This is a genomic window from Streptomyces sp. NPDC052064, from assembly GCF_055585925.1.
On the sequence record NZ_JBVJJE010000004.1, the window covers coordinates 362,396 to 476,665 of the forward strand.

A 114,270-nucleotide genomic window follows, 5' to 3' on the forward strand; every position below is an offset into this window, starting at 1 on the left:
TCCGGTACGTCGATCTTGTTCAGGACGACGATCCGCGGACGGTTGTCCAGACCGCCGTACTGCCGCAGCTCCTCCTCGATGATGTCGAGGTCGGAGGCCGGGTCGCGGTCGGACTCCAGCGTGGCGGTGTCCAGGACGTGCACGAGCACACTGCACCGCTCCACGTGCCGCAGGAACTCGAGGCCCAGGCCCTTGCCCTGGCTGGCTCCCGGGATCAGACCGGGCACGTCGGCGATCGTGTACACCGTCGAGCCGGCCGTGACGACGCCGAGGTTCGGCACGAGCGTGGTGAACGGGTAGTCGGCGATCTTCGGCTTGGCGGCGCTCAGCACCGAGATCAGGGACGACTTGCCGGCACTCGGATACCCGACGAGCGCCACGTCGGCGACCGTCTTCAGCTCCAGGACTACTTCCCGTACGTCCCCCGGCTCGCCGAGCAGGGCGAACCCGGGCGCCTTGCGCCGCGCGGACGCCAGCGCCGCGTTGCCGAGCCCGCCCCGGCCGCCCTGAGCGGCGACGTACGACGTGCCGTGCCCGACCAGGTCGGCGAGGACGTTGCCCGCCTTGTCGAGCACGACCGTGCCGTCCGGCACCGGCAGGACGAGGTCCTGCCCGTCCTTGCCGAAGCGGTTGCCGCCCTCCCCGGGCTTGCCGTTGGTGGCCTTGCGGTGCGGGGAGTGGTGGTAGTCGAGGAGCGTGGTGACGGACTGGTCGACGGTGAGGATCACGTCCCCGCCGCGCCCGCCGTTGCCGCCGTCGGGTCCGCCCAGCGGCTTGAACTTCTCACGGTGGACGGAGGCACAGCCGTGGCCTCCGCTACCCGCGGCGACATGCAGCTCGACGCGGTCCACGAAGGTGGTCATGGTGTGTGCCTCCAGTGATGTACGGCCGTTGCGTACGGGTTGTACGGGGTTGTTCTCTGCGTAACACGCGAAAGGCGGACCCGCTTCCCGTGAGGGAAGTGAGGTCCGCCTCGCGAAAGCCTCCGGTCAGGCGACCGGAACGATGTTCACGACCTTGCGGCCACGGTGGGTGCCGAACTGCACCGAACCGGGCTGGAGGGCGAACAGCGTGTCGTCGCCGCCACGGCCGACACCGGCACCGGGGTGGAAGTGGGTGCCGCGCTGACGGACCAGGATCTCACCCGCGTTGACGACCTGACCGCCGAAGCGCTTCACGCCGAGCCGCTGGGCATTGGAGTCGCGACCGTTCCGGGTGGACGATGCGCCCTTCTTGTGTGCCATTTCTCCTCAGTCCCTTACTTCGCAGCCGCGGGGATCTCAGTGACCTTGATCGCCGTGTACTGCTGGCGGTGGCCCTGGCGACGGCGGTAACCGGTCTTGTTCTTGTAGCGCAGAATGTCGATCTTCTGGCCCTTGTGGTGGTCCACGACCTCGGCCTGGACCTTGATGCCGGCCAGCACCCACGGGTCGCTGGTCACGGCGTCGCCGTCGACAACGAGCAGGGTCGAGAGCTCGACCGTGTCGCCAACCTTGGCAGTGGAAATCTTGTCAACCTCAACGATGTCGCCGACAGCAACCTTGTGCTGGCGACCACCGCTGCGCACGATGGCGTACACGCGGACTCACTCTCTCGCTCGGGGAAACGGCACCCCCGCAGGCCAGCCGCCCGCTACAAAGAGCGGCCTCTCCTGGGCGCCCGGCGCCCGGAGGATGAGGTTTACGGGGATGTGACGCGTCATTCGACACGCCGACGGTCAAGGTTACGGGGCTGCGGCCGAAGGGGTCAAACCGAGCCGGGCCCGCCCCCTGTGCGACCGGTCACGCCGGTCGCCCCGGCGGGTGCGACCGGTCACGCCGGTCGCACCCGCCGGGGCGTACGCAGGTTCGCGCGCACCCCGGCGGGCGTCGATGCCGGTCAGTCCTCGTCGGCGGAGGCCGAGACGGAGGAGCGGGGCTGCTCCGCCGCGACGGTCTTCTTCGACGTGGTCTTCTTGGCGGCGGTCTTGGTGGTCTTCGCCGCCTTCTTGGCCGTCGTCTTCTTGGCCGCGGTCTTCTTCGCCGCGGCCTTCTTGGTGGCGGCCTTCTTCGCCGTGGCCTTCTTGGCCGTCTTGCGGGCGGTCTTCTTGGCCGGGGCCGACTCCTCGGCGGCCTCGCCCGCCTCATCGGCCGGGGCACCGGCTTCCGCCGGCTCTGCCGACTCCGCCGGCTCATCCGAGGCGGCCGACGGGACGACCACGACGGCCGCCTCCTCGGACGCGGTGGACACGGTGGGCTTGCGCACGGCACGGCGCCGCGGACGGGCCGGGGCGACGCTCTCGGCGGGCGCCTCGGCGGACGCCTCGGCAGCCGCCGCGGGCTGTTCGGCCGGCTCGGGCGTCTCCGTGGCCTCGGACGCGGCGGGCGCGGTCTCGGAAACCGTCACCACGGTCGCCTCCGCCCCCGCCGGGGAACCGGCCGGCGCGGACACCTTGCGCGTCGCCCGCCGACGGCCACGGCCCTTGGGCGCGGCATCCTCGGCGGCCGGGGCCTCGACGACCGGGTCCTCGACGGCCATCGGCTCGGCGTGCGCCTCGGCGGCCGGCTCCGGCTGCACCGGACGGGCGATCTCCTCAGCGGTGGTCACGTCCTGAGCCGTCGGCACCTCGGCCTCGGCCTGTTCGGCCTTCCTGCCGCCCTGCTTGGCCTTCGGCTCCGCCGTCTCATCGCGCGGCGCACCCGCCGGAGCCGACGCCCGCCGGCTCGCCCGGCGCCGCGTCCGCCCGCGCGTGGCCGCGGCCTCCGCCTCGGAGGCGCTGCTGTACAGCTCCTCGTCGGGCTCGAAGGCCGGCTCGGGCAGCGCGATCGGCTCGGCCACCTCGGCACCGACCTCGGCCTCGGTCTCCGCCTCCTGCTCGGCGGTCTCGACCGTCTCGACGCCCGCCTCGTGCACGTGCGGCTGCTCGGCGGCACCGGCACGCGCACGCTTCTTGCGCTTGCCGCCGCCCCCGCCGGAGGTGGTCGGCTGCTCCATGTGCACGATGACACCGCGCCCGTTGCAGTGGACGCAGGTCTCGGAGAAGGACTCCAGGAGTCCCTGCCCGACCCGCTTGCGGGTCATCTGCACGAGTCCCAGCGAGGTCACCTCGGCCACCTGGTGCTTCGTACGGTCCCGGCCCAGGCATTCGAGCAGGCGCCGCAGCACCAGGTCCCGGTTCTGCTCCAGCACCATGTCGATGAAGTCGATGACGATGATGCCGCCGAGGTCGCGCAGCCGCAGCTGGCGCACGATCTCCTCGGCCGCCTCCAGGTTGTTCCTGGTGACGGTCTCCTCGAGATTGCCGCCCTGGCCGGTGAACTTGCCGGTGTTGACGTCGACGACGACCATCGCCTCGGTCCGGTCGATCACCAACGAACCGCCGCTGGGCAGCCAGACCTTGCGGTCCAGCGCCTTGGCGAGCTGCTCGTCGATCCGGTACGTGGCGAAGACGTCGACCTCGGAGGTCCACTTCTGCAGCCGCTCGGCGAGATCCGGCGCGACGTGCGAGACGTACCCGTGGATGGTCTCCCACGCGTCGCTCCCGCTGACGACGACCTTGGAGAAGTCCTCGTTGAAGATGTCGCGCACGACCCGGACGGTCATGTCCGGCTCGCCGTACAGCAGCGTCGGGGCGTTGCCGCTCTTGGCCTTCTTCTGGATGTCCTCCCACTGCCCCTGGAGCCGCTCGACGTCCCTGCGCAGCTCGTCCTCGCTCGCCCCCTCGGCGGCGGTACGCACGATGACGCCCGCGTCCTCGGGGACGATCTTCTTGAGGATCGTCTTCAGCCGCGCCCGCTCGGTGTCGGGCAGCTTGCGGCTGATGCCGGTCATGGAGCCCTCGGGCACGTACACGAGGTAGCGGCCGGGGAGGGAGACCTGGCTGGTCAGGCGAGCGCCCTTGTGCCCGATGGGGTCCTTCGTCACCTGGACGAGCACGGACTGCCCGGACTTCAGGGCGGACTCGATGCGCCGCGGCCCGTTGGCCATACCGAGCGCCTCGAAGTTGACCTCACCGGCGTACAGCACCGCGTTGCGGCCCTTGCCGACGTCGATGAAGGCGGCCTCCATCGACGGCAGCACGTTCTGCACCTTGCCGAGGTAGACGTTGCCGACGTACGAGGTCGCCTGCTCCTTGTTGACGTAGTGCTCGACGAGCACGCCGTCCTCCAGAACGCCGATCTGCGTACGGTCGCCGTGCTGCCGGACGACCATCACGCGATCGACGGCCTCGCGCCGGGCCAGGAACTCGGCCTCGGTGATGATCGGGACGCGCCGGCGGCCCTGCTCGCGGCCCTCCCGGCGGCGCTGCTTCTTGGCCTCCAGACGCGTCGAGCCCTTGATGGACTGCACCTCGTCGGACGGTTCGGCCTTGGGGCGGGGCTCGCGGACCTTGACGACCGTGCGCTCCGGGTCGTCGTCGGAGGGCTCGGCGGCGTCGGCCGCGGTGTCACCGGCACGGCGACGGCGGCGACGGCGACGGCGGCTGCTGCTGGAGCCGCCCCCGCCGGCCGACTCGTCACGGTCGTCGGCCTCGTCGGACTCCTCCTGGTCATCCTCGGCCTGCTCCGCGGTGTCCTCGGCATCCTGCGCTGCCTGTGCGGCGGCGACCTGCTCGGACTCGGCGTCCGTGCCCTCGCCGCCCTCGGCGTCGCTCTCGGCGGACTCGCCACGCCGACGGCGGCGGCCGCCCCGGCGACGGCGACGGCGCGAGCCGGCCCCCTCGGAGTCGTCCTGGTCCTCGCCCTCGGCGGACTCCTCGGGCTCCTCCGCCTCGTCGGCGGCACTCTCGGCAGCGGGGGCCTCGGTGGCCTGGGCCTCGGGCTCGTCTCCGGAACCCCGACGACGACGCCGACGGCGCGACCCGCCGGGCTGCTCCTCCCGCGCCTCTGCCGGCGCGGACTCCTCCGCCTCCTCGGGCTCCTCGGCCCCGGCCGCCTCTGCGGCGGCTGCGGCAGCGGCCCGCTCCGGCGTCTGGAACTGGGGCTCGGTGAACACGGGTGCCCGGAACACGGCGACAGCGGGCCGCGCGGGCCGCGCCGACGTCTCGTTCTCAGCGGCAGCCGCGCCACCGGCGGCGGCCTGCGCGGACTTCGAGGCCCGGGAGCCCCGCGAGGACTGCGCGGGCTCGGCGAAACCACTGGCGGCCCGGCGGACGACCCGGCGGCGGCGCCGCGGAGCGGCATCCTCGGCGGGCTCGGAAGCCTGGGCGGCGGCCTCGGGGGCTCCGTCGGACTCAGCGGCAGGAGAATCGGTCACAGGTGCCTTCGCCTCCTCGGCGGGCGAGCCGGAGGGGGCCTCGACGGGCCCACCAGACGCGGCAGCGACGGCCTCGGCGGGCACGTCGGTCGTAGCGACGGAGCCGGACCGGCCCGCGTCGGCGGTTCCTTCCGCCGCGTCCTCGGCGGCGGGCGCTGCTGTGGGCGCGGTCACGCGTCGTGTGGCACGCCGCCGAGCCCGACGCGGAGCAGCCTCCTCGGCGGCCTCCGCGGTCTCGGCGCCGTCAGCGGCCGCGGCGGGCTCGGGAGCGCTCGGCTCGGCCTGGGCGGCGGCAGCCGGCGCCGTAGCCGTCTCCACCGCCTCCGCCGGAGCCGCAGCAGGCGAGGTCACCGTGCGCGTCGCGCGACGCCGGGTGCGCCGGGGAGCGGCGCCCTCGGACACCTCGGCGGACGCGGCGGGGGCGGAGGCCTCGGCCTGCTCCGACGCCTCGGAGGCGGCCGGAGCACCAGCGGTCACCGGCACCACGGTCTCGGCGGACTCGGCGGACGCCGAAGCCCCGGCGGGCGCGGCAGCACGACGAACCACGCGGCGCCGCTTGGGAGCGGCATGCGCGGCCTCCTCGGAGCTCTCGGTAGCCTCGGGAGTCTCCTGCGCGGCCGCGGCGGTCTCTTCGGCGGCGGCTTCCTCGACCTCGCCGGCCTCTACGGCGTCAGACGCGAGATCATCGGGCTCCGCGACCGGTATGGCCGGCGTGACGGTCTCCACCGGAGCGTCGGAGGAGGGGCCGACGGGCGGACCCGCCGGTCGGGACGCGGCACGGCGCCGCCGGCGGGGCGGCAGGGTGTCGCTGGGAGTGTTCTGTTCGGAGTCCGTGGAGGACTCTGTGGGTTCGGTCGGTTCGAGCATGCGGGCTTTTCTCCCGTCAGGCTCCCGGGCGCCGCACCTGGTCCGGCTGTGCCGGTGACGTCCGCGGCTCGCGCTGTGCGCGTCGCCGCCGTCCGGGGCGCGGGCGCCGCACGGGAGCTCTCCGTGTCCTGTCTCGCCGGTTCCGTACGCCGAATGCGTACGGCCTGGCGAAAGTCTTCTGGTCGGTGCGCTGCCCGACCCAGGTGGCTCCCGAGTCCGAGGGCGGCGCTACGACGTCCGTCCCTACGCGGAACCTTCCTTACGCCGACGCCGTCGCGGCGGCAGTCGCTTCGGCCGTTGAGTGGGCCTCCGCTGCCTCGCGGTCGGGCGCGAGCGGGTCGGTCACCGTGCCGGTCTCTTCATCGAACAGCCCCTGCGCCAGCCTGGTCACCGCTGCGGGGACCGGCGGCGCCAGGTCGGCCACGGCGCGGAGACCGGACAGGACGTCGTCGGGTCGTACGGCAGGCGTCACGTGCCGAACAACCAGCCGCAGTATCGCACAGGGCTGGTCGGTCGGCCTATCAGCCTGCGAACTGTGCGTTTCTGTGAGGTCGCGGACCTCCAGACTCGCGACGGCGGAGCGGGCGTCGAAGGTGCGTACCCCGTTCTTGGCGAGACGCTGGACCTCGACGGCCCCGGCCGCGTTGAAGGCGTCCGCCGCTCGGCGGGCGTCCTCCAGCGACACGCCGTCCAGCCGCAGCTCCCACACGGAAGCCGTCAGCCGGTCGGCGAGGCCCGAGGTGCGGGCCTCTACCGCCTCGACGATGTCGAGCCCGGCGGGCAGCGACTCGTCGAGGAGGATCCTGAGCTGCTCCGGGTCGCGCGCCTCGGTGAGCGCGATCTCCAGGTACTCCGCCTCACTGCCCGTGCCGGTGGGTGCGGCATTGGCGTACGACACCTTCGGATGCGGTGTGAAGCCCGCCGAGTACGCCATCGGCACCTCGGCACGACGCAACGCACGCTCGAAGGCGCGCTGGAAGTCACGGTGGCTGGTGAACCGGAGGCGGCCGCGCTTGGTGTAGCGCAGTCGGATGCGCTGCACCGCGGGTGCGGGCGGCGGGCCTTCGGGCTGTCGCTTGCCCAGTGTCGTTCAGTCCTTCGTGAGAGCGGTCGTACTACTACCAAGAGTACGTGCCTCGCGGCCCGAAGGTTCCCCGAGGTCGGCCGGCCTCGGCTGCCTCGGCTCGCCGAAGAGCATCCGCCGGAAGTCGGCGCGCGCCTGACGTACGGACTCCCGGGCGGAGGCCAGCGCCTGCCGCGTGGCCCGTCCCACACTGCGGGCGGCCTCGGCGGCGGGCCGCAGGACGGCGTCCCGCACGACGTGCCCGACGGGCGTCAGCACGCTCCGGTACACCCACCGCACCGGCTCGACGAAGATCCACCGGAAGAGCGTCGCGAGGAACCGCCCGACGGCGAGCGAGATGTACCCGGCGACGCGCCAGGCGTGCCCGAGGGCGTCCCGGACCTCGCGTCCGATGACGGCGAGGACGCGTCCGACCGGGGCGAGCACCCAACGCCACAGGGCGAGCGCGGGCAGCACGAACAGGATCCGGGCAATCCAGTAGAGGGCCGTCCCGATGCCGGTGACGATCGTGGTCACCAGCCACACGAGCCCCTTGCCGCACCAGACGATCGCCCGCCCGACGGGCGCGAGCACCCACGTGTACAGCCACACGGCGGGTACGACGACCAGATACCGGGCGAGCCACGCCACGACGGCGTACACACCGGCCCCGACCGCGGCGAGCACGGCACCGAGCCCCTTCAGCACCCACATGACGGCACGCCCGACCGGCGTGAGCAGGTACGCGTACACCCAGCCGAGCGCGGCGCCCACGCCCCTGGCGACCCCTGTGGCGACCCACGCGATCGCGTGTCCCACCGGCGTAAGGACGTACCGGTAGAGCCACACCAGAGGCACGACCAGGAGCACGTTCCCGAGCCACCCGAGCGCCTTCGCCACCGGCACGACGGCATACCGCCACAGCCCCACGACCGGCCAGACGAACACCGCCCGCCCGAGCCACAGCAGCGCCCGGCCCAGCGGCCGGAACAGCACGTCGTTCAGGAACCGCCCGGCCACGACGAGCGCGTCCCACACCATCCGCACGGGGACGACCAGCACGAGCACGACGATTCGCACAGGAATCCGGATCGCGACAGCGAGACACCCCTCGGGCGCCGCCTCACGCACCGGCGGCGCGGACGGTTCGGGCACCCGTTTCCGCAGATCGACTCGCGTCTCGGAGCCCTCTCGGGCCGGTTTCTCCAGATCCATACCGTCGTAGACGCCTCAACGCCCCGTCCGGATCCAGCACCGCACAGCCCCGCCCCGTTCTTCCGCAGATCCTCCACCTGGCGTCATGATCATACGGCTCACGCGCCCGCGACCCGAGCGTGCAGCAGCCGGGGCGACTCCTGGAAACCGCACCGGGCGTACGCGGGAATCGCCCGCGGGCTCGAGTGCACGGTCACCCGCTCCAGACCGAGCTCCCGGGCAGCGTCCAGAACCGCCCGGATGAGCCGCCCGCCCAGCCCGCCATCGCGCGCCTCCGGCACGACGTACACACACTGGAGATCGCCGGAGGCCCGCCGCGGCGCCCGCGGCGTGGGCACCCGCCGCACCACCGCCAGCCAGGCCATACCGATCACGACGCCGTCGTCACGCACGACCACCATGCACCGATGCGACCCGGCGTTGTCCCGGGCCCACTCGACGAAGTGCCCTACGAATTCCTCGCGTTCGCCGAGAGCCCCGCCGCCGTTCTCGATGAGCCACTCCCACCGAAGCCCGGCGACAGCGGCCAGTTCACCCGGCCGCACGGGCCGGATACGTATGTTCTCCATCCCCGCATTGTGTGGACCGGCGGCATCAGCCGTCCACGCCGAGGGTCGATCTTGGCCGCCTCATCTGACTGCACGGCTCCCCCAGCACATGGCTGAACCGGGGGAACCTGAGCCGGGCCGGCCCCCAAGGGGAACGCCGCCGACCCCGCCTGCCCAGCGGGTCCCCCGGACGGCCGATCTCTCACCTGCCGGTCCGGCCTCTCAAGAGGAAGAGCCCCCTCCGAGTCGGAGGGGGCTCCCAGTGCGGCGAGACCGTTTCGGTGCCGTCGGACGACCGTCAGTGCACGTGACCGCTCGGCGCCGGTGCCGCGTTCTTGACCGTCAGGGGCAGGAGCTTCTTCCCCGTCGGGCCGATCTGGATCTCGGTGTCCATCTGCGGGCAGACCCCGCAGTCGAAGCACGGCGTCCAGCGGCAGTCCTCGACCTCCGTCTCGTCGAGGGCGTCCTGCCAGTCCTCCCAGAGCCAGTCCTTGTCGAGGCCGGAGTCCAGGTGGTCCCAGGGGAGGACCTCCTCGTACGTGCGCTCGCGCGTCGTGTACCAGTCGACGTCGACGCCGTAGGGGACCAGCGCCTTTTCGGCGCACCGCATCCAGCGGTCGTACGAGAAGTGCTCGCGCCAGCCGTCGAAGCGGCCGCCGTCGTCGTAGACCGCGCGGATGACGGCGCCGATCCGGCGGTCGCCTCGGGACAGCAGGCCCTCGACGATGCCGGGCTTGCCGTCGTGGTAGCGGAAGCCGATGGAGCGGCCGTACTTCTTGTCGCCGCGGATCTTGTTCCGCAGCTTCTCCAGGCGGGCGTCCGTCTCCTCCGCCGACAGCTGCGGCGCCCACTGGAAGGGCGTGTGGGGCTTGGGGACGAAGCCGCCGATCGAGACCGTGCAGCGGATGTCGTTGGACTTCGACACCTCGCGGCCCTTGGCGATGACCTTCGTCGCCATGTCGGCGATCTGCAGGACGTCGTCGTCGGTCTCCGTCGGCAGGCCACACATGAAGTACAGCTTGACCTGACGCCAGCCGTTGCCGTATGCCGTCGCGACGGTCCTGATCAGGTCCTCTTCCGAGACCATCTTGTTGATGACCTTGCGGATGCGCTCCGAGCCGCCCTCAGGGGCGAAGGTGAGGCCGGAGCGGCGGCCGTTGCGCGTGAGTTCGTTCGCCAGGTCGATGTTGAAGGCGTCCACGCGGGTGGACGGGAGGGAGAGGCCGATCTTGTCTTCTTCGTAGCGGTCGGCGAGGCCCTTGGCGATGTCGCCGATCTCCGAGTGGTCCGCGGACGACAGCGAGAGCAGGCCCACCTCCTCGAAGCCCGTCGACTTCAGGCCCTGCTCGACCATGTCGCCGATGCCCGTGATGGAGCGTTCGCGGACCGGACGGGTGATCATGCCGGCCTGGCAGAAACGGCAGCCGCGGGTGCAGCCGCGGAAGATCTCCACCGACATGCGCTCGTGGACCGTCTCCGCGAGCGGGACCAGGGGCTGCTTGGGGTACGGCCACTCGTCGAGGTCCATCACCGTGTGCTTGGAGACCCGCCACGGGACACCGCTGCGCTTCGGTACGACCCGGGCGATGCGGCCGTCCGGCAGGTACTCGACATCGTAGAAGCCGGGCACGTAGACCCCGCCCGTCCTCGCCAGGCGGAACAGCAGCTCCTCGCGGCCGCCGGGGCGGCCCTCCGCCTTCCAGGCGCGGATGATCGCGGTGACCTCGAGGACGGCCTGCTCGCCGTCGCCGATCACCGCGCAGTCGATGAAGTCGGCGATCGGCTCGGGGTTGAACGCTGCGTGGCCGCCGGCCATGACGATCGGGTCGTCCAGGCCGCGGTCCTTGGCCTCCAGGGGAATCCCGGAGAGGTCCAGGGCCGCCAGCATGTTCGTGTAGCCCAGCTCCGTGGAGAAGGACAGGCCGAACACGTCGAAGGCCTTCACGGGCCGGTGGCTGTCCACCGTGAACTGCGGGACGTCGTGCTCCCGCATCAGCTCCTCGAGGTCCGGCCACACGCTGTAGGTGCGCTCGGCGAGGACGCCCTGCTGTTCGTTGAGCACCTCGTAGAGGATCATGACGCCCTGGTTGGGCAGGCCGACCTCGTAGGCGTCCGGGTACATGAGCGCCCAGCGGACGTCACAGGAGTCCCAGTCCTTGACCGTGGAGTTGAGTTCTCCGCCGACGTACTGGATCGGCTTCTGCACATGCGGGAGCAGAGCTTCGAGCTGCGGGAAGACCGACGCAGCGACTTCGGCAGGCATGTCGCGCACCTTCGTGAGCTGGACTGAACTGACAGGGTGACCATCCAGACTAACGCGACCGGGCCGCACCTCCGTACGCGCGGAAGATCAGAGGCCCGCCAACCCGCCCTTGGTCCGCTCCCAGAGTCCGGGCAGCTCGGTCTCCACGCGCACCGCCCGCTGCTCCTCGCGCTCGTGGAGCAGGCCGTAGGTGAAGGCGCTCTCCCCGGCCGCGTGGGCGACCGCCGACAGCTCGCGCAGTGCCTGCCGGGCCATCACGCTGTCCTGGTGCTCGCCGAGCAGGTTCTGGAGCGCCTTCATGGACTTGACCAGGTCCTTGGCGGGCTTGCCGAGAGCCGGTCGGGCGGCCTCCGCGGCGTAGCGGGCGCGCTTGGTCTTCTTGCGGGCCTCGTGGATCGCTACATCGCGGTCGGTGCCGGGTTCCAGTTCCACGGCCCGCTCGACCAGCCCGGCGACCTTGCGGAAGTCCTTCTTCACGGCCTTGGCGATCGCCTTGCGGGGTTTCTTGCCGGCCGCCTTACGCAGGGGCGGATCGGCGATCAGCGCGTCCAGAGTGTCGAGCAGGGCGAGGTAGCGGCGGGAGTCCAGGACGCCGATGAGCCGGCCGCGGGCCCCGCCGTGCCGGTCTCTCGCCCAGGTGTGCAGCCGCCCCGCGACCGGGCCGCGGACCAGGGTGGCCGGCACCTCGTCGAGAGCCGCCGTCAGCCGTTCGGTCAGCACCTCCCGGTCCCGGTCCACTCCCAGCTCACCGGCCAGCCACTTCAGCTCGTCGCCGACCGGGTCGGTGACGGTCCGGTCGAGGATCTCGCCGTACGACTTGAAGGTGCTGCGCAGCCGGCGGGTGGCCACGCGCATGCTGTGCACCGAGTCCTCGGCGTCCCGCCGCACGGCCGGGTCGAGCTCGACAATGGCGTCCCGCTGGGCGCGCACATACGCCAGGACGTGGTCTCCGGCGGTCACCGGTTCCCCGGCGGAGGCGGACGCGCGCTGCTGGTGCGGCGCCGTCTCCGCCAGGGCCCGTGCCAGCTTCGACGCCGAGGCCGACGGCCGTATGCCCGCCTTGCGCAGCCGCTTCTCCACCTTGTCGAGGAAGGCCGGGTCTCCCCCGTCGGCGAGCTCCACCTCGATCTCCGTCCACTGCGCTTCACCGCCGCCGGCCGTGAGCCGGTCGGCTCGTACGGCGTCGACGCTGACCTCGGCGAGCAGCCGGCCCTCGGCGTCGACGAGGTGGCGTACGTCGCGGTCGGAGCGCAGCCGGACGACGGGCAGCAGTTCGCCGCCGCGGACCCGGGAGCGGACGAGCCCGGCGAGGTCGTCCGGGAGGGTGTCGGAGAGCGGGGCGTGGATCTCGTCGCGGACGCCGGGGGCGACGGGGAACTTCAGATGCCAGCCCGCGTCCGAGCCGCCGGTGCGGCGGCGCAGGGTGACGGACGACGCGGTGAGGCGTTCGTCGGCCGTGTCGTAGTAGGTGGCGTCGAGGTGGGCGATGCCCTTGTCGTGCACGGCCGCGACCCCGGCGACACCGGTCAGGTCGGGAAGTCCGCTGTCCTCGGACTCGTATTTCCGCTCGATCTCGCGCTTGGTGTCCGCCATGGGCCGAATCTAGTCGGCACGGGGGCGGGGCGGCAGAGGGCCGCCCCGCCGGTGTTCATGCCGACATCGGTCGCTGGACCCGGATGGACTGCAACAGACCGACCGCTATCCACACGGCGAACATCGACGAACCGCCGTACGACACGAACGGCAGCGGCAGTCCGGTGACCGGCATGATGCCGAGCGTCATGCCGACGTTCTCGAACGTCTGGAAGGCGAACCAGGCGACGATGCCGGCGGCCACGATCGTGCCGTACAGGTCGCTGGTCTCCCGGGCGATACGGCAGGCGCGCCACAGGACGACGCCGAGCAGCAGGATGATCAGGCCGCCGCCGAGGAAGCCCAGCTCCTCCCCCGCCACGGTGAACACGAAGTCCGTCTGCTGCTCGGGCACGAACTGGCCGGTGGTCTGCGAGCCGTGGAAGAGGCCGGAGCCGGTCAGGCCGCCGGAGCCGATGGCGATGCGGGCCTGGTTGGTGTTGTAGCCGACGCCGGCCGGGTCGAGCTCGGGGTTGGCGAAGGCGGCGAAGCGGTTGATCTGGTAGTCGTCGAGCACCCCGATCTGCCAGACGGTGACCGCGCCGAGCGCACCGGCGCCGAGCAGCCCGAACACCCACCGGTTGGTGGCGCCGGAGGCGAGCAGCACGCCCAGCACGATGATGACCATCACCATGACCGACCCGAGGTCGGGCATGAGCATCACGATCACCATGGGTACGGCGGCCAGGCCCAGGGCCTGCACGACCGTGCGGTGGTCGGGGTACTGCCTGTCTCCCGCGTCGACTCTGGCCGCCAGCAGCATCGCCATGCCCAGGATGATCGTGACCTTCACGAACTCCGAGGGCTGGAGGGAGAAGCCGCCGGGGAGCTTGATCCACGAATGGGCGCCGTTGATCGTGGAGCCGAGCGGGGTGAGCACCAGCAGGATCAGCAGGACCGAGAGGCCGTACAGGACCGGCACGGCCGTGCGCAGGCCGCGGTGGCCGAGCCAGATCGTGCCGGCCATCAGGGCGAGGCCGATGCCTGTGTTCAGCAGGTGCCGGACGAGGAAGAAGTACGGGTCGCCCTGGTTGAGTTCCGTGCGATTGCGGGTCGCCGAGTAGACGAGGAGCGTGCCGAGCAGAGACAGCGCCGTCGCCGACAGCAGGATCGGCCAGTCGAGGCGCCGCGCCATCGAGTCGCGGGCGAGGAGCCTGGTCCAGCCGGAGCGCTCGGGGCCGTAGCCGGAGACCTGGAAGCTGTTCACACCGCCGGTCATGTCGGCAACCTCCGGCTTCCCCGCCGGCGCCGGCGCCTTCGGGTGTCACGGTTCTCCGGCGTCGGCGGGGCTGCCGTCGCAGGCTGGAGCGGGTCGGCCGGGGCGTTCGGGTCCTTCTTGTCCGCCTGCTGGTCCTTGGCCGGGTCCTTGGGGACCTTCGGGGAGGCGATGGTGCCGTCCGTCTTGACCTTCGGCAGGGCCTTCTCCGGGGTGGGCAGCAGGGCCTTCTTCGCGTCGATGTCACCGTCCTCGGAGACGCCGTACAGCGCGTTGTAGATGTTGCGGACGGCGGGGCCCGAGGCGCCGGAGCCCGTACCGCCCTGGGAGATCGTCATGACGATCGAGTAGTCCTTGGTGTACGTGGCGAACCAGGAGGTGGTCTGCTTGCCGTAGACCTCCGCCGTACCCGTCTTGGCGTGCATCGGGATCTTGTCCTGCGGCCAGCCGCCGAACCGCCAGGCGGCCGTACCGCGGGTGGCGACTCCCGCGAGGGCTTCGTCTACCTCGTCGCGCGTCTTCTGCGTCATCGGCAGCTTGCCGTGCGACTGGGGCTTGATCGGCGTGACGGTCTTGCCGTCGGCGCTGATGACGGCCTTGCCGACGGAGGGGTTGTAGAGGGTTCCGCCGTTGGAGATGGCCGAGTAGATGGTGGCCATCTGGATGGGGGTGACGAGGGTGTCGCCCTGGCCGATGGAGTAGTTGACGGAGTCACCGGCGCGCATGCGGTTGCCTTCGAGGCAGTTCTCGTAGGCGATCTTCTCGGCGTAGCTGCCGTTCCGCTTGCCGGTGCGGCACCAGGCGTCCTTGTTGGCCTTCCAGTAGTCCAGCTTCCACTGGCGGTCGGGGACGCGGCCGGTGACCTCGTTGGGCAGGTCGATGCCGGTCTCCTTGCCGAGGCCGAACTGGTGGGCGGTCTTGTAGAACCAGTCGTTGGGCTTCTTCTTCGGCTTGGTGCCGCCGTCCTTCTTCCACTCCTCGTGGGAGAGGCGGTAGAAGACCGTGTCGCAGGAGACCTCCAGGGCGCGGCCGAGGCTGATCGGGCCGTATCCCTTGGACTCGAAGTTCTTGAAGACCTGGCCGCCGATCGAGTACGAGCTGGAGCACTGGTAGGGGCCGTTGAAGGAGTAGCCCGCGTTGACCGCGGCGGCCGTCGGGATGACCTTGAAGATGGAGCCGGGCGCCGACTGGCCCTGGATCGCGCGGTTGAGCAGCGGGTAGTTGGAGCTCTTGCCGGTGAGCCGCGTGTAGTCCTTGGCGGAGATGCCGCCCACCCAGGCGTTCGGGTCGTACGTCGGGTTGGAGGCCATGGCGACGACGCGGCCGGTCTTGGCCTCCATGACGACGACGGCGCCGGAGTCGGCCTTGTAGTTCGTGCCCGTGTTGCGGTCGTGCTCCTTGCGGGCCTTCTTCATGGCCTCGTTCAGCTGGTACTCGGCGATCCGCTGGACACGGGCGTCGATGCTGGTGACGAGGTTGTCGCCGGGGTGGGTGGGGTCGGCCTCGGCCTGGCCGATGACGCGACCGAGGTTGTCGACCTCGTAGCGCGTGACGCCGGCCTTGCCGCGCAGCTGCTTGTCGTACTGGCGCTCCAGGCCGGAGCGGCCGACCTGGTCGGAGCGCAGATACGGCGAGTCGGTGTTCTGGGCCTTCTTGATCTCCTCGTCGGTGACCGGCGAGAGGTAGCCGAGGACCTGGGCGGTGTTGGCCTTGCCGGGGCTCGGGTAGCGGCGCACGGCCTCGGGCTCGGCGGTGATGCCGGGGAAGTCCTCGGCGCGCTCACGGATCTGGAGGGCCTGCTTGGGGGTGGCCTCGTCGGTGATGGGAATGGGCTGGTACGGCGAGCCGTTCCAGCAGGGCTGCGGCGTCTCGGCGTCGCACAGCCGGACCTTCTCCTGGACCTCCTTGGGCGTCATGCCCAGTACACCGGCGAGCTTGGTGAGGACGTCCTTGCCGTCGTCCGGCATCTTCAGCAGGTCGGTGCGGGAGGCGGAGACGACCAGTCGCGTCTCGTTGTCGGCGAGGGCCACGCCGCGCGCGTCCAGGATGGAGCCGCGGACGGCCGGCTGGACGACCTGCTGGACGTGGTTCCCCGACGCTTCCTTGGCGTACGCCGCGCCCTCACGGATCTGGAGGTACCACAGGCGTCCGCCGAGGGTGAGCAGGAGGGAGAGGACGAGGACCTGGATGACGACGAGCCGGATCTGGACCCGTGAGTTCCGGCCGGTCTCGGGAATGTTGGTCACTGCGGCCGCCTCCCCCTCTCGGTGTGCGTACGGATGTGCGGGTACGAAGGTGCGTCCGGGCACGCATGTGCGGATACGAGTGAGGAACGACGGGCCCCCGAGCCGGCGTTCCTACCGGACCGGCCCGTTCGGGTGAACTTCCCTGAGTTCACAGCCGCTTGACCCCCTTGATGCGCCCGGCCCGCGCCATCCGTGCCCGGGCCGCCTTCAATCGCAGCCCGTTCCGCTGGCTGCCGATCTTCAGGCCGGTGCCGCCGGAGAGCCAGCCGGAGGAGATGTCGGTGGCCTTGGCGGCGGAGCCGGTCTCGGCGAGCGGATCGTTCTCGGCGCGTCTGGCCAGCGCCATGACCCCCGGGACCACGAACGGGGCGAGCAGCAGGTCGTACAGGGCGGCCGTGAACAGCAGGCTGCCCAGGCCCACGTGGCGGGCGGCGGTGTCACCGACGAGGGCACCGACCCCGGCGTACAGCAGGGTGGAAACGAGGGCGGCGGCGACCACCACGGCCATGGGACCGGTCGCGGACTTCAGCCGGCCCGTCTCCGGTTTCACCAGGCCGGCGAGGTAGCCGACGACGCACAGCACGAGCGCGTAGCGCCCGGCGGCGTGGTCGGCGGGCGGGGCCAGATCGGCGAGCAGGCCCGCGCCGAAACCGACGAGGGCACCGCCCACATGGCCGTACACCAGGGCGAGGCCGAGGACGGTGAGGAGCATCAGATCGGGCACGGCACCCGGCAGATGGAGGCGGGCGAGGACGCTCACCTGGATCACCAGGGCGACGACGACCAGGGAGGAGGAGAGCAGGATCCGGTTGACGCGCATGAGGTGACAGCTCCTACTGCTCTTGCTGGTTCTGGCCGTCTGCGGGTGCCTCGGCGGACGGCGTCACCGTCACCGTCACCGTCGGCCTGGGGGTCGGCTTCGGCTTGGGCGGGAGCACCGTGTCGCGCGGGTCCTTCTTCGGGGCCTCGACGACGACACCGACGATGTCGAGCTTGCTGAAGGCGGCGTACGGCGTGACGTAGAGCGTGCGGGTCAGCCCGCCGCCGGACGGGTCGACGCGGGAGACCACGCCGACGGGCACGCCGGGCACGAACGGCCGGTCGGCCTGCGAGCCGAAGGTGACCAGACGGTCGCCCTTCTTCACCTCGGCCTTGCCGTTGAGGAGTTCCACGCGCAGCGGGCGGTCGCCCTGCCCGGAGGCGAAGCCGAGCTCGTCGCCGGACTCCATCCGGGTGCCGACCGTGAAGTCGGGGTCGCTGGCGAGCAGGACCGTGGCGGTGTTGGGACCGACGGTGGTGACCCGGCCGACGAGCCCGTCCCCGTTCAGGACGGTCATGTCGCGTTTGATGCCGTCGTTGGCGCCGACGTCGATGGTGATGGTCCAGGAGAAGCCCTGCGCGGCACCGATGGCGATGACCTCCGCGCCCTTGATGCCGTACTGGCCCCGGCCGGAGATCTTCAGCATCTTGTCGAGCTGCTTGAGGCGGCTGCGGCTGCGGTCGTCGCTGCCGAGCCGCGCCTTCAGGGCCGCGTTCTCCTCTTCCAGCGCGGCGAGCCGGTCGTGCCGCTCGCCGGAGTCCCGGATGGCGGAGACCGCGTTGCCGACCGGGTCGACCGCGGCCGACACACCGCTCTCGATCGGGCCGAAGACCGCCGCCGCGCCCTGCCGGGCACCGTCGACCGGGGAATCCTCCCCACCGCGAATATCCACCGTGATCAACGCGAACGCGATGGCGATCAGCAGCACCAGGAGCAGCCGGCTCTCTCGTGTGTCCCTCACGTGCGGCGGCCGTGCCCTTCCTCATAGGAATTCGGGAAGCCCCAGGGAAACCCGAGGGGCTGCATTGTGGGAGGTTATGCCTCTATATCAACGATCCGCCGTACGAGGGGAGATCGTCCCGTACGGCGGAATCGAAGAGTTACGTCATCTGCGCGGCTGGGCGTCCAGCACCTGCTGGAGCGCCTCGAACTCCTCGACGCACTTTCCGGAGCCGAGCGCCACGCTGTCCAGGGGATCCTCGGCGATGTGGATCGGCATACCGGTCTCCCGGCGCAGCCGCTCGTCCAGGCCCCGCAACAGCGCTCCGCCGCCGGTCAGAACGATTCCTCGGTCCATGATGTCGCCGGACAGCTCCGGCGGACACTTGTCGAGGGTCGTCTTGACGGCGTCGACGATCGCGTTGACCGGCTCCTCGATCGCCTTGCGGACTTCGGCCGCGGAGATGACGACGGTCTTCGGCAGCCCGGAGACCAGGTCCCGGCCGCGGATTTCGGTGTGCTCGTCGGAGTCGAGGTCGTACGCCGAACCGATCGTGATCTTGATCTGCTCGGCCGTCCGCTCACCCAGCAGGAGGGAGTACTCCTTCTTGATGTGCTGGATGATCGCGTTGTCCAGTTCGTCGCCCGCGACACGGATGGACTGGGCGGTGACGATGCCGCCGAGGGAGATGACCGCGACCTCCGTGGTGCCGCCGCCGATGTCGACCACCATGTTGCCCGTGGCCTCGTGGACCGGCAGGCCGGAGCCGATGGCCGCGGCCATGGGCTCCTCGATGATGTGCACCTGGCGGGCGCCGGCCTGGGACGACGCCTCGATGACGGCGCGGCGCTCGACGCCCGTGATGCCCGAGGGCACGCAGACGACGACCCGCGGACGAGCCAGATACCGCCGCTTGTGGATCTTCAGGATGAAGTAGCGGAGCATCCGCTCGGTGATCTCGAAGTCGGCGATCACGCCGTCCTTCAACGGACGAACGGCAACGATGTTGCCGGGCGTGCGCCCGATCATCTTCTTCGCTTCGGCGCCGACCGCGAGGATGCCACCGGTGTTGGTGTTGATCGCGACGACGGACGGCTCGTTGAGTACGATCCCGCGACCCCTGACGTACACCAGCGTGTTGGCGGTCCCGAGGTCGACAGCCATGTCACGGCCGATGAACGACATTGAGTTCCCCATCAGGATTCGTCTGGCCTTCCCACTGGCTTTTGAGGGCGTTTCAGGTAGGCAAAGGTGGGTGCTGTGACGTGAAGGCTTCCATCGTAGACGCGCCTTCGCGAACACTGCGGGAGGGTCTCCGCCAATGTCAGCAGATGCTGTGCGGGTTCGCTTGTGGAGACGGGCGTTCGGGGAGCATCGTTCCCTCGATCGCCACGCATATGCCAGAAAAGTCCGGGAGCCGTGACTCCCAGACTTCCCTCGCCGTTTCGCCTTAGGCGCGGCCCGGGAAGAAGATCTTCACTTCCCGCTCGGCGGACTCCTCCGAGTCGGAAGCGTGAATCAGGTTCTCCCGCACGATGACGCCGAAGTCGCCGCGGATGGAGCCGGGGGCCGCGGCGATCGGGTCGGTCGGTCCGGCCAGCGCGCGCAGCCCCTCGATGACCCGCTCGCCCTCGACGATCATCGCCACGACCGGGCCGGAGGCCATGAACTCCACCAGCGGCTCGTAGAAGGGCTTGCCCTTGTGCTCGCCGTAGTGCTGCTCCAGCGTGTCCTGGTCCAGGGTGCGCAGTTCCAGCGCGGTGATCGCCCAGCCCGCCTTGCGCTCGATACGGCTGATGATCTCGCCGGTCAGGCCACGACGGACGGCGTCGGGCTTGAGGAGGACGAGGGTGCGCTGGCTCACGACGGGCTCCTTATGCATCAAGGTTGTGCGGTGAGACGAGATTACCCGGCGTGTCGGGGCGCCTGTTACGCAGCGTCAGGTGTGGAGGAGCCGGACTGGGCCGCGAATCTCGCCTTCGCCTCGTCCACCTTCCGCCCGTAGTGCACGGACGCCCACCACAGGGCCGCGAAGACCACGCCCAGGAAGAACATCATCGGCACGGCGAAGCCCGACGCGATGAGCGCGATCTGCAACGCCCAGCCGAGCGCCACCCCGCCCGGGCGCGTCACCAGGCCGCACAGCACCAGGCACAGGAACATCGCGACACCGCTGACCGTCCACACGGTCGTCATGGACAGGTCGGGGTCCTTCATGGCGACAAGACCGGCGAATCCGATGACGAAGAACTCGCCGATCAGGGTCGAAGAACAGAGCGTACGCACGGGATCTCAGCCCCTCCCCAGGAGCAGTCGGGCCTCGCCGACGGTGATGACGGAACCGGTGACGAGCACACCACCGCCCGCGAACTCGCCCTCCTCCTCGGCCAGCGTGATCGCGGCCTCCAGCGCGTCGGGCAGCCGCGGCTCGACCTGGACGCGCTCCTCGCCGAACACCTCGACGGCGATGCCGGCCAGCTCGTCGGCGTCCATCGCGCGCTGACTGGAGTTCTGCGTGACCACGATCTCGGCGAACACCGGCTCGAAGGCCTCCAGCAGCCCCCGCACGTTCTTGTCGCCGCTCGCGCCGACGACACCGATGAGCCGGCTGAACTGGAAGGCCTCACCGATCGCCTCGGCCGCCGCCCGGGCGCCCGCCGGGTTGTGGGCGGCGTCGAGCACGACGGTCGGGGACCGCCGCACGACCTCCAGCCGCCCCGGCGAGGCGACGGCCGCGAACGCCTTGCGGACCGTGTCCAGGTCCAGCGACTCGGCCCGCTGCGCACCGACGCCGAAGAACGCCTCGACGGCGGCGAGCGCGACGGCCGCGTTGTGCGCCTGGTGGGCGCCGTGCAGCGGCAGGTACACCTCGGTGTACTCGCCGCCGAGCCCGCGCAGCGTCAGCAGCTGCCCGCCGACGGCCACCTGCCGGTCCACGACACCGAACTCCAGCCCCTCCCGGGCCACGGTCGCGTCCACCTCGACGGCCCTCTTCAGCAGCACCTGCGCCGCGTCGACCGGCTGCTGCGCCAGGATGACGGTCGCGTCCTGCTTGACGATGCCGGCCTTCTCGGCGGCGATCTCCGCGTGCGTGGTGCCGAGCCGGTCGGTGTGGTCGAGGTCTATGGGCGTGACGACGGCGACGTCACCGTCGATCACGTTCGTGGCGTCCCAGGAGCCGCCCATGCCGACCTCGACGACGGCGACGTCGGCGGGCGCGTCGGCGAACGCTGCGTACGCCATGCCCGTGAGCACCTCGAAGAAGGACAGCCGGTAGTCCTGCTGCGCGTCGACCATCTCGATGTACGGCTTGATGTCCTGGTACGTCTCGATGAACCGCTCGGCGGAGATCGGGGCGCCGTCCAGGCTGATGCGCTCGGTGATCGACTGCACGTGCGGCGAGGTGTAGCGGCCGGTCCGCAGCTCGAAGGCGCCGAGGAGGGCCTCGATCATGCGGGCCGTGGAGGTCTTGCCGTTGGTCCCGGTGATGTGGATCGACGGGTACGACCGCTGCGGGTCCCCCAGCACGTCCATCAGCGCGGCGATACGGCTGACCGAGGGCTCCAGCTTGGTCTCGCCCCAGCGCGTGGCGAGCTCCGCCTCGACCTCGCGCAGGGCCTTGTCGACCTCGGGGTCGTCGGGGCGGGTCGGGATGTCGGCCTCCGGGGGGCCGCCCTGGGTGCGCAGGGTTCGGCTGCCGGCTTCGATGACGGCGAGGTCGGGGTCGCGGGTGGTCTCCTCCGCGATGATCTCGTCGAAGGTGTTGAGGGGGTCGGGCTGGTCGTCGCTGTGGTCTGGAGGGAGCTCGCTCACGGGGCCCAGTCTACGGAGGGACAGTGACATCGGTCGGGGGTGGTTTGTGTCGTCCCCTGCCTGCGGGTTCGTCGTGGCTTGTCGCGCCGTTCCCCGCGCCCCTGACCGCAGAGAGGCCCCGGCGCTGATCAGCACCGGGGCCTCTACGGCCGTACGAACCTCTACGCCTGTGGCAGCCTCTCCAGCTGGGCCTGGATGCGGGCGATGTCCTCCTCCGCCTTGGTGAGGCGGGTGCGGATCTTCTCCACCACGTGGTCGGGGGCCTTCGCAAGGAACGCCTCGTTGCCGAGCTTGGCGTTGGCCTGCGCCTTCTCCTTCTCCGCAGCGGCGAGGTCCTTCGCCAGCCGCTTCCGTTCCGCCGCGACATCGATCGTGCCGGACAGGTCGAGGGCGACCTCGGCGCCGGCGACCGGGAGGGTCGCCGTGGCCGTGAAGGCGTCGCCCTCCGGCTGGAGCCGCAGCAGCTGCCGGATGGCGGCCTCGTGGGTCGCGAACGGCGTGCCGTCCAGCGTCAGCCGGGCCGGAACCCGCTGGCCGGGCTGGAGACCCTGGTCGGCACGGAAGCGGCGGACCTCGGTGATGACCGACTGGAGGCTCTCGATCTCACGCTCGGCGTCGGCGTCCCGGAACGAACTGTCCTTCGGCCAGTCGGCGATCACGACCGACTCGCCGCCGGTCAGCGTCGTCCACAGCGTCTCCGTGACGAACGGGACCACCGGGTGCAGCAGCTTCAGCGTGACGTCGAGGACCTCACCGAGGACGCGCTTGCTGACCTCGGCCGCCTCGCCGCCCGCCTGGAACGTCGTCTTGGACAGCTCGACGTACCAGTCGAAGACCTCGTCCCACGCGAAGTGGAACAGGGCGTCGGAGAGCTTCGCGAACTGGTAGTCGTCGTAGTACGCGTCGACTTCGGCGACGACCGAGTTGAGCCGGGACAGGATCCAGCGGTCGGTCGACGACATCTTCGCCCGGTCCGGCAGCGGCCCGTCCACCGTCGCGCCGTTCATCATCGCGAAGCGCGTGGCGTTCCAGATCTTGTTGGCGAAGTTGCGGGAGCCCTGGACCCAGTCCTCGCCGATCGGGACGTCGACGCCGGGGTTGGCGCCCCGGGCGAGGGTGAAGCGCAGGGCGTCGCTGCCGTACTTGTCCATCCAGTCCAGCGGGTTGACCGCGTTGCCGAAGGACTTCGACATCTTCTTGCCGAACTGGTCGCGGACCATGCCGTGCAGGGCGATGGTGCGGAACGGCGGGGTGCCCTCCATCGCGTAGAGGCCGAACAACATCATCCGGGCGACCCAGAAGAAGAGGATGTCGTAGCCGGTGACCAGGACGGAGTTCGGATAGAACTTCGCCAGCGACTCGGTCTGTTCGGGCCAGCCGAGCGTGGAGAACGGCCACAGGCCGGAGGAGAACCAGGTGTCGAGGACGTCGGTGTCCTGCCGCCAGCCCTCGGCCTCGGTCCCGGGCGGCTCCTCGTCGGGCCCGACGCAGACGACCTCGCCGTTCGGCCCGTACCAGACCGGGATGCGGTGGCCCCACCACAACTGCCGCGAGATGCACCAGTCGTGGAGGTTGTCGATCCAGTCGAAGTAGCGCTTCTCCATCTCCTGGGGGTGGATCTTGACGCGTCCGTCGCGGACGGCGTCGCCGGCGGCCTTGGCGAGCGGGCCGACCTTGACCCACCACTGCATGGACAGGCGCGGCTCGATGGTGGTCTTGCAACGCGAGCAGTGGCCCACCGAGTGGACGTACGGCCGCTTCTCGGCGACGATCCGGCCCTCGGCGCGCAGCGCGGCGACGATGGCGGAGCGGGCCTCCAGCCGGTCCAGGCCCTGGAAGGGGCCGTGGGCGGTGATCACGGCGTGCTCGTCCATGATCGTCAGAGCCGGGAGGCCGTGACGCTGGCCGATCTCGAAGTCGTTCGGGTCGTGCGCGGGGGTGACCTTGACGGCACCCGTGCCGAACTCCGGGTCGACGTGCTCGTCCGCGACGACCGGGATGGAGCGGTCGGTCAGCGGCAGCTTGACCAGCTTGCCGATCAGGTGCCGGTAGCGCTCGTCGTCGGGGTGGACGGCGACGGCCGTGTCACCGAGCATCGTCTCGGCGCGGGTGGTGGCGACGACGATGGTGTCGTCCCCGTCGCCGTACTTCATGGAGACGAGCTCGCCGTCGTCGTCCTGGTACTCGACCTCGATGTCCGAGATGGCGGTCAGACAGCGCGGACACCAGTTGATGATGCGCTCGGCGCGGTAGATCAGCTCGTCGTCGTAGAGCCGCTTGAAGATGGTCTGGACGGCCTGGGACAGGCCCTCGTCCATCGTGAAGCGCTCGCGCGACCAGGCGACACCGTCACCGAGGCGCCGCATCTGGCCGCTGATCTGCCCGCCGGACTCACCCTTCCACTGCCAGACGCGCTCCACGAACGCCTCACGGCCCAGGTCGTGGCGGGACTTGCCCTCCTTGGCGAGCTCCCGCTCGACGACGTTCTGTGTGGCGATACCGGCGTGGTCCATGCCGGGCTGCCACAGCGTCTCGTACCCCTGCATGCGCTTGCGGCGGGTCAGGGCGTCGATGAGGGTGTGCTCGAAGGCGTGCCCCAGGTGGAGCGAGCCCGTGACGTTCGGCGGCGGGATGACGATGGTGTACGGCGGCTTGTCGCTCTTCTCGTCCGCGTCGAAGTAACCCCGCTCCACCCAGCGCTCGTACAGCGGCCCCTCTACGTCGGCCGGCGCGTACTGGGTCGGCAGGTCGGTGCTGGGCGCTGGTGGCTGCTGCTGAGCGTTCTCGGTCACGGGGGTCAGTTTAGAGGCGTCACTGCCCCGCCCCGAAACGCGTTTGCTTTGTAACGGTGAAGGGCCCGATGCCATGCACACGGCGGGTCTGCGCCAGGATGTCTCGAACGCATAAGCATCTGGAGGGGAACCCAGAACATGAGCTACAACCAGCCGGGCCCGTACGGCGGGCAGCCCCAGCAGCCTGGACCGTACGGTCAGCCCGGACCGTACGGCCAGCCGCCGCAGGCTCCGCAGCCCGGCTACGGGTACCCCCAGCAGGCCCCTCCGCCCCAGCCCGGCTACGGCTACCCGCAGCAGCCCCCGCAGGGCGTCCCGCCCCAGCCGAACCCCTACGGCCAGCAGCCCCCGTACGGCCAGCAGCCGCCCTACGGCCAGGCCCCGTACGGCGGGCCCCAGCCCCCGGAACCGGGCGGCGGCAAGAAGAAGACGGGCATCATCATCGGCGCCGTGGCCGTCGTGGCCGCGATCGGTGTGGGCGCGTACTTCGTGATCGGCGGGGGTGGCGGCCTGGAGGACGACGGGCCGCACAAGCTGACGACGCCGGCGACGGTGCTCAGCGACTACAAGCGCACCACGAAGGACGGGCAGACCGCCGGCTCCGGCTCGACGTCGGAGCTGGAGAAGAGCGGCGTCAAGAACGCCAAGACCGCGACAGGCCTCTACAACACGGTGGACCTGAGCGACTACGACCCCGACGATCCGTCGTCCGCGGCGAAGATGGCGACGGCCAAGACCCTTTCGGTGGCCGGTGCCTACGGCGAGATCTCCGACCCGCAGGCAACTCTGGACCTGTTCTTCGCCAACTTCAAGAAGTCGGCCGAGAAGGACTCCGCCTCCAAATCCGGCAGGCCCGAGCTGGTCGGCGAGCCCGAGGAGGCGGACCTCGACGGCGCGGTCATGAAGTGCCAGTCGCTCAAGGGGCAGGACCGGCGGACCAAGAAGGAGAAGACCAACTGGTTCTGCGTGTGGGCCGACTACAGCACCATCGCCATCGTGTCGCCGGGTGACGCGGCGCAGGGCGTCACCCAGGACGTGGCGATCGACCTCACCACCAAGGTGCGCAAGGAAGTCCGCGTCAAGGCCTGACGCCCGCAACGACGAAGGCGCCCGGCAGCAGTGCCGGGCGCCTTCGCGTGCAGTGGGTGACTAGGCCGTCTTCTGCTCTCCCGGACCCCGTCCTCGCGCATCCCGCGGAATCAGCGTCGGGTTCACGTTCGACTGGACGACGTCCGCCGTGATGACGACCCGGGCCACGTCCTTGCGGGACGGGACCTCGTACATCACGCCCTGGAGGACCTCCTCCATGATGGCGCGCAGGCCGCGCGCGCCGGTCTGGCGGAGGATGGCCTGGTCGGCGATGGCTTCGAGGGCCTCGCGCTCGAAGTCCAGCTCCACACCGTCGAGTTCGAAGAGGCGCTCGTACTGCTTGACGAGCGCGTTGCGCGGCTCGACGAGGATCTGGAGCAGGGCCTCGCGGTCGAGGTTGTGGACCGAGGTGATGACCGGCAGGCGGCCGATGAACTCGGGGATCATGCCGAACTTGACCAGGTCCTCCGGCATGACCTCCTGGAACTGGTCCTTGGACTCCATCTCGCGCTTGGAGCGGATCTGCGCGCCGAAGCCGATGCCCTTGGCGCCGGCGCGGGATTCGATGATCTTCTCCAGGCCCGCGAAGGCACCACCCACGATGAACAGCACGTTCGTCGTGTCGATCTGGATGAACTCCTGGTGGGGGTGTTTGCGGCCGCCCTGCGGCGGGACCGAGGCCGTGGTCCCCTCCAGGATCTTCAGCAGGGCCTGCTGGACACCCTCGCCCGAGACGTCGCGAGTGATCGAGGGGTTTTCACTCTTCCTCGCGACCTTGTCGATCTCGTCGATGTAGATGATCCCGGTCTCGGCCTTCTTGACGTCGTAGTCGGCGGCCTGGATCAGCTTGAGCAGGATGTTCTCGACGTCCTCGCCGACGTAGCCGGCCTCCGTCAGGGCCGTGGCGTCGGCGATCGCGAAGGGGACGTTCAGCATCCGCGCGAGGGTCTGTGCCAGGAGGGTCTTGCCGGAGCCCGTGGGGCCGAGCAGGAGGATGTTGGACTTCGCCAACTCGATGGCGTCGTCGCGGCCGTTCGCCCCGCCGTTCTCACCGGCCTGGACCCGCTTGTAGTGGTTGTACACCGCGACGGAGAGGGCCTTCTTGGCGGCCTCCTGGCCGACCACGTACCCCTCGAGGAACTCGTAGATCTCGCGGGGCTTCGGGAGCTCCTCCCAGCGGACCTCGCTGGTCTCCGCCAGCTCTTCCTCGATGATCTCGTTGCAGAGGTCGATGCACTCGTCGCAGATGTACACACCGGGCCCTGCGATGAGCTTCTTGACCTGCTTCTGGCTCTTGCCGCAGAACGAGCACTTGAGCAGATCGCCGCCGTCACCGATGCGTGCCACGGTGTGCTTCCCCTTCGCCTGGGAGACTCCTGGACGCCGACGTCCAGCGGACTCCTGGTGCTGCCTTATGTCCGACGGTACCTTGCCGGGCCCCTCGTTCGGGCCCCCCTTGGCGCGGTTCGCTTTGACGTGAACCCTGCCAAACCATGCCAAGGGGCGGCAGACGATACAGCCTCTCGCCTCAGCGCAGGCTCGAGTTGTCCATCTTCCGGGTGGTGATGACCTGGTCGATCAGGCCGTAGCTCAGTGCGTCCTCGGCCGTGAGGATCTTGTCGCGCTCGATGTCCTCACGGATCTTCTCGATCGTCTGCGTGGAGTGCTTGGCCAGCATCTCCTCCAGCTGCGAGCGCATCCGGAGGATCTCGTTGGCGGCGATCTCCAGGTCGGACACCTGACCGCGGCCGGTCTCGCTGTACGGCTGGTGGATCAGCACGCGCGCGTTCGGCAGGGCCATGCGCTTGCCCGGCGTACCGGCGGCCAGCAGGACGGCGGCGGCGGAGGCCGCCTGGCCCATGCACACCGTCTGGATGTCCGGCTTCACGTACTGCATCGTGTCGTAGATCGCCGTGAGCGCCGTGAAGGAGCCACCGGGGCTGTTGATGTAGACCGAGATGTCACGGTCGGGGTCCATCGACTCCAGGCACAGCAGCTGCGCCATGACGTCGTTGGCGGAGGCGTCGTCGATCTGGACGCCGAGGAAGATCACGCGCTCCTCGAAGAGCTTCGCGTACGGGTCGTACTCGCGGATGCCCTGGGAGGTGCGCTCGACGAAGCGCGGGATGACGTAGCGGGACTCGGCCTGCGGGCCGGTGTACTCGCCCTGAGCGGCGCGCATGTCCTGAACGGCGTGCATACGGTCGTAGATCCCACTGCCGGGGAACTGGTTCACGGTGTCTCCTGAAAAGGGCTGAGGCGGTCGGCTGGGGCTGTCTGGGGTCGCTGGGGCCCGGGAGGGCTCCGTGGGCCTCACGGGGCGCCACAGGCCCCGTGGGGACCTCTCAGGCCCCGGTGCCGCCGCCGCCCGGCATGCCGGCGGCCGTGGGCATGACGTCGTCGATGAGGCCGTACTCCTTGGCCTCGAAGGCGTCGAACCAGCGGTCGCGGTCCGAGTCGCGGGTGATCTGCTCGACCGTCTGGCCGGTGTGCTGGGCGGTGAGCTCGGCCATGCGCTTCTTGGTGTGCAGCAGCCGCTCGGCGTGGATCTTGATGTCGGAGGCGGAGCCCGCCAGGCCGGCGGAGGGCTGGTGGATGAGGATCTCGGCGTTCGGCAGCGCGAAGCGCTTGCCGGGGGTGCCCGCGCTGAGCAGGAACTGTCCCATCGAGGCCGCGAGACCCATGGCGATCGTCACCACGTCGTTCTTGATGTACTGCATGGTGTCGTAGATCGCCATGCCGGCCGTGATCGAACCGCCGGGGCTGTTGATGTACAGGTAGATGTCCTTGTCCGGTTCGGCGGCAAGGAGCAGCAGCTGTGCGGTGATCTTGTTCGCGATGTCGTCGTCGACCGGCTGGCCGAGGAAGATGATCCGCTCGTTGAGCAGCCGGTTGTAGACCTGGTCGCCGAGGCCACCACCGATGGAAGGCTCGCCGGCGGCTGAAGGCATCAGATTCGTCACGTATCCACCTGCTCGTCTTACGACGGCGCCGGGCCGTCTTCACGTGTTCCCTGCGGGGCGGGAGCCGTATCGGAGACTCCACTGCCCTGGTACTCATGGACCCTAACGCGCGGGTCCCTTCGGGGAATCCCGGAGATGGGAGTGTTCGCCGGGGGCGTAGCGACTCGGGGGCCGGTAACGCGACGGGCCCCGAGAAGCACTGTGTGTCTCGGGGCCCGTCCTTACGGCGTTGCGAAGTGCCCGGGGGCTCAGCCCTCGGTCTTCTCCTCGGCGGTCTCGGCCGGGGTCTCCTCGGCGGAGGCCTCGGTGGTCTCCTCGTCCTCTTCGTCGTCGAGGTCGATGATCTCGCCGTTGGTGTCCTTGACCGTGGCCTTCTCGACCACGACGGCCAGGGCCTTGCCGCGGGCGACCTCGCCGACCAGGAGCGGAACCTGGCCGCCCTCGACGACGGCCTGGGCGAACTGGTCGGGGGACATGCCGGAGGAGGAGGCACGCCGCATGAGGTGCTCGGTGAGCTCCTCCTGGTTGACGTTGAGCTTCTCCTGCTTGACGAGCTCGTCGAGCACGAACTGGGTCTTGATGCCCTTGACCGCGGCCTCGCGGGTCTCGGTCTCGAACTCCTCCTCGCTCTTGCCCTGGATCTCCAGGTACTTCGCGAGGTCGAGACCCATCTGGCCGAGCTGGTGGTGCTCGAGGTTGTGCTTGCGGGTGTTGACCTCGTCCTCGAGCAGCTTCTCGGGGACCGGGACCTCGACCAGCTCGAGCAGCTTCTCCAGGACGCGCTCCTGGGCCTGCGTGGCCTGGTCGTACTGCTTCATGTTCTCGAGGCGCTTGCGGCTGTCGGCGCGCAGCTCCTCGATGGTGTCGAACTCGGAGGCGAGCTGCGCGAACTCGTCGTCCAGCTCGGGCAGTTCACGCTTGGCGACCTGGGTGACCTTGACGGTGACCTCGGCCTCCTTGCCGGCCGCGGAGCCGCCCTTGAGCTCGGAGGTGAAGGTGGCCTCGCCACCGGCCTCCAGGCCCTTCACGGCGTCGTCGATGCCGTCCAGCAGCTCGCCGGAGCCGATGGTGTAGGAGACGCCGTTGGCGACGCCGTCCTCGAGGACCTCGCCCTCGACCTTGGCCTCCAGGTCGATCGTCACGACATCGCCGTCCTCGGCGGCACGCTCGACCGGGGCGGTGGAGGCGAAACGCTCACGGAGCTCCTCGACCGCCTTGTCGACGTCCTCGTCGGTGACCTCGACCGCGTCGACCTCGACCTCGATGCCGGAGTAGTCCGGGATCTCGATCGCGGGGCGGATGTCGACCTCGGCGGTGAAGTTCAGCGTCTCGCCGTCCTTCAGCTCCGTGATGTCGACCTCAGGCTGGCCCAGGGGGCTCAGCTCGGCCTCGTTGACCGCGTCGGTGTAGAACTTCGGCAGCGCGTCGTTGACGGCCTCCTCCAGCACCGCACCGCGGCCGAACCGCTGGTCGATGACCCGGGCCGGGACCTTGCCCTTGCGGAAGCCCTTCACCGTGACCTGCTGGTTGATCTTCTTGTACGCCGCGTCGAGGCTGTCCTTGAGCTCCTCGAAGGGCACCTCGACAGTGAGCCGAACCCGAGTCGGGTTCAGGGTCTCCACGGCGCTCTTCACGGTTCGGTCTCCTTGTGGCTGACTTCTTGGGTTCTGCCGGTGCCAGAGCGGCCCGGCGGATTTCGCCGCCCGGAGGACTTCAGACGATGAGACACACGGGCGTGCAGCTTGCATAGTAACGGCAGCGACTACACCGCCCAAAAGGCGATCACGCGAGTGATCAGGAGACGATCACGCGAGGTGATCGGCCGGCTGGTCGGGGTGGCGGGATTTGAACCCACGGCCTTCCGCTCCCAAAGCGGACGCGCTACCAAGCTGCGCCACACCCCGTCTGGTGCGACACGTAGGGTACATGCCGCCAGGCGGTGCGGCCGCCGCATTTCCACAGGGCCCGTGCCGCGTCGGCCACGGCGGGAATGCGGTGTGCGACGGACGGGCCCGACCCGCTACGATGCCTTCAGTGCCGCGGTCACCCGACCTGCGGCGCGCGCTGTGCGGGCGTAGCTCAATGGTAGAGCCCTAGTCTTCCAAACTAGCTACGCGGGTTCGATTCCCGTCGCCCGCTCCGTAGGCCGAAGGCCCGGGCGAGAGGTGGTTCTCCTCTCCCCGGGCCTTCGGCGTTCATGCGTCAGGTCGGCTCGTGTGTCAGGTCAGGCACCTCGCGCAGCCAGGCGCTCAGTGCCTCGACGTTTGCCCGATCGGCGTCATCGGTCGAGATCATCACGTCGGCAACCCGGCTCATGGCGCTCGTTCCACCCCGCCGGCGTTCGCCCGGTCGAGCGATTCCGGCCTGATCCGGGGACGGGGGTTCACAGGTCGGGTACGTCGACCGTGCAGACCGAGCGGTCGCCGCACGGGACGTACAGGGCGTCGCCGACCAGGGTGAGGCCGTCGGCCGGCGAGAACGCGTCCGCGAGCACCAGGTGATCGCCGTCCTGGCCGAGACCGAGGGGCCGGCCGGAGGCCGAGCGGGCCAGGTGGACCACACCCGCGCCGCCGGAGCCGAGGCGGTCTCGATGCGGTGGCCACCCACCTCAGCAGGGTCGGGGTCGCGCAGCGCCCCCCGACACGCACGCTCCTGGGGCCGGCCGTACCGGCCCGGTCAGAAGCTGATGGAGTTGATGGTCTGCGCTATCGAGTTGAGGAAGCGCTGGATGTCGTCGGCCATACCGGTCGAGGCGAGGAAGAAGCCGAAGAGGACCGCCACGATCGCTGGGCCTGCCTTGATGGATCCTCCTCTCAGCAACACCACAAGGATGATCGCCAACAGCAGCACCACAGACAGTGAAATAGCCACAACTGATCACACCCTCGGTCGGTCCGCTCTCCCGGCCGGGGGACGCGACCACGCGCACCCCGCCAGAACCATCGTGCCACCAACCCGGCCGGGCTATGCGACCCATGACGCATCGACCACCTCACTCGTGCCCGAACCGGTGTGCGCCGCCTGGGGCCAGGGGGCGAACAGCAGGGACTCGCACGACAATTCGATGCGCCACCCGCACAAGGAATTCGATCGAATCGTTTCCGTGCCCACACAACGCGTTCGCAGCTAATTCGAATTGCCCTCGCATGCCCCTCAACAACCCTGCGGGCAGGCTTCGAAGGGGCGCGGAAGCGGACATTCCGCCGGAGTCGCCTGCTGGTCTTATGGGGCGCTTAGTCCGGAAGTGTCACGACAAGCAGGGCGGGTGTGATGAGCACAGTCCGTCGTCGGACGATGTGTTGGCCATCACTCCGACAGTGACGTCAACTACCCGAAATCCGGGGTACCCACAGCGAATAGCCAGGATTCACATCCGGCGTTTTACGAATAGCCGCAGGGAACGCTAGGGTGCCTCAGATGTTCCACGCTGCCTCGTCCCCCGCAAGCGCAGCGAGGTCCCGGATCGTCTCCCCGAGCTCCTGGTGGGAGGGTCTGTGACGAACTCGCTGCGACCGAACGGCGACCGCAGGGCGCCACTTCCCCCGGCACAGTCGTCGGCCGACGGAGTGCCGAGCCCGCGCTCGCCGCAGAGCCCGCAGAAGAAGCAGAGCGGCAAGCAGCGCGACGCGTTCTTCGACAACGCGAAGTACCTCGCGATCGTGCTGGTGGCCATGGGCCACGCCTGGGAGCCGCTCAAGGGCGACAGCCGGATACTCGAGGCCGCGTACCAGGTCGTCTACGCGTTCCACATGCCGGCGTTCATCATCATCTCCGGCTACTTCTCGCGCAGTTTCGACATGCGGCCCGACCGGCTCAAGCGCCTGATCACCGGCGTGGCCGTGCCGTACATCATCTTCGAGACGGCCTACCCGCTCTTCAAGCGGTTCATCGACAACGACCCGGGACAGGCGATCAGCCTTCTCGATCCCTGGTACCTGACCTGGTTCCTGTGCGCGCTGTTCATCTGGCGGATGACCACTCCCATCTGGAAGATGGCGCGCTGGCCGCTGCCGCTCGCGCTCGGCCTCGCGATGCTCGCGACCGTCTCCCCGGAGATCGGTGACGACCTGGACCTCCAGCGGGTCCTCCAGTTCCTGCCGTTCTTCGTGCTGGGCCTGGTGATGAAGCCCGAGCACTTCCACATGGTGCGCCGCCGTTCCGTGCGGATCGCCTCGGTGCCCGTGTTCGCGGCCGCGCTGGCCTTCAGCTGGTGGGCCGTGCCGCGCATGAACACCGCGTGGTTCTACCACCGGGACTCCGCGCAGGAGCTGGGCGCGCCGTGGTGGACCGGCCCGGTCATGGTGCTCGCGATGTTCGGCTGCTCCCTGGTGCTGACCGCCTGCTTCTTCGCCTGGGTGCCGCGCCGCCACATGTGGTTCACCGCGCTCGGCGCCGGCACGCTCTACGGCTACCTGCTGCACGGCTTCCTGGTGAAGGCCGGGGACTACCAGGGCTGGTTCGAGCCGACGTGGATGCACCAGCCGCTCGGTGAGATCGCCGTGACCGTCGCCGCGGCCGCCGTCGTGACGGTGCTGTGCACCAAGCCGGTGCAGCGGATCTTCCGGTTCGCGATGGAGCCGAAGATGGAGTGGGCCTTCAAGCGGGACGCGGCCGAGCTCGCCCGTGAGCGCCAGAGCGCCGAGCGGCGCGAGCGCGAACGCGAGAAGGTCAACGCCTGACGCCCGTACCGGAATTCATCCGACGAGACCGAGAAGTGCGCGCATCCGCGTGTACTTCTCGGTCAGTCGTTTGCGGGTGGCCTCGTCGAGGACCGCGAGGCGTGCCGGGTCCGCGTTGTGCGCCAGGTCCGACTCCTTCACCAGCAGCGCGCCGGGCGTGGCGAGGATGCGCGCGGCGTACGCCTCGGGCGGTTCCCCGGCCCGCTTGGTGACCGCGAGGACGATGTCCTTGGTACGGCTGCTCAGCGCGGCTTCGCGCAGCCACTCAGGCGAGAGCACGTCGTCCTCGACGGCATCGTGCAGCCAGGCCGCCGCGATCTGCTCCCCGTCGCCGCCCCGTGCCCGTACGCCCTCCGCGACGGCCTGGAGATGCTCGGCGTAGGGCCGTCCGGCCTTGTCGGTCTGGCCGGCGTGCGCGGCGCGGGCGGTGGCCTCGACCTGGGCAAGGGTCAGCGGGGTGCGGGGTGTCTCGGTCACGGCCCCAGTGTGCACCTGAGGGGAACCGCACCTCAGCGGGCGGCGGCCGCCGTCGGGCCCTCTCGGCAGATCAGCAGCAGGGCCCGGTCGTCGTTGACGTCCTTGGCCACCGCCTCGATGAGGTGCCAGGCGGCGCCGTGGAAGCCCCCGGCGACGTACCGGTCGGCCTCGCCGGTGAGCCGGTCGATGCCCTCGACGATGTCGCGGTCGGAGGTCTCCACCAGGCCGTCCGTGAACAGCATCAGCACGTCGCCCGGTCGCAACGAGCCCTTGACCGGGTCGAACTGGGCACCGTCGTACACACCGAGGAGCGGGCCCTCCGCCACCTTCTCCTCCCAGCGGCCGGTGCCCGCGCTGAGCTGGAGGCCCGGCGGGTGCCCGGCGGAGTAGAGCTCGTAGTCGCCGGAGTCGAGGTCGAGGACCAGATGGATGGAGGTCGCGAAGCCCTCGTCCCAGTCCTGGCGGAGCAGGTAGCCGTTCGCGGCGGGGAGGAAGGCGTGCGGCGGGAGGGAGCCCAGCAGGCCGCCGAACGCGCCGGACAGGAGCAGCGCGCGGGAGCCCGCGTCCATGCCCTTGCCGGAGACGTCGGTGAGGACGACCTCGAGCGTACGGCCGCCGTTGGTACGCGCCGCCACCACGAAGTCGCCCGAGAAGGACTGGCCGCCCGCCGGGCGCAGCGCCATCTCGCGGTGCCAGCCGTCCGGCAGACCGGGCAGCTTGCTCTGCACCCGGATGCGTTCGCGCAGGTCGAACAGCATGGTGCCGCCGCGCCGCCAGGGCACGCCGACCCGGCTGCGGAACTGGGCGAGCAGCAGACCGAAGAAACCGCAGGCCGCGACCACCAGCACCACACCCGGGGTGACCCTGGACGGCCCCTCCGTGTAGGGCCCCAGCCGCACCGACTCCACGATCAGCGCCGTGGCGGCCGCCGCGTACAGGCCGAGCAGGCTCGCCGGGCGCAGCAGCAGACCGCCGACGACGACCGGCAGAACCAGCGCGGCCGGCGAGAACCACACGGAGTTCGCCAGGGTCGCCGCCGCGATCAGCGGGACGAGCAGCAGCAGACCGGCCAGCGCGATCCAGTCCGAGCCGTCGCCGCGGAAGTAGTCCACGGCGGCTCGGCGCACGCCGACACGGGCCCGGTGCCACTGCTTCTTCAACCGGGCCGTGAACGTCTCGGCTTCCGCGCGCCGCTCTCGTCCTGCTGCCATTAGTTCGGGACCCTATCCATCGGACCGGTCGCTTGGCACGGGAGGTCCTACATGTCCCCCGTCCGAGGACCGACTTCACAGGGAACTTCACGGTGCGCCACCCGTCGCCACCCGGGAGAAAATCCCTCGCTCGTCCCGCATTGCCCTGGTAGGCATGGTCCATGGTGACTGACGCGACCGGCTCCGCGTACGACCTGCGGGTGCTTCGGCGGGACGACTGGAACATGTGGTACGACACCCTGATCCGGGGCTTCGGCGGGGTCCCGGAGCCCGCCGAGGAACGGGAGTTGTGGGACTCGCTGACCGAGTTCGACCGTTCACTCGGAGTCTGGGACGGGGACGAGTGTGTGGGGACGGCCGGGGCGTTCAGCTTCCGGCTCACGGTGCCCGGCGGCGCCTCGGTGCCGGCCGCGGGCGTCACGATGGTCAGCGTGGCCGCCACGCATCGCCGGCGCGGGATCCTGACGTCGATGATGCGGCGGCAGCTGGACGACGTCCGCGCCTGGGGCGAGCCGCTGGCCGTGCTCACGGCCTCCGAGCCGGCGATCTACGGCCGGTTCGGATACGGGAGCGCCACCTTGCAGTTGAACGCCGAGATCGACACGACCCGGGTGCGGCTCACGTCGCTGCCGGCGGGCACGGATGACGTACGCGTGCGTTACGCCGTTCCTGCCGACGTCCTCGACGTGTGTGAGGCGGTGTACGCCCGGCTGGTTCCGTCGCGGCCCGGGATGCTGGCCCGGCAGCCCGGCTGGGAGCGGCTCGGGGTGCTCGATCCGGAGAGCGGGCGGGAGGGGGCGTCACCTCTGCAGTGCGTCCTCGCGGAGCGGGACGGCGAGACGGTCGGGTACGCGCGGTATCGCATCAAGCCGGGCTGGGAGGCCAGCGGGCCCAACGGCACGGTGATCCTGGAGAACTCGGCCGCGCTGGATCCCGCGGCGGACGCGGCGCTGTGGCGGTTCCTGTTCGGCATCGACCTGACGTCGTCGCTGGTGGTGCGGGGGCGGGGTCGGCCGGTGGACGACGCGTGGCGGCACTGGGTGTCCGACATACGGCGGTGTCAGCCGCGGTTGGGGGACTCGCTGTACGTACGGCCGGTGGAGCTGGGGGCCGCGCTGGAGGCGCGGACGTATCAGGCGCCGGTGGATGTGGTGTTCGAGGTCGAGGACGCGTTCTGCCCCTGGAACGCCGGGCGTTGGCGGCTCAGCGGGGATGCGAAGGGGGCGTCCTGCGAGCGTACGGCGGATGCGGCGGATGTCGCTCTGTCCGTACGGGAGGTGGGCGCGGCGTACCTCGGGGGTGTGTCGCTGGCCTCGTTGGGGGCGGCGGGGCGTGTGCGGGAGGTGCGGCGGGGGGCGTTGGCTGAGGCCTCGCTGGGGTTCGGGACCGGCGTGGCGCCGTGGTTGCCGCACGGCTTCTGAGGTCGGGGTTCCTCAGGGGCGTTGGCAGGCCGGGCACCAGAAGAGGTTGCGGGCGGCGAGATCGGCGGTGCGGATCTCGCCGCCACAGATGTGGCAGGGCTGGTTGGCCCTGCGGTACACGTACACCTCGCCGCCGTGGTCGTCCACGCGGGGCGGGCGGCCCATCTCCTCCGGGGTGTGTTCCGGACGGACCGTGTCGATGCGGTTGTTGCGGACGCCCTCGTGCATGAGCTCGACCAGGTCGGTCCAGATCGCGTGCCACTCGGACGGGGTGATGTCCTTGCCGGGGCGGTACGGGTCGATGCGGTGCCGGAAGAGGACCTCCGCGCGGTAGACGTTTCCTACGCCGGCGATGACCTTCTGGTCCATGAGCAGGGCGGCGATGGTCGTACGGCTGCGGGAGACGCGGCGGTACGCGGTGTCCGGGTCGGCGTCGTCGCGGAGGGGGTCGGGGCCGAGGCGGTCGTGTATCGCCTGCTTCTCCGGGGGTGTGATGAGGGCGCAGGTGGTGGGACCGCGGAGGTCCACGTGGGTGGTGTCGCTCGCGAGGCGGAGGCGGACGGTGTCGGTGGGCGGGGGTGCGGGGGCCGGGCCGAAGGTGACCTTGCCGAAGAGGCCGAGGTGGATGTGGATCCAGTCGGTGGCGTGGAAGCCGAGGAAGAGGTGTTTGCCGTGGGCTTCCGTGCGGGTGAGTTCCGTGCCGGTGAGGAGGGCGGCGGCGTCGGTGAACTTGCCCTGGGGGCTGGTCACCTGGGGGGTCGTGCCGAGGAAGGCGCTGGCGTAGTCGTGGGCCAGTCGGTGGATGGTGTGGCCTTCCGGCACGGGTATCTCCTGTGATCGTCGCCTTGTGCCCAGGGGTGACCGCGCCCGAGGCAGGTCCTCAAGGGGCTCGGACACCGCCCCGCCTCCACGACGGCCTCGACCCCTGCCGCCGACGTCGGGCCGGGACAGGGGCCTCCACGTCGGGCTCCCGGATGCCGGGGCCGCGGCGGTGGCCGGATCCCCGCGCCCGCACACACCTGACCCGGGGTCCGCTCCCCGCTCGGCGCGACCACCTGACCTCAGCCGTTCGGGCGTACGCCTCGTGGAGGCCGGGCCCGGGGGCTTACGACTGGGGGTGGTGGGGCGGGATGGGAGGGAGGTCGCCTGTGGACTCGTATGCGTTGAGCATGTCGATCCGGCGAATGTGACGTTCGTCGCCGGAGAACGGCGTGCCGAGGAACGTCTCGATGAACGCCGTCGCCTCGTCCTGCGAGTGCATGCGCGCGCCCACGGCGACGACGTTGGCATTGTTGTGCTGACGGCCGAGCGCCGCCGTCTCCTCGCTCCAGGCGAGCGCCGCACGTACGCCCTTGACCTTGTTCGCCGCGATCTGCTCGCCGTTGCCGGAGCCGCCGATGACGATGCCGAGGGCGTCGGGGTCCGCGGCCGTCCGCTCTGCGGCGCGGAGGCAGAAGGGCGGGTAGTCGTCCTGGGCGTCGTAGATGTGCGGGCCGCAGTCGACGGGGTCGTGACCCGCCGCCTTCAGCCACTCGACGAGGTGGTTCTTGAGTTCGTAGCCCGCATGGTCCGAGCCGAGGTACACGCGCATGGGACGAGTGTGACACGGGTGTTTCGGGGAAAGCGCGCGGGGTGGCGCTCATGAAAACGTGAGGCGAGTGTGAGCCTCGTTATAGAAGCTCAGGAAAACCTCAAGTAACAATCTGGATTCAAAGGTTCTCCTCATCACTCACCTCCGATTCACTGGACCGGCTCGTACACCGCTCGTATGAGCCCCTGTGCACCGTCATGCCGCGACACACCCCCGTTCGCACGGCTCAGGCGGTTCGTACGGAAAACAGCTCCCCGGCGCAAAGGAAATCCGTTCCATGACCTCGCAGCCGAGTCTCAAGACGACAGAAAACGAACGCGGCCCCGGAGAACCCGGTGGCGGCTCCGGGCTCCAGGCCGGGCTCAAGAACCGGCATCTGTCGATGATCGCCATCGGCGGTGTCATCGGGGCGGGCCTGTTCGTCGGGTCCAGCTCCGGCATCGCCACCGCCGGGCCCGGCATCCTGCTGTCGTACGCCCTCGTCGGCACGCTCGTCGTGCTGGTCATGAGGATGCTCGGTGAGATGTCGGCCGCCAACCCGACCTCCGGTTCCTTCTCCGCGCACGCCGACCGGGCGCTCGGGCCCTGGGCCGGTTTCTCCATCGGCTGGCTGTACTGGTTCTTCTGGGTGGTCGTGCTGGCCGTCGAGGCGACCGCCGGTGCCGTGATCCTTGAGGGGTGGATCCCGGCCGTGCCGCAGTGGGCCTGGGCCCTGATCGTGATGTTGGTGCTCACCGCCACCAACCTCGTCTCCGTCGGGTCGTACGGCGAGTTCGAGTTCTGGTTCGCCGGGATCAAGGTGGTCGCGATCGCCGCGTTCATCGTCATCGGCGGGCTCGCCGTGTTCGGCGTGCTGCCCGGCGTCGACAGTGACCAGGCCGGACTGAGCAACCTCACCGAGCACGGCGGCTTCCTGCCCCACGGCGCCGGCGCCATCCTCACCGGTGTGCTCCTGGTCGTCTTCTCCTTCATGGGAAGCGAGATCGCCACCCTGGCCGCCGGTGAGTCCGAGAACCCGCAGCAGGCCGTCACCAAGGCCACCAACAGCATCATCTGGCGAGTCGCCGTCTTCTACCTCGGCTCGATCTTCGTCGTGGTGTCCCTGCTGCCGTGGGACAGCAAGTCCATCGCCGACGACGGCTCCTACGTCGCCGCGCTCGACTCGCTCGGCATTCCGCACGCGGGTCAGATCATGAACTTCATCGTGCTGACCTCGGTGCTGTCCTGTCTCAACTCCGGCCTCTACACCGCCTCCCGCATGGCCTTCTCGCTCGGCCAGCGCGGCGACGCACCGAAGTCCTTCGCCCGCACGACCGCCAACGGCGTGCCGCGGACGGCGATCCTCGCGTCCGTCGCGTTCGGATTCGTCGCCGTCTTCTTCAACTACAAGTTCCCGGACTCCGTCTTCCTCTTCCTCGTGAACTCCAGTGGCGCGGTCGCCCTGTTCGTGTGGCTGGTGATCTGCTTCTCCCAGCTGCGGATGCGGAAGATCATCCAGGCCGAGGCGCCGGAGAAGCTCGTCGTGAGGATGTGGCTTTACCCGTACCTGACCTGGGCGACGGCCGCGCTGATCGTGTTCATCCTCGGTTACATGCTCACCGACACCGAGCACGACGGGCGCCGGACCATATCGCTGTCGCTGCTCGTCGCGGCGCTTGTCCTCGTCGTCGCCTTCGTGAAGGAGAAGGCCGGCAGGGGGCGGCGGGCCGCCGCTGACGCCGCGCAGACACAGACGCAGGACGACAGCCGGGACGAGGTCTCGGCCGGCTGACCCTTCCGGCGCTCGCCGTTCGTGGTGAACGGGGGCCTGCGGTGCGTGTCCTTCCCGTACACGCGCCGCAGGCCCTTTCCGTTGCCGCCTACAGCACCGTGAAGCTGTCCTTGACCTTCTCGTACGTGCGGAGTGCTTCCGGTTCGACGCCGGAGTCGTACCAGGTGTTGATCTGGTACGACGTGCCGCCCACGTTGAAGCCGAGCAGGCGGGCGTGCCAGTGGACGCCCCGCAGCGTGAACGTGTACTCCCAGGCGACCGCCGGGTGGCCGCGGAACGTCGTCTCCTCCAGGCGGATCTTGCGGTAGTCCCGGCCCTGGTGGGCGTTGCGCTCGGAGGCCTGCCAGGTCTCCAGCAGGTCGCCGCGGGCCAGGGACGACTTGCCGACGAGCTCCTGCGTGCCGTCCGGGGAGGTGTAGTGCACCTCCGCGCCCGTCTTCACGTCCCGCCGCCAGCCCTCGGGTGTCGCCCAGGCGAATCCTCCGGCCTCCCGGTGCGCGCCCGGCGGCAGGCTCTGCGGCCTGGCTGTGCCTTCGACCGTCGCTGAGGGCGTGGTGTCGGGGGTGGGGGCAGTGGCGAGTGGTGCGGAGGCCGAGGAGCCCGCGCGGGGGTCGCCGTCGCGCGGTGAGCCGGAGGACGTCGCCAGGACGATTCCCACGACGGCGCCGACCGTGGCGACCGTGGCTGCCGCGGCGGCGAGCATCGCACGGCGGTGGCCGGCCCGGGGGCGGGTGGCGGCCGGTGCGGCGGGGCCGGGGAGTTCGCCCGGCGGCATCGCGGTGGGTTCCGGAGCGAGGTGGGGGCGGCACTCCGTCGCCGCCTGTGCTCGGGTGAGGGAGACGGGGCTCGGGCGGTGGGTGGTCGTGGTGGTGCTGCTGACGGCGGGTTCTGGCGAACCGGCCGTGTTCGGACGCGTGGTCTGCGCGGTGGGTGTGGTGGCTGCGGTGGGTGTGGGAGCGGGTTGGCGTGGGTCCTTCGGAGTGGGTGGCCGGGGTGATGGCGGCGCCGGCGCCGATGTCCGCGGCTCCGGTTCCGGGGCGGGTTCTCCGTCCGGCTCGGTTTTCAGGTCGAGGGCGGGTTCGGGCTGTCGATCCGCCGCCTCGACAGGTTCCTGAGCGGATGCCGAATCCGACACCGGCTCCGGCGACTCCGTGGCCCACTCCCGCTGTTCCCGACCCGCTCCCACCGACACCGTAGGCATCGGCGCCGGGAACGCGACCGGTTCCAAGGCCGCTTCCAGTTCCTCAAGACCCGGGCGGATCGACGGGTCCTTCTCCAGCAGGGAGGTCAGGATGTCGCGCAACGGACCGGACGCGGCGGGGAGTTCGGGCTCCTCGTACAGGACCGCGTGCAGGGTCGCCAGCGTGGTGTCGCGGGCGAAGGGGGAACGGCCGCCCAGGGCCGCGCAGAGGGTCGCGCCGAGGGACCAGACGTCGGACGGCGGGCCCTGCGGGCGGCCGGAGACGCGCTCGGGGGCCATGTAGTCGGGCGAGCCGACCAGCATCCCGACCATGGTGAGCGCCTTGGCGTCCTGGATCGCGGCGATACCGAAGTCCGTGAGGACGACGCGCTGTTCATGGGAGCGAGGGGGTGGGCCGGAACGCCGCGCGCCCGGGTCGGCGGCCGTGCCACGTCCCGATCCGGTCGGCCCGCTCCCGTTCTCCACCAGCACGTTGCCCGGCTTGATGTCCCGGTGCAGTACTCCCCGCGCATGGACCTGCCGTAGCGCCGCGACCAGGCCGAGCCCGATCCGGGCCGTGTCGCAGGGGCCCAGTGGGCCCTCCTCCGCGAGGATCCGTTCGAGGGAGCGGCCCGCGACCAACTCCATGACGATCCACAGGCGTTCGCCCTCGTCGACCACGTCGTAGACCCGTACGACGTTGGGGTGGTCGATCCGGGCCGTGGCCCTGGCCTCGCGCAGGGTGCGTTCGCGGCGCGTCCCGCTGTCCTCCGCGTCGAGGCCGTCGATGCGCATTTCCTTGACGGCGACCTGCCGGTCGAGTATTTCGTCGGCGGCTCGCCACACCCGCCCCATTCCCCCCTGGCCGATACTTTCGACCAGCCGATAGCGCCCCATCACCACTATCCCTGGAACACCGCCGATGTTCGCATTCCCCGGCAATCCGCTGCACCCCCTCCACGACGCCGCGACCGCCTCCAGTGAAACACGACGGTCACACTTCGCGCCTCACCAGGATAGTGCCGGGAAATCTTGTGGTAGCTCTTTCAGTACTGCGAATTCACGCGCAGTCCAGGGCAGTCCAGGCGCAGCCCAGGGGAACACAAGGGGGGCGAACATGAGTTCTCGTCGCACGGCGGCGGTCGCGGGATCACTGGTAGCGGCATCTTTCTCGGCGGTGGTGATCCTTTCCGCAACGGCCGGCGCGGAAGACGAAGGGCCGGCAAGCAGCAAGGGGGGAAAGGTCGTTGACGAGGCACCGACGGGGGTGAAGCTGACCACGCTGCTGACCGAGAAGATCTCGGTCGACAACGGCTCCCAAAAGACAGCACTTACCGCCACGGTGAAGAATGAGGGAAACAAGGAAAGCGGGAAGATCCAGCTTTTGGTCGTCGGTTTCGACGGGCTCACCGTCAAGAGCGTCCAGGGCTGTTCCCCGATAGCCGAGAACAATCTTCCGGAAGGTTCGAACAGCGGTTTCAGCTGCCCCGTCGGCAATCTTGCGGCCGGCACGTCGAAGTCGTACGCCGTCGACGCGACGTACGACCTGAGCAAGACCGGGAAGATCTGTCTGCCCGTCCGGTCGAACGACGGGAAGAAGACGTTCTGGCAGCAGGGCCCGGTGCCGTTCGGCACGACCAATCCGTCGCCGGACGCACCGGCGACGCCGCTGCTGCTCGGCACCGACAACGAGCCGGTCTCCCCCGGCGAGCCGGACCCCCCGGGCGGCAAGGAGCTGCCGAAGACGGGGCCGGCGCGTGATCTGCTGCCGCTGGGCGCGGCCGGAGCGTCGCTGCTCGCGGCGGGCGTGGCCGGGATGTGGTGGTCCCAGCGGCGGCGGCCGGCGCCGCGGGAGGTCTGAGTCGCCGCACCGAACCACCGGCCTTGTGAGGTCCGAGCGGGCCGCACAGCGCCCGACGCACGAGAGGCTCGCCGGGCTGAGGGGAAACTCCCCCGGCGAGCCTCTCGTCGAGTACTGCGACTTCAGCGCTTGTCGGCGAACTTCCATGCCGTCGGCAGCGCCCCCATCGCCAGCGCCGCCTTCAGCACGTCGCCGATCAGGAACGGCGTGAGGCCGGCCGCGATCGCGGCGGTCGCGGACATGCCGGTGGCGAGGGCCAGGTAGGGCACGCCGAGGGCGTAGATGATCGCCTCGCCCACCAGCATCGTGCCCGCCATGCGCAGCACCGAGCGGTCGGCGCCGCGGCGCGCCAGGGCGCCCACCACCGTGGAGGCGAGGATCATGCCGAGGATGTAGCCGAAGGAGGGGGCGACGCCGGAGGTGCCGTTCGAGAACCACGGCATACCGGCGAGGCCCGCCACGGCGTACAGCGCCAGCGCGAGGAATCCGCGGCCGGCGCCGAGGGCGGTGCCCACGAGCAGCGCGGCGAAGGTCTGGCCGGTCACCGGCACCGGGGAACCGGGAACGGGCACCGCGATCTGCGCGGCGAGGCCGGTGAGCGCGGCTCCGCCGAGCACGAGGGCCGCGTCCCGGACACGGGATGCGGGCAACAGGTCGGCGAGGACCTGCCCGGTGCGGGCGGGTGTGGCGGCAGCGGTGCTCATGGGGACTCCGCGAGAGTGAGGGCCGTTCGGGACACGGTGACGCTATCCCAGCGCCATCGCCCGGTTCACCGTCAGCGCTCGACAAAGGCGAGATCGCGCGATTGGTTGGCTTCGGACAAAGGGCGGGAGGTATGCCTGGCGCGGAGTGATGCCGGTCACGGAGGTAGCGAGGCTTCGATCACGGGGCGGCCGGGCAGGCGGACTGTAGGGTTTCGCCAAATGACCTTCTGGACGGGTACCAACCCTCCGCTTCCGACCGCTCACAGCACGCTTTCCGGGTGTCCGCATGGTGGACAGCCCTCCCCGTGGGCCGGAGGGCCGCCCAGACTGGCGGCGTTTTTGCCCTCTCACGCCTCTCACGCATTGGACGAGCCGCGCCCATGCCCAGCAGCAGCACCACCGGGACACCGCCCAGCACGGACGACGTCTCCCTCTCCCATGGCCTGAAGCAGCGCCACCTGTCGATGATCGCCCTCGGTGGGGTGATCGGTGCCGGTCTGTTCGTCGGCTCCGGTGCGGGCATCGCCGCCGCCGGCCCGTCGATCGTGGTCGCCTACGCCCTCTCCGGTCTCCTCGTGATGCTGGTGATGCGGATGCTCGGCGAGATGTCGGCCGCGTATCCGTCGTCGGGTTCGTTCTCGGCGCACGCCGAGCGGGCGATCGGCCCCTGGGCCGGATTCACCGCGGGGTGGGCGTTCTGGGTTCTGTTGTGCACGGCCGTCGGCCTGGAGGGCATCGGTGCCGCGAAGATCGTGAGCGGCTGGCTGCCTGGCACGCCGGAGTGGGCGTGGGTGGCGCTGTTCATGGTCGTCTTCTGCGGCACGAACCTCGCGGCCGTGAAGAACTTCGGCGAGTTCGAGTTCTGGTTCGCGGCTCTGAAGGTCGGCGCGATCACCCTGTTCCTGACCCTCGGCGTCCTGGCGATCCTCGGGATTCTGCCGGGCACGGACTCGCCCGGCGCCTCCCACCTCACCGACTTCCTCCCCAACGGCGGCGAGGGCCTGGTCATCGGCCTGCTCGCCTCGGTCTTCGCCTACGGCGGGCTGGAGACGGTCACCATCGCGGCGGCCGAGTCGGAGAACCCCGTCAAGGGCGTGGCGAGCGCGGTCCGTACGGCGATGTGGCGTATCGCGCTGTTCTACGTCGGCTCGATGGCGGTCATCGTCACGCTGGTGCCGTGGGACTCGAAGGAGGTCGTCGAGAAGGGCCCGTACGTCGCCGCCCTCGACGAACTCGGCATCCCGGGCGCCGGCCAGCTGATGAACGTCGTCGTCCTGGTGGCCCTGCTGTCCGCCATGAACGCCAACATCTACGGCGCCTCGCGCATCGCCTACTCGCTGGTGGAGCGCGGCCAGGGCCCGAAGGTGCTGGGTCGCGTCTCGGGTGGGGTCCCGCGGATCGCCGTTCTCGCCTCCTCCGTCTTCGGCTTCCTGTGCGTGCTGCTGAGCTACTGGCGGCCGAACGACGTCTTCTCCTGGCTGCTGAACATGATCGGCGCGGTGATCCTGGTCGTCTGGATCTTCATCGCCGTCTCGCAACTGCGCCTGCGCCGCCGGCTGGAGCGCGAGGCGCCCGAGAAGCTGGTCGTGCGGATGTGGTTGTTCCCGTGGCTGACGTGGATCGCGCTGGCCGGCATGGCCGCCGTCTTCGTCCTGATGGCCCGCCAGCCCGACACACGGGTGCAGCTCTACTCGACGGGCGGGATGACGCTCGTCCTGGCGGCCGTCGGGTTCGCGTGGCAGAAGGCGCGCGCCAGGCAGTAGGAATTCCGGCACCAAGGCCCCCGCGACACACGCGGGGGCCTTTTTGCGTGCCCTGAGCACCCACTGCCGCCCTCTTGCTGCTAGCGTGCAGTTGCAAGACAGTTGCAATAAGAGGTTCCGGAGGGGATCCCGCCCATGCCCGTCTATACGCTGCCTGACCTGCCCTACGACTACTCCGCGCTCGCCCCCGTGATCAGCCCCGAGATCATCGAGCTGCACCACGACAAACACCACGCGGCTTATGTGAAAGGTGCCAACGACACGCTGGAGCAGCTTGCGGAGGCGCGGGACAGGAAGACGTGGGGGGCGGTCAACGGGCTGGAGAAGAACCTGGCCTTCCACCTGTCCGGGCACATCCTGCACAGCATCTACTGGCAGAACATGACCGGCCCGAAGGACGGCGGTGGTGAGCCGCTGGCCGCCGACGGTGTGGGTGAGCTCGCGGACGCGATCGCCGAGTCGTTCGGGTCGTTCGCGAACTTCAAGGCGCAGTTGTCCAAGGCGTCGGCCACCACGCAGGGTTCGGGCTGGGGTGTGCTCGCCTACGAGCCGCTGAGCGGGCGGCTGATCGTCGAGCAGGTCTACGACCACCAGGGCAACGTCGGTCAGGGTTCGACCCCGATCCTCGTCTTCGACGCCTGGGAGCACGCCTTCTACCTCCAGTACCGGAACCAGAAGGTCGACTTCATCGAGGCGATGTGGCAGGTCGTCAACTGGCAGGACGTGGCCCGGCGTCACGAGGCCGCCAAGTCCCGCGCGGACGTGCTGCTGCTGGCGCCCTGACGGTGACGCGCTGTTGAGTCGTCCTGCCTCGTGATCGTCTTCTCACCCTTCACGAACGGCAGGCGGAAAGAAGAAAGCCCCCGTGAGGACCTGACTCGCGGGGGCTTTCCGTACGTGCGCTAGGGCACGTCCGTCTCGCAGGGCACATTGAGTGAGAGGAGAGCGGCGGAGCCTTCGGGGTTCATGCGCAGTTCGCTGATCGCCGCGTTCCGCAACCGCGGGAACACTCTGCGGTACTCCCCGGCCGGGATCGACAGCAGTGTGCACAGCACGAGGCGCAGCAGGGTGTTGTGGGCGACGACGAGGACGCGTCCGCCGGGGTGGGCGGCGGCGATACGACGCAGGGCGGCGGCCCCGCGGGCCGCTGCCGCCGTCGGGTCCTCAGCACCGGGGAAAGGGTGGGCGACGGGGTCGGCGCGGAAGGCCGCGGCCCGGTCGGGGACCTCGGCCTCGAACTCGGCGAGCGTACGGCCCTCCACGACTCCGAAGTCGCATTCGGTGAGGTCGGGTTCGCGCTGCGGGACGAGGCCCAGGGCACGGCAGGCGGGCTCGGCGGTGGCGACGGCCCGGGAGAGCGGGGACGTCCAGATCGCGTCGACGGGGTGGGCGGCGGCCCAGCGGCCGAGCGCCTCGGCCTGGGCACGGCCGGTGTCGGTGAGGCCGATGTCGCTGACACCGGCGTACCGGTTCTCGGCGTGCCAGACGGTCTGCCCGTGCCGGGCGATGAGGAGGGTCGTGGTCGTGGTGGTCATGACTTCCCGGTGTCCAGGTGCAGGCGGGTTCGGGCGTGTGCCGCGACGGGTTCGGGCAGCCAGCCGCGTGCCTCCAGCGCGTCGACGAGACGAGCGTACGGCTCGGCGAAGCGGGTGGTGCGGTCGGCGCGGGGTTCGAGGACGGTACGGACGCGGACCATGCGCTCGGCGACGTCGGCGAGGGTTCCGGCTCCGGATCCGGCTGCCTCGTGAGCCCCGTACGCGGCCAACGCCGCCATCCCCAGCGCCGGTTCCGTCTGCTCCGGGACGCGGGCCGGGCGGCCGAGGATGTCGGTACGGAGCTGGTTCCAGTACGGGCTGCGCGCGCCGCCGCCGGTGAAGGTGAGCGGACCGTCGAGGGGGGCACCGAGGTGGTGCAGGTAGTCCAGGCACAGGCGTTCCGCGAAGCCGACGCCCTGGAGCAGCGCGGCCCACAGGCCGGCCTCGCCCTCGGGTTCGCCGAGGACGAGGGGGGCCGCGCCCGGCGCCCGGAACGGGAACCGCTCCCCCTGCGACACCAGCGGGTACGCGATCGCACGGGACGGCTCGAACGCCGCCGCCAGCCCGTCCATCGTGGCGGGGTCGGCGTCCGGGAAGTGCGCCGCGAGTGCCCCGGCCCCTACGCTCGACGCCCCGCCGGGCAGCCAGGTGCCGTCAGGGGCACGGTGGTTGTAGACCACGCCGGTGGGGTCCCGGACGGGGTCGCGGGCGGCTCCCTTCAGGACGAGCGTGGTGCCGAGCACCGAGTTCCAGGAGCCGGGGCGCAGCGCGCCCGAGGCGATCTGGGCCGCGCAGCCGTCCGTCATCCCGGCGAGCACCGGGGTGCCGACGGGGATGCCGGTGGCGTCGGCCGCGTCCGCGCAGACCTCGCCGAGACGCGTGCCCGGGCGTACGACGTCCGGCAACAGACGGCGTGGGGCGCCCAGTTGGGCCAGAGCGGCCTCCGGCCAGGCCTCCGCGTGCAGGTCGTAGCCCGTCTTGAGGGCGTGACTGGAGTCCGCCGGGGGCGGTTCGCCGGTGAGGCGGGTGACGATCAGATCGGGCTGGTGACACAGCCGAAGACCCGGTCCGTACTCCCCCACCAGCCACAACGCCTTCGGCAACGCCCAGGTGTCCTGGACCGCGAGCCCTGCCTCCCGGGCCCGCGCGGCCTCCGCCGCCGCGCGGCCGTCGTCGTACATCAGCGCGGGGCTCACCGGGCGGCCCGAACCGTCCGCCAGCAGGACCGTGCCGGAGGTGCCGCACACCGCGAGGCCGCCGACCGGCACGCCGGGCGCGGAGCCGAGTGCGGCCCGGGACGCCGTGCACAGCGCCGACCACCACTGCTCCGGGTCCTGCTCGTGCCGCACCCCGTCCCGCCGTCCGGCCAGCGGGGCCGAGCCGCTGCCGAGGACCCTGCCGTCGGCGGTGACGAGCAGCACGCGGACGCTCTGTGTGCCCAGGTCGATCCCCAGCCAGCCCGCATCCTCGTCCGCCATCCGGAACCTCCCACGATGTCGCAGCCGGATCTGTGAACTTCTCACTGTGCCCCGATATTTTCCCGTGCGCGAGGGATTGACGCCCAACTTCAGCCGTTCCACCCTCTGTTAACGAGTCGACTCGACGTGTTAACCAGCCCCCACGTGGAGGTACGGATGAACACGCACGCGCACGACCGGCGGCGCTTCCTCGCGCTCGCCGCCGGGGCTGCCGCGGCCCCGCTGCTCACGGCCTGCGGCGCCGGTTTCGGCGGGGACGACAGCAAGAACGACGGGTCCGCCGCGGATGACGTCACCGGCTCCTTCGACTGGAAGCGGGAGAAGGGCACCACCGTCAAGGCGCTGCTCAACAAGCACCCGTACACGGACGCCCTCATAGCCGACCTGAAGTCCTTCACCGCGAAGACCGGCATCAAGGTCGAGTACGACGTCTTCCCTGAGGACAACTACTTCGACAAGCTCACCGTGGACCTGTCCAGCGGGCGAGCCTCCTACGACGTCTTCATGCTCGGCGCGTACATGGTGTGGCAGTACGGTCCGCCGGGCTGGCTGGAGGACCTCGGCCCCTGGATGCGCAACTCCTCGGCGACGGGCGCCGAATGGGATCAGGCTGACTTCTTCCCGAACCTGCTCCAGGCCGACCAGTGGTCGCTGAAGGCGGGCGCGCCGCTGGGTCAGGGCGGGCAGTACGCCCTGCCGTGGGGCTGGGAGACGAACGTCGTCGCCTACAACACGGAGGTGTTCGGGAAGCTGGGCCTGAAGCCCGCCGAGTCCTTCGACGAGCTGGCCGAACTCGCCGGGACCATCAAGCGGAAGGCGCCGGGGGCCGGCTTCGACGGGATGTACGGGATCGCCGTACGCGGGTCCAGGAGCTGGGCCACCATCCACCCGGGCTTCATGACGATGTACGCCCGCAACGGACTGAAGGACTTCACGGTCGACGGCGGGAAGCTCACACCGGCGATGAACAGCCCCGAGGCCGTCGCCTTCACCCAGGACTGGGCGCGGATGGTCAAGCAGGGCGGCCCGCCGTCGTGGACGTCGTACACCTGGTACCAGTGCTCCAGCGACCTCGGCGCGAAGAAGGCCGGGATGCTGTTCGACGCGGACACGGCCGCCTACTTCCAGGCGGTGAAGGGCGCCAGCCCCGCCTCCGGGAAGATCGCCTTCCACCCGGGGCCGAAGGGACCGGACGGGTCCCTGGCCACCAACATGTGGATCTGGTCGCTCGGCATGAACGCCAAGAGCAAGAAGAAGAGCGCCAGTTGGCTGTTCCTCCAGTGGGCGACCGGCAAGGAGCATCTGCGCAAGGGCGCGATCACGCACAACCACATCGACCCGGTGCGCAAGTCGGTCGCCGACGACGCCGCTTACAAGGACAAGATGCGGCATCTGCCGGGCTTCCTGGAGACCTTCGAGACGGTCGTCGACCAGACGAAGATCCAGTTCACCCCGCAGGCGCAGTTCTTCGACGCGACGACCAGCTGGGCGGCGGCCCTCCAGGAGATCTACGGCGGCAAGGGCGCGAAGTCGGTCCTCGACGGGCTGGCGGACGACCTCGCCGGCAAGGTGGGTTAGCCGATGGGGTGGCGGCTCACCCTGCGCCCGTACGTCCTGATCGTGCCCGCACTGCTGCTGACCTGCGGGATCCTCTACCCGTTCGGGCTCGGCCTGTACTACACGCTGTTCGACTTCTCGGCGAGCAAACCGCAGCCGGACATGGTGCGGTTCGAGAACTACACGACCGTCTTCACGCAGGAGGCCTTCTGGAACTCGGCGTGGGTGACGGTGCTGTACGCGGTCGGGGCGGCCCTCGTCGAGACCGTGCTCGGAGTGGCCGTCGCACTGCTGCTGCACCGCTCGACCCTGGTGGGCCGTGTGCTGGAGAAGATCCTGATCCTTCCGCTGATGATCGCCCCGGTGATCGCGGCGATCATCTGGAAGCTGATGCTCCAGCCGTCCGTGGGGGTCGTCAACTACCTGCTGCGGCCCTTCGGGCTCGGCGGCGTGCAGTGGACGGACACCCCGACCGGCGCGCTGCTGTCGTCGATCGCCGTGGACGTGTGGGTGTACACGCCGTTCGTGGCGATCCTCGCCCTCGCCGGTCTGCGGTCGCTGCCCACCTCCCCGTTCGAGGCGGCGGCCGTGGACGGCGCGGGGTGGTGGTACACGTTCCGGCGGCTGACGCTGCCGATGCTGTGGCCGTACGTGCTGGTGGCGGTGATCTTCCGGTTCATGGACTCGCTGAAGGTGTTCGACATCATCTACGCCCTGACGGAGGGCGGCCCCGGTGACTCGACCGTCGTCCTCCAGATCCGGGCGTATCTGGAAGCGATCCGCTTCCAGCGCTACTCCTTCGGGATCAGCTACACGATCGTGCTGTGGGCCGTGGTGTATCTGGCCGCGATGGTGCTGGTGAAGCACCTGGGGAAGATCCAGCGCCGGGCCGCGGAGGTGACCACATGAGGAGACGTGTGCTGGGGTGGCTGGCCGATGCCGCCCTCGTCCTCTACTTCGTCTTCGCGCTGTTCCCCATCGCCTGGATGGTGGTCCTCTCCCTGAAACCCACGGATCAGCTCTTCAGCACGTACTTCTCCTTCTCCCCGACACTCGACGGCTACCGGACGGTCCTCGGCGACAGCGAGGGCATCCCGTTCGTGCGGTTCTTCGTCAACAGTCTGGTGGTGTCGGTGGGGGCGGTCGTGCTGTCGCTGGTGGTCGGGCTGCCGGCGGCGTACGCCTCGGCGCGGTGGCGGTTCAAGGGCTCGGAGAACCTGATGTTCACGCTGCTGTCGTTCCGCTTCGCGCCCGAACTGACCGTGATCATCCCGCTGTTCGTGCTGTACCAGAAGCTCGGGCTGTTCGACACGTACGTCGGCATGGTGTGGGTGCTGCAACTGGTGACGCTGCCGCTGATCGTGTGGATCATGCGGTCCTACTTCGCCGACCTCACGCCCGAGCTGGAGCAGGCGGCCCTGCTGGACGGCTACACCCGCAAGCAGGCGTTCTTCAAGGTGGCCCTTCCGCTGGTCAAGCCGGGCATCGCGGCCGTGTCGCTGCTGGCCTTCATCTTCGCCTGGAACAACTTCGTCTTCCCGCTGATCCTCACCTCCAACGAGGCCCAGACGGTGACCGTGGGCGCGCTGTCCTTCCTCGGCGGGGACCGGCCCAAGTACAACCTGACGGCCGCCGCCGCACTGGTGTCCGTCGTACCGCCGCTGCTGCTGGCACTGACGATCCAGCGGTATCTGGTGCGGGGACTGTCGTTCGGGGCGGTGAAGTCTTGATCACGCTGAGCGGGATACGGAAGACGTACGGGAAGACCGTCGCGCTCGACGCGCTGGAACTGGAGGTGCGGGAGGGCGAGTTCTTCTGCCTGCTGGGCCCGTCGGGCGCGGGCAAGACCACGACGCTGAAGACCATCGCCGGGCTCGAACAGCCCGACTCCGGCACCGTCGTGCTCGACGGCGAGGACATGCGGGGTGTGGAGCCGTACGACCGGGGTGTGGCGATGTGCTTCGAGAGCTACGCCCTCTACCCGCACCGTTCGGCCTACGACAACCTCGCCTCGCCCCTGCGCTCGCCCCGGCACCGGCTGCCCGCCGCAGAGGCCCGGCAGCGGATCGGCGCGATCGCGGAACTGCTGGGCATTTCGGGGCTGTTGGACCGGCCGGTGGGCCAGCTGTCCAACGGGCAGCGGCAGCGCGTCGCCCTCGGCCGGGTGCTGGTCCGCCCCGCCCGGGCCTTCCTCCTCGACGAGCCGCTCTCCCACCTGGACGCCAAGCTGCGCCAGCAGATGCGGGCGGAGCTGAAGGCGATCGGGGCCGTGCAGCACACCACCACGCTGTACGTGACCCACGACTCCGTCGAGGCGCTGGCGCTCGGCGACCGGATCGGGGTCATCCGGCAGGGGCGGATCGTGCAGACGGGCACGCGGGAGGAGATCTGGTACCGGCCGTACGACACGGAGGTCGCGCGGGCCTTCGGGCGGCCCCGGATCAATCTGCTGCCGGGGGTGGTGACGGAGAGCGGGGTGCGGTCGGACGGCGGGGTGGAGCTGCCGGTCCGGGCGCAGGCCCCGGCAGGCACCGAGGTCCTGGTCGGGCTGCGGCCCCGGGACATCGCCCTGCACGGCGAGGGCCACGAGCTGACCGGGACCGTGTACGTCACCGAGGTGCTCGGCCGGTCCGTCGAGGTCACCGTCCGGCTCGGGACCGGGGAGCAGCGGGTGTCGCTGGTGGCCCCTCGGGCGGACGCGGCGCGCCTTCGTCCGGACGATCCGGTACGGCTCGTGGTCCGGCCTGAGAACCTGCTGCTGTTCGAGGCCGACCGGCCGGAGCGACCGGGACGACGGATAGAGACACAGCGATGAGCAGCAGCAGTGGTGGACAGCAAGGGCCGGCGGCGCGGCAGGCCGCCATGGCCGAGCAGGTGCTGGCCGACGGCTCGGCGACGGCGGCGGAGCTCGCCGAGCGGTTCGGGGTGAGCCTGATGACCATCCACCGGGATCTCGACGAGCTCGAACGGCAGGGCATCGTACGGAAGTTCCGGGGCGGGGTGACCGCGCAGCCGTCGGGGGTCTTCGAGTCGAACGTGCAGTACCGGCTGAAGACGATGCGGGCCGAGAAGGCCGCCGTCGCCGAGCACGCGGTGCGCATGGTGGAGCCCGGCATGGCGATCCTGCTGGACGACTCCACGTCCACCCTGGAGATAGCCCGGCGCCTGCGCACGGGCGAGGTCACGCCGCTGACGGTCGTCACCAACTTCCTGGAGGCGATCAACCTCCTCTCCGACCAGCGGGGCATCCACCTGATGGCGCTCGGCGGCGACTACGACCCGCTGCACTCCTCCTTCCTCGGGGTGTCGTGCGTGGAGGCGGTCGAGCAGTTGCGGGTGGACGTCTGCTTCGCCTCGACGTCCGCCGTGCACGGGGGTTACGCCTACCACCAGGAGCAGCACATCGTGTCCGTGAAGCGGGCGATGCTCGACGCGGCCGCGCGGAACGTCCTGCTGATCGACCACACCAAGCTCGGCCGGGTCGCCCTGCACCGGGTCGTCCCGCTGTCCCGCTTCGATCTGCTCCTGGTGGACGACGGGGCGTCGGCGGAGGCGCTGCGGGATCTGGACGAGCACAAGGTCCGTTACGAGGTTTGCGCGACGAAGGGCGGCCATGACGGGACTGGAGCTACGTGAGCTGCGGAAGACCTATCGGTCGCGGGGGCGGCCTTCGGTGGACGCCGTACGCGGCATCGACCTGAGCCTCGGGTCCGGGGAGTTGCTCGGGCTGCTCGGCCCGTCGGGCTGCGGCAAGTCGACGACCCTCCGCATGATCGCCGGTCTTGAGCCGGTGACCGGCGGGGACATCCTGGTCGGCGGGGCGTCGGTGGTCGAGCGGCCCGCGCAGCAGCGGAACATCGGGGTCGCCTTCGAGAACTACGCGCTGTATCCGCCGCTGTCGGTCGCGGAGAACCTGGCGTTCGGGCTGAAGGCCCGGAGGAAGGCCGCCCGCGGTGACGTCGACCGCAAGGTGAAGGAGATCGCCGAACGGGTCGGCCTGACCGACCTCCTCGACGCCCGCCCGGCCGGCCTGTCCAGCGGCCAGAAGCAGCGCGTCTCCCTGGCCCGGGCCCTGATCCGCGAACCGGACGTGCTGCTGCTCGACGAACCCCTCTCCCACCTGGACGCCGCCCAGCGCGACACCACCCGCCGCGAACTCAAGCGCATCCAGAAGGACCTGGGCCACACCACGATCCTGGTCACCCACGACCAGGAGGAGGCCCTCTCCCTCGCCGACCGGATCGCCGTGATGAAGGACGGTGTCATCCAGCAGCTCGGCACCCCCTACGAGATCTACGACAGCCCGGCCAACGTGTTCGTCGCGGACTTCGTCGGCGAGCCCGCGATCACGCTGCTGCCCGGCATCGCCGACGGCGACGGCCACGCCCGCCTCTCCGACCCGGTGCGCATCGCGCTGCCCGTGCCGGTGGGCCGGGGGCGGGAGGTGGTGGTCGGGATCCGCCCGGAGGACGTCCGGCTCACCGCCGAGGGCGGCCTGCCCGCCCGGGTCGTCGCCCACGAACCCCTCCTGGAGTCGGGCCTCGCGACCCTCGCCCTCGACGGGGTCGAACGGCACCTGGTCGTCCTCACCGACCCCGAGGTGCGGCTCGCCCACGACGAGCGGGTCCGGGTGGCCGCCGACCTCCAGCACACCCATGTCTTCGACGCCGAGACGGGAGAGTCCCTGCAATGACTGCCGGAAACAGCGTGCGTGTGGTGGCCGCCGGTGACCACTTCGTCCTGCCCTCGCTGATCACACGGGCGGTGGAACACGAGGTGGGGCGGGCCGACGTCCGGGAACTGAGGCTCGGCTGGCCGCTGGAGCCGTTCGGGCCGGTCGCCGAGGTGCAGGAGGCCAGTGACGCCGAGGACGAGATGATCGAGACGCTGGCCGGGGCGGAGGTGCTGGTCACGCAGATGGGGCCGGTCACCGAACGGGTCCTCGCGGCCTGCCCGGATCTGAAACTGGTCGTGGTCTGCCGGGGCGGGCCGGTCAACGTCAACCTGGACGCGGCGAAGCAGCGTGACGTGCGGGTGTGTTTCGCGCCCGGCCGCAACGCCGCCGCCACCGCCGAGTTCACCGTCGGCATGATGCTGGCCGCCCTGCGCCGCATTCCCCAGGCCCACGACCCGCTGGCCCGGCAGGGCAGCTGGGAGGGTGCGACGTACTACACGTACGAGCAGAGCGGTCTGGAGCTGGAGGATCTGCCCGTCGGGCTGGTCGGATACGGGGCCGTGGGCAGCCGGGTGGCGCGGGTGCTGTGCGCGTTCGGGGCGCGGGTGATGGTGTACGACCCCTATGTGCACGGCGAGATCCACGGACTGCGCGTGACCTCGCTGGACGAACTCCTGCGCCGCTCCCAGGTGATCACCCTGCACGCCCGGCTCACCCCCGAGACCCGGGGTCTGATCGGCGCCCGGGAGCTGGGGCTGCTGCCGTCCGGCGCGGTGGTGGTGAACGTGGCCCGGGGCCCGCTGCTGGACGAGGGCGCGCTGTGCGACGCGCTGGAGAGCGGGCAGGTGTCGGCGGCGGCGCTCGACACCTACGAGCGGGAGCCGCTGCCCGCGGAGTCGCGGCTGCTGGGGCTGGGTGACCGCGTCGTACTCACCCCGCATCTGGGTGGTGCCTCGCGCGCGGTGGCGGAGAAGGCCGCGCGGATCGCCGCCGAGGAGGTGGGCCGCTGGGTGCGCGGCGAGCCGCTCGCGCACTGCCTGACCTGAGGAGGAGAGCCGCATGTACGTCGGTATCGATGTGGGCACGTCCATGGTCAAGGCGGCGGCCTTCGACGACACGGGCCGGGAATTGGCCGTGTCCTTCCGCCCGGTGGACCTGAGGCTGCACGGCGGGATCGTCGAGCAGGACATGGAGGAGGTGTACGGGGCGGTCGTCGCCGTGCTCGACGAGGTCACCGGACGGGTCCCGGGGCCGGTCGAGCTCGCGGGCCTCACCGGGCAGGGCGACGGGGTGTGGCTGGTCGACGGGGAGGGGCGGCCCGTGCGGGCGGCGGCCTCCTGGATGGACGGGCGGGCGCACGAACTGGTCGACCGGTGGCTGGCCGACGGTACGTTCGAGACGGTGTTCCGGCGGACCGGGAGCGCGATGTTCCCGGGCTGTCCGGGGCCGTTGCTGGCCTGGCTGGACCGCAACGAACCGAAGGCGCTGGATGCCGCGGAGGCCGCCCTGTACTGCAAGGACATGGTGTTCCAGCGGCTGACGGGGGTGGGACCGGCGACGGATGTGTCGGACGCCTCGATGCCCTTCCTGGACCCGCGCACCCGGACGTACGACGACCGGGTGGTGGAGCTGCTGGGGCTCACGCACCGGCGCCGTCTGCTGGCCCCGGTCAGCGACCCGGTCGCGACGGCCGAGGCGCGGGGCGAGGGCCTGCCGTCCGGCACCCGGATCGCGAACGGCCCGTACGATCTGCCGGCCTGCGCGCTGGGCGCCGGCGTGACGGCCCCCGGGGACGGTCTGCTGATCGTCGGCACCTGTCTGGCCAGCCTGGTCGCCACGACCGAGCTGGACCTGACGGGCGAACCGGCCGGCCTGTACATCTCCACCGACCGGCCCGGTCACTGGCTGCGTGCCATGCCCGCGATGGTCGGCACGGCGGCCCTGGACTGGGTGCTGTCGACGACGGGGGTGCGGCACGACGAGGTGGACGGCCTGCTGGCGGAGACCCCGCCGGGCGCGAACGGCGTCCGGGTGCTGCCGTACTTCGCGCCCTCCGGCGAACGCGCCCCCTTCGTCGAGCCCCGGCTGCGCGCCGAACTCACCGGCGTCTCCCTGGAGTCGACCCGGGGCGATCTGGTCCGCGCCACCTGCGAGGGCATCGGCCATGCCGCCCGGCACTGCCTGGAGGCGGCGGGCCTCGACGGGAATCTGGCCGTCTGCGGCGGCGGCACCCGCAGCCCCGCCTGGATGCGGCTGCTCGCCGATGTGCTCGGCCGGCCGCTGCGGGTCGTCGAGGGCGAGGTGGGGGCCCGGGGCGCGGTTCTCGCGGCGGCCGAGCGGTACGGGGTGCCGCTGGACGCGCAGGTGTGGACACGGCCGACGGAGGTCGTCGAGCCGGACCGGGGCCGGGCCGCGTACTACGCGGAGGGCTACGAGGAGCACCTGGCCCGGCTTGCCGACGCACGGGCCCGGGCAAGGACGTGAACGTTTGGATGGCGAAAGGGACCTGGATGCACCTGAGACGCCGATCTCTCCTGCTCGCGGCCGCCGCCTCCCCGGCCGCCGCGGCCGTACCCGCGCACGCGGCACCCGCTCATGCGGCCCCTGCCGGCGGGCCGTTGGTCATCGGCCACCGCGGCGCCGCCGGCTGGCGCCCCGAGCACACGGCCGCCTCGTACACGTACGCCGTGCAGACGGGTGCCGACTGGATCGAACCGGACCTGGTGCCGACGAAGGACCACGTGCTGGTGGTCCGGCACGAGAACGAGATCTCCCAGACGACCGACGTGGCCCGCCACCCGGAATTCGCGGACCGCCGCACGACGAAGACGGTCGACGGCCGGTCCGTGACCGGATGGTTCACGGAGGACTTCACCCTCGCCGAGCTGAAGACGCTGCGGGCGGTGGAGCGGCTGCCGCAGGTCCGCAACCGCAACACGGTCTTCGACGGGCGCGCGGAGGTCATGACCTTCCAGGAGGTCGTGGACCTGGCGCGGAAGCTGTCCAAGACGCACGGCCGGACGATCGCCGTCTTCCCGGAGACCAAGCACCCGACGTACTTCCGGTCCATCGGCCTGCCGCTGGAGCCGAAGCTGGCAGCCGCGATCCGCCTGGGCCGGCTCGGCCGGCGCGAGTGCGTCGTGCAGTCCTTCGAGCCGACGAGCCTGAAGCGCATGACAGGGCTGGGCGTACCGCTGTGGCAGGCGCTGGGGACGACGGGCGGTCCGTACGACCTGCCCACGACGACCTACCGGGACATGATGACGCCGGCGGGCCTGGCCGGGATCGCGCGGTACGCGGACTGGATCGGCCCGGACAAGTCGTCGCTCGTCGGCACGTCACTCCTCGCGGACGCCCACGCGGCGGGCCTGCGCGTGGGGCCGTACACCTTCCGGGCGGAGAACCAGTTCCTGCCGGCGGAGTTCCGGCGCGGCACCGGAAGCACCGATTTCGGGGACGCGTTCGCCGAATACGCGCTGTACTACCGCATGGGGGTCGATGCGGTCGTAACCGACTTCCCGGACTTGGCGGTGATCGCGAGGAGGGGCTGATGATTCGCAGGGCGTGCCGGACCTGCGGCACCATGCAGGACTTCCGGAAGCTCAACGAGGAGGAGCGGGCGGCGGTCCGTGAGGAGAAGAAGGATCCGCGCCACTACGTGGACAACCTCTGGCGGTGCACGGTGAAGGGCTGCCTCTGGTACCAGCCGTATCTGCACACGGACGGCGGCGGCGTCCTCCCCGAGCGGTTCAAGGAGGAGGCCGCCCCTGCCGGGTGAGTCCTACAGGTTGGAGAAGTCCGGCCCCTTGGTGCGGGTGCGCTTGATCTCGTAGAAGCCGGGGACCGAGGCCACGGCGAGGGTGCCGTCCCAGAGGCGGGCGGCCTCCTCGCCCTTGGGGGCCGGGGTGACGACCGGGCCGAAGAAGGCGATCTGCTCGCCGTCGGCGCCGGGCACGGCGATGACCGGGGTGCCGACCTCCTGGCCGACCTTGTCGATGCCCTCCTTGTGGGAGGCGCGCAGCTCGGGCTCGTACCGGGTGCCGTCCCAGTGCTCCATGAGGGACTCGGGCAGGCCGACGTCCTTCAGGGCGGCCGCGACCGTCTCCTTGCCGGGGCCCTCGCCCTGGTTGTGGATGCGGGTGCCGAGCGCGGTGTAGAGGTCGCCCAGCACCTCGGCGCCGTGCTCCTGCTGTGCCGCTATGACGATCCGGACGGGACCCCACGCCTTGGTCTCGAGCAGCTCGCGGTACTCCTCGGGCAGCTCGTCGAGCTTGTCCTCGTTGAGCACGGCGAGGCTCATGACATGCCAGCGGACCTGGATGTCCCTGACCTTCTCCACCTCCAGCGCCCAGCGGGAGGTCATCCACGCCCAGGGGCACAGCGGGTCGAACCAGAAGTCGACGGGAGTCTTGTCCGACATGTCTCTCCTCATGAGGAAACCGTTTCTCCGGGAACACCACCGCTCGCCCCGGTCATTCCCCGCTGCCCCGCGTCAGGGGCACGTGGCAGGATCGTCGCTGTTCAGCCGTATCCGACGACGCTTGAGGAGTTCCGCCCGTGCCCGGTGAGAATCTGTCCCGCGACGAGGCCCGGGAGCGGGCCGCCCTGATCGGCGTCGACGGGTACGAGGTGTCCCTCGACCTGCGGTCCGCGGTCGGTGAGGACGACACCGACGGGCCCCGCACGTTCCGGTCCGTCACGACCGTCCGGTTCCGCTGCAACGAGCCCGGCGCGAGCAGCTTCGCCGATCTGATCGCCCCGAGTGTGACGGCCGTCTCACTCAACGGCCGGGATCTGGACCCCGGCGAGGTCTTCGACGGCTCCCGGATCACGCTGGAGGACCTGGCCGCCGACAACGAGCTGGTCGTCGACGCGCAGTGCGCCTACTCCCGCACCGGGGAGGGACTGCACCGCTTCGTCGACCCCGAGGACGGCGAGGTGTACCTGTACACGCAGTACGAGCCGGCCGACTCCCGCCGGGTCTTCGCCAACTTCGAGCAGCCCGACCTCAAGGCCCCGTTCCGCTTCGAGGTGCGGGCGCCGGAGGGCTGGACGGTGTGGAGCAACGGGGTGGGCGAGCGGGCCGACGGGGTGTGGCGGTTCGCCGAGACCAAGCCGATCTCGACGTACATCACGTGTGTGGTGGCGGGCCCGTACCACTACGTGACGGACTCCTACTCCCGTACGTTCGCGGACGGCACGACGCTGGAGATCCCCCTCGGCGCCCTGTGCCGCAAGGGCCTCGCGCCCCACTTCGACCCCGAGGACGTCTTCCTGGTCACCAAGCAGGGCCTGGACTTCTTCCACGACCACTTCGACTACCCGTACCCGTTCGGCAAGTACGACCAGGCGTTCGTGCCCGAGTACAACCTGGGCGCGATGGAGAACCCGGGTTTGGTGACCTTCCGGGAGGAGTTCATCTTCCGGGGCAAGGTGACGCAGGCGTCCTACGAGGGCCGGGCCAACGTCCTCCTGCACGAGATGGCGCACATGTGGTTCGGCGACCTGGTCACCATGGAGTGGTGGGACGACCTGTGGCTGAAGGAGTCGTTCGCGGACTTCATGGGTGAGTTCTCGCTGGTCGGCGCGACCCGCTTCGTCAACGGCTGGATCACCTTCGCCAACCGCCGCAAGTCGTGGGCCTACCGGGCCGACCAGCTGCCCTCCACGCACCCGATCACGGCGGACATCCGCGACCTCCAGGACGCCAAGCTGAACTTCGACGGCATCACCTACGCCAAGGGCGCGTCGGTGCTGAAGCAGCTCGTGGCGTACGTCGGCCAGGACGCGTTCCTGGAGGGCGCCCGGCGCTACTTCAAGCGGCACGCGTACGGCAACACGCGCCTCGGTGACCTGCTGTCGGTGCTGGAGGAGACCAGCGGCCGGGACATGAGCACCTGGTCGCGGTCCTGGCTCCAGACGGCCGGGGTGAACTCTCTGACCCCGCAGCTGCTGCTGGACCCGCAGGGCCGCGTCCAGGAGCTGGCGGTGGTGCAGGAGGCGGCCGAGTCGCATCCCGAACTGCGCCCGCACCGGGTGGCGGTGGGCCTGTACCGGATGACGGACGGCGGGTCGGTCGAGCGGTACGCGCGCGCCGAGGTGGACGTCGACGGCCCGCGGACGGTCGTGGCGGAACTGTCCGGCGCCGAGGCGCCCGACCTGGTCCTGGTCAACGACGACGACCTGACGTACTGCAAGATCCGCTTCGACGAGACGTCGCTGGCGACGCTGCGCGAGCACCTGGGGGCGGTGACCGACCCGCTGGCACGCGCCCTGTGCTGGTCGGCGCTGTGGAACATGACGCGGGACGCCCTGCTCCCGGCGAGGGACTTCGTGGACCTGGTGCTGCGGTTCGCGGGGAGCGAGTCCGAGATCGGCGTGGTGCAGATGCTGCACGGGTGGGCCGAGTGGGCGGTCACGCACTACACGGCGCCCGCGCGGCGGGAGACGACCGCCCATATCCTCGCCGAGGGTGCGCGGCGCGAGCTGTACGCGGCCGAGGCCGGCAGCGAGCATCAGCTCGCATGGGCGCGTTTCTTCGCCCGGACGGCCGCCACCGAGGCCGACTTCGAGCTGCTGAGCGACCTGCTGGCGGGCACGGCGTCGGTCGAGGGCCTCGAACTGGACCAGGAGCTGCGGTGGGTGTTCCTGGAGCCGCTGGCCGCGCACGGGGTGGTGGACGAGAAGGTGCTGGCCGAGGAGCTGGCCCGGGACGACACGGCCTCCGGCAAGCGCCACCAGGTGCGCTGTCTGGCCGCCCGGCCGTCGGAGGCGGTCAAGGCGCAGGCGTGGGCGCAGGTCGTGGAGTCGGACGCGCTGTCCAACGCGATGGTCGAGGCGACCATCGCGGGCTTCTCCCAGGGCTCGCAGCGGGAGTTGCTCGCGCCGTACGCGGAGAAGTACTTCGCGGCGATCGAGCGGGTGTGGGCCGAGCGGTCGATCCAGATCGGGATGCACGTGGTGCAGGGCATGTTCCCGTCGCTCCAGCAGTCCCGGGAGACCCTCGACGCCACGGACGCATGGCTGGAGGCCCACCGGGAGGCGGCCCCGGCCCTGCGCCGGCTGGTGCTGGAGGCCCGGGACGACCTGGCACGGGCGCTGCGGGGGCAGGAGTGCGACAAGACCTCCGGCCAGTAGCTTCGGCCTAAAGTCCGGGCGTTCCGTCTTCGTTACGAGATGAGTGCCCGGTGAGCCGTAACCCCTGGTCCGCACCCGAACGGACCAGGGGCTTTCGGTATCCGAACATCCGTCCTTTAGCGCGGGCTTGTCCGTATTTGTCGACGGGCCTGTAACAGCGGTTCAAGGGCGGTCCGGGCAAGGGAAATTGCGGGTCATGACCCACAACACGCCGCTCTCTCCCCGCCCCCTGCACGACCTGTCCGGCCGTGGCCGCCCCCGCGTGACGACGACGGCCCGGCTCCGCGCGCACGGCGTCTCCACGGCCGAGACGAACGAGCAGTGCCGTCCCGGCGGCCCCTGGCAGCAGCTCCTCCCGGGCGTCGTCCTGCTCCACCCGGGCCCGCCGACCAGCGAGGAGCGGCTGCACGCGGTGCTGATGTACGCGGCACGGGAGCGTGGCACAGGGGTCCCGGCCCAGCCCGGCGCGCGCGAGGCACACGCCCCCGCCTACCCGGAGGTGATGATCACGGGCCTGGCCGCGCTGACCCTGCACGGCTTCTCCTCCACGCCCCCGCTGCCGTCCCTGGCTGCCTTCGACGTCCTGGTCCCGCGCATGCGGCGGCTGCGCTCGACGGGCTGCGCACGCATCGTCCGCACCCCCGCGCTACCCACCCCCGAGGAGGTCACGGGCGTCCCGGTGGCCCCGGCGGCCCGCGCGCTGGCCGATGCCGTCGCCGAGCTGGCGGACGCCGGCACCGTGCGCCGGCTGATGACGGAGGCGGTGCGCGGCGCCCACTGCGAGCCGGCGGCGGTGGTGCGGGAGCTGAACGAGGCGCGCCTGCTGAGCCGTCCGCACGTGGTGGACGCGGTGGAGTCACTGCTGGCGGAGGGCCGGGCGCGTGCGGAGGACCGCCTGTACCGGATGGTCCGCGAGTACGGCCTGCCCGACCCGGTCTGGAACGTGGACCTGCGCCTGCCCGGCGGCCCCTACCTCGGCGGCCTGGACGCGTACTGGCCCGACCACGCGGTGGCGGTGGAGCTGGACACGCGGGCGCCCCGGCAGGACGACGACGCCCTGTGGTCCGAGTACGCCCGCAAGCGCGAGCACCTGGAGCGTCTCGGCATCACGGTCGTCCACATCACGCCCAGGAAGCTCCGCGACTCCCTGGAACAGCAGGCGACGGTGGTCCGCACGGCCCTGATGGCCTCGGCCGACCGCGATCCGGCCGCGTATGTCGCGGTACTGCCCCGCTAGTGCCGGGCCGGGGGCAGTACCGGGAGGGGTTACTTTCCGCAGAACTCCGCCTCGACGACGGATTTCGTCTCCCCTGCCCAGTCCCCGTTGAAGTTGACGGCCAGGGAGTGGCGGCCGTCGCTCGTGGTGACGGCCATGGAGGAGGAACCGTGAATGTCGCCGCCGTGGCCCCAGACGGTTTTGTCGCAGGTCAGCTCGTACGAGCGCAGACCGAGGCCGTAGCGCTCGTTCTGCTTCGTCGTGGGAACCGTGCGCTTCATCTCCTTCAGCTGCCGCGGCGGGAGCACCTCGCCGCGCAGCAGGGCCGAGAAGAAGCGGTTCAGGTCGGCCGAGTCGGAGATCACCTCGCCCGAGTAGGCGAAGGAGGGGCTGAACTCCGTGACGTCGTAGGCCGGGCCGTCGGGTGTCCTCGCCAGCTTGCTGTAGGCGCGGCTGCCGGGCTGTGGGACGGTGATCCGGGTGCGGGGGACCGAGGTGGCCGTCAGCTTCAGCGGTTCGATGACGCGGTGTTCGACGGCCTCGCCGTACGGGCGGCCCGTGATCCGCTCGATCACCATCGCGGCCAGGATGTAGTTGGTGTTGGAGTACCTCCACGAGGTGCCCGGCTCGAAGTCCCGCGGGTTGGTCATGGCCATCGCCACCAGGTCCCGGGGCGTCGTCGTGTCGAAGCGGTGCCGGAGGAAGCCCTCCTCGAGCATGTAGGTCCGCTGGAAGGTCTCGTCGGCCAGCAGGTCGAAGACGCCGCTGGTGTGGTTCAGCAACTGGCGGATCGTGATGCGGCTGCCGTCGTGGTCGTTGCCGTGCACCACGCCCGGCAGCCACTTCTCCACGGTGTCGTCGAGCGAGAGCTCGCCCTCCGCCTCCAGTTGCAGGACGACGGTGGCGATGAACGTCTTGGACGCGCTGCCGATGCGGTAGTGGTCCCGCGTCGAACGCGGCTTGCCCGTCTCGAGGTTGCCCACCCCGGCCGTGGCCGCCCAGGCCCCGTGCCCCCGCTGCGCTCTCACGGTCACGCCCGGGACGCCGTCGGCGACCGCGGCCCGCATCGCCTGCCGGGTCGCGTCGTGGTCGTCTGCGGGCGGGGCCGCGACCGCGGGACCCGCCAGGGCCGCCGACAGTGCCACGGCCGTCGCCGCCGTCAGGATCGTGCGTGCGCGTCTGTTCATGTCCGTACCCCCGTCACGTCGAGCGGTGTCAGGGGGTGGGACCGCGAGTCGGCGGGCCGGAGTTGACCGGCCCGGGCGGGTTGAGCGGGATTCAGCCCTTCTTCAGAACCAGCTCGGTGTTGCGGTCCTCCGGGTCGCCGCCGAGGGACGTGCTCGCTCCGGGGGCGTTGAGGGACAGCTCGCGGTAGAGGGCGGCGAGGCCGGTCTGGGAGAGGTCGGAGAAGTCCGTGCGGTGCGGGGCCGAGGACTCCACGAGCGTGGTGAACAGGGAGACCGTGCCGTCCTTGTTGTCGGTCAGCTCGATGACCCGGGCGAGCTGCGGGTAGTCGACGTGGGAGGCCGTGGAGATCTCCCAGAAGGAACCGCCGCCGGACATCGAGTGCGGGGTGATGACGTTCTTGTGGATGTGGCCGTTCACCCAGGCGAGCACGTTGCGGTGGCCGCCGAGGAGGGCGAGGACCTCCTGGCCGCTGTGCCGGCGCTCATCGGGGCGGGCCGGGTCGATGCGGGTGTTCGTCATCGTCTTGCTGGTGTGATGGCTGAAGATCACCGCGTAGGAGTCCTTGTTCTCCCGCAGTGTCCGGTCGAGCCACTTCAACTGGGCCGTGCCGAGAGAGCCTTCGTAGTGGCCGCCCGCGTCGGTGGTGTCCAGGCTGATGCCGATGACGTCGTCGGAGACGCGGAAGGCGTAGTACTGGGTGCCCGCGTCGAGGTTGGCGGAGGAGTAGCCGTGGCCGGCCGGGCCGATGCCGCGGTAGGCCGGGTCCAGGTGAGCCTGGATGTACTCGGTGGGGGTGAAGGGGGCGCGGCTCTCGTCGGGGGTGACCGAGCGCGTGGCCCGGGCGTGGGTCTTGAGGAAGTCGTGGTAGCGGACGCCCTCGGGGTCCCGGTCCTTCTTGATGAGGGTCAGGAGCCGCTGTGCCTCGGCCGCGGACACGTTCATCAGCTTCTTGCCGCCGACGGCGAGTTCGGTGAGGTAGGAGTCGCCGTGGGCATAGCAGCCCATCGGCATGGAGTCGTGGTTGCCGACGGTCGAGTACCAGGGCAGGTTGAGGCCGGGGCTGCGGACCTCGCGGATGGCGGCCTTGAGGAAGCCGTCGAGGTGCGGGAAGCCGACCTGCTTGTCGGTGTCGCGGACCGCGGCGTCCGGCTGCCAGTACAGCTTGAGGCCGCTGTTCTGGACGCCCTCGTACCGGCGCGGGTCGCCGGTGTTGGGTGTGATGCGCCCGCCGCTCATGATCTTCAGGAACCACTCCAGCTCGGACTTGGCGTTGTTGTCCGTGTTGTCGCCGGTGGTCATGGCGAAGTGCAGCGGGGCGCCGGTGACCGGGGCGCCGCGGAGCGCGTTGATCCGCTCCACCAACGCGATCGCGCCCTGCACGGTCAGCGCCTCGTGCGGCCGCCAGGCGTGCACGTCGGCCGAGCGCAGGTACTCCAGGCGCAGCGGGTGCTGGGCGTCGATGATGTGCAGGTCGGTGAGCTGCACGAACGCCGCGAGCGGGGTACGGCGCCCGACGCGGCCGGACTTGGGCGCGGCCAGGTCGGAGCGCACGACCCGCTGCCAGCCGGGTCCGTCGCCGAGGCGCCGGTAGCCGGAGCCGCGCGGGGCGGCCACGGACGCCACGGTCGTGCCCTTGGTGTACGGGGCCAGCGGTGCGGCCGGTGCCCGGCGGGAGGAGGCGGCGACTGCCTCGGTGGTCTCCTTGGCGGTGGCGGCCTGGCTGTCGCTGGGCCGCAGGGCGTAGCCGACACCTGCGGACAGGGCGACCGCTCCGGTGGCGGCGAGGACGGAACGACGGTGGATGCCCTGGCCGGAGCCGGCGACTGAGCGTGTGCGCGACATGCGCTTCTCTCCCCGAGTGCGAACGCGTCGGCAGTGGTCGCGGGATGTCCGGCACGCGAACACCCCGCTCGTACTGGATCGTTGGCACTGGGAATGACCTGTGCGTAAACGCGGCGGCAACGGGCAGCGCCGATCACCGTACGTGGATCTTGGACTACCTGCGCGTCGTCGGCCGCTCCTGGAACGGCCGGGAGTCGGTCACGCGGTGTTCATCTTCCGGGGTACTGCACCTATTCCACCTCCTCCATGGCGTCGGCGAGCCGTCCGGTGACCGGCCGCTCCCGCCACAGGCGCAGGGCTATGTCGACCATCCCCACGCGGACCAGTCCGGGGACCGCGTCCAGGTCCTGCCAGGCGGCGAGGTCGGTGGAGCCGTTCACCTCGTTGCGCAGTTCGCCGCCGATGATCCGGCCCTCGTAGACGAAGCGGACGGCGTGATGGTCGACGGCGCGTCCGAGGCCTTCGCGGAGGGTGTGGCGGGAGGAGTTCACGCCGAGCAGTCCGGTGACCTCGATGTGGTACCCGGTCTCCTCCTCGACCTCCCGCCGCACGGTGTCGTAGGGGTCCTCGCCGTGCTCCATGCCGCCGCCGGGCATGACCCACTCGGGGGTGCCGTCGGGGGCCGGTGAGCGGGCGAGCAGGATCTGTCCGTCGCGGACGCATACGGCGTAGGCCGCCACCCTCAACTTCTGTCGCACTCCGGGACGTTAACCGATTTCGCCGCCTTCAGGACTCATGCCCGCAAAACGCATCGCGGGTTTTCCCCATACATCCATTTCGATTCGGTCAACCCTCCCCAAAGAACCTCACCTTGCGTAAAGCTGTGCGATCGTCCGGGCCTGCGATCCGGACGGCCGCGACCAGGACCGATCGGCCCCGGTCGCTCCCGCTCGTTCCTTTACCTACAAGGGATGCCGATGACCAACACCCCCCAGCGTGACCCGATATCGGCCCGGAGACGTGTGGCGCGCGTCGCCGTGGCGGCCGGTCTCGTCGCCGCGCTCTCCGCGGCCGGACCGGTCCCCCTGGCCTTCGCCGCCGACGAGCCGGGCACGACCGCTCCGGCCGACACCGACGTCAAGTCGGCGCACGGCAAGCTCGGTTCGGGCGACGCGGACCTGCTCGCCGAGGCCAAGGCCGAGGGCGACAAGACCGTCACGATGATGATCGCCACCGCGCCCGGGCAGACCGAGCAGGTCGCCGGGCAGCTGGACGCGGTCAAGGGCGGCTCGGTGGGCCGGGCCGACGACAAGCTGGGCTACGTCCGCGCCACCGTCCCGACGTCCCGGGCGGACTCGGCCATCGCCGCCGCCGTCAAGCTCTCCTCCGTGCACGGCATCGACCTGCGCGAGGAGATCCCGCTGGACGACCCGACGCCGGCCGCGGACGCCGTCAAGGGCGCCAAGGCCGACGCGGGGACGTACCCGGCGCCGGGGAAGAAGACCCCCGCGGAGAACCCGTACAACCCGTCCTTCGAGACGGGCGCGGTCGACTTCGTCGAGGACCACCCGAAGGCGGACGGCCGCGGCATCACCATCGGCATCCTGGACTCCGGCGTCGACCTGGGCCACCCTGCGCTCCAGAAGACCACGACCGGCGAGCGGAAGATCGTCGACTGGGTGACGGCGACGGACCCGGTCGTCGACAACGACAACACGTGGCGCCGGATGGACACCTCGGTCTCGGGCCCCACGTTCACGCACGACGGCAGGACCTGGAAGGCGCCGTCGGGCTCGTACCGGGTGAGCACCTTCAAGGAGTCGTACACCACCGGCGGTGACGCCGCGGGTGACGCCAACCGCGACGGCGACACCACGGACTCCTGGGGCGTGCTGTACGACCCGGCCGCCGGCACGGTCCGGGTCGACCTGAACAACAACTCCGACTTCGCAGACGACACCGCGATGAAGCCGTACAAGGACGGCTTCCAGATCGGGTACTTCGGCACCGACGACCCGAAGACCGACATCGCCGAGCGGCAGCCGTTCGTCGTCGAGATCCGCAAGGACGTCGTCTACAACGGCGCCGGTGCGAAGGCCGACTTCGTCAACATCGGCGTCATCGAGTCCGAGCACGGCACGCACGTCGCCGGCATCACCGCCGCGAACGGCCTGTTCGGCGGCAAGATGGACGGCGCGGCTCCGGGCGCCAAGCTCGTCTCCTCGCGCGCCTGCACCTGGTCCGGCGGCTGCACCAACGTCGCGCTCACCGAGGGCATGATCGACCTCGTCACCAAGCGCGGCGTCGACATCGTCAACATGTCCATCGGCGGCCTGCCGGCGCTGAACGACGGCAACAACGCGCGCGCCGAGCTGTACACGCGCCTCATCGACACCTACGGCGTGCAGCTGGTGATCTCCGCGGGCAACTCCGGCCCCGGCACCAACACCATCGGCGACCCGGCCCTGGCCGACAAGGTGATCTCGGTCGGCGCGTCCGTCTCCAAGGAGACCTGGGCCGCCAACTACGGCTCGGTCGTGGAGAAGAAGTACGCGCTGATGCCGTTCTCCTCGCGCGGCCCGCGTGAGGACGGCGGCTTCACCCCGACCCTGGTCGCCCCGGGTGCCGCGATCAACACCATCCAGACCTGGATGCCGGGTGCCCCGGTCGCCGAGGCGGGCTACTCCCTGCCGGCCGGCTACGGCATGCTCCAGGGCACCTCGATGGCCTCCCCGCAGGCCGCGGGCGCCTCGGCGCTGCTGCTCTCGGCCGCCAAGCAGAAGAAGATCGACCTCACGCCGGCGACCCTGCGCACGGCCCTCACCTCGACCGCCGACCACATCAAGGGTGTGCAGGCGTACGAGGAGGGCGCGGGCCTCATGAACATCGAGGACGCCTGGGACTCGATCCGCGACGGCGCGACCTCGCACGCCTACACGGTGAAGGCTCCGGTCGACACCGCGATGGACGAAAAGCTCAAGACGCCCGGCTACGGCACGGGCCTGTACGACCGTGAGGGCGGCCTGAAGGCCGGCCAGAAGAAGGCGTACGAGATCACCGTCACGCGTACGTCCGGCGCCGACAAGGCGATCCGGCACGAGCTGCACTTCGAGAACAACGCGGGCGGCACGTTCCGGATCGTCGGCTCCGACGAGGTGAAGCTGCCGCTGAACAAGCCGGTCACCGTCAAGGTCCAGGCCGCGCCGAAGTCCGCAGGCATCAAGAGCGCGATCCTGGAGGTCGACGACCCGAAGACCGAGGGCATCGACAAGCAGGTCCTGAACACGGTCGTGGCCTCGGCGCCGCTGAAGTACACCTACTCCGCGTCCGGTTCGGTGCAGCGCAACAGCTCGCGGCACTACTACGTCACCGTCCCCGAGGGCGCGAAGTCGCTGGAGGTCGCGCTGGGCGGACTGAAGGACAAGAGCCAGACCCGGTTCATCTCCATCCACCCGTTCGGCGTCCCGGCCGACCCGACGTCGACGGTCAACTGCTACCCGAACTACTCGAACCCGGCCAACACCTGCCGCCCGGACCTGCGTTCCTACGCGGACCCGCAGCCCGGCGTGTGGGAGATCGAGGTCGAGTCGCGCCGTACGTCGCCGCTGCTCGACAACCCGTACAAGCTGGACGTCGCCGTGCTCGGCGCGGCCTTCGAGCCGGAGACCGTGACCGTGCCCGAGGCGAAGGTCGGCACCCCGGCCGCCGCCTCCTGGAAGGTGACGAACGGCTTCGCCGCGATCGAGGGCAAGCTGGTGGGCGGTCCGCTCGGCTCGTCGAAGACGGTCCGGCCGTCGATCAAGCAGGGTGAGACTCAGACCAGCACGGTCGAGGTGCCCGCGGGCGCGAAGTCGCTGGACGTCGCCATCGGCCGCGTCTCGGACGCCGCCGCCGACCTGGACCTCGCGGTCTACGACGCCGCCGGCAAGCAGGTCGGCAGCTCCGCCGACGGTGACTCGGAGGAGTCGGTCTCCGTGCCCTCGCCGGCCGCCGGCAAGTACACCGTCCAGGTCGTCGGCTACTCGGTGCCGGCCGGCACGACCGAGTACGACTACCGGGACGTGTTCTTCGCTCCCTCCCTCGGCAGCATCACCGTCGACGGGTCGGCGCCGGTGAAGCTCGGCACGGGCGACTCGGCGACGGTCTCGGGCAGCGTCACCGCCGCGGCGGCCGCGCCCGAGGGGCGTGCGTTCTTCGGCGAGGTCCAGCTGGTCAACGCGCGCGGGACGGCCGCGGGCGTGGGCAGTGTGAAGATCGAGAAGGTCGTGCCGTAGCGATTGGACGGCATCCGAGGGCGGGCGTCCGGGCGGACGCCCGCCCTCGGTGTTTCCCTCACTCGCAGGGAAGGGTTCCCGACTCGGGCAGGGCGGCGGTGATCCAGGCCCGTTCGGGGGCGATCTCCTTCTCCCCGACGCTCCACAGGTCCGGCTGGGCCTGCTCGCGCGTGATCCCGACGAGGACGCGGTCGCCCGGTCGCGGCCGGGGTTCGGCGTCCTCGTCCATGGGGAAGACGATCCGGTCCTGGCCTTGGGCGGGCTTGTAGTAGCGGTCCACGTCGAGGGTGATGCGGTCCTGGCCGCTGCCGGGGACGGGTTCGACCTCGGCGACGGTGCCCTCGGCCACGAGCCGGGCGCACGCGAGGTAGCCGGCGTGCCCGAGCCCGGCGTCCTCCTCGCCGCGCTGCGGCCCGGACGCGGTGTCGGCGGCCGAGCTGCCCGCCGAGTCGTCCCCGGCCCCGTTACCGCTCTGCACGACGAGCCAGCCCATGCCCACCACGACGCCGGCGGCCACGGCCGCGGCGAGTCCGCGCATGACCACGACCAGGGCCCGCGGACGGCTCCGCCGCCCAGCCAGCGAGACCACACCCGCCCCGGCTCCCACCTCCTGCCCGGACCGCGACGCTGCCCCCGGGGACTCCCCGGGAAGCACCCTCACGCTCGGGCCGTCGGCAGCGCGCGTGGCCGCAGGGCCGACGGCCGCCCCCGGGGCGGGGGCCCACCCCGCCGAGCCCCCCGCTTCCCCCCGGGCCTGCCCCCCAGCCACCGCCCCGGTACCGGCTGCCGCGGCCTCGGCCCCGGCGTCGCGCGCCAGTGTCTCCCCGATCAGCAGCAGCTGGTCCCGCAGCAGTGCCACGTCCGCGGCAGCCGCTCGGTGGGCCGCCATGAAGGACGTGTCCCGCCGGGCCCCCTCCGGCAGCGGGTCGTCGACGAGCGCTGCCATCAGCGCGTCCATGCCGTCGTAACCGACGTCGCGCCGGTCGTCGTCGTTCCGGGCGGTCATGTCACACCACCTCGTCCTCGTGCAGGCGGGCGCGCAGGGCCCGTACCGCCGTGTGCAGCCTGCTCTTGACCGTGCCCTCGGGGACGCCGAGCTGCTCGGCGATGGAGCGGACCGGCAGGTCGGCGTAGAAACGCAGCACGACGACCTGCCGCTGGGCGTCGGGCAGCTCGTCCAGGCCCTGGGCGACGGCGACGGAGAGCACGCTGGTGTCCTCGCCAGAGGGATGTTCCAGCTGCCGCAGGGCGGCCAGCCGCTCCCCGAGGCGCTCCTGGCGGCGCTTGGCCCGATGCCAGTCCATGGCCAGGTTGGACGCGACCACAGCCGCCCAGGCCGATACGTCCCGCGGCGCCTCCCGGCCGCTCGCGGCCCGCTCCAGCAACCGCAGGCGGACCTGCTGCACCCCGTCCGGCAGGTCCGCCTGCGGCACCCCGCCCAGCGCGAGCACCGCCCGCACCCGGCGCTCCTGTGCCGCGTCCAGCGGATCGTCGCCGGTACCGGTGTGCGCCTCCCGGCCGCGCCGGGCCCTTCCGCGCAGCAGCACAAGCCACCCCCCTCACCGTGTTTCTCCTACGACGCCGACACCGCCCGGAACGTTCGGTCTTTTTTCCGGCGGGACGGCAGAGGCGTACGTCACACTCCCGTGTGGCCGAGAGCAACAGGGGCAGGCGACCTTGCGGCGTATGCCCCTGGGCAGATGAATTTCTCCAGCTCAGCGGGGGTGGGCGCCGGACGTCCGCAACCATGGAACGGGACACGTCGTCCCACTCCCCGGGCAGACCCGGGGAAAGAAGTGGACAGGCGGGCCTTGGTCGGCCGCATGATGGAAAAGCCTCGGCCAAGCAACGAGCACGTGAAGAGACGCAGGAGAGGGAGTCACCGTGAGGGTCGGAATCGTCGGAGCCACCGGACAGGTGGGCACGGTCATGCGCAGGATCCTCACGGAACGGAACTTCCCGGTCACCGAACTGCGCCTGTTCGCCTCGGCCCGTTCCGCGGGCACACAGCTGGACGGCGTGACGGTGGAGGACGCGGCGACCGCCGACTACACCGGCCTGGACATCGTGCTGTTCTCCGCGGGCGGTGCCACGTCCAAGGCGCTGGCCGAGAAGGTCGCCTCCCAGGGCCCCGTCGTGATCGACAACTCCTCCGCGTGGCGCAAGCACCCGGAGGTCCCCCTGGTCGTCTCCGAGGTGAACCCGCACGCGATCGCGAACCGCCCCAAGGGCATCATCGCCAACCCGAACTGCACGACGATGGCCGCCATGCCGGTGCTGCGTCCGCTGCACGAGGAGGCGGGCCTGGAAGCCCTGGTCGTCGCCACGTACCAGGCGGTCTCCGGCTCCGGCCTCGCGGGCGTGGCGGAGCTGCACGGGCAGACGCAGAAGGTCGTCGCCGAAGCGGACAAGCTCACGCACGACGGCGAGGCGGTCGACTTCCCCGAGCCGGGCGTCTACAAGCGGCCCATCGCCTTCAACGTACTGCCGCTGGCGGGTTCGATCGTCGACGACGGTCTGAACGAGACCGACGAGGAGCAGAAGCTCCGCAACGAGTCCCGCAAGATCCTGGAGATCCCCGGGCTGAAGGTCTCCGGCACCTGCGTACGAGTCCCGGTCTTCTCCGGCCACTCCCTCCAGATCAACGCCCGCTTCGCCCGCCCGATCTCCCCGGAGCGCGCGACGGAGCTGCTGAAGGACGCCCCGGGCGTCGAGCTCTCCGACATCCCCACCCCCCTCCAGGCCGCCGGCAACGACCCGTCCTACGTCGGCCGCATCCGCCGCGACGAAACGGTGGACAACGGCCTGGCCCTCTTCGTCTCCAACGACAACCTCCGCAAGGGCGCCGCGCTGAACGCGGTCCAGATCGCGGAACTGGTGGCGGCCGAGCTGAAGGGCTAGTCCCTGCGCACCTCGTAGAGGAAACACCCGTACTCGACGGCCCGGACGTGGACGAGCTCCACGGCCGGGTCGTCGAACGCTTCTCCGAGGGCCTGCCCGAAGGCATCCGGCTCCTCGACCAGCCGGCCGCCCAGGATGTGGCCCTCGGCCGAGTAGCGGCGGACCGTGCGGTGGGCGTTGGTGAAGAAGAGGGCGGCGTCGAGGTCCGGGCCCGGGCAGTCGTCGGCGTGGATGAAGACCGGGCCCACTTCGTCGTACGCGCCGGGGTCGACGCCCTTTTCCGCCGCCCAGCGGCGTAGCGGGGCGTACGACACCAGGGCGATGCGGTCGCCCGGCTCGCTGCGGCCCAGGCAGCAGCGCAGGGGCACGCCGCCCTCGGTGTCGGTGAAGGGGGCCGTGGAGCGGCCCGCGTCGTCCGTCGTGCGGAGTTCCTTCAGGACACGCGGGGCGACGGGCTGTGCGGTGTACGTCGTCGTCATGTTCATCAGGCTTGCGCGCTCGGGCCCTTTGGACCGGCGGGATCCGGACGTCGTGTTGTTTCTGTCTCCGGCCGCCCGGCCCGTACGACCGCCGGCAGGGCGAGGAGCGCCAGGGCGCCGCCCACGCAGAGCACCGCCGTCGGGCCAAGTGCGTCGGCCGCGCGGCCCCCGGTGAACGCGCCCAGCGCGATCCCCGTGTTGAAGACACCGGCGAAGAGCGCCGACCCCGCCTCGCGGGCCCTCGGCGCGGCGGTCGACAGCCAGTTCTGGGCGGAGACCGAGACGCCCCCGTAGACCAGACCCCAGACGACGAGCAGCAGCGTCGAGCCGGCGAGTGTGCCCGCCGCCGGGATCAGCAGCAGGACGACCGTGGCCAGCCCGGCCGTGATGACCAGCAGGGCCCGGCGCGGGTCGCGGGCCGCCAGCCATCCGCCCGCGAAGGTGCCGGCGACTCCGGCCAGGCCGTAGCCGAGGAGGAGGGTGCTGATCGTTCCCGCGCCCAGGCCGGGGACGCGTTCCAGGACCGGGCGGACGTAGGTGTACGCCGCGAAGTGGCCGGTGACCAGCAGCGCTGTCGCCAGCAGGCCCCGGGACACCAGCGGCGTGCGCAGCAGGGCCGGGAACGTGCCGAGCCCGACGGGGCGTTCGGGCGGCAGCGACGGCAGGGCGAGGGCCAGCGCTGCGGCGACGGCCGTCGCGAGGACGGCCGGCGCGGCGAAGGCCCAGCGCCAGCCCGCGAGTGCCCCGAGGAAGGTGCCGGCCGGGACGCCCAGCACCGAGGCCACGGCTATCCCGCTGAAGATCAGCGCGGTCGCCCGGCCCGCCCGGTCCGGCGGCATCAGCCGTGTTCCCAGCCCGGCCGCGATCGCCCACACCCCGCCGATGCACACCCCGACCAGGGCACGCGCGAGCAGGAGGACGGCGATGTGCGGGGCCAGGGCGGACAGCACGTTGGCGGCAGCGAGCAGGAGCAGCAGCGCGCACAGCACCGTGCGCCGGTCGGCGCCGCGGGCCGCGACCGGCAGCAGGGGTGCGCTCGCCGCGGCGACCAGGCCGGGCAGGGTGACGGCGAGCCCGGCGGTGCCGGCGGAGACGTGCAGGCCGGTGCCGAGCGAGGTGAGCAGGCCGACCGGCAGCATCTCGGTGGTGACGACGGAGAAGGTGGCGGTGGCCAGGGCCAGGACAGCGGGCCAGGGGCGCGCCGGCCTGCCGGTGCCGGTCTCCGGGGCGGTGGTCATGGAGGTCGTGGGGCTTGTGGAGGGCATGCCTCCACCCTTTTGCGCGGGCCGCCCGGGAACAACGGCGAAGTCCTCACCCTTGCATGAGCGGGACTGATCGATAGGAACCGAGGGGAAACGGCCGTGGCGGGGCTGGAGTTGCGTGAGCTGGAGTGCTTCCTGGTGCTGTCCGAGGAGCTGCACTTCGGCCGGACCGGGGAGCGGCTGTACGTCTCGCAGAGCCGGGTGAGCCAGTTGCTGAGCTCGCTGGAACGCCGGGTGGGCGGCCGGCTGGTGCACCGCACGAGCCGCCGGGTCGCCCTGACGCCGCTCGGCGAGCGGTTCGTGCAGCGGCTGCGTCCGGCGTACGGCGGGCTGCGGGAGGCCGTGGACGACGCGCGGGCCGCCGCCCGGGGCGTCGAGGGCGCCCTGCGGATCGGCTTCCAGGGGACGGCGGACACCGGGCTGACGGCGGCGGTGCGGGCCTTCCGGTCCGCGCACCCGGAGTGCGAAACGGACGTGGTGGAGCTTCCTCTCGCCGACCCCTTCGGCGCCGTGCGCGAGGGCACGGTGGACGCGGCGGTCGTCCTGCTTCCCGTCGAGGAGCCGGACCTGGTGCTGGGCCCGGTCTTCTCCGAGCGGCCCCAGACGGTCGCGGTCGGCCGGGACCACCCTTTCGCGTCCCTCGCGCAGGTGACGGCGGCGGAGGTGGCGGCGACCCCGCTGGTCACGGCCGCTCCCCCGGCCCCCGCGTACTGGCGGGCCGCCCACGCCCCGTCAGTCGTGCCCGGCCCGGCGGTGACCACCCTCCAGGAGGGCCTGACCCAGGTCGCAGCGGGCCGCGCGGCGATGCTGCTGTGCCGGCCCACGGCCGCGTACCACCGGCGCGAGGACGTGGTGTTCGTGCCGGTGGAGGGCGTGCCCGAGTCGGCTCTCGGCCTTGTGTGGCACCGGGACGGGGAGACGGCGGCGGTGCGCGAGTTCGCCCGGTCCCTCGCCGGGCGAGGGCTATCCCTAGGAGACGCCCAGGTCGTCGCCTGATGCGAGGCTGCCGTGGAAAGATGGCGCAACCCACCCATACCGAGGAGATGACCGCGTGCCTGGCACAAACCTGACCCGCGAGGAGGCGCAGCAGCGGGCGAAGCTGCTCGCCGTTGACTCGTACGAGATCGAACTCGACCTCTCCGGCGCGCAGGAGGGCGGCACCTACCGGTCCGTGACCACGGTGCGCTTCGACGTCACGGAGAACGGGGCGGAGTCGTTCATCGACCTGGTGGCCCCGGCCGTGCACGAGGTGATCCTCAACGGGGACTCCCTCGACCCCGCCGAGGTCTTCGCGGACTCCCGAATCGCGCTGCATGGCCTGCTGGAGGGCCGCAACATCCTCCGGGTGGTCGCCGACTGCGCGTACACCAACACCGGTGAGGGCCTGCACCGTTTCGTCGACCCGGTCGACGACCAGGCCTACCTCTACACCCAGTTCGAGGTGCCGGACGCCCGCCGGGTGTTCGCGAGCTTCGAGCAGCCGGACCTGAAGGCGACCTTCCAGTTCACCGTGAGGGCGCCGGAGGGCTGGACCGTCATCTCCAACTCGCCCACGCCCGAACCGCAGGACAGCGTCTGGGTCTTCGAGCCGACGCCGCGCATCTCGACATACATCACGGCGCTCATCGTCGGCCCGTACCACTCGGTGCACAGCGTGTACGAGAAGGACGGCCAGTCCGTCCCGCTCGGCATCTACTGCCGTCCCTCGCTCGCCGAGTACCTCGACTCGGACGCCATCTTCGAGGTGACCCGGCAGGGCTTCGAGTGGTTCCAGGAGAAGTTCGACTACGCGTACCCGTTCAAGAAGTACGACCAGCTGTTCGTGCCGGAGTTCAACGCGGGCGCGATGGAGAACGCGGGCGCGGTGACCATCCGCGACCAGTACGTGTTCCGGTCGAAGGTGACGGACGCGGCGTACGAGGTGCGCGCGGAGACCATCCTGCACGAGCTGGCCCACATGTGGTTCGGCGACCTCGTGACCATGGAGTGGTGGAACGACCTGTGGCTGAACGAGTCGTTCGCCACGTACACCTCCATCGCCTGCCAGGCGCACGCGCCCGGGAGCCGGTGGCCGCACGCGTGGACCACCTTCGCCAACTCCATGAAGACCTGGGCCTACCGGCAGGACCAGCTGCCGTCCACCCACCCGATCATGGCCGAGATCCAGGACCTGGACGACGTCCTGGTCAACTTCGACGGCATCACGTACGCCAAGGGCGCCAGCGTCCTGAAGCAGCTCGTCGCCTACGTCGGCATGGACGAGTTCTTCCGGGGCGTGCAGGCGTACTTCAAGCGTCACGCCTACGGCAACACGCGCCTGTCCGACCTGCTGGGCGCCCTGGAGGAGACCTCCGGCCGCGACCTGAAGACCTGGTCGGAGAAGTGGCTCCAGGCGGCCGGGATCAACATCCTGCGCCCGGAGATCGAGACGGACTCCGACGGTGTCGTCACGTCCTTCGCCATCCGCCAGGAGGCCCCGGCCCTGCCCGCCGGTGCGAAGGGCGAGCCGACGCTGCGCCCGCACCGGATCGCCGTCGGCCTGTACGAACTCGATGACGACAGCGGCAAGCTGGTCCGGGACGAGCGGATCGAGCTGGACGTGGACGGCGAACTGACGGCCGTACCGCAGCTGGTGGGCAGGCGCCGCCCGGCCGTGATCCTGCTCAACGACGACGACCTGTCCTACGCGAAGGTCCGCCTGGACGAACAGTCCCTGGCCTTCGTGACGGAACACCTCGGCGACTTCGAGTCGTCCCTCCCCCGCGCCCTGTCCTGGGCGTCGGCCTGGGACATGACCCGCGACGCCGAGCTGCCCGCCCGCGACTACCTCTCGCTGGTGCTGTCCGGCATCGGCAAGGAGTCCGACATCGGCGTCGTGCAGTCGCTGCACCGCCAGGTGAAGCTGGCGGTCGACCTGTACGCCGACCCGGCCGCCCGCGAGGCGCTGCTGGCCCGCTGGACCGACGCGACGCTGGCCCATCTGCGGGCGGCGGCGCCGGGCAGCGACCACCAGCTGGCGTGGGCGCGCGCGTTCGCCGCGACGGCCCGCACGCCCGAGCAGCTGGACCTGCTGGACGCCCTGCTGGAGGGCTCGCAGACGATCGAGGGCCTGGTCGTCGACACGGAGCTGCGGTGGGCGTTCGTGCAGCGGCTCGCCGCGGTCGGCCGGTTCGACGAGGCGGAGATCGCGGGCGAGTACGACCGTGACCGTACGGCCGCCGGTGAGCGCCACGCCGCCACGGCCCGCGCGGCCCGCCCGACCCCGGAGGCCAAGGCGGAGGCGTGGGCGTCGGTCGTCGACTCCGACAAGCTGCCGAACGCCGTGCAGGAGGCGGTCATCGCCGGCTTCGTCCAGACCGACCAGCGCGAGGTGCTCGCCCCGTACGCGGACCGGTACTTCGAGGTGGTCAAGGGCATCTGGGAGTCCCGCTCCCACGAGATGGCCCAGCAGATCGCCGTCGGCCTCTACCCGACGGTCCAGGTCTCCCAGGAGACCCTGGACAAGACGGACGCCTGGCTGACCTCCGCCGAGCCGAACGCGGCACTGCGGCGGCTGGTGTCGGAGTCGCGCGCGGGCGTGGAGCGTGCGCTGCGGGCGCAGGCGGCGGACGCGGCGGCGCAGTAGCCGACCGTACGGCGATGAGGGGCGCCCGGCACAGCGCCGGGCGCCCCTCGTCCGTGCCGGGGCCGGCCCTGGATCAGAAATGGGTGGCGATCCCGAACACCCGGCGCAGTTGCGCCATGTCGTGCCGATCGCGATCCGTCGGCTGGTATCCCTGGTGGAAGTAGACCTGCTGCTCAGCGGACAGACACGGCACAGGCGTCCCCTGGATGGTTCCCGTCACGAAGCACGAGGCGGGATATCGGAACGGATGCTCCGGTTCGAGGGATGCCTGCTCCGCCGAACCGTCGTCGGCGAAGACCAGCGGATGGAGATCGATCTCCCGCCCGTCCGGGGCGCTGACGACGAACCGGACGGGCCGCCAGTCGAGGGTCTCCACAAAGCCCTCCTCGGCGAGGGCCGCCACCACGGCGGCCTCCTGCTCCTGCCGGTGCACCAGGTCGAGGTCGCGATGGTCCCGGGTCTGCTCACCGATCAGAGCATCGATCCCCCAGCCGCCGCCGATCCAGACCTCCGCCTCTGCCTGTCGCAACACCTTCAGAACGGACAACACGTCTTGAGCGGTCATCATCCGACGCAGGCTAGGGGCGGTCGCCCGGGAGAGCGAACGCATTTCCTCCCGCCGATTGAACGCATTTCCTCCCGCCGATTCCGGATCAGCCGCGGGTGAGGCGGGTGAGGGTGACGCCGTTGGGGAAGGCGGTGCGTTCGGCGACGTCGAAGACCGTGGGGTCGAAGGCGCCGTCGAAGGCCGGGATGCCGGCGCCCGCGACCACCGGGTAGTTCTTGATCACCAGTTCGTCGATCTCGGGCAGCAGGGTGCCCGCGAGCTTGCCGCCGCCGCAGAGCCAGACGTCCAAGCCCGTGCCCTCCTCCTGCTTCAGCTCGCGGACGAGGGCGAGCGGGTCGCCCGGGACGACGGTGACGGCCGGGTCGGTATCGGATGTGAGGGTGCTGGACACCACGTACTGGCGCATGTGCTCGTACGGACTGGTGATTCCCTCGTCGAGGGCGGGGCGGTAGGCGCCGAGGCCCATGACGACGGTGTCGAAGTGCCGGTTGGGTGCGTCGGCGAGGCCGACGGCGGCGCGGATGAGGGTGGGGACGGTCTCGGGGTAGAGGGTGTTGGTCCAGGCGCAGTAGGCGGCGGTCTGCTGTTCGTCACCAGTGGGGAAGAAGTCGTACTCGCCCCCTGGCCCGGCGATGCGGCCGTCGAGCGTGACAGCGACGTAGTACACGAGCTTTCGCATATCAGGTAACTCCACATGTAGTACTCTGTCTGAAGTGGTCTGAACGTAGTACTACGGATGGAGTGGTGTCAATGGTCAGGCGGAACGAACAGCGGCGTGCCGCCCTCGTCGACGCGGCGATCGAGGTGCTGGCCCGAGAAGGCGCACGAGGCCTGACGTTCCGGGCGGTGGACACCGAGGCCGCCGTACCCGCCGGCACCGCGTCCAACTACTTCGGCAACCGCGACGACCTGCTCACCCAGGCCGGCGCCCGTGTCTATGAGCGGCTGCAGCCCGACGAGGCCACCATCGCCCGCCAGCGCGCGGCCGGCCGCGACCGGGAGACCTACGTGGAGCTGATGCGCGAACTCGTCGGCCGCGTCGCCTCATTCCGCACCGGCTACCTCGCGCTGCTCGAACTCCGACTGGAGGCCACCCGCCGCCCCGAACTGCGCAAGGTCCTCACCGAACGGGTCCGGGCCGACGTCGACGCCAACCTCGCCTACCACGAGGCCTCCGGCTTCCCCGGCGACGCCATGGCCGTCAAACTGCTCATGCTGACTCTGAACTGGCTGATCGTCGAGCAGCTCACCCTGCCGGACGTCTTCACGGAGGCCGAGCGCGAACAGCTGGTGACGGCCGCGGTCGAGCGAATCGTGGCGGCGGAATGAGCGGGAGCGGGACCTACCGTCGCAGCGCCGGACCTGTCACGCCCATCGAACCCCACGGCGCCTTCCCTTCAGGGGAACTGACGACTGGCCCGCCAGAGGCCCCCCGGGCCGCTTCCGCGCCCGACGACTTCCGCCGCGGCGCGACCTGTCCCGCCACCGTCGCCCCGAACGCCAGCGCCATGCCCGCCAGTTGCACCGGCGTCAGCGCCTGACCGAGCGCCGCCCAGCCGACGACGGCCGCGGTCAGCGGGGAGAGCGGGCCGAGGAAGGTGACCTGGGTGGCGGTGAGGCGGCCGATGCCGCGGAACCACAGCCAGTACGCGACCGCCGTGTTCGCCAGGGCCAGATAGAGGTAGCCGCCGACCGCCCGGCCGTCCAGCGCCGGCGGCGCACCCTCGACGAGGAACGCGAGGGGCGCGATGAGCAGGCCGCCCGCGGTCAGCTGCCAGCCGGTGAGGGCCAGCGGGCCGACGCCCTCGGGGCGCCCCCACCGCTTGGTGAGCACGGTGCCGGTGGACATGGACGCGGTGGAGGCGAAGGCCGCCAGCACGCCCAGCGCGTCCAGCGCCCCGGCCGCCTGGAGCACGACCAGGCTGACACCGAACGCGGCCGCGATCCCGGTGAGCAGCGTGCGCAGCGACGGCCGCTGCCCCAGCAGCAGGGCCGAGAGGCCGACCACGAACAGCGGGCCGACCGAGCCGACGACCGCCGCCATGCCGCCGGGCAGCCGGTACGCGGAGAAGAACAGCAGCGGGAAGAAGGCGCCGATGTTCAGCGCGCCCAGCACCACCGACTTCCACCACCATGCGCCGCGCGGCAGCACCCGGGCGAGGGCCAGCAGGAGCAGGCCGGCGGGCAGGGCGCGCAGGAGGCCGGTGAACAGGGGCCGGTCGGGCGGGAGGAACTCGGTGGTGACGGCGTAGGTGGTGCCCCAGGAGACGGGGGCGAGGGCGGTGAGCGTGGCGCGGTGCGCGGCCTGGGGACGCATGAGTCGCACCCTTCGAAGTAGGTCAGTGGGAAGTAGCTTAGCGCTAACCCACTTGCCGTCAAGCTACTTTCTTGCGGGCGACCCGGAGCCGTCGGATACTCGTGGCATGAGCGAACGCCCCGAGCAGCACAAGGACCCCGTCGACGCGATCATCGACCAGTGGGCGACGGTGCGGCCCGACCTCGACACCGCCGCCATGGAGGTCTTCGGCCGTATCTACCGGCTCTCCCGCGCGATGGGCGACCGGACGGAGGAGGCGTATGCGCGGTTCGGGATCGGCCGCGGGGAGTTCGACGTCCTGGCGACCCTGCGCCGTGCCGGCGAGCCCTACACGCTCTCGCCCCGGCAGCTCTCGGCCACGCTGATGCTCACGACGGGAGGAATGACGGGCCGCCTCGACAAGCTGGAGCGCGCCGGCCTGCTGCGCCGCTCCCCCGACCCGCACGACCGCCGCGGCCTGAAGGTCACACTCACCGACAAGGGCCTGGAGCTGATCGACGAGGCGGTCGGCGCCGGAGTCGCCGTCCAGACGGCGGCGCTGTCCGGCCTGGACGCCGAGCAGGCCGGACAACTGGCGGAGCTGCTCAGGGAGTTGCTCCGGACGACGGAGGACCGGCAGGACTGAGCCGGCGTCCGACGCGTTCGCCGGTGACCTGACGGGCCGGGGCCGGGACCGGCCCGCCGAGGCCCTACCCCACGTGGGCGGCGACGGCCGCCTCGATCGCCCGGACGTCCGCCGGGTCGGCCGCCCACGCGGCGTACCCGTCGGGCCGCACCAGCACGGTCGTACGGCGATCGCTCGCCCAGCGCTCCACGGCCAGCCGGTCCTCACGGCCGGTCCCGGCCTTGTACGGCTCCGGGGTGATCAGCACGAACCGGCCGCCCCGCATCGCCTCGTGGAGGCGACCGCCTCCGGCAAGGGCGACGTCCGGGACGCGCAAGCCGGTGAAGCGGTGGGAGCCGCGGGGAGCGGGGTAGCGGTAGCCGATGCCGGTGACCTGCCCGAGTGCCCTGCGGCGGGCCGGGCCGACCGTGTCGAGGAAGGCGGCGAAGGCGGTGCGCAGGGCGATCGTCCAGGGCCGCCGGGCCATGGCCGCACGCACGATGCCGCCGCTGCTGCGCAGTACCGTCCTGCCGATGGGGTGACGTTCGGCCTGGTAGGTGTCGAGGAGCGGGTCGGCCGCGTGCCCCTTGAGGACGGCGGCCAGCTTCCAGCTCAGGTTGGCCGCGTCCTGGAGGCCGGTGTTCATGCCCTGGGCGCCGGCCGGGGTGTGGACGTGCGCGGCGTCCCCGGCGAGGAAGACGCGGCCGACACGGTAGGCGGGCGCCTGCCGCTCGTCGCTGTGGAAGCGGGACATCCAGCGGGGGTCGTGCATGCCGAAGTCACGGCCGAGGGCGCGCCGGGTGGTCTCCCTGATCTCGTCGAGCCCGACCGGCGCGTCGTCGGGGAGCTCACGGCCGCGGTCCCAGCAGACGACGCGGTGGTAGCCGTCGCCGAAGGGGACGAGGAAGGCGAAGGCGTCGCCGACCGCGTCGAAGGTGAGCAGCTCCCCGGGTTCCTCGGTCACCCGTACGTCCGCGAGCATGACGGAGCGGATCACCGAACGGCCCGGGAACGGCAGCCCGATCGCGTTCCGCACCGTGCTGCGCATCCCGTCGGCGCCGACGACGTACGCCGCGCGCAGCGCCTCCGGGCCGCCGCCGGCCCTGCGGACCTCGACCGTCACACCCTCCGCGTCCTGCGTCAGCCCGGTCACCTCGGTCTCGTACCGGAACTGCGCGCCGGCCTCCAGCGCCCGCCGCTCCAGGACCTTCTCCACCTCGTACTGCGGAAGGACGAGGAGGTGGTTGAAGCGGGAGGGAAGCGAGGAGAGGTCCAGGCCGAGGCGGCCGTAGAGGCGGAACCGGCCGAGCCGCCAGCCGAGGCCCTCCAGCTCGTCGGCCAGCCCTCGGGCGTCGAACTGCTCCAGCGTGCGGGCGTGCAGGACGAACGCGCGGGAGAGGTTGCCGATGCCGTGCCGGCGCTTCTCGACGACGGTGACGGGGACGCCGGCGGCGGCCAGGTCACCGGCCAGGAGGAGGCCGGTGGGGCCGGAACCGACGACGATCACGGTGCGGGTGGTGTCGCTCATCAGGGCCTCCCTGTAGGCCAACAAGGGTTGGTGAACGACCGTTGACCCACACGCGTTTGCCAACACTCGTTGACCAACGGTCGTTGACCAACGTAGAACCGCACTCCTACTCCGTCAACAGTTGTTGGCCTACGTATGTTGGCCTACGCTTGTTGGCATGCCTGACAGCAAGCCCACGGCCCCCTCCCGACGCTCCGACGCCACCCGCGCCGCCATCCTCGACGCCGCCCGCGAGCGTTTCGCCGCCGACGGCTACGAGCGCGCCACCATCCGCACCATCGCGCGGGACGCGGGCATCGACCCGTCCATGGTGATGCGGTACTACGGCAGCAAGGAGGGCCTGTTCGCGGCCGCCGTCGCCGTCGATCTGAAGCTGCCCGATCTGGGCCCGCTGCCCCGGGACGAGGTCGGGTCAGCCCTCGTGACGCACTTCCTCGCCATGTGGGAGGAGAACGAAGTGCTCACGGCCCTGCTCCGGGTCGGTGCCACCAACCAGGCCGGGGCCGAGCGCATGCAGGGCATCTTCCAGGAGCAGTTGCTTCCGGTCGCCCGCCAGGTGTGCCCCGACCCCGAGCAGGTCCCGGTACGGGCCGCGCTCACCGCCACGCAGCTGCTCGGGCTGGCGCTCACCCGGTACGTCCTGCGCCTCCCGCCGGCCGTGGCGCTCACCCGCCAGGAGATCGTGGCATGGCTGGCGCCGACGGTGCAGCGCTATCTGACGGCGCCGAATCCCTGACTCCCGCGCACCGGGAGAAGCCGAGGGCGCCGCCTCGGTCGTCGTACGGCGGCATGCGCGTACGTACGGCGGGGACGGCGCCCTCGGAAAAGGTGCGTGACGGACTCGAAGGGAGCCCTGGTCAGGCCTTGGCGTCGGCCTTCGCGTCGGCCTTGGTCCTGATGTTGGAGCTGGTCGGGTCCTTCTTCTTGTGCGACTTGTCGCCGATCATCACCAGACCGTGGATGACCAGGTACAGCACGATCGGGGCCACGACGAAGAGGCCCAGCGTCTCGATGACGCTCAGGCCCGGACCGGGGTCGTCACCGTCGTCGCGGGTGAGCGCGGAGGCGGGCGACGACATGAGCAGCATCATCAGCGTCGTACCGGCTGCCAGGGCGCCGGCGCGCAGGGCGTTCTTCTTGTCCACGGTGCCAAAAGTATCCAACGCCGGTCGGGGCCGCGCGCCCGGGGTGCCGTAAGGGTCCGTCCTCATCCACCCGACGCGCCGGCCGGCTGTCGCAGAACCTCGATGAGGGCGTGCAGTCGGGGCGACGCCGCCAGTTGCTCCAGCGTGACAGGACGGCCCTCCGCGTCCGCGATCGGCAGCCGCCAGTTCGGGTACTGGTCCCACGTTCCCGGGAGGTTCTGCGGGCGGCGGTCGCCCACCCCGTCCGGGAGCCAGACGCCGACCATGCGGGCCGGGGTGCGGAGCAGGAAGCGGTGGACGGCCTGGATCTCGGCCTCCTCCGAGGAGGTGTCGGTACCGCCGGTGCCGTGCAGCAGGCCGAGGTGGGTGAGCAGGGCCAGCCACTCGGCGGTGTCGGCGGCGGCCTCGGCGCGTTCCTCCTCCAGCGGGCGGGTCAGCAGGCCCAGGCCGTCGCGGAGCTCGACGTGCTCGCCGGTGAGGCGGGCGGCCGTGGAGGGCAGGTCGTGGGTGGTGGCCGTGGCGAGACAGTCGGCGCGCCAGCGGTCGGGGGGCAGCGGGCGGCCGTCGCCCTCCCAGTCGCGTTCGAACCACAGCACGGACGTGCCGAGCACCCCGCGCTCGCGCAGCGCCTCGCGCACGCCCGGTTCGACGGTGCCCAGGTCCTCGCCGATCACCAGCGCCCCGGCCCGGGAGGCCTCCAGGACGAGGACGGCGAGCATGGCCTCGGCGTCGTAGCGGACGTACGTGCCCTCCGTGGGCGGGTGGCCCAGCGGTACCCACCAGAGGCGGAACAGGCCCATGACGTGGTCGATACGCAGGGCTCCGGCATAGCGGAACAGGGCGCGCAGCAGCTCGCGGAAGGGGGCGTAGCCCGACTCGGCCAGGCGGTCGGGGCGCCAGGGCGGCAGGCCCCAGTCCTGGCCGCGGGCGTTGAAGGCGTCCGGCGGGGCGCCCACCGACATGCCGGCGGCGAAGTACTCCTGCTGTGCCCAGGCGTCGGCGCCGCCGGGATGGACGCCGACCGCGAGGTCGTGCACGATCCCGACCGGCATCCCGGCTTCGCGTCCGGAGCGCTGCGCGGCGGTCAGCTGGGTGTCGGTGAGCCAGGCGAGCCGGGACCAGAAGTCCACCCGGTCCATCAGTCCGTTGCGGGCCCGGACGGTCTCGGCCGAGCGCGGGTCGCGCAGGCCGGTCGGCCAGCGGTGCCAGTCCGGGCCGTGCACCTCGGCGAGCGCGCACCAGGTGGCGTGGTCCTCCAGGGCTTGTCCCTGCTCGGCGAGGAAGTCGCAGTAGGCGGCACGTCTGCCGGGGCCGAGCGGCACCTCGCACAGCAGCTCGAGCGCCTCCCGCTTGAGCTCCCACACGGCGTCCCGGTCGATCAGCGCGCCCTTCTCCAGCACCGCTTCACGCAGCCGACCGGATCTCTCCAGCAGCGCGCGCAGCCGCTCGCGGTCCTCGACGTACGCGCACTCGGGGACGTCCTCGATCCGCAGGTGCACCGGGTCGGGGAAGCGGCGGGAGGAGGGGCGGTACGGGGAGGGGTCGGTGGGGGCGCCGGGCACGGCCGCGTGCAGCGGGTTGACCTGGACGAATCCGGCGCCGAGCGACCGCCCGGCCCAGCCGGCCAGCTCGGCGAGGTCGCCCAGGTCGCCCATGCCCCAGGAACGGCGGGACAGGAGGGAGTAGAGCTGGACGAGGAGTCCGTGGGAGCGTCCGGTGGGGGTGGGCAGGCGGGCCGGGGCGATGACCAGGTGGGCGGTGGCCGTGCGGCCGTCGGGGACGGTGGCGGTCAGCCGGTGGACGCCCGGTGGGAGGTGCTCGGCCGAGGCGCGGGCCTCGCCCTGCTCGGTCTCGATCAGCAGCCGGCTTCCCTCGGGGAGCGCGGCCAGGGCGGCCGGGGGGCTGGTGCCCCAGCCGACCACCGTGGGCGGCAGCAACCTGGCGCCCAGTTCCCGCTCCCGGGTGGCGAGCGCGGCGCGGACGGCGCCGGGCGTACTCGCGTCCACGCCGAGAGCGGCCAGGGTGAGGGTGACCGCGGCGGCCGGGGCCGCGACCGTACGGTCCGGGGACGGGCTGTACGAGGTGGCGACGCCGTGCAGGTCGGCGAGGCGGGACAGGTCCTCGGAAGGCGGTTCGGCCGGCCGGGGTGCGGTCATCTAGGACCTCGTGAAGTCCGGGACGAAGACTGAGGGCTCGCTGGTCAGGGGGGCGGATTCGGCGAGCGGCGGCTCGCTGGTGAGGGGCTCGGCGTCGGGCAGCGGGGGCTCGCTGGTCAGCGGGGGCTCGGCGCAGGTGCTCTCGGAGCTGAAGACGCAGTAGTGGGGGTCTTCGTATCGGGGATCGTCATAGTGGGGGTCGAGGTCGGCGGACGTGTCCGCCACGGGTTTGGACGGGGCCGGGAGCGGAAGGAAAGTCATCGCAGCCACGGGGGCCTCCTTGTCGGGTACGGCATTCAACGGTTATCGCAGCCCTACCCAGTCGACGCAATGACAGACACCCCTGACCGAACATCGTGCTTCTGCTCACATTCCGCTCTCCTCCACCTCCTCCAGATTCCGGCAATTCGGTCACAACGGCCAGTCTCGTTGACACCTTCACCGGGCGGGTGGTGGGCTCGTTCTCCCGGTCGAACACACCTGGAGGGGGCCTGTGGGACTGCGGCGTGGGAAGCGGGCAGCGGCTCTCGCCGTCGCCGTCGTCGCCGGAACCCTCGGCACCCCGCCCGCCGCGGTGGCGGCCCCGCCCGTCCCCGGCACGACCGCGACACCCGCCGCCCCCGACACCGCCCGTCCGGACCTCTCCGTCTGGCCGCGTCCCCAGTCCCTGCGCGCGAACGGCGCACCGGTCGCGGTCACCGACGAGGTCGCGCTGATCACCGGCCCAACCGCAGACCGGCACACTGTCGAAACCCTGCGCGAGCTGCTGCGGCAGGCCGGAGCCCGTCGCATCACGGACTCCGCCGCGCCCGGGGCGCTCGTCGTTCGGGCACGGACGGAGCCGGTCCGCAAGGGCGACCGCCGCGCCCTCCCCGCCGGGGGATACGAGCTGTCCGTGGGCGGGGGCGGCGTCTCCCTCACCGGAACCGGCGAGGACGGCCTGTTCCACGCGGTCCAGACGCTGCGGCAGCTCCTGCGGCCCGACAGCACGATCACCGCCGCCGTCGTACGCGACTGGCCCGGCACCGCCGTGCGCGGCATCACCGAGGGCTTCTACGGCACCGCGTGGACGCACCGGCAGCGGCTGGCGCAGCTCGACTTCATGGGGCGCACCAAGCAGAACCGCTACCTGTACGCCCCCGGTGACGACCTGTACCGGCAGGCGCGCTGGCGTGAGCCGTACCCGGCGGCGCAGCGTGCCGAGTTCCGGGAGCTGGCCGAGCGGGCGCGCCGCAACCACGTCACGCTCGGCTGGGCGGTGGCCCCGGGCCAGGCGATGTGCTTCGCGTCGGACGCCGACATGCGCGCGCTGACGCGCAAGCTCGACGCCATGTGGGCGCTGGGCTTCAGGGCCTTCCAGCTCCAGTTCCAGGACGTCAGCTACAGCGAGTGGCACTGCGACGCGGACGCCGACCGGTTCGGCTCCGGCCCGCGGGCGGCCGCGCGGGCGCAGGCCCGGGTGGCGAACGCGGTGGCCCGGCACCTGGCGGAACGGCACCCAGGGGCCGCCGGTCTGTCGCTGATGCCGACCGAGTACTACGAGGACGGCACGACCGACTACCGGCGGGCCCTGGCGAGCACGCTGGACACGGGTGTCGAGGTGGCGTGGACGGGCGTCGGGGTGGTGCCCCGCACCATCACGGGCGGTGAACTGGCCGACGCGCGGGAGGCGTTCCGGCATCCGCTGGTCACGATGGACAACTACCCGGTCAACGACTACGACCCGGGCCGCCTCTTCCTCGGCCCCTACCGGGGCCGCGAGCCGGCCGTCGCCACCGGCTCGGCCGCGCTGCTCGCCAACGCGATGCAGCAGCCCGAGGCGTCCCGCATCCCGCTGTTCACCGCCGCCGACTACGCCTGGAACCCGCGCGCCTACCGCCCCGGGGAGTCCTGGAGCGCCGCGATCGCCGACCTCGCGGGCGGGGACCGGCGCCGTGAGGAGGCCTTGGCCGCGCTCGCCGGGAACGACGCGTCGTCGGTCCTCGGCGAGGAGGAGTCGGCGTACCTGCGCCCGCTGACCGAGGCGTACTGGCGGGCCCGTACGGCGGGTGGCGCCGAGGCGAGTGGTTCCGGGACGGACCGCCCCGGGACGGACGGCGACGCCGCGCGGCGGCTGCGCGAGGCCTTCACCGTGCTGCGGGAGCTGCCCCGGCGGCTGGCGGGCACCGCCCTCGCCCCGGAGGTCGCCCCCTGGTCGGAGCAGCTGGCGCGCTACGGCGTGGCGGGCACGGCCGCGCTCGACATGCTGGACGCGCAGCGCGCCGGAGACGCGGCGGCGGCCTGGACGGCGTACCGCGAACTGGGCGCGCTGCGGGCCCGGCTGGAGCCGGCACCGGTCAAGGTCGGCACGGACGTCCTGGACTCCTTTCTGGGGCGGGCGCAGAAGGCGTACGCGGCCTGGTCGGGCATCGACCACGAGCCACCCCCCAGCCCCGGTGACCCGGGCGACAGCCGCACCCTGCGCTTCCCGCACCCCCGGTCCCTGGCCGCGGTGACGGCCCTCACCGACCCCGGCATCGAAGGCGACGTCGAGGTGCACGTACCGGGCCGGGGCTGGCGGCAGGCCGGCCGGCTGACCGCTTCGGGGGCGACGGAGGTGCGGGCCGGGCAGCGGGTGGACGCCGTGCGGGTCACCGGTCCCGCGTCGTCCCGGGTACGTCACCTGGTCCCGTGGTTCGCGGACTCCCCCGCCACCTTTCTGGAGCTGGCGCGCGACCGCGTGGACGCCGAGACCGGCAGGACGCGGCGGCTGACGGCCGGACTGGGCTCACTGCGCCCCGCCGACGCCCGCGGCAGGCTCACCGTCGAGGCACCCGAGGGCGTACGGGTGCGGGTGCCCAGGACCGAACTGGCCGTGCCGCGTGGCACGAAGGTGGAGGTCCCGGTCGAGGTGACCGTGGAGCGCGGTGCGCCGAAACGGTCCTACGACATCCGGCTGGGGTTCGCGGGAACGACCCGCACGCTCACCGTCCGGGCCTTCCCGCCCACCGGCGGACCCGACCTGGCCCGCACCGGCACGGCGCGTTCCTCGGGTGACGAGACGCCCGACTTCCCCGCGGCGGCGGCGAACGACGGCGACCCGGACACGCGCTGGTCGTCCCCGGTCGACGACGGCGCCTGGTGGCAGGTCGAGCTGCCTCGCCCGGCACGGCTCGGGCAGGTCGTGCTGCGCTGGCAGGACGCCCACCCCTCGGCGTACCGCGTCCAGGTCTCGCCGGACGGCCGCCGCTGGCGCACGGCGGCCGCGGTACGGGACGGCCGGGGCGGCCACGAGAGCGTCCGCATGGACGAGCGCGACGTGCGCTTCGTACGGGTGCAGGGCGAGAAGCGGGCCACGCCGTACGGGTACTCGCTGTGGTCGGTGGAGGCGTACGCCGTCACGGACTGAATCCCTGGAGGTTCGGCGAGGGACTTCTTCGGCGACGGATTTCTACGGCGACGACTCCTTCGGCGACGACTCCTTCGGCGACGACTCCTTCGGCGACGACTCCTTCGGCGACGACTTCTTCGGGGAGGACTTCTTCGGGGAGGACTATTCACTCAGTACATATACTCGGTGCATACTGATCGGCATGAGCACCCGCCACATCCTGCTGGGCCTGCTCGCCACGGGTCCGAGCCACGGCTACGACCTCAAGCGACGCCATGACGAACGCTTCCCGCAGGCCCGACCGCTGGCCTACGGGCAGGTCTACACGACCCTCCAGCGCCTCGTCCGGGACGGCCTCGCCACGGTCGAGGGCACCGACTCGGACGGCGGCCCGGAGCGGACGACGTACCGCGCCACCGAGAAGGGGACGCGCGAACTGTCCCGCTGGGCCGGGGAGATCGCGCCGCCCGCACCCTTCGTGGCGAACGAGATCTTCGCCAAGGTCGTGGTCGCGATCCTCTCGGGCGGCGACCCGGCCACGTATCTGAGCGCCCAGCGCGCTGCCCACATGGAGCGGATGCGGGAGCTCACGGCGGTCAAGGCCGCGAAGGGCGCGGACCTCGCGACCGTGCTCTCGGCGGACTACGCCCTCAACCACCTCGACGCCGACCTCCGCTGGATGAGCACCACGGCGGCCCGGCTCACCACCCTGACCGCGGAGGTCGACGCAGCATGAGCAAACCCGTGCCTCTTCTCTCGGCGAGCGGCCTCACCAAAACGCACGGCAGGACACCCGCACTGCGCGGCGCCTCGGTCGAACTGCACGCCGGCGAGATCCTCGCCGTGAGCGGCGCGAGCGGCAGCGGCAAGTCGACGCTGCTGCACTGCCTGGCCGGGATCGTCCGGCCCGACGAGGGCTCGGTGTCGTACGACGGCCACAGGCTGGAGGATCTGCCCGAGAAGCGGCTGAGCGAGCTGCGGCGGACCGAGTTCGGCGTGGTGTTCCAGTTCGGGCAGCTCATCCCCGAGCTGACGGCCCTGGACAACGTCGCCCTGCCGCTGCTGCTGGCTGGCACCGACCGCGCCAGGGCCCGGGCCCTGGCCGGTGAGTGGCTGGAGCGGTTCGGCGTGCGCGGGCAGGAGGACCTGCGGCCGGGCGAGATGAGCGGCGGCCAGGCCCAGCGGACCGCGCTGGCCCGGGCCCTGGTCACCGGCCCGAAGGTGGTCTTCGCCGACGAGCCGACGGGGGCCCTGGACTCCCTCTCCGGCGAGCAGGCCATGACGGCCCTGGTCCACACGGCCCGCGAGTCGGGCACGGCGGTCCTGCTGATCACCCACGACGCCCAGGTGGCGGCGTACGCGGACCGGGAGGTCCAGTTGCGGGACGGCGCCGTGGCGCCGCTGGGGGTGACGGCATGAAGTCCCTTCGTGCCGATCTGCGCCTCGCCTGGGAGCTCACCCGTGGTTCCGATCGCGGAGAGTGGTGGCGGGTCGCGCTGACGGCGACGGGCGCCGCGCTCGCGACGGGGTTCGCGCTGGCCGCCGTCGCCCTGGCCGCGCTGCGGGGCAGCTACCAGGTGCCCGTCGCCGCGGGCCTGCTGGACGAGCCCGGCACGCGGGCCGGCGTGATCGTCGGCCTGCTGCTCCTGCTCGTGCCCGTGCTGGGGTTCCTCGGCCAGTGCGCCCGGATCGGCGCCGTGCACCGCGACCGGCGGCTGGCCGGGCTGCGGCTGGCCGGGGCGACGCCCTGGCAGGTGCGGCGGATCGCCGCGCTGGAGACCGGGCTGGCCTGTCTGCTGGGCTCGGCGGTCGCCACCGTCTGCACGGTGCTGCTCCTGCTGCGCCAGTGGGACCGGCCGACCGCCCTGGCCTGGATGGGGATCGCCCTGGTCGCCGTCGCCGTACCGACGCTGGGCGCGACGGCGGGCACACTGGCGCTGCGCCGGGTAGTGGCCTCCCCGCTGGGCTGGGTGCGCCGGGTCGGGCCACGCGACGGACGGGGGCCTGGGCTGCTGTTCCTGGCCGGGGTCCTGCTCGTCGCGGTGCTGGCGCTGCTGACCGTGGCCACCACGTCCCCGGCAGCCTCCAACCGGCCGAACGGCGGGTTGCCGCTGCAGATGATGGGCGTGATCCTCGCGGTCGGCGCGGGCGCGGTGTGGCTCTCCGGGGCCATCGCGAAGGCGACCGGGCGGATCCTCGCGGTCCGGGCCCGGTCGGCGGCGACACTGATCGCGGCGGAACGACTGCGCGACGACCCCTGGTCGGCCGCCCGCACGCATGCGGCGGTACTGCTGGTGACGGTCGTGGGCACCGGCTTCCTGGGCATCCGGCAGGTGCTGAGCGACGTGGTGCGCACCCAGCGCTTCTCCGCACCCGCGTCCTACTACACCACCGGCCTCGACCTCACCGGCGCCGCCATCGCCATCGCCCTCGCGATCACCCTGTCCGGCCTCGCCGTCGGCACCGCCGAGTCCCTGGCCACCCGCCGCCGGGGCCTGGCCGCGCAGGCCGCCGCCGGAGTGCCGCGCTCGGTGCTCGGCCGGGCGCTGCTGCTGGAGACCGCGCTGCCGCTCGCCCCCGCCGTGCTGCTCTCGGGCCTGGGCGGGATGGCCATCGGCACGTGGTACGCCCTGCTCGCCGGCCGGCCGGTGCCCTGGGGGATCGCCCTGGTACCCGTCGCCGTCTACGCCGCCTGTCTGCTGGCCGCGGCCACCTCACTGCCCCTGCTGCGCCGCTCGGTGCGCCCGGGGGAGCTGCGATACGCGTAAGCGCCCTCCGCAGGGCGGGCCGGCCCGGGGGAACGGGGGTTCCCCGGGCCGGTCGGCCGACCGCACGCGGCCATACGAAAGCCCGGATCCTCGTCAGGCGGAAATGCCCTCGATCCGGGCCAATGCGTCGTCCGCGCCGTACGGCTGCAAGTACGGCAGCCAGCGCGGGTCCCTATGGCCGGTCCCGATGATGCGCCAGGCCAGGCCGGTGGGCGGGGCGGGTTTGTGGCGCAGCCGCCAGCCGATCTCGAAGAGGTGCCGGTCGGCCTTCACGTGGTTGCAGCGGCGGCAGGACGCCACCACGTTGTCCCAGACGTGCTTGCCCCCGCGGCTGCGCGGGATGACGTGGTCGACGCTGGTTGCGACGCCACCGCAGTACATGCACCGGCCCCCGTCACGGGCGAACAGCGCCCGGCGGGTCAGTGGAACGGGCCCCCGATAGGGAACCCGGACGAATCGCTTGAGCCGGACCACGCTGGGTGCGGGGACTGTGACGGTCGCGCTGTGCAGATAGGCGCCGGACTCCTCGAGGCATACGGCCTTGTTCTCGAGGACGAGGACGAGCGCGCGGCGGAGCGGTACGACACCGAGTGGCTCGTACGACGCGTTGAGGACCAGGACGTGCGGCACGGATGCCTCCTTGGACGCCGGCGGCGCGTGGCTCGCGCCGGGACGATTCGTAGCCAGTCTCTCCTCATGCCTGGTGAAAGCGCCACCATGTCCCCGTAACGGGCTGGGAGTGTTTTCGACCACATCTGATTCATCCCCCGGATCATGGCCTGTTCAAGCCCAGGTGAGCACGGTCTCTCCTTCACACATCCCGCGGAAGCACACACAATGCCCCGTTAGTGTGGTGGTTCTGCCCCCTCGGTGACCCAGTCGTGACCTCGACCCCCTGAACCATCGCACCGGGGCAGACCGCTGCACCTGGAGGTACCTGCCGTGTCCCTGTCCGCCGCCCTGCTGGCCGCCGGCCCCTCACCGTCGCCGACCCCCTCGGATACGGAGACCCCGAGAGTGCCCTCTTTCCAGGACGCCCAGGAGAGCGCGACGAACGCCGCCGGCTGGGTCGAGCAGAACTGGTCGACGTGGCTCGCGATCAGCCTCAGGGTCCTGCTCATCGTGGTGATAGCGGCGGTGTTGCGGATCGTCGTCCGGCGCGCGATCACCAAGCTCATAGACCGCATGAACCGGACCGGCCAGTCCGTGGACGGCTCCGGGCTCGGCGGGCTGCTGGTCAACGTCGAGCGCCGCCGCCAGCGCTCGCAGGCGATCGGCTCGGTACTGCGCTCGGTGGCGTCGTTCCTGATCATCGGCACGGCCGCGCTGATGGTCCTGGGCACCTTCCAGATCAACCTGGCCCCCTTGCTGGCCTCGGCGGGTGTCGCCGGTGTGGCGATCGGCTTCGGTGCCCGCAACCTGGTCACGGACTTCCTCTCCGGCGTCTTCATGATCCTGGAGGACCAGTACGGCGTCGGCGACACGATCGACGCGGGCGTCGCCTCCGGCGAGGTCATCGAGGTCGGTCTGCGCGTGACCAAGCTGCGCGGCGACGGCGGCGAGATCTGGTACGTCCGCAACGGCGAGGTCAAGCGCATCGGCAACCTGTCCCAGGGCTGGGCGACGGCCAACGTCGACGTCACGGTCCACGCCGGTGAGGACCTGGACAAGGTCAAGGCCACGCTCGACGAGGTCGCCGAGAAGATGGGCGCCGAGGAGCCCTGGAACGAACTGCTCTGGGGCCCGATCGAGGTCCTCGGCCTGGACAGCGTCCTGCTGGACTCCATGGTCGTGCGCATCTCGGCCAAGACGATGCCGGGCAAGTCCCTGACCGTCGAGCGCGAACTGCGCTGGCGCATCAAGCGGGCCTTCGACGCGGCGGACATCCGGATCGTCGGCGGCGCCACGGCCCCGGTGGAGGAGACACCCGCCGACCCGACGGCGGGAATGGCGGCCCCGTCGGTGTACGCGAACTCGACGTCCCCGCAGTCGGCGGCGGCGTCCCCGCTCACGCCCGTCGCACCGCCGACGAGCACCACGAAGTAGCCGCACCGGAGAGGGCGACTGGACGGTCGCCACCAGGAGGGCGGCACCCGGCCTACCGGGTGCCGCCCTCTTCGCATGCCCGGGTGACGACGCCCAGCTCCACGAGGCCACCCGGCGGCCGGCTACGCCGCTGGACTCGACGTCACTGGCACCCAAGACGGCCCCTCAGGTGGTCACGTCCAGTCCTGCCCTCGGGGCGGCGCTGCTGGGGCTGGACGAACTGGGAGCAAGGGAGGGGGCGCAGGAGCGGTTGCGGGCGCGCTTCGGGGCGTGAGAGAGCCCGCCTACGAGACCGGCCGGGACCGTGCCGAACGACGGAACGTGGACAGCCGCAGGCAACGGAACACGCGAGGGCGCATACTAGGGGCAATGACAAAGCCTGCTGCTCCTAAGCGCCATCTGCCCACCAGCCCCTTCAAGGCCCCGGTCATCCCGGCCCCGAAGCACTTCTCCGTGGGCGACCAGGTCACACACGACATGTACGGCCTCGGCCGGGTCATCAGCATCGAGGACGGGATCGCGGTCCTCGTGGATTTCGGCTCGGCGCAAAAGCGGATCCTGAGCCCGTACGCCAAGATGACCAAGCTCTAGCACCGCTGTGCCCGGTCACGGCACACCAGGTCCCTCCCGGGGCCTGGCACCAGAAGGAGACCTCCCATCGATCTGACCTCGCTCTTCTCCGCCCCGGAAGGGGCACCCCGCTCCACCGCCACGGCATCGCCGCCTCCGACCACGAACCCCTTCCAGGCCCCGGACTTCGGAGAGGACGACGGCGCGACAGCGCCCGAACCACTCAACGGCGACCGGCACTGACGGCGAAACACCAGCTCAGAGCGGGACTTTCACTTACCACGACACTTACCACGAGAGGGCATGAAAATGCCCCTCACCAGCGGTTTCCCTGCCGTTGAGGGGCCGCGCCAGGCGGCTTGGGCCGTCAGTGGGCCGTCGTGTGCATGGCTCTACCTGCGGCGTCCGTGCGGGTTCTTTCGACGCCGAGGCATGCCCGCATCCGCGTCCGCATGTCCTTCCAGTGATCCCAGAGCCGGCGGAGATCCTTCTCGATGTCCTCGAAGGGTCAGGAACGGTGACCTTGATCAGCGACGGCTCGCCCTCTTCGACGTAGACGACACCGATCGTGATCAACGCCTCTCCGCTCGGGGCGTCCTTGGCGATCTCGCCATCTGTCGGCCGCGGACCTTGCACCCGCGTCACCTGGACGATCCGGCCAGCGCTCTTCCTACCGTTGTCCCACCGCCAAGGAACGGAACTGCCGGCCTGCGCGTACGACTGCGAGCCCCACCACAGACTGGCTCCGTGCAGCGGGCTGAGAAGCCACATCCGCGAGAACAGTCCGAGGGGGCACCACGTGACGCCAACGGGAACCATCACGGTAGAGCACATGGACGGCTCAGCCGCAGCACAGGCTGAGGACGCGTTCAGGCTGATCTATGCCGACGTGTTCGCGGAACCGCCGTACAACGAAACCGCTGACGACGTCGCAGCCACCTTCCGGCGCTTTCGCTCCCAGACCGGCAGGCGCACTTTTCGCGCCGCCCTGGCCCGTACCGAGGACGGCGAGCCGGTCGGCGTGGCATACGGTCACCCAGTCGAGCCTGACACAGGGTGGTGGGACGAACTGACCGAGCCCGTGCCCGACGACATGCGGCGCGAGGACGGGCACCGCACCTTCGGCCTCATGGAACTTGCCGTACGCGAACCCTGGCGCGGGCAGGGTGTCGCGCGGCGTCTGCACGAGACCCTGCTCGACGGCATCGAGGCCGAACGGGTGCTGCTGAACGTCCACCCGGACAGCACGGCAGCGTCGGCCGCCTACCAGGCGTGGGGCTACCGCAAGATCGGCGAGGCGCGCCCGTGGGAGGGCCCGGACCTCTATGAAGTCATGCTGCTCGACCTGCGCACATGACGCTACGTACGAGCGAACGCGCATTGAGGAAGGAAGCGCCAGACGCAGCCGCTCTGGTGATCACTCGCGCCAAAGCATCTCCGTAAGTTGTTCGGTGGCCGGTGGCCCGGGAGGGCCGGATGTGGCTTCAAAGCAGCTTGCCGACCGTGGCTCGGCTGGAGTGGCCGTCCGGCCCTACGGGGCGCCCTGGTCGCTGATTGGTAAGTCGCCTACCAGCAAGGCAAGTTCATCCGCCGTACGCGCTTGCAGGGCGTGTTGTGAACGGTCCTCATGCTCGTGCGGATCGAGTCGCCCCTCAGCCAGCGCCGCTGCCAGCACAACGAGCGCTTCGTCGCGGTCCCGGTCCGAGACCCGCACAGCAGGCACAGCATGTTGACAGCGAGGAACAGCGCCGACAGGTCGGTGCAGCCCTGCTCCAGTTGGTCTCCGAACGCGGCCTTGACGAGGTCAGCGTTCGCACTGTGGCCGCTGCCGCCGACCGCTCCCCCGGCGCCGTTCAGAAGTACTTCCGCACCAAGGACGAGATGCTCACCTTCGCCGCCGAGTTGGCCGGTGAGCGAATCGAGCGCCGGATGACCGACGTGAACACCGCACTGCCGCTGCGCCAGGCTCTGCGCGAACTGGTCCTGACCACGCTTCCCGTGGACGCCGAGCGACGCGCCGAGGCCACAGTCCAACTCGCCTTCGCGGTCCACGCGGCACATCACCCCCGCCTTGCCGCGATCCGGCGGCAGGTCGACGAGGACATCCGTCAGGCGCTGGCCGCCTGGCTCGAGTCGGCCAGGCACGAAGCCCACGCGGTGGCCGTCGCGGATGCCGTGATCGCACTGTCCGACGGCCTTGCACTGCGCATGCTGTACACCCCACAGGAGCACGAGCACCTGCTCACAGTGCTGGACCAAGCCTTGGACGCCCTGATCCCAGGCCGTAGGCCGGACGTTGACATCCGCCTCCGCGAGTAGCAGCACTCTTCCCGAGCTTATGGCGCGGCATGCCCGTCCTGTGATCAGTGAATGTCTATGGAAGAAATGGCCTCCGGAGCCGTGTTACGGCACCCGTCAGGCTGCGAGAGGCACTTGCTCGCCCTCTTCCGGGGTCTGGTAGTGATCCCAGATCTGGTTCAACTCATGCTGGTAGTAGAGCGGATACAGACCAGCCACGATGAGAAGGATGAGGCCGATCCAGGGATTGCAGCTCCGCTGCAACCCGGCCGACCGCTGCATGCGGGCAATGCGCAGACCGGTGTTGTAGACCGACACGAAGGGGGGAACGATCACCAGCCAGCCGACAGTGAGAGCCACCAGAGACCACACCGGATCGACCTCGATCCGGTGATCAAAGTCCCGAGCTTCGCGATTCACCTTGTAATACCAAACCAGATGGTAGATACCCAGCGTGAGCAGCGGCCAGATCAGCCAGACGAGAAATATGTTGCGGGTCTTTCCAGCGCGACCTGACATGACGCACCTCCCATAAATCCAGTGCATCACGACCAGTCCCCATGCGCGCGTGGTGAAATTCGAGGCGGCCCCACGATCGGGGCCGAGTCCCACCTCAATGAGCCGCACGGGGACGACGGCAACTCCGACCTGCCACCGCACCCCACATGAGAGGAGCGCTGACGAGCCCCAGGGCCAAAGCGCCCGCGAAGACCGTGAAGTCGAGAATCCACAGGGCCGGCCCCACGGCGCCACACGTTGCCAGTAGCCAGCAGGCACGAGCACGGCCGAGGAGTACCCCCAACAGCAAAGACGGAACAAAGCCGCAGATCAGCATACTCAGGATGACGGTAAAGCCCGTCAGATCCAGAATGCCCACGGCGCTGGGCAGCCAAGGGCTGACAGCAATCACTGTCGCCCACAACAGGGACGTCGAGATGAGACCAGCAGACCTCCTCACGGTCGTCGCCTCCCTGACGCGTTTTTTGCCCCTCATCCTCGCCCCCAGAACAGTTGAGGCGATGCTCCCGCCAATTTTGAACACGCTCAACTCTCGAGCGAACCCACAACGTCCCCCACTGGCGAGGCCGCACGGCGCGGGAGACGCCAGAGGAAACGACGCCTGAGGCGGTGCTCATCTCGGCGCGACGGCACGGAGCCAAGCGGCGAGCACGGAGAAGTCGGCGTCGTCGAGGCCTTTGGCCGGGTCGACGTGATGAAGCAGCGACGGCCCAGGGTGGCCAGCAGCGACCCAAAGGCGGTCCATGGCGCTGATCTCGTCATCGACCCAGATGAACGGTCGGCCGTCGGCCCACTCGACAAGGGGGCGGGTCTTCCAGTGCAGGCCGCGCGGAACTTCCTCGGCGCCGTTCTCCGGCCACTCCAGCACTGGCAGCTTTGGCAGACCGATGCGCGGAGCGACGACCTCGTTCGCCTCCTCCATCCAGGTCGAGGCCCATACGAGATGGCAGCCCAAAGCCAAGAGGCGCGCCCCGACCCCGGGGTCGAGCCGCGACAGCAGTGGGTGCCCCTGATCGACAGGCGCCGAAGCGTCGGCACCAGCGGACCGCGGGTGACCGGACGACGCCCCGAACGGGATGAGTGGGCCATCGACGTCGAGGAAGAGGAAGGGGCGCTCCGCTGCGCTGATCACGGCGGCACGATAGCCCGGCGCGGTGGACGGCACCCTCGGGCCGGGCCGCCTGAATGGGCCGTGCGAGGGCACCCGAGGCCGACCAGCGGCGCGCCAGGGCTGGATCGAATGCGATCCGACGATCGGCATCGAGCGACGGCCGGCGCCGCCAGACCGAACCAAGGCCCTCGCGGAGAACCAGATTGCCGCCCTGTGGCGCCTGGACATCGCGCTGCGGGAGAGGACGTTCTGGAAGATGCTCTACGAGTCGGCGGCGCGGGCGGAGGAGATCCTGTGCCTGAACGTCGAGGACCTGCACCCGGGCGACAAGCGCGGCCGGACCCTGGCCAAGGGCGGGGCGACGGAGTGGATCCACTGGCAGTCCGGCACCGCCCAGTTGCTGCCCCGCCTGATCGCCGGCCGCAGCTGCGGCCCGCTGTTCCTCACCGGCCGCAAGGCCCCTGCCGGAACGCCCACCCTGGATGTGTGCCCCGAGACCGGCCGCGCCCGGCTCTCCTACCGCCGCGCCGGAGATCCTCGAGGAGAACACCCGGCTGCTGGCCAACCCGCTCGCCCGCGAAGAGGACATCGAAGACCTGGACGGCTGGACCCTGCACCGGCTCCGCCACAGCGCGCTCGCCCACGACGCCGAAGGCGGCACCTCCACCCCGATGCTGCTCGCGCGTTCCCGGCACGCCTCCGTCCGCTCCCTGGAGGGGTACGCACGGCCTGGCGTCGACCCTTGGCCCGTTGCCTGTTTCGGTCGTATTCCGGTTGCCCTCCTACCATTCCGTGGCGATCGAGTGACACGGGCTTCGCGGCCGTGATCAAGCGTCCCTCGCCGCGCATCTATGTGTGCAGGCATCCCGCGTGAGCCGAGCTCCCCGCCGTTCTCGGCCGGAGCCACATCACGGCAGACCTACACACCACAGGAGAAACCCACCATGGCCATCCACACGCTTTTGAGGCGGCGCTTCGCCGCCGTCGGCACCATCCTGGGGCTGGGCGTCGCCCTGCCGTTCGCCGTAGGGGCCACCCCCGCCTACGCGCAGGCCCAGCTGAACGTCACGAAGACCCACGTGGGGGACTTCCCCCGGGGTGGGCAGGGGATCTTCACCATCACGGTGAACAACCCCGGCGACGAGCCGACCACCGCTTCTGGGACGCGGATGACGGACACTTTCCCCGCAGGGCTCACAGGCACATCGATCGAATTCGTCCAGAACACCACCGGCAGCGCGGTCGGGTGTTTCCTCAACGACGCACGCACCAGGGTTGAGTGCGAAAGCGACGGCCCCATCGACCCCGGAGGCGGCTACGCGATCGAAGTGACCGTCAGCGTGGCCCAGGACGCTCCCTGCATGGTCACCAACACCGCCACCGTGATCGATATCGGCGGCGGCCTCAGCGACTCAGCAAGTGACACCGTCAACATCCCCGGCCCCAACTGCAACGGCGGGAACGGCGGGAACGGCGGCGGAACGTCCATCCTCACCGTCAACAACATCAACAACACCATCTACAACAACACGAACAAAAACAAAATCATCAACAGCCCCGGCGCCAGCAACACCAACGCCAACACCAACACAAACACCAACAACCAGAACGCCCCGGTCAACGCGCCCTGAGAGACCGCCTGCCCCTGCCTCCACCGCCGGTCGGGGGCAGGAGCCTGCAACGGCCGCCTCTCCGGCGAAGCCGGTGACCTTGCTCGGGGCCACCCAGCCACACCTCCGAGGTGTCCGGGCAGCCGTCGTGCCCGGCCCGCGTACTCCCGAGGGCGCACCGGCCGCTGCCCTGCCGTGAGTCGATGGCCTGGGCCTGTCGGGCTGACATCACCAGGTGATATCAACGGCTGCGAACGAAGGTGCACCGAAGCGGCCACGGCCGGATCGGCGAGCGGCCCGCGGTCGCCGTTTCTGCGCGCCGCACCGCACTGCGATCGAACTCCTACTTCTGGGCCGTCCCTGGGCCGTGCGAGGGTGCCCGAGGTCGACCAACGGCGACCGGCAGTGACAGTCGCCCGGCCGTCGGCAGCCGAGAAAGGCCAGGTCAGCCGCCCCCACCCATACGCGTTTCCACCCAGGGGTGGCGGTACGGCAAGATGGGGTGTATCTGCCCACTGCCGTATTCAAGCTGCCGGACGGTTTCTCTTGGCTGAGTTCATTTACACCATGCGCAAGGCGCGCAAAGCGCACGGCGACAAGGTGATCCTCGACGACGTGACGACCAGCTTCCTCCCGGGAGCGAAGATCGGCGTCGTCGGACCGAACGGCGCCGGCAAGTCGACGATCCTGAAGATCATGGCCGGCATCGAGCAGCCGTCCAACGGTGACGCCTTCCTCACCCCCGGCTACACGGTCGGCATCCTGCTCCAGGAGCCCCCGTTGACCGAGGACAAGACCGTCCTGGAGAACGTCCAGGAGGGTGTCGCCGGGATCAAGGGCAAGCTCGACCGGTTCAACGAGATCGCCGAGCAGATGGCGACCGACTACACCGACGAGCTCATGGACGAGATGGGCAAGCTCCAGGAGGACCTCGACCACGCCAACGCGTGGGACCTCGACGCCCAGCTGGAGCAGGCCATGGACGCCCTGGGCTGCCCGGCCGGCGACTGGCCCGTCACCAACCTGTCCGGCGGTGAGCGCCGCCGCGTCGCGCTGTGCAAGCTGCTCCTGGAGCAGCCCGACCTGCTGCTGCTCGACGAGCCCACCAACCACCTCGACGCCGAGTCCGTGAACTGGCTGGAGCAGCACCTGGCCAAGTACCCGGGCACCGTCGTGGCGGTCACCCACGACCGGTACTTCCTCGACAACGTCGCCGAGTGGATCTGCGAGGTCGACCGCGGCCGCCTCTACCCCTACGAGGGCAACTACTCCAAGTACCTGGAGACCAAGGCCGCCCGCCTCAAGGTCGAGGGCCAGAAGGACGCCAAGCGGCAGAAGCGCCTCAAGGAGGAGCTCGACTGGGTGCGGTCGAACGCCAAGGGGCGGCAGGCCAAGTCCAAGGCGCGTCTGGCCCGCTACGAGGAGATGGCCGCCGAGGCCGACAAGATGCGGAAGCTGGACTTCGAGGAGATCCAGATCCCGCCGGGCCCGCGCCTGGGCAACGTCGTCGTCGAGGTCAACAACCTCACCAAGGGCTTCGGCGAGAAGCTGCTCATCGACGACCTGAGCTTCACGCTGCCGCGCAACGGCATCGTCGGCATCATCGGCCCGAACGGCGCCGGCAAGACGACGCTGTTCAAGATGATCCAGGGCTTCGAGGAGCCCGACTCCGGTTCCATCAAGGTCGGCGACACCGTCAAGATCTCCTACGTCGACCAGAGCCGCGAGAACATCGACCCGAAGAAGACGCTGTGGGCGGTCGTCTCCGACGAGCTGGACTACATCAACGTGGGCCAGGTCGAGATGCCGTCGCGCGCGTACGTCTCCGCCTTCGGGTTCAAGGGGCCGGACCAGCAGAAGCCGGCCGGCGTGCTCTCCGGCGGTGAGCGCAACCGGCTGAACCTCGCGCTCACCCTCAAGCAGGGCGGCAACCTGCTGCTCCTCGACGAGCCGACCAACGACCTCGACGTCGAGACCCTCAGCAGCCTGGAGAACGCGCTGCTGGAGTTCCCCGGCTGCGCCGTCGTCGTCTCCCACGACCGGTGGTTCCTCGACCGCGTCGCCACGCACATCCTCGCCTACGAGGGCGAGTCCAAGTGGTTCTGGTTCGAGGGCAACTTCGAGTCGTACGAGAAGAACAAGATCGAGCGGCTCGGCCCGGACGCCGCGCGTCCGCACCGCGCCACCTACAAGAAGCTGACCCGGGGCTGATCTTGCGGCACATCTACCGCTGCCCACTGCGCTGGGCGGACATGGACGCGTACGGCCACGTCAACAACGTGGTGTTCCTCCGCTATCTGGAGGAAGCCCGTATCGACTTCCTGTTCCGCCCGGAGAAGGACTTCAAGCAGGGGTCCGTGGTGGCACGCCATGAGATCGACTACAAGCGGCAGCTGGTCCACCGGCACACCCCCGTGGACATCGAGCTGTGGGTCACGGAGATAAGGGCGGCGTCCTTCACCCTCACGTACGAGGTGAAGGACGACGACCTGGTCTACGTCCGGGCCTCGACGGTGATAGTGCCGTTCGACTTCGAGGCACAGCGCCCGCGCCGGCTCACCCCGGAGGAACGGGAGTTCCTCCGTGAGTACACGGACGACGAGGAGGAGGCCGTCGCCGCATGACGGTGCTCCACCTGGCCGACGAGGGGGAGGCGGCGGATCTCGCGGCCTTCCTCTCCCGGCTGCTCCACTACGACCGTGGGGCCGCGGTGCGCCTCCAGGCGGCGGGCACCGCCCTGGCCGTGTTCGGGCGGCCGCCGTCCTTCGAGGTGCTGGCCGTGCGCGCGGTGCGGCTGGCGAAGCCGTACGAGCACGGGATCGACGTCACGCTGGACGTGACCGTGTCCGCCGGTGAACTCCTGGAGTCGGTGGACGAGAAGGGCGCCACGGCCGTCGTGCCGGACGCGGTGACCGGGCCGCCGTGGGCGGGCGTGCTGCCGCCGCGCGGCGGCTGGCGACCCGAGCCGGGGCTGCCGGCGCCCGACGCGCTGCGGTCCCTCGTGGCCGCCGCCGTCGCCGAGTTCCGGTCCCGTACGCAGGAGTTGCCGTCGGAGCGGCGCACGAGGGCCGAGCTGGACCGGATCGGGCGGGACATCTGGTCCCGTACGGTCGGCGACACCCGGCTCCCGGTCCGGGCCGTGCACGCGGCGCAGTCCCTCGGCTTCCTGCGGCCCGGGGCGCCCCTGGAACTGTTCTCGTCGGGCGCGTGGCTGCGGCTGCGCACGCCGTACGGGTCGGTCGCCGTACGGCAGGCCGGGCTCGGGGCGCTGGACGTCAGCGTCCGCTGACGATCGCCACGCCCCTGCGGGTCAGCCCGGGGCGTTCACCATCGACGCCGCCGCGTACGTCATGTAGTTCCACAGCGTCTGCTCGTGCTCCTCGGAGAGCCCGAGTTCCTCGACGGCGACCCTCATGTGCTTCAGCCAGGCGTCGTGCGCCGCACGGTCGACCGTGAAGGGCGCGTGCCGCATCCTCAGGCGCGGGTGGCCGCGGTTGTCGCTGTACGTCGTGGGGCCGCCCCAGTACTGGATGAGGAACAGCGTGAGGCGCTCCTCGGCCGGGCCCAGGTCCTCCTCGGGGTACATGGGCCGCAGCAGCGGGTCCTCGGCGACTCCCTCGTAGAAACGGTGCACGAGCCGACGGAAGGTCTCCTCCCCGCCGACCTGCTCGTAGAAGGTCTGCTCCTGAAGCGTGCCGCGCCGAATCTCTTTCACGCCCTCCATGCTCTCAGACGGGGGGACATAGGACTCAAGGCCTAGGACCGGCCCCGGTGCCCTTACTGTGGGGGTATGGGCGGGCATGCACCCGACAGGGAACCGGACGATCTCGCCGCCTCCGCGCGGGCGGCTCTGGTGCGCCGGATCGACGCGAGCGGAGCCTGGGTCGCCGACCCGGCGTGGCGGGAGGCGTTCGCGGCGGTCCCGCGCCACCTCTTCGTGCCGTACTACTACGTCGGCGTCGCCGGCGGCTACGAACGGCGGTGGGGCGAGAGCCCCGACCCGCAGGCGCGCGAGCGGTGGCTACGGGGCGCCTACGAGGACACCCCGCTGGCGACCCGGCTGCGCGACGGCGAACTGCTCTCCTCCAGCAGCCAGCCGTCCCTGATGGCGGACATGCTGGCCGCGCTGCGCGTGGAGGACGGGAACACGGTCCTGGAGATCGGCGCCGGCACCGGCTACAACGCCGCGCTGCTCGCCCACCGGCTGGGCGACGACCGCGTCACCACCGTCGATCTCGACCCGGAGATCACCGAGTCGGCCCGCCGGCACCTGGCCGCGGCCGGGTACCACCCGGTCGTCGTCACCGGCGACGGTGCCCGCGGCGTGCCCGAGCGTGCGCCGTTCGACCGGATCATCGCCACCTGCGCGCTGAGCACCGTGCCGCGCGCCTGGCTCGCCCAGAGCCGCCCCGGTGGCCGGATCCTGATGCCGCTCGCCACCGGCCTGGTCGTGCTCACGGTGCGCGACGCCGACCATGCCGAGGGGCGCTTCCTGCACACGCCCGCCTACTTCGTCCCGCTGCGCGGCGTGAGCCGGCCCGGTGGTGAGCCGCTCCAGCTGGGCGGCGTACCGCGCCGGGCCAGGGAGGACGACCTGTTCCGCTTCCTGCTGGTCCTGACCCGCGGCAGCCTCGACCCGCAGGAGGCGCACGCGCTGTGGGAGCAGGAGGGCATGCCGCAGCGCGAGCGCTACGGCATCACCGTCAGCGGGGACCGGGGGTGGGCCTGGCTGGACGACCCGGAGGGGCCGTACGCCTGGCCCCTCCCGGCCTGACGAGGCTGCTGACCAGGGCTCAGCCGCGGCGGATCGTGATCGTCGTCCAGGCGCCCACGTGCACCCGGTCGCCGTCCTGGAGCGGTACGGGGACGAACGGCTGGATCGGCTCCTCCGAGCCGTTGACCGTCGTGCCGTTCGTCGAGTTCTGGTCGACGACCGCCCAGCTGCCGTCGGGCTGCTGGACCAGCACCGCGTGCTGGTGCGAGACGCCCGGGTCCTCCGGCGGCACCGAGAGATCGATGTCGGGGGTGTCGCCGGTGGAGTGCCGGCGGCGGCCGATCGTGATCTGGTTGCCGGTGAGCGTGCGCTGCTGCTCGGGCGAGTACGCGGGCAGGTTCAGGCCCGCGGCTTCGGGGCCGGAGCGCTGCATCATCGCCATGAAGTACTCACGGTCCGGGCCGATGTTCGCGGTCCAGGTCGCCGGTCCCTGGGGCGCCTGGGGCTGCTGCGGGAAGCCGCCGTGGCCGGGCGGGGCCTGGGTGGCGCCGGGCTGCGGGTACCCGTAGCCGCCGCCGGGCCCGGGCGGGGCCTGAGTCGCGCCGGGCTGCGGATAGCCGTAGCCGCCGCCGGGCCCGGGCGGGGCCTGAGTCGCGCCGGGCTGCGGATAGCCGTAGCCGCCGGGGCCACCGGGCCCGCCAGGGCCGCCGCCCGGGCCGGTGGACGACGGAGGGGAGATCACCCAGTCGTCACCGCCACCGCCGAAGGCCTGACCGCCCTGCTGCGGACGCTGGGTCTCCTGCGGGAACCCGGGCGGAGCCGGCGGGCCGGACTGCTGGAAGCCCTGCGGAGCGCCGCCGGGGCCACCGGGGCCGCCAGGGCCACCGGGCGCACCGGGGCCGGGCGGCGGCGGGACCGGCCGCGAGGGGTCGGCACCGAATCCGGGCGGGCCGGAAGGACCACCGGGGCCGGGAGGACCACCGGGGCCACCGGGGCCACCGGGACCGCCGGGGCCGGGACGACCACCGGGGCCGGGACGACCGCCCGGGCCGGGGTGGCCGGAGGGGTCGCTACCGAAGGGCGGGATGGGCTCGGCCGGGCGGTTCATCTGCGACGGGCGGGAGCCCTGGTACTCGTACGAGTCACCGCCGCCGTACGACGGACCGGGCTGACCCGACGGGCCGGACGGACCGGGCTGACCCGGCGGCTGGAAGCGCACGCCGGGGCCGGGCGGCGGCGGGGGCGGGGCGGCGGGGGTGTACGAAGTCGCCGTGTTCGTGAGGAAGTTCCACCGGCACTCCTCGCAGAACGGTGCGCCGCCCTCACGCGGCGTACGGCACTGCGGGCAGAGCTCCGGCTCGGCGTTCGGTACGGCGGACAGGTGCGGAGGACGCCCACCGGGCTGGCCACCGGGGCCTCCGGGAGGGCCGCCAGGACCACCGGGGCCGCCCGGGCCGCCGGGGGGCGGGAAGCCGTAGCCGCCGCCGGGCGGGGGCGGCGGGGGAGGAGGCGGAGGCACGGCACCCGCCATGCGGTGACCGCAGACCTCGCACCAGTCGTCGGAACCCGACTGGTGTCCGTTCGGGCAGGTCGGCATGTCGGCGCGTCCCTCCTTCGATCTCTTCTAGGTCACTTCTTCACGCGAACAGTCTTGGTGGACCGGGTCTCGAGCGTCATCTCGTCGGCCTCTTCGACCTTCGCCTTCAGTCGCACAGTACCGGTCGCGGCATCGACCACGTCCACCACCTTCGCAAGCAGTTTCGCAGTATCGGCGTTCCCGGAGGCACTCGCGAGCTGAACGGCCCGGCCCAGTTTGGCCGTTGCTCCGTCCATATCTCCCGTCTTGCGAAGATCCAGCCCCTGCTGGATGACCTGCGCCAGTTCCGCCTGCCCGGTGTAGTGGGCGACCTGGGGGTTGATCGACGTCGAGGCGACCATGTCGTCCGTCCACACGGCACGGACCAGGCCCTGCGCACCGAGGTTCTGGACGGTGCCGTCGGACTGCGGAATGACCAGCGAGATCCGGGCCGCCAGCATCTCCTGCCCGATGTTCGCGGCCGGGACCTCCACGCATACGTGGTAGTCACGGGACTCGTCTCCCCAGGAACCCAGGGGGTAGTCGCCGGCGCGCGGGCCCGCCTCGGTGCGCCGGCCGGTCAGTTCCTCGACCGTGGGCGCGACCTGCTTGACGAACTTCACAGTGGTGTCGACCGGGGTCCACAGCCGCAGGGAGACGTCCGCTACCTCCTTGCCCATCGCCGTCTCCATCATCTGCGTGAAGTCGGCGGCGAGACCGGCCGGGTCGGCGACGATGTCGGCGGTGCCGAGCAGGGCGGAGGCGATCCCTGTGACTTCTTTCACTTCCCAGTCGGTGCCCACGCCGCGCGCGTCACAGGTGAAGCGCCCCGCACACGCGGCGAGCGCGGCCTTCAGGTCCTGGGGCGACTCGTGTTCGTTGCGGCCGTCGGTGAGCAGGATCCCGTGCCGGATGGCCACGTCCGCGGAGGACAGCAGGCGGTCGGCCAGTTTCAGCCAGGTGCCGATGGCCGTGCCGCCGCCCGCGCTGAGCGAGCGCAGCGCCTGTTTGGCCTGCTCGCGGGTGGTGGCGTCGGCGACCGCGAGGCGACCGCCGCCCGGGTAGACCTCCTTGGCCACGTGTGTCCCGCCGATCACGGCGAAGTGCACGCCGTCGCGCAGGGTGTCGACCGCGGCGGCCGTAGCGTCGCGGGCGTTGCGCATCTTGGTCGCCGGGTAGTCCATCGACCCGGAGCAGTCGACCATGATCGCGACGGCCGCGGACGGGCCCTGGCCGGGCGAGAAGAGGTGGGGCGCCGAGACCGCGCTGCCGATCGTGCCGCCGCCGGTCGCCGTCACCGTGACGATGGCGTTGACCTCGCCGGCACCCTCCGGCAGGTACTCGTTCTGGTACACGTCCACCGAGAACTGGGGCACGTTCGACTTCGAGAAATTGGCCATGCCTGCTTCGATCCCCCTCGAAAGCCCCCACCGGAGCGGGGTGATGACGGTAGGCGGACCGGTCCCCTCCGGTCCGCTGAGCCGCCCCCGTATCGCGGCCTCAGGCCGATCCTGCCCCCTGCGGCACGGCCGGGAACGGCACGAGGGCCACTGTTACGTTGTCGTGGCCCCCGCCGTCCAGGGCGTGGCCCACGAGCACCCGGGCGCTGTGCAGCGGATGCGCGGCGGCGTCGAGCGGGACAACCCGGGCCATCTCCTCGGCGGCCTCCGCGTAGTTCCACAGGCCGTCCGTGCAGACGACCACCACGCCCGGCCGGTCCGGCTTGAACGCGGCGGTGTGCGGTTCCAGTTCGTAGGCGTCCGCGCCGAGCCAGCCGGTGATCGCGTGGGCCCGCTCGTCGGCGTAGGCCTCGGCCTCGCTCATCAGGCCCGCGGCGACCATCTGCGCGGCCCACGAGTCGTCCTCGGTGAGCCGGGCGGGGGGTGCGCTCCGGTCGACCGGGACCCAGTAGGCGCGGCTGTCGCCGACCCAGCCGACGATCAGCAGGCCCGATGTGACCACGGCGCCGACGATGGTGCACGCGGGGGCGTTCTGGTGCGGGGCTTGCTCGCGGGCCGTGGCGGGCTCCGCGGCGAGCGAGTTGACCGCGCGCGAGGCGGCGATGATCGCGTCGTGCATCGCCTGCTGCGGGTGCGTGCCGCGCGGCAGGGCGGCCAGCAGTGCCTCGCTCGCCGCCTTCGACGCCGCCATCGAGGCGTCGTCGGGGCGGGTCGCCGAGGAGACGCCGTCGCAGACGATCGCCACGGAGGCGGGCGAGCCGTCCGGCAGCGCGGTGCTGCCGATGGCGAACGCGTCCTCGTTGCGGTGGTGGCGCAGGCCGCGGTCGCTGACCGCGGCCACCGGGCCGGACTCCTGCTCCATGTGGTCCCGTTCGCGCGGCTGGGCGTGGCCGCAGTTCTCGCAGTAGCCGTCGTCGTCCACGCGGCCGGCCCGGCAGGCCACGCAGACCTTGCCGCCGGCGCCCGCGGCCTGGGCCGCCGGGTCGGCGGACACCCGTGGGTCCGGTGCCTGGAGGAGGTACTCGTCGGGCTGCTGTGCCTGGTAGGTCTCGGACTGTGCCGGATATCCGTCGGGCTGTGGGTCGTAGCCGCCGGGCGGCGCGGGGTGTCCCTCGGCCCGGGGCGGATGATCGAAGCGGACACCCGCTGCCGGGGCCGGCGGGGCGCCGGGGGGCGGGGGTGCGTCCGGGGGCAGCGCGGAGCCCCCCGAGCCCGTGCCCTGAAGGTCCGTCGGCAGGTGCGCCGCTTGCGATCCGCCCGAGCCGTCCGCCCCGGGGGCGGACCAGCCCGCGCCGGTGGGTGGCACCGACGGCGGCTCGGGATACACACCGGCCGGAGCGCCCTGCGCGGGCACCGAGCCGTTCATGGTGATGGTCGGGTTGTCCTCCGGCCGTGCCGGCACGGCGGACAGGTCGTATCCGCACGCGCCGCAGAAACGGTCACCCGACTCGAGGGGTTCCTCGCAACTCGGGCAGGCGGACAACTGGGGCATCTGCGACATCAACTACACCCACGTCCGGGGGCGGTAACGATTGGCACGTTCCACCAGGTCGATCCTCTCCTCGCCGCCCCGCGCCAGCCGGGCCAGCATGCGGTACGAGCGTTCCAAGCCGAAACGCAGGCCCCGCTCGTCCAGGCCGCTGCCGAGCAGCGTCCGTCCCCCGGCGGCGGGAGGGGCGGAACCCTGGCCCCCGGAGAGTACCCAGTCCAGCGCGCAACCGAGGACTTCGGCCGACAACTGCTCGCGCCGCGCCGGGTCCAGACCGTACGCCTCCAGGGCCTCGACCTGCGCCGCGGCGGCCGTGAGGTCCTCCAGGAACGGTACGTCCGTGGCGGTCGCCGTGCGCTGCCGCAGCCGCGCCCGGACGGCGGCCACGCGCGCGGCCGTGTAGTGGATGGAGGACTCCGGGACCGACTCCAGCGTCCGTACGGCGCTGCGCCGGTCCCCGGTCGCGAGCTGCACGCGGGCCAGCCCGAACGCGGCGCTCACGTAGCTCGGGTCGGTCGACCACACCAGGCGGTAGTACTCGGCGGCGTTGTCGAGCTGGCCCAGCACCTCCGCGCACAGGCCGAGCGCCAGCTTGGGCGCGATCTCGCCGGGGAAGGCGTCGTAGATCGCGTCGAAGGCGAGCGCGGCACCCTCGTCGTCGCCCGTCACCAGCGCGGCCACGCCCCGGTACCAGACCACCCGCCAGTCGTCGGGCCGCTCCCCCTCCAGTGTGACCAGCGACTCCAGCGCGGCGGCCGGGTCGCCGGTCTCCAGCCAGGCCCGGATCTGCCGCAGCCGCGTCTCGATCGACGGGGCCGGAGCCGCCGCGAGGGCGCCGAGCAACTCGGCCGGGGCGGAGGTCATCAGGCCCGCCAGAAAACCGGCGTTGGGGTCGGACGGGTCGACACGGGGGACGGGGAGGGCGAGGGCGGCGGCGGGGGTGTCGACGGGTTTGACGAGGCTGTGGGGGCGGGGGAGGCTCCGCGCGCCGCCGAAGCCGGCGGGAAGCCGGGCGGCGTGGGGTTGGGAGGGGACAGCGGGCAGCGCCGCCGCCGTCGCGGAGTTGCGCCGTTTCCGCACCTCCCTCGCCCCCAGGTGAGACACCTCACCGTCCAGCTTCGGGAACAACTCCGTGTCCGTGACCCGCAGCTCCGGCCCGAACAGTGTGGAGAGGGCGGGCCGGGCGCGGCCCGTCTGGAGGGAGACGACCTCCCTCAGGACACCGGTCAGCTGCTCGGTCATCTCCTGCGCGGAGGCGAACCGGCGGGCCGGGTCGGGGTCCGTGGCGCGGACCAGGAGGCGGTAGAACGACTCGTACTGCCGGAAGACCTCGATGTGGTCCGGGTCGGGCAGGGAGTCCGCGTAGACGTTCGTGTAGCCCTGGAAGTCGAAGGTCAGGACGGCGAGCGTGCGGGCGACGGTGTAGAGGTCGCTCGCCACCGACGGGCCGGCCTCGGCGACCTCCGGCGCCTGGTAGCCGACCGTGCCGTAGATGGCCGACTCCTCGTCGTCCATCCTGCGCACCGCGCCCATGTCGATCAGCTTGAGCTGGTCCTCGGTCTGGATGGCGTTGTCGACCTTGAAGTCGCAGTACAGCAGGTTGCGGCTGTGCAGATGGCCGAGCGCCTCCAGGGCCTCCAGGCCGTACGCGCAGGCCTGCTCCACGGGCAGCGGGTCGCGCCTGCCCTGCGGGGTTCGGCGGGCGTTGGCGATCTCCTTCAGCGACTTGCCGCCGACGTACTCCATGACGATGTAGCCGTCGAGGGAGCCCGTGCGCTGGTCCAGGTGCTCGACGAAGTTGTAGATCCGCACGATGTTGGCGTGCTCGATCTCCGCCAGGAAGCGCCGCTCGGAGATCGCCGCGGCCATCGCGTCCTGGTCGCCGGTGTCCAGCAGGCCCTTGAGGACCACCCAGCGGTCGGCGACCGCCCGGTCGACGGCCAGGTAGATCCAGCCCAGGCCGCCGTGCGCGAGGCAGCCCACCACCTCGTACTGGCCGTGCACGATGTCCCCGGCCTTCAGCTTCGGCACGAACGAGTACGGATGGCCGCACTTGGTGCAGAAACCCTCCGTGCGCCCTGGACGGTCGCCGCGCGCCCGGCCCACCTGGGCGCCGCAGTCCGAGCGTGAGCAGAACCGCTTCCGCTCGGGCACTTCGGGGTTGTCCAGGACCATTTCGCGCGGGTCGGGCCGCGGGATCTGCGGAACCTGGACCAGCCCGGCGCCCAGCCGGCCCCGGGACGAGGAGCCGGCGGCGGAGCCGGAGCTGCGCACCGACACCGAGCGGCCCGTCGCCTTGCCCGACAGGGAGCGCGAGAGTCGTCCCGACACCGAGCGGCGGGACTTCGACGACTGGGACGACGTACGGGAACTGCGGCTGCTGGTGCGGGAGCTGCCGCTGCCCCCCGAGCCGCCTGAGCCGCCCTTGCCGCCGGCGGTGATGCCGGTGGGGGGTGACCCGACCATGCCGTTCGATGCGACGACGGGGGCAAGGCCGCAGGTGTCGCAGTACAGTTCGCCGCCGCCCACGTCTTCGTAGGTGCCGACGCAGGCGGGGCGCTGGCAGGTGCGTTGCGGCGCGCCCGGTGACGGGCTCGGCGGTTCGCTCGGTGGTTCGTTCGGTGGTTCGCTCGGTGCCTGACTCACGGACTCCCCCTTGTCGCTCATGCGCCCGGCCCCCTCCGGTCGTCCTCCGGCACGCCCTGGTCCGGCACCCGCGGGCCACCGAGCAGTTCCGCGGCGGCCTGCTGGTAGCGCAGCACGGCCTGTTCGGCGGCGCGCAGGTCGCAGGGGGCGCTCCACAGCATGCGGCGGGCCTTCTCGTACCGCTCCACCAGCAGCGTGTCCTCGGCGAAACCGTGCCGGGCGACCTTCGCCTTGTACGCGTCGAGACGGCCGCGCAGCTCGGCGCGGACCGCCAGGGGCGCGGTGACCGCGGTCAACGACTCGCGCGCGCGCAGCAGTTCGTCCTCGGCCTTCTGCTCCAGCGACTCCAGGAGCGGGGACAGCCGGTGCCACTGTGCCTGTCTGCGGTACTCCGCGGCCGCCGCCAGCTGCTCCTGCAACGCGGTCGGCGGTCCGCTGACGACCGGCACCTCCGTCGCCGCGATCTTCGCCAGGACCTCGCCGCGGGCGGTGCGCGCCTCGGCGAGCGTACGGTCCGCGCGGCTGAGGACGTCCCGCAGTTTCACAATCCGCTTCTCGGCGTCCTGCCGTACGGTCAGAACCGCGTCGATCTCCCGGCGTACGTCTTCCAGGGCGCGCGCCTCACGGTCGTACACCGTCGTGTCCGGCCTGCCGCCGCCCGGAGCCGAACTGCCCTCGGCGGCCAGCCAGAACGCCAGCGGGTCCGACACCACCTGCTCGCGCAGCTTCGTGAGCGTGCGGGTGATGCGTTCAAGGTCGTCGCCCGCCGGGTGCTCGCCGGGACGCACGCCGACCGAGTGCGCGAGCCGGCGGGTGCGCTGGAGCTCGGCCGCCAGCAGATCGATCCGGGCCGGCAGCGCCGACCAGACCGCGTCGGCCGCGACGACCATGTCCAGGCTCGTCGCGTACAGCTCGTTCATCCGGTCGACGAGGGTGGCGAGCGAGTAGCGTTCGCTGAGTTTGTTCCCCGTGCCGTGCAGGGTCGGGGCGTTGGCCGTCGCGGTGGCGCTGCCCGCGACCGTGACCGACTCGCCGTTCAGCAGCTCCGTCAGCTCCACCAGGTCCTCCCGGCTGGACCAGCGGCGACGGGCGCGGATCTCCCGGGCGGTGCGAAGTGCGCCCGTGTACGCGTCGAAGTACGTCCACAGCAGCGTGATCGACGCTTCCGTGGACGTCCAGCGTTCCTGGGTGACGCCGGTGAGCTCGGCGCCCTCCAGCAGTCTGCGGCCCGCGTGGTCCTGGAGGGCGAGGAGCGAGGTCTCGATCGCCTCGTGCTCCGCGCCGAGCCGCGCCAGCGCACGGTCCA

The 114,270-nt window shown here is 71.0% G+C and carries 97 protein-coding genes, 2 tRNA genes and 1 pseudogene (2 of these 100 only partly in view); 41 read left to right on the forward strand and 59 right to left on the reverse strand.

Going from position 1 to position 114,270, the window contains the following annotated elements:
• The 18 genes from obgE to ACZ6TU_RS12925 all read right to left on the reverse strand — a co-directional run.
• Positions 1-863, reverse strand: partial view of a GTPase ObgE gene (gene obgE / locus ACZ6TU_RS12840; RefSeq protein WP_467668498.1) — the 5' portion only. The gene continues 574 nt to the left of window position 1, outside the view; only the first 863 of its 1,437 coding nucleotides appear in the window; its start codon is at positions 861-863; its stop codon lies off the left edge, out of view.
• A 126-nt stretch (positions 864-989) separates the two neighbouring features.
• Positions 990-1,244 carry a 50S ribosomal protein L27 gene (rpmA, locus tag ACZ6TU_RS12845; protein WP_059424124.1) on the reverse strand — a complete coding sequence of 85 codons (255 nt, stop codon included), beginning with the start codon at positions 1,242-1,244 and terminating at the stop codon, positions 990-992.
• A gap of 14 nt (positions 1,245-1,258) precedes the next feature.
• Positions 1,259-1,579 carry a 50S ribosomal protein L21 gene (gene rplU / locus ACZ6TU_RS12850; protein ID WP_004931419.1) on the reverse strand — a complete coding sequence of 107 codons (321 nt, stop codon included), beginning with the start codon at positions 1,577-1,579 and terminating at the stop codon, positions 1,259-1,261.
• A gap of 299 nt (positions 1,580-1,878) precedes the next feature.
• Complete coding sequence (locus ACZ6TU_RS12855) at positions 1,879-6,102, reverse strand: Rne/Rng family ribonuclease (RefSeq protein WP_469548112.1); 4,224 nt, start codon at positions 6,100-6,102, stop codon at positions 1,879-1,881.
• Positions 6,103-6,361: 259 nt separating this feature from the next.
• A complete protein-coding gene (locus ACZ6TU_RS12860) occupies positions 6,362-7,144 on the reverse strand; it encodes a TIGR03936 family radical SAM-associated protein (RefSeq protein WP_467668494.1) in 783 nt (260 codons plus the stop codon).
• A 48-nt stretch (positions 7,145-7,192) separates the two neighbouring features.
• Positions 7,193-8,380 carry a hypothetical protein gene (locus tag ACZ6TU_RS12865; protein WP_467668492.1) on the reverse strand — a complete coding sequence of 396 codons (1,188 nt, stop codon included), beginning with the start codon at positions 8,378-8,380 and terminating at the stop codon, positions 7,193-7,195.
• Between the two features lie 98 nt (positions 8,381-8,478).
• Positions 8,479-8,949 carry a GNAT family N-acetyltransferase gene (locus tag ACZ6TU_RS12870; RefSeq protein WP_467668490.1) on the reverse strand — a complete coding sequence of 157 codons (471 nt, stop codon included), beginning with the start codon at positions 8,947-8,949 and terminating at the stop codon, positions 8,479-8,481.
• A gap of 277 nt (positions 8,950-9,226) precedes the next feature.
• Complete coding sequence (locus ACZ6TU_RS12875; RefSeq protein WP_467668488.1) at positions 9,227-11,191, reverse strand: TIGR03960 family B12-binding radical SAM protein; 1,965 nt, start codon at positions 11,189-11,191, stop codon at positions 9,227-9,229.
• A gap of 87 nt (positions 11,192-11,278) precedes the next feature.
• Entirely contained in the window at positions 11,279-12,784 is a 1,506-nt protein-coding gene (locus tag ACZ6TU_RS12880; RefSeq protein ID WP_467668486.1) for a CYTH and CHAD domain-containing protein, read from the reverse strand.
• 55 nt (positions 12,785-12,839) lie between these two features.
• A complete protein-coding gene (gene rodA, locus ACZ6TU_RS12885) occupies positions 12,840-14,042 on the reverse strand; it encodes a rod shape-determining protein RodA (RefSeq protein WP_467668484.1) in 1,203 nt (400 codons plus the stop codon).
• Positions 14,039-16,285: a penicillin-binding protein 2 gene (gene mrdA, locus ACZ6TU_RS12890; protein ID WP_467668482.1), complete on the reverse strand. Its 2,247-nt coding sequence runs from the start codon at positions 16,283-16,285 to the stop codon at positions 14,039-14,041. Before mrdA ends, rodA begins: the two co-directional genes overlap by 4 nt.
• A 148-nt stretch (positions 16,286-16,433) precedes the next feature.
• Positions 16,434-17,105: a rod shape-determining protein MreD gene (mreD, locus tag ACZ6TU_RS12895; protein WP_467668480.1), complete on the reverse strand. Its 672-nt coding sequence runs from the start codon at positions 17,103-17,105 to the stop codon at positions 16,434-16,436.
• A 13-nt stretch (positions 17,106-17,118) separates the two neighbouring features.
• Positions 17,119-18,066, reverse strand: coding sequence for a rod shape-determining protein MreC (gene mreC, locus ACZ6TU_RS12900; RefSeq protein ID WP_467668478.1), 948 nt, complete (start codon positions 18,064-18,066; stop codon positions 17,119-17,121).
• A 144-nt stretch (positions 18,067-18,210) separates the two neighbouring features.
• Positions 18,211-19,230 carry a rod shape-determining protein gene (locus tag ACZ6TU_RS12905; RefSeq protein ID WP_004001297.1) on the reverse strand — a complete coding sequence of 340 codons (1,020 nt, stop codon included), beginning with the start codon at positions 19,228-19,230 and terminating at the stop codon, positions 18,211-18,213.
• A gap of 265 nt (positions 19,231-19,495) precedes the next feature.
• On the reverse strand, positions 19,496-19,909 hold the full coding sequence (ndk, locus tag ACZ6TU_RS12910; RefSeq protein WP_467668476.1) for a nucleoside-diphosphate kinase: 414 nt from the start codon (positions 19,907-19,909) through the stop codon (positions 19,496-19,498).
• 65 nt (positions 19,910-19,974) lie between these two features.
• The gene (locus ACZ6TU_RS12915) at positions 19,975-20,331 is read right to left on the reverse strand and encodes a DUF4233 domain-containing protein (RefSeq protein ID WP_467668474.1); all 357 of its coding nucleotides are present in this window, start codon (positions 20,329-20,331) and stop codon (positions 19,975-19,977) included.
• Between the two features lie 6 nt (positions 20,332-20,337).
• Complete coding sequence (gene folC / locus ACZ6TU_RS12920) at positions 20,338-21,888, reverse strand: bifunctional tetrahydrofolate synthase/dihydrofolate synthase (protein WP_467668472.1); 1,551 nt, start codon at positions 21,886-21,888, stop codon at positions 20,338-20,340.
• Positions 21,889-22,019: 131 nt separating this feature from the next.
• A complete protein-coding gene (locus tag ACZ6TU_RS12925) occupies positions 22,020-24,650 on the reverse strand; it encodes a valine--tRNA ligase (protein ID WP_467668470.1) in 2,631 nt (876 codons plus the stop codon).
• A 138-nt stretch (positions 24,651-24,788) separates the two neighbouring features.
• On the opposite strand from ACZ6TU_RS12925, the gene ACZ6TU_RS12930 reads away from it, so the two are divergent.
• Positions 24,789-25,739 carry a hypothetical protein gene (locus ACZ6TU_RS12930; RefSeq protein WP_469548118.1) on the forward strand — a complete coding sequence of 317 codons (951 nt, stop codon included), beginning with the start codon at positions 24,789-24,791 and terminating at the stop codon, positions 25,737-25,739.
• A 60-nt stretch (positions 25,740-25,799) separates the two neighbouring features.
• Here ACZ6TU_RS12930 and clpX read toward each other — a convergent pair whose 3' ends face one another.
• The 5 genes from clpX to ACZ6TU_RS12955 form a co-directional block, all read right to left on the reverse strand.
• Positions 25,800-27,086, reverse strand: coding sequence for an ATP-dependent Clp protease ATP-binding subunit ClpX (gene clpX / locus ACZ6TU_RS12935; RefSeq protein WP_086853897.1), 1,287 nt, complete (start codon positions 27,084-27,086; stop codon positions 25,800-25,802).
• Between the two features lie 181 nt (positions 27,087-27,267).
• The gene (locus tag ACZ6TU_RS12940; protein ID WP_020271909.1) at positions 27,268-27,975 is read right to left on the reverse strand and encodes an ATP-dependent Clp protease proteolytic subunit; all 708 of its coding nucleotides are present in this window, start codon (positions 27,973-27,975) and stop codon (positions 27,268-27,270) included.
• Between the two features lie 109 nt (positions 27,976-28,084).
• Entirely contained in the window at positions 28,085-28,690 is a 606-nt protein-coding gene (locus ACZ6TU_RS12945) for an ATP-dependent Clp protease proteolytic subunit (RefSeq protein ID WP_010041894.1), read from the reverse strand.
• A 260-nt stretch (positions 28,691-28,950) separates the two neighbouring features.
• The gene (gene tig / locus ACZ6TU_RS12950) at positions 28,951-30,336 is read right to left on the reverse strand and encodes a trigger factor (RefSeq protein ID WP_469548120.1); all 1,386 of its coding nucleotides are present in this window, start codon (positions 30,334-30,336) and stop codon (positions 28,951-28,953) included.
• Between the two features lie 193 nt (positions 30,337-30,529).
• Positions 30,530-30,606 (reverse strand) — tRNA-Pro (locus ACZ6TU_RS12955).
• A gap of 164 nt (positions 30,607-30,770) precedes the next feature.
• Between ACZ6TU_RS12955 and ACZ6TU_RS12960 the strand changes: the two genes are divergently transcribed.
• Positions 30,771-30,841 (forward strand) — tRNA-Gly (locus ACZ6TU_RS12960).
• Between the two features lie 244 nt (positions 30,842-31,085).
• Here the strand turns inward: ACZ6TU_RS12960 and ACZ6TU_RS12965 are convergent.
• On the reverse strand, positions 31,086-31,262 hold the full coding sequence (locus ACZ6TU_RS12965; protein ID WP_469548122.1) for a hypothetical protein: 177 nt from the start codon (positions 31,260-31,262) through the stop codon (positions 31,086-31,088).
• A 116-nt stretch (positions 31,263-31,378) separates the two neighbouring features.
• Positions 31,379-31,573: a hypothetical protein gene (locus ACZ6TU_RS12970; RefSeq protein ID WP_086603929.1), complete on the reverse strand. Its 195-nt coding sequence runs from the start codon at positions 31,571-31,573 to the stop codon at positions 31,379-31,381.
• A gap of 623 nt (positions 31,574-32,196) precedes the next feature.
• On the opposite strand from ACZ6TU_RS12970, the gene ACZ6TU_RS12975 reads away from it, so the two are divergent.
• The gene (locus ACZ6TU_RS12975; protein ID WP_467668462.1) at positions 32,197-33,381 is read left to right on the forward strand and encodes an acyltransferase family protein; all 1,185 of its coding nucleotides are present in this window, start codon (positions 32,197-32,199) and stop codon (positions 33,379-33,381) included.
• Between the two features lie 15 nt (positions 33,382-33,396).
• Here ACZ6TU_RS12975 and ACZ6TU_RS12980 read toward each other — a convergent pair whose 3' ends face one another.
• Together ACZ6TU_RS12980 and ACZ6TU_RS12985 are read right to left on the reverse strand one after the other, a co-directional pair.
• Complete coding sequence (locus tag ACZ6TU_RS12980; protein WP_467668460.1) at positions 33,397-33,858, reverse strand: HD domain-containing protein; 462 nt, start codon at positions 33,856-33,858, stop codon at positions 33,397-33,399.
• 32 nt (positions 33,859-33,890) lie between these two features.
• On the reverse strand, positions 33,891-35,069 hold the full coding sequence (locus tag ACZ6TU_RS12985; RefSeq protein ID WP_467668458.1) for a PP2C family protein-serine/threonine phosphatase: 1,179 nt from the start codon (positions 35,067-35,069) through the stop codon (positions 33,891-33,893).
• Positions 35,070-35,230: 161 nt separating this feature from the next.
• On the opposite strand from ACZ6TU_RS12985, the gene ACZ6TU_RS12990 reads away from it, so the two are divergent.
• Entirely contained in the window at positions 35,231-36,490 is a 1,260-nt protein-coding gene (locus ACZ6TU_RS12990) for a GNAT family N-acetyltransferase (RefSeq protein WP_467668456.1), read from the forward strand.
• Between the two features lie 12 nt (positions 36,491-36,502).
• Here ACZ6TU_RS12990 and ACZ6TU_RS12995 read toward each other — a convergent pair whose 3' ends face one another.
• Both ACZ6TU_RS12995 and ACZ6TU_RS13000 read right to left on the reverse strand, forming a co-directional pair.
• The gene (locus ACZ6TU_RS12995) at positions 36,503-37,312 is read right to left on the reverse strand and encodes an Fpg/Nei family DNA glycosylase (RefSeq protein WP_469548125.1); all 810 of its coding nucleotides are present in this window, start codon (positions 37,310-37,312) and stop codon (positions 36,503-36,505) included.
• A gap of 283 nt (positions 37,313-37,595) precedes the next feature.
• Positions 37,596-38,081 carry a ribose-5-phosphate isomerase gene (locus tag ACZ6TU_RS13000; protein ID WP_467668452.1) on the reverse strand — a complete coding sequence of 162 codons (486 nt, stop codon included), beginning with the start codon at positions 38,079-38,081 and terminating at the stop codon, positions 37,596-37,598.
• A gap of 277 nt (positions 38,082-38,358) precedes the next feature.
• Here ACZ6TU_RS13000 and ACZ6TU_RS13005 point away from each other — a divergent pair, with 277 nt between their 5' ends.
• On the forward strand, positions 38,359-39,852 hold the full coding sequence (locus ACZ6TU_RS13005) for an amino acid permease (protein WP_467668450.1): 1,494 nt from the start codon (positions 38,359-38,361) through the stop codon (positions 39,850-39,852).
• An 88-nt stretch (positions 39,853-39,940) separates the two neighbouring features.
• Here ACZ6TU_RS13005 and ACZ6TU_RS13010 read toward each other — a convergent pair whose 3' ends face one another.
• Positions 39,941-41,929 carry a serine/threonine-protein kinase gene (locus ACZ6TU_RS13010; RefSeq protein WP_469548128.1) on the reverse strand — a complete coding sequence of 663 codons (1,989 nt, stop codon included), beginning with the start codon at positions 41,927-41,929 and terminating at the stop codon, positions 39,941-39,943.
• 220 nt (positions 41,930-42,149) lie between these two features.
• Here ACZ6TU_RS13010 and ACZ6TU_RS13015 point away from each other — a divergent pair, with 220 nt between their 5' ends.
• Positions 42,150-42,893, forward strand: a complete 744-nt coding sequence (locus ACZ6TU_RS13015; RefSeq protein WP_469548454.1) for a hypothetical protein — start codon at positions 42,150-42,152, stop codon at positions 42,891-42,893.
• A gap of 122 nt (positions 42,894-43,015) precedes the next feature.
• Here the strand turns inward: ACZ6TU_RS13015 and ACZ6TU_RS13020 are convergent, their stop codons facing one another.
• Positions 43,016-43,597 (reverse strand): biotin transporter BioY, encoded by a 582-nt coding sequence (locus ACZ6TU_RS13020; protein ID WP_467668444.1) that lies wholly within the window; start codon positions 43,595-43,597, stop codon positions 43,016-43,018.
• Between the two features lie 380 nt (positions 43,598-43,977).
• On the opposite strand from ACZ6TU_RS13020, the gene ACZ6TU_RS13025 reads away from it, so the two are divergent.
• Both ACZ6TU_RS13025 and ACZ6TU_RS13030 read left to right on the forward strand, forming a co-directional pair.
• Positions 43,978-45,360 (forward strand): amino acid permease, encoded by a 1,383-nt coding sequence (locus ACZ6TU_RS13025; RefSeq protein ID WP_469548130.1) that lies wholly within the window; start codon positions 43,978-43,980, stop codon positions 45,358-45,360.
• Between the two features lie 135 nt (positions 45,361-45,495).
• Positions 45,496-46,143, forward strand: a complete 648-nt coding sequence (locus tag ACZ6TU_RS13030) for a superoxide dismutase (protein ID WP_469548132.1) — start codon at positions 45,496-45,498, stop codon at positions 46,141-46,143.
• Between the two features lie 119 nt (positions 46,144-46,262).
• Here ACZ6TU_RS13030 and ACZ6TU_RS13035 read toward each other — a convergent pair whose 3' ends face one another.
• Together ACZ6TU_RS13035 and ACZ6TU_RS13040 are read right to left on the reverse strand one after the other, a co-directional pair.
• Positions 46,263-46,895: a histidine phosphatase family protein gene (locus ACZ6TU_RS13035; protein WP_467668438.1), complete on the reverse strand. Its 633-nt coding sequence runs from the start codon at positions 46,893-46,895 to the stop codon at positions 46,263-46,265.
• Positions 46,892-48,373 carry an FGGY-family carbohydrate kinase gene (locus ACZ6TU_RS13040; RefSeq protein ID WP_469548134.1) on the reverse strand — a complete coding sequence of 494 codons (1,482 nt, stop codon included), beginning with the start codon at positions 48,371-48,373 and terminating at the stop codon, positions 46,892-46,894. Before ACZ6TU_RS13040 ends, ACZ6TU_RS13035 begins: the two co-directional genes overlap by 4 nt.
• Positions 48,374-48,529: 156 nt before the next feature.
• Between ACZ6TU_RS13040 and ACZ6TU_RS13045 the strand changes: the two genes are divergently transcribed.
• The 10 genes from ACZ6TU_RS13045 to ACZ6TU_RS13090 are packed head-to-tail and all read left to right on the forward strand — an operon-like array spanning position 48,530 to position 58,383.
• On the forward strand, positions 48,530-49,951 hold the full coding sequence (locus ACZ6TU_RS13045; protein ID WP_467668434.1) for an ABC transporter substrate-binding protein: 1,422 nt from the start codon (positions 48,530-48,532) through the stop codon (positions 49,949-49,951).
• Positions 49,952-49,954: 3 nt separating this feature from the next.
• Positions 49,955-50,839, forward strand: a complete 885-nt coding sequence (locus ACZ6TU_RS13050) for a carbohydrate ABC transporter permease (RefSeq protein ID WP_086601814.1) — start codon at positions 49,955-49,957, stop codon at positions 50,837-50,839.
• Positions 50,836-51,660 carry a carbohydrate ABC transporter permease gene (locus ACZ6TU_RS13055; RefSeq protein WP_467668432.1) on the forward strand — a complete coding sequence of 275 codons (825 nt, stop codon included), beginning with the start codon at positions 50,836-50,838 and terminating at the stop codon, positions 51,658-51,660. Before ACZ6TU_RS13050 ends, ACZ6TU_RS13055 begins: the two co-directional genes overlap by 4 nt.
• Complete coding sequence (locus ACZ6TU_RS13060; RefSeq protein ID WP_467668430.1) at positions 51,657-52,745, forward strand: ABC transporter ATP-binding protein; 1,089 nt, start codon at positions 51,657-51,659, stop codon at positions 52,743-52,745. The genes ACZ6TU_RS13055 and ACZ6TU_RS13060 overlap by 4 nt, the downstream gene beginning before the upstream one ends.
• The gene (locus tag ACZ6TU_RS13065) at positions 52,742-53,566 is read left to right on the forward strand and encodes a DeoR/GlpR family DNA-binding transcription regulator (RefSeq protein ID WP_467668428.1); all 825 of its coding nucleotides are present in this window, start codon (positions 52,742-52,744) and stop codon (positions 53,564-53,566) included. Before ACZ6TU_RS13060 ends, ACZ6TU_RS13065 begins: the two co-directional genes overlap by 4 nt.
• Entirely contained in the window at positions 53,544-54,623 is a 1,080-nt protein-coding gene (locus ACZ6TU_RS13070) for an ABC transporter ATP-binding protein (RefSeq protein WP_467668426.1), read from the forward strand. Before ACZ6TU_RS13065 ends, ACZ6TU_RS13070 begins: the two co-directional genes overlap by 23 nt.
• The gene (locus ACZ6TU_RS13075) at positions 54,620-55,651 is read left to right on the forward strand and encodes a 2-hydroxyacid dehydrogenase (RefSeq protein WP_469548139.1); all 1,032 of its coding nucleotides are present in this window, start codon (positions 54,620-54,622) and stop codon (positions 55,649-55,651) included. Before ACZ6TU_RS13070 ends, ACZ6TU_RS13075 begins: the two co-directional genes overlap by 4 nt.
• Before the next feature lie 13 nt (positions 55,652-55,664).
• The gene (locus ACZ6TU_RS13080) at positions 55,665-57,089 is read left to right on the forward strand and encodes an FGGY family carbohydrate kinase (RefSeq protein ID WP_467668422.1); all 1,425 of its coding nucleotides are present in this window, start codon (positions 55,665-55,667) and stop codon (positions 57,087-57,089) included.
• 26 nt (positions 57,090-57,115) lie between these two features.
• Positions 57,116-58,156, forward strand: a complete 1,041-nt coding sequence (locus ACZ6TU_RS13085; protein WP_469548141.1) for a glycerophosphodiester phosphodiesterase family protein — start codon at positions 57,116-57,118, stop codon at positions 58,154-58,156.
• Positions 58,156-58,383, forward strand: a complete 228-nt coding sequence (locus ACZ6TU_RS13090; protein WP_184983762.1) for a hypothetical protein — start codon at positions 58,156-58,158, stop codon at positions 58,381-58,383. The genes ACZ6TU_RS13085 and ACZ6TU_RS13090 overlap by 1 nt, the downstream gene beginning before the upstream one ends.
• Positions 58,384-58,386: 3 nt before the next feature.
• Here the strand turns inward: ACZ6TU_RS13090 and ACZ6TU_RS13095 are convergent, their stop codons facing one another.
• Positions 58,387-59,025, reverse strand: coding sequence for a mycothiol-dependent nitroreductase Rv2466c family protein (locus ACZ6TU_RS13095; RefSeq protein ID WP_467668418.1), 639 nt, complete (start codon positions 59,023-59,025; stop codon positions 58,387-58,389).
• A gap of 137 nt (positions 59,026-59,162) precedes the next feature.
• Between ACZ6TU_RS13095 and pepN (ACZ6TU_RS13100) the strand changes: the two genes are divergently transcribed.
• Both pepN (ACZ6TU_RS13100) and ACZ6TU_RS13105 read left to right on the forward strand, forming a co-directional pair.
• Positions 59,163-61,742, forward strand: coding sequence for an aminopeptidase N (gene pepN / locus ACZ6TU_RS13100; RefSeq protein ID WP_469548144.1), 2,580 nt, complete (start codon positions 59,163-59,165; stop codon positions 61,740-61,742).
• A 196-nt stretch (positions 61,743-61,938) separates the two neighbouring features.
• Entirely contained in the window at positions 61,939-62,979 is a 1,041-nt protein-coding gene (locus ACZ6TU_RS13105; RefSeq protein WP_467668414.1) for a hypothetical protein, read from the forward strand.
• Between the two features lie 29 nt (positions 62,980-63,008).
• Here ACZ6TU_RS13105 and ACZ6TU_RS13110 read toward each other — a convergent pair whose 3' ends face one another.
• The 3 genes from ACZ6TU_RS13110 to ACZ6TU_RS13120 all read right to left on the reverse strand — a co-directional run bounded on the left by ACZ6TU_RS13110 (position 63,009) and on the right by ACZ6TU_RS13120 (position 66,686).
• Positions 63,009-64,145: a serine hydrolase domain-containing protein gene (locus ACZ6TU_RS13110; RefSeq protein ID WP_469548146.1), complete on the reverse strand. Its 1,137-nt coding sequence runs from the start codon at positions 64,143-64,145 to the stop codon at positions 63,009-63,011.
• 91 nt (positions 64,146-64,236) lie between these two features.
• Positions 64,237-65,988 carry a TIGR03767 family metallophosphoesterase gene (locus ACZ6TU_RS13115; RefSeq protein ID WP_469548148.1) on the reverse strand — a complete coding sequence of 584 codons (1,752 nt, stop codon included), beginning with the start codon at positions 65,986-65,988 and terminating at the stop codon, positions 64,237-64,239.
• Positions 65,989-66,218: 230 nt separating this feature from the next.
• Positions 66,219-66,686, reverse strand: a complete 468-nt coding sequence (locus tag ACZ6TU_RS13120) for an NUDIX hydrolase (RefSeq protein ID WP_467668408.1) — start codon at positions 66,684-66,686, stop codon at positions 66,219-66,221.
• A 219-nt stretch (positions 66,687-66,905) separates the two neighbouring features.
• Here ACZ6TU_RS13120 and ACZ6TU_RS13125 point away from each other — a divergent pair, with 219 nt between their 5' ends.
• Positions 66,906-70,202, forward strand: a complete 3,297-nt coding sequence (locus tag ACZ6TU_RS13125) for a S8 family serine peptidase (protein WP_467668406.1) — start codon at positions 66,906-66,908, stop codon at positions 70,200-70,202.
• Positions 70,203-70,260: 58 nt separating this feature from the next.
• Here ACZ6TU_RS13125 and ACZ6TU_RS13130 read toward each other — a convergent pair whose 3' ends face one another.
• Entirely contained in the window at positions 70,261-71,208 is a 948-nt protein-coding gene (locus tag ACZ6TU_RS13130) for a hypothetical protein (protein WP_469548151.1), read from the reverse strand.
• A gap of 1 nt (position 71,209) precedes the next feature.
• Positions 71,210-71,746, reverse strand: a complete 537-nt coding sequence (locus ACZ6TU_RS13135; protein ID WP_467669085.1) for an RNA polymerase sigma factor — start codon at positions 71,744-71,746, stop codon at positions 71,210-71,212.
• Between the two features lie 340 nt (positions 71,747-72,086).
• Here ACZ6TU_RS13135 and ACZ6TU_RS13140 point away from each other — a divergent pair, with 340 nt between their 5' ends.
• Positions 72,087-73,103, forward strand: a complete 1,017-nt coding sequence (locus tag ACZ6TU_RS13140; protein WP_467668402.1) for an aspartate-semialdehyde dehydrogenase — start codon at positions 72,087-72,089, stop codon at positions 73,101-73,103.
• Here ACZ6TU_RS13140 and ACZ6TU_RS13145 read toward each other — a convergent pair.
• Both ACZ6TU_RS13145 and ACZ6TU_RS13150 read right to left on the reverse strand, forming a co-directional pair.
• Positions 73,100-73,582 carry a DUF1203 domain-containing protein gene (locus ACZ6TU_RS13145; protein WP_469548153.1) on the reverse strand — a complete coding sequence of 161 codons (483 nt, stop codon included), beginning with the start codon at positions 73,580-73,582 and terminating at the stop codon, positions 73,100-73,102. The genes ACZ6TU_RS13140 and ACZ6TU_RS13145 overlap by 4 nt on opposite strands.
• Before the next feature lie 5 nt (positions 73,583-73,587).
• Positions 73,588-74,847: an MFS transporter gene (locus tag ACZ6TU_RS13150; RefSeq protein WP_469548155.1), complete on the reverse strand. Its 1,260-nt coding sequence runs from the start codon at positions 74,845-74,847 to the stop codon at positions 73,588-73,590.
• A gap of 96 nt (positions 74,848-74,943) precedes the next feature.
• Between ACZ6TU_RS13150 and ACZ6TU_RS13155 the strand changes: the two genes are divergently transcribed.
• Both ACZ6TU_RS13155 and pepN (ACZ6TU_RS13160) read left to right on the forward strand, forming a co-directional pair.
• Entirely contained in the window at positions 74,944-75,840 is an 897-nt protein-coding gene (locus tag ACZ6TU_RS13155) for a LysR family transcriptional regulator (protein WP_467668396.1), read from the forward strand.
• A gap of 55 nt (positions 75,841-75,895) precedes the next feature.
• Entirely contained in the window at positions 75,896-78,469 is a 2,574-nt protein-coding gene (gene pepN / locus ACZ6TU_RS13160) for an aminopeptidase N (RefSeq protein WP_469548157.1), read from the forward strand.
• A 73-nt stretch (positions 78,470-78,542) separates the two neighbouring features.
• On the opposite strand, the gene ACZ6TU_RS13165 is transcribed toward pepN (ACZ6TU_RS13160), so the two are convergent.
• Both ACZ6TU_RS13165 and ACZ6TU_RS13170 read right to left on the reverse strand, forming a co-directional pair.
• Positions 78,543-79,037 carry a nucleotidyltransferase domain-containing protein gene (locus ACZ6TU_RS13165; protein ID WP_467668392.1) on the reverse strand — a complete coding sequence of 165 codons (495 nt, stop codon included), beginning with the start codon at positions 79,035-79,037 and terminating at the stop codon, positions 78,543-78,545.
• Positions 79,038-79,122: 85 nt separating this feature from the next.
• Positions 79,123-79,716 carry a dihydrofolate reductase family protein gene (locus ACZ6TU_RS13170; protein ID WP_469548160.1) on the reverse strand — a complete coding sequence of 198 codons (594 nt, stop codon included), beginning with the start codon at positions 79,714-79,716 and terminating at the stop codon, positions 79,123-79,125.
• A gap of 71 nt (positions 79,717-79,787) precedes the next feature.
• Between ACZ6TU_RS13170 and ACZ6TU_RS13175 the strand changes: the two genes are divergently transcribed.
• The gene (locus ACZ6TU_RS13175; protein ID WP_467668388.1) at positions 79,788-80,366 is read left to right on the forward strand and encodes a TetR/AcrR family transcriptional regulator; all 579 of its coding nucleotides are present in this window, start codon (positions 79,788-79,790) and stop codon (positions 80,364-80,366) included.
• A gap of 13 nt (positions 80,367-80,379) precedes the next feature.
• On the opposite strand, the gene ACZ6TU_RS13180 is transcribed toward ACZ6TU_RS13175, so the two are convergent.
• Positions 80,380-81,354, reverse strand: coding sequence for an EamA family transporter (locus ACZ6TU_RS13180; RefSeq protein ID WP_467668386.1), 975 nt, complete (start codon positions 81,352-81,354; stop codon positions 80,380-80,382).
• Positions 81,355-81,460: 106 nt separating this feature from the next.
• Between ACZ6TU_RS13180 and ACZ6TU_RS13185 the strand changes: the two genes are divergently transcribed.
• Positions 81,461-81,979 carry a MarR family winged helix-turn-helix transcriptional regulator gene (locus ACZ6TU_RS13185; RefSeq protein WP_467668384.1) on the forward strand — a complete coding sequence of 173 codons (519 nt, stop codon included), beginning with the start codon at positions 81,461-81,463 and terminating at the stop codon, positions 81,977-81,979.
• Positions 81,980-82,043: 64 nt separating this feature from the next.
• Here the strand turns inward: ACZ6TU_RS13185 and ACZ6TU_RS13190 are convergent, their stop codons facing one another.
• Positions 82,044-83,486 (reverse strand): FAD-dependent monooxygenase, encoded by a 1,443-nt coding sequence (locus tag ACZ6TU_RS13190; RefSeq protein WP_469548163.1) that lies wholly within the window; start codon positions 83,484-83,486, stop codon positions 82,044-82,046.
• Between the two features lie 157 nt (positions 83,487-83,643).
• On the opposite strand from ACZ6TU_RS13190, the gene ACZ6TU_RS13195 reads away from it, so the two are divergent.
• Complete coding sequence (locus ACZ6TU_RS13195) at positions 83,644-84,222, forward strand: TetR/AcrR family transcriptional regulator (protein WP_467668380.1); 579 nt, start codon at positions 83,644-83,646, stop codon at positions 84,220-84,222.
• 121 nt (positions 84,223-84,343) lie between these two features.
• On the opposite strand, the gene ACZ6TU_RS13200 is transcribed toward ACZ6TU_RS13195, so the two are convergent.
• The 3 genes from ACZ6TU_RS13200 to ACZ6TU_RS13210 form a co-directional block, all read right to left on the reverse strand.
• Positions 84,344-84,631 carry a hypothetical protein gene (locus ACZ6TU_RS13200; RefSeq protein ID WP_467668378.1) on the reverse strand — a complete coding sequence of 96 codons (288 nt, stop codon included), beginning with the start codon at positions 84,629-84,631 and terminating at the stop codon, positions 84,344-84,346.
• 62 nt (positions 84,632-84,693) lie between these two features.
• Positions 84,694-86,787: a 4-alpha-glucanotransferase gene (malQ, locus tag ACZ6TU_RS13205; RefSeq protein ID WP_469548166.1), complete on the reverse strand. Its 2,094-nt coding sequence runs from the start codon at positions 86,785-86,787 to the stop codon at positions 84,694-84,696.
• A complete protein-coding gene (locus ACZ6TU_RS13210; RefSeq protein ID WP_467668375.1) occupies positions 86,788-87,057 on the reverse strand; it encodes a hypothetical protein in 270 nt (89 codons plus the stop codon).
• Positions 87,058-87,280: 223 nt separating this feature from the next.
• Here ACZ6TU_RS13210 and ACZ6TU_RS13215 point away from each other — a divergent pair, with 223 nt between their 5' ends.
• The 4 genes from ACZ6TU_RS13215 to ACZ6TU_RS13230 all read left to right on the forward strand — a co-directional run bounded on the left by ACZ6TU_RS13215 (position 87,281) and on the right by ACZ6TU_RS13230 (position 92,925).
• On the forward strand, positions 87,281-90,175 hold the full coding sequence (locus ACZ6TU_RS13215) for a beta-N-acetylglucosaminidase domain-containing protein (protein WP_469548168.1): 2,895 nt from the start codon (positions 87,281-87,283) through the stop codon (positions 90,173-90,175).
• A gap of 184 nt (positions 90,176-90,359) precedes the next feature.
• Positions 90,360-90,893, forward strand: coding sequence for a PadR family transcriptional regulator (locus tag ACZ6TU_RS13220; RefSeq protein ID WP_467668371.1), 534 nt, complete (start codon positions 90,360-90,362; stop codon positions 90,891-90,893).
• Positions 90,890-91,576 (forward strand): ABC transporter ATP-binding protein, encoded by a 687-nt coding sequence (locus ACZ6TU_RS13225; RefSeq protein ID WP_467668369.1) that lies wholly within the window; start codon positions 90,890-90,892, stop codon positions 91,574-91,576. The genes ACZ6TU_RS13220 and ACZ6TU_RS13225 overlap by 4 nt, the downstream gene beginning before the upstream one ends.
• Complete coding sequence (locus ACZ6TU_RS13230) at positions 91,573-92,925, forward strand: FtsX-like permease family protein (RefSeq protein WP_467668367.1); 1,353 nt, start codon at positions 91,573-91,575, stop codon at positions 92,923-92,925. The genes ACZ6TU_RS13225 and ACZ6TU_RS13230 overlap by 4 nt, the downstream gene beginning before the upstream one ends.
• A gap of 93 nt (positions 92,926-93,018) precedes the next feature.
• Here ACZ6TU_RS13230 and ACZ6TU_RS13235 read toward each other — a convergent pair whose 3' ends face one another.
• Positions 93,019-93,555 carry an HNH endonuclease gene (locus ACZ6TU_RS13235; RefSeq protein WP_467668365.1) on the reverse strand — a complete coding sequence of 179 codons (537 nt, stop codon included), beginning with the start codon at positions 93,553-93,555 and terminating at the stop codon, positions 93,019-93,021.
• Positions 93,556-93,867: 312 nt separating this feature from the next.
• Between ACZ6TU_RS13235 and ACZ6TU_RS13240 the strand changes: the two genes are divergently transcribed.
• Together ACZ6TU_RS13240 and ACZ6TU_RS13245 are read left to right on the forward strand one after the other, a co-directional pair.
• Positions 93,868-94,971, forward strand: coding sequence for a mechanosensitive ion channel family protein (locus ACZ6TU_RS13240; protein WP_467668363.1), 1,104 nt, complete (start codon positions 93,868-93,870; stop codon positions 94,969-94,971).
• 369 nt (positions 94,972-95,340) lie between these two features.
• Positions 95,341-95,562, forward strand: a complete 222-nt coding sequence (locus ACZ6TU_RS13245) for a hypothetical protein (protein ID WP_184983811.1) — start codon at positions 95,341-95,343, stop codon at positions 95,560-95,562.
• A 486-nt stretch (positions 95,563-96,048) separates the two neighbouring features.
• On the opposite strand, the pseudogene ACZ6TU_RS13250 reads toward ACZ6TU_RS13245, so the two are convergent.
• Positions 96,049-96,153: pseudogene (locus tag ACZ6TU_RS13250) on the reverse strand (SCO3933 family regulatory protein); the annotation flags it as partial.
• A gap of 220 nt (positions 96,154-96,373) precedes the next feature.
• On the opposite strand from ACZ6TU_RS13250, the gene ACZ6TU_RS13255 reads away from it, so the two are divergent.
• Positions 96,374-96,898: a GNAT family N-acetyltransferase gene (locus ACZ6TU_RS13255; protein ID WP_469548173.1), complete on the forward strand. Its 525-nt coding sequence runs from the start codon at positions 96,374-96,376 to the stop codon at positions 96,896-96,898.
• Between the two features lie 174 nt (positions 96,899-97,072).
• Here the strand turns inward: ACZ6TU_RS13255 and ACZ6TU_RS13260 are convergent, their stop codons facing one another.
• Positions 97,073-97,264 carry a DUF1707 SHOCT-like domain-containing protein gene (locus tag ACZ6TU_RS13260; protein ID WP_469548175.1) on the reverse strand — a complete coding sequence of 64 codons (192 nt, stop codon included), beginning with the start codon at positions 97,262-97,264 and terminating at the stop codon, positions 97,073-97,075.
• A gap of 53 nt (positions 97,265-97,317) precedes the next feature.
• Here ACZ6TU_RS13260 and ACZ6TU_RS13265 point away from each other — a divergent pair, with 53 nt between their 5' ends.
• Positions 97,318-97,860, forward strand: a complete 543-nt coding sequence (locus ACZ6TU_RS13265) for a TetR/AcrR family transcriptional regulator (RefSeq protein ID WP_469548177.1) — start codon at positions 97,318-97,320, stop codon at positions 97,858-97,860.
• Positions 97,861-97,956: 96 nt separating this feature from the next.
• Here ACZ6TU_RS13265 and ACZ6TU_RS13270 read toward each other — a convergent pair whose 3' ends face one another.
• Positions 97,957-98,466, reverse strand: a complete 510-nt coding sequence (locus tag ACZ6TU_RS13270) for a DUF4234 domain-containing protein (RefSeq protein WP_467668357.1) — start codon at positions 98,464-98,466, stop codon at positions 97,957-97,959.
• Between the two features lie 505 nt (positions 98,467-98,971).
• Complete coding sequence (locus ACZ6TU_RS13275) at positions 98,972-99,490, reverse strand: HAD domain-containing protein (protein WP_467668355.1); 519 nt, start codon at positions 99,488-99,490, stop codon at positions 98,972-98,974.
• A gap of 461 nt (positions 99,491-99,951) precedes the next feature.
• Here ACZ6TU_RS13275 and ACZ6TU_RS13280 point away from each other — a divergent pair, with 461 nt between their 5' ends.
• The 5 genes from ACZ6TU_RS13280 to ACZ6TU_RS13300 all read left to right on the forward strand — a co-directional run bounded on the left by ACZ6TU_RS13280 (position 99,952) and on the right by ACZ6TU_RS13300 (position 104,368).
• Positions 99,952-100,296: a hypothetical protein gene (locus ACZ6TU_RS13280; protein ID WP_469548179.1), complete on the forward strand. Its 345-nt coding sequence runs from the start codon at positions 99,952-99,954 to the stop codon at positions 100,294-100,296.
• A gap of 117 nt (positions 100,297-100,413) precedes the next feature.
• Positions 100,414-101,100: a hypothetical protein gene (locus ACZ6TU_RS13285; RefSeq protein WP_469548181.1), complete on the forward strand. Its 687-nt coding sequence runs from the start codon at positions 100,414-100,416 to the stop codon at positions 101,098-101,100.
• 525 nt (positions 101,101-101,625) lie between these two features.
• On the forward strand, positions 101,626-103,290 hold the full coding sequence (gene ettA, locus ACZ6TU_RS13290) for an energy-dependent translational throttle protein EttA (RefSeq protein ID WP_467668347.1): 1,665 nt from the start codon (positions 101,626-101,628) through the stop codon (positions 103,288-103,290).
• A 2-nt stretch (positions 103,291-103,292) separates the two neighbouring features.
• Positions 103,293-103,703, forward strand: coding sequence for an acyl-CoA thioesterase (locus tag ACZ6TU_RS13295; protein WP_059419984.1), 411 nt, complete (start codon positions 103,293-103,295; stop codon positions 103,701-103,703).
• Positions 103,700-104,368 carry a DUF8185 domain-containing protein gene (locus ACZ6TU_RS13300; protein ID WP_467668345.1) on the forward strand — a complete coding sequence of 223 codons (669 nt, stop codon included), beginning with the start codon at positions 103,700-103,702 and terminating at the stop codon, positions 104,366-104,368. Before ACZ6TU_RS13295 ends, ACZ6TU_RS13300 begins: the two co-directional genes overlap by 4 nt.
• A 21-nt stretch (positions 104,369-104,389) precedes the next feature.
• Here the strand turns inward: ACZ6TU_RS13300 and ACZ6TU_RS13305 are convergent, their stop codons facing one another.
• A complete protein-coding gene (locus ACZ6TU_RS13305; RefSeq protein ID WP_184983867.1) occupies positions 104,390-104,803 on the reverse strand; it encodes a globin in 414 nt (137 codons plus the stop codon).
• Between the two features lie 66 nt (positions 104,804-104,869).
• On the opposite strand from ACZ6TU_RS13305, the gene ACZ6TU_RS13310 reads away from it, so the two are divergent.
• Positions 104,870-105,853 carry a methyltransferase domain-containing protein gene (locus ACZ6TU_RS13310; RefSeq protein ID WP_469548185.1) on the forward strand — a complete coding sequence of 328 codons (984 nt, stop codon included), beginning with the start codon at positions 104,870-104,872 and terminating at the stop codon, positions 105,851-105,853.
• 19 nt (positions 105,854-105,872) lie between these two features.
• Here ACZ6TU_RS13310 and ACZ6TU_RS13315 read toward each other — a convergent pair whose 3' ends face one another.
• From ACZ6TU_RS13315 to ACZ6TU_RS13335, 5 genes are all read right to left on the reverse strand, one after another.
• The gene (locus ACZ6TU_RS13315; protein ID WP_469548187.1) at positions 105,873-107,390 is read right to left on the reverse strand and encodes an FHA domain-containing protein; all 1,518 of its coding nucleotides are present in this window, start codon (positions 107,388-107,390) and stop codon (positions 105,873-105,875) included.
• A 32-nt stretch (positions 107,391-107,422) separates the two neighbouring features.
• Positions 107,423-108,769 carry a vWA domain-containing protein gene (locus ACZ6TU_RS13320; RefSeq protein ID WP_467668340.1) on the reverse strand — a complete coding sequence of 449 codons (1,347 nt, stop codon included), beginning with the start codon at positions 108,767-108,769 and terminating at the stop codon, positions 107,423-107,425.
• 100 nt (positions 108,770-108,869) lie between these two features.
• Entirely contained in the window at positions 108,870-110,330 is a 1,461-nt protein-coding gene (locus ACZ6TU_RS13325) for a PP2C family serine/threonine-protein phosphatase (protein ID WP_467668338.1), read from the reverse strand.
• A gap of 3 nt (positions 110,331-110,333) precedes the next feature.
• Entirely contained in the window at positions 110,334-112,985 is a 2,652-nt protein-coding gene (locus tag ACZ6TU_RS13330) for a serine/threonine-protein kinase (protein ID WP_467668336.1), read from the reverse strand.
• On the reverse strand, positions 112,982-114,270 hold the 3' portion of the coding sequence (locus tag ACZ6TU_RS13335; RefSeq protein WP_467668334.1) for a hypothetical protein. Its footprint extends 46 nt past the window's final position; the window shows 1,289 of its 1,335 coding nt (coding positions 47-1,335); its start codon lies beyond the right edge, outside the window; the stop codon is at positions 112,982-112,984. The genes ACZ6TU_RS13330 and ACZ6TU_RS13335 overlap by 4 nt, the downstream gene beginning before the upstream one ends.

Bases quoted from the DNA above. Each gene is read 5' to 3' on its own strand.
- ACZ6TU_RS13230 (WP_467668367.1), top strand. From the start codon at position 91,573: ATGAAGTCCCTTCGTGCCGATCTGCGCCTCGCCTGGGAGCTCACCCGT.
- ACZ6TU_RS13125 (WP_467668406.1), top strand. From the start codon at position 66,906: ATGACCAACACCCCCCAGCGTGACCCGATATCGGCCCGGAGACGTGTG.
- folC (WP_467668472.1), bottom strand. From the start codon at position 21,888: ATGTCACTGTCCCTCCGTAGACTGGGCCCCGTGAGCGAGCTCCCTCCA.
- ACZ6TU_RS13040 (WP_469548134.1), bottom strand. From the start codon at position 48,373: ATGGCGGACGAGGATGCGGGCTGGCTGGGGATCGACCTGGGCACACAG.
- ACZ6TU_RS13045 (WP_467668434.1), top strand. From the start codon at position 48,530: ATGAACACGCACGCGCACGACCGGCGGCGCTTCCTCGCGCTCGCCGCC.
- ACZ6TU_RS13055 (WP_467668432.1), top strand. From the start codon at position 50,836: ATGAGGAGACGTGTGCTGGGGTGGCTGGCCGATGCCGCCCTCGTCCTC.
- ACZ6TU_RS13005 (WP_467668450.1), top strand. From the start codon at position 38,359: ATGACCTCGCAGCCGAGTCTCAAGACGACAGAAAACGAACGCGGCCCC.
- ACZ6TU_RS13085 (WP_469548141.1), top strand. From the start codon at position 57,116: ATGCACCTGAGACGCCGATCTCTCCTGCTCGCGGCCGCCGCCTCCCCG.
- ACZ6TU_RS13075 (WP_469548139.1), top strand. From the start codon at position 54,620: ATGACTGCCGGAAACAGCGTGCGTGTGGTGGCCGCCGGTGACCACTTC.
- malQ (WP_469548166.1), bottom strand. From the start codon at position 86,787: ATGACCGCACCCCGGCCGGCCGAACCGCCTTCCGAGGACCTGTCCCGC.
- ACZ6TU_RS12865 (WP_467668492.1), bottom strand. From the start codon at position 8,380: ATGGATCTGGAGAAACCGGCCCGAGAGGGCTCCGAGACGCGAGTCGAT.
- ACZ6TU_RS13115 (WP_469548148.1), bottom strand. From the start codon at position 65,988: ATGTCGCGCACACGCTCAGTCGCCGGCTCCGGCCAGGGCATCCACCGT.
- ACZ6TU_RS12945 (WP_010041894.1), bottom strand. From the start codon at position 28,690: ATGCCTTCAGCCGCCGGCGAGCCTTCCATCGGTGGTGGCCTCGGCGAC.
- ACZ6TU_RS13245 (WP_184983811.1), top strand. From the start codon at position 95,341: ATGACAAAGCCTGCTGCTCCTAAGCGCCATCTGCCCACCAGCCCCTTC.
- ACZ6TU_RS13280 (WP_469548179.1), top strand. From the start codon at position 99,952: ATGTGTGCCCCGAGACCGGCCGCGCCCGGCTCTCCTACCGCCGCGCCG.
- ACZ6TU_RS12855 (WP_469548112.1), bottom strand. From the start codon at position 6,102: ATGCTCGAACCGACCGAACCCACAGAGTCCTCCACGGACTCCGAACAG.
- ACZ6TU_RS13080 (WP_467668422.1), top strand. From the start codon at position 55,665: ATGTACGTCGGTATCGATGTGGGCACGTCCATGGTCAAGGCGGCGGCC.
- ACZ6TU_RS13010 (WP_469548128.1), bottom strand. From the start codon at position 41,929: ATGGGGCGCTATCGGCTGGTCGAAAGTATCGGCCAGGGGGGAATGGGG.
- mreD (WP_467668480.1), bottom strand. From the start codon at position 17,105: ATGCGCGTCAACCGGATCCTGCTCTCCTCCTCCCTGGTCGTCGTCGCC.
- ACZ6TU_RS12880 (WP_467668486.1), bottom strand. From the start codon at position 12,784: ATGGCGGACACCAAGCGCGAGATCGAGCGGAAATACGAGTCCGAGGAC.
- ACZ6TU_RS12930 (WP_469548118.1), top strand. From the start codon at position 24,789: ATGAGCTACAACCAGCCGGGCCCGTACGGCGGGCAGCCCCAGCAGCCT.
- ACZ6TU_RS13310 (WP_469548185.1), top strand. From the start codon at position 104,870: ATGGGCGGGCATGCACCCGACAGGGAACCGGACGATCTCGCCGCCTCC.
- ACZ6TU_RS13000 (WP_467668452.1), bottom strand. From the start codon at position 38,081: ATGCGCGTGTACCTCGGCTCGGACCATGCGGGCTACGAACTCAAGAAC.
- ACZ6TU_RS13225 (WP_467668369.1), top strand. From the start codon at position 90,890: ATGAGCAAACCCGTGCCTCTTCTCTCGGCGAGCGGCCTCACCAAAACG.
- ACZ6TU_RS13325 (WP_467668338.1), bottom strand. From the start codon at position 110,330: ATGTCGCAGATGCCCCAGTTGTCCGCCTGCCCGAGTTGCGAGGAACCC.
- ACZ6TU_RS13110 (WP_469548146.1), bottom strand. From the start codon at position 64,145: ATGAACAGACGCGCACGCACGATCCTGACGGCGGCGACGGCCGTGGCA.
- ACZ6TU_RS13015 (WP_469548454.1), top strand. From the start codon at position 42,150: ATGAGTTCTCGTCGCACGGCGGCGGTCGCGGGATCACTGGTAGCGGCA.
- ACZ6TU_RS13165 (WP_467668392.1), bottom strand. From the start codon at position 79,037: ATGATGACCGCTCAAGACGTGTTGTCCGTTCTGAAGGTGTTGCGACAG.
- ACZ6TU_RS13070 (WP_467668426.1), top strand. From the start codon at position 53,544: ATGACGGGACTGGAGCTACGTGAGCTGCGGAAGACCTATCGGTCGCGG.
- ACZ6TU_RS12985 (WP_467668458.1), bottom strand. From the start codon at position 35,069: ATGGCAGCAGGACGAGAGCGGCGCGCGGAAGCCGAGACGTTCACGGCC.
- ACZ6TU_RS12990 (WP_467668456.1), top strand. From the start codon at position 35,231: ATGGTGACTGACGCGACCGGCTCCGCGTACGACCTGCGGGTGCTTCGG.
- ACZ6TU_RS13020 (WP_467668444.1), bottom strand. From the start codon at position 43,597: ATGAGCACCGCTGCCGCCACACCCGCCCGCACCGGGCAGGTCCTCGCC.
- ACZ6TU_RS13220 (WP_467668371.1), top strand. From the start codon at position 90,360: ATGAGCACCCGCCACATCCTGCTGGGCCTGCTCGCCACGGGTCCGAGC.
- ACZ6TU_RS13315 (WP_469548187.1), bottom strand. From the start codon at position 107,390: ATGCCGACCTGCCCGAACGGACACCAGTCGGGTTCCGACGACTGGTGC.
- ACZ6TU_RS13145 (WP_469548153.1), bottom strand. From the start codon at position 73,582: ATGACGACGACGTACACCGCACAGCCCGTCGCCCCGCGTGTCCTGAAG.
- ACZ6TU_RS12870 (WP_467668490.1), bottom strand. From the start codon at position 8,949: ATGGAGAACATACGTATCCGGCCCGTGCGGCCGGGTGAACTGGCCGCT.
- rpmA (WP_059424124.1), bottom strand. From the start codon at position 1,244: ATGGCACACAAGAAGGGCGCATCGTCCACCCGGAACGGTCGCGACTCC.
- ACZ6TU_RS13105 (WP_467668414.1), top strand. From the start codon at position 61,939: ATGACCCACAACACGCCGCTCTCTCCCCGCCCCCTGCACGACCTGTCC.
- ACZ6TU_RS13030 (WP_469548132.1), top strand. From the start codon at position 45,496: ATGCCCGTCTATACGCTGCCTGACCTGCCCTACGACTACTCCGCGCTC.
- ACZ6TU_RS13170 (WP_469548160.1), bottom strand. From the start codon at position 79,716: ATGCGAAAGCTCGTGTACTACGTCGCTGTCACGCTCGACGGCCGCATC.
- ACZ6TU_RS13185 (WP_467668384.1), top strand. From the start codon at position 81,461: ATGAGCGAACGCCCCGAGCAGCACAAGGACCCCGTCGACGCGATCATC.
- ACZ6TU_RS13320 (WP_467668340.1), bottom strand. From the start codon at position 108,769: ATGGCCAATTTCTCGAAGTCGAACGTGCCCCAGTTCTCGGTGGACGTG.
- ACZ6TU_RS13285 (WP_469548181.1), top strand. From the start codon at position 100,414: ATGGCCATCCACACGCTTTTGAGGCGGCGCTTCGCCGCCGTCGGCACC.
- ACZ6TU_RS13150 (WP_469548155.1), bottom strand. From the start codon at position 74,847: ATGCCCTCCACAAGCCCCACGACCTCCATGACCACCGCCCCGGAGACC.
- ACZ6TU_RS13330 (WP_467668336.1), bottom strand. From the start codon at position 112,985: ATGAGCGACAAGGGGGAGTCCGTGAGTCAGGCACCGAGCGAACCACCG.
- ACZ6TU_RS13035 (WP_467668438.1), bottom strand. From the start codon at position 46,895: ATGACCACCACGACCACGACCCTCCTCATCGCCCGGCACGGGCAGACC.
- ACZ6TU_RS13300 (WP_467668345.1), top strand. From the start codon at position 103,700: ATGACGGTGCTCCACCTGGCCGACGAGGGGGAGGCGGCGGATCTCGCG.
- ACZ6TU_RS13175 (WP_467668388.1), top strand. From the start codon at position 79,788: ATGGTCAGGCGGAACGAACAGCGGCGTGCCGCCCTCGTCGACGCGGCG.
- ACZ6TU_RS13130 (WP_469548151.1), bottom strand. From the start codon at position 71,208: ATGACCGCCCGGAACGACGACGACCGGCGCGACGTCGGTTACGACGGC.
- ACZ6TU_RS13095 (WP_467668418.1), bottom strand. From the start codon at position 59,025: ATGTCGGACAAGACTCCCGTCGACTTCTGGTTCGACCCGCTGTGCCCC.
- rodA (WP_467668484.1), bottom strand. From the start codon at position 14,042: ATGACCGGCGGTGTGAACAGCTTCCAGGTCTCCGGCTACGGCCCCGAG.
- ACZ6TU_RS13090 (WP_184983762.1), top strand. From the start codon at position 58,156: ATGATTCGCAGGGCGTGCCGGACCTGCGGCACCATGCAGGACTTCCGG.
- ACZ6TU_RS12875 (WP_467668488.1), bottom strand. From the start codon at position 11,191: ATGCCTGCCGAAGTCGCTGCGTCGGTCTTCCCGCAGCTCGAAGCTCTG.
- ACZ6TU_RS12905 (WP_004001297.1), bottom strand. From the start codon at position 19,230: ATGTCGTTCATCGGCCGTGACATGGCTGTCGACCTCGGGACCGCCAAC.
- ACZ6TU_RS13065 (WP_467668428.1), top strand. From the start codon at position 52,742: ATGAGCAGCAGCAGTGGTGGACAGCAAGGGCCGGCGGCGCGGCAGGCC.
- ACZ6TU_RS13305 (WP_184983867.1), bottom strand. From the start codon at position 104,803: ATGGAGGGCGTGAAAGAGATTCGGCGCGGCACGCTTCAGGAGCAGACC.
- ACZ6TU_RS13025 (WP_469548130.1), top strand. From the start codon at position 43,978: ATGCCCAGCAGCAGCACCACCGGGACACCGCCCAGCACGGACGACGTC.
- ACZ6TU_RS13190 (WP_469548163.1), bottom strand. From the start codon at position 83,486: ATGAGCGACACCACCCGCACCGTGATCGTCGTCGGTTCCGGCCCCACC.
- ACZ6TU_RS13050 (WP_086601814.1), top strand. From the start codon at position 49,955: ATGGGGTGGCGGCTCACCCTGCGCCCGTACGTCCTGATCGTGCCCGCA.
- ACZ6TU_RS13180 (WP_467668386.1), bottom strand. From the start codon at position 81,354: ATGCGTCCCCAGGCCGCGCACCGCGCCACGCTCACCGCCCTCGCCCCC.
- ACZ6TU_RS13195 (WP_467668380.1), top strand. From the start codon at position 83,644: ATGCCTGACAGCAAGCCCACGGCCCCCTCCCGACGCTCCGACGCCACC.
- ACZ6TU_RS13255 (WP_469548173.1), top strand. From the start codon at position 96,374: ATGGACGGCTCAGCCGCAGCACAGGCTGAGGACGCGTTCAGGCTGATC.